Source organism: Mesorhizobium sp. P3_A8 (genome assembly GCF_056402995.1).
In genome coordinates, this window is record NZ_JBFUGI010000003.1 from 398,937 (window position 1) to 512,437 (window position 113,501).

Annotated in this window: 103 protein-coding genes (2 of these 103 cut by a window edge); 50 read left to right on the forward strand and 53 right to left on the reverse strand. The window is 63.5% G+C overall.

Features of this window, described 5'->3' with window-relative positions:
* The 4 genes from AC1DX4_RS09765 to deoA form a co-directional block, all read left to right on the forward strand.
* Positions 1–705 carry the 3' portion of an ABC transporter permease gene (locus AC1DX4_RS09765; protein ID WP_477220114.1) on the forward strand. The gene continues 267 nt to the left of window position 1, outside the view, so the window shows 705 of its 972 coding nt (coding positions 268–972); the start codon falls outside the window, past its left edge; the stop codon is at positions 703–705.
* A gap of 147 nt (positions 706–852) precedes the next feature.
* Entirely contained in the window at positions 853–1,245 is a 393-nt protein-coding gene (gene cdd / locus AC1DX4_RS09770) for a cytidine deaminase (protein WP_027031029.1), read from the forward strand.
* A gap of 30 nt (positions 1,246–1,275) precedes the next feature.
* On the forward strand, positions 1,276–2,085 hold the full coding sequence (locus AC1DX4_RS09775; protein WP_477220115.1) for a purine-nucleoside phosphorylase: 810 nt from the start codon (positions 1,276–1,278) through the stop codon (positions 2,083–2,085).
* Complete coding sequence (deoA, locus tag AC1DX4_RS09780) at positions 2,085–3,404, forward strand: thymidine phosphorylase (RefSeq protein ID WP_477220116.1); 1,320 nt, start codon at positions 2,085–2,087, stop codon at positions 3,402–3,404. Before AC1DX4_RS09775 ends, deoA begins: the two co-directional genes overlap by 1 nt.
* Here the strand turns inward: deoA and AC1DX4_RS09785 are convergent, their stop codons facing one another.
* The 3 genes from AC1DX4_RS09785 to AC1DX4_RS09795 all read right to left on the reverse strand — a co-directional run bounded on the left by AC1DX4_RS09785 (position 3,405) and on the right by AC1DX4_RS09795 (position 5,907).
* Positions 3,405–3,968, reverse strand: coding sequence for a TIGR02281 family clan AA aspartic protease (locus AC1DX4_RS09785; RefSeq protein ID WP_477220117.1), 564 nt, complete (start codon positions 3,966–3,968; stop codon positions 3,405–3,407).
* 221 nt (positions 3,969–4,189) lie between these two features.
* Complete coding sequence (gene upp / locus AC1DX4_RS09790) at positions 4,190–4,819, reverse strand: uracil phosphoribosyltransferase (RefSeq protein ID WP_172234653.1); 630 nt, start codon at positions 4,817–4,819, stop codon at positions 4,190–4,192.
* 113 nt (positions 4,820–4,932) lie between these two features.
* On the reverse strand, positions 4,933–5,907 hold the full coding sequence (locus AC1DX4_RS09795; protein ID WP_477220118.1) for an adenosine deaminase: 975 nt from the start codon (positions 5,905–5,907) through the stop codon (positions 4,933–4,935).
* 134 nt (positions 5,908–6,041) lie between these two features.
* Between AC1DX4_RS09795 and ubiE the strand changes: the two genes are divergently transcribed.
* The 3 genes from ubiE to coaBC all read left to right on the forward strand — a co-directional run bounded on the left by ubiE (position 6,042) and on the right by coaBC (position 10,014).
* Positions 6,042–6,818: a bifunctional demethylmenaquinone methyltransferase/2-methoxy-6-polyprenyl-1,4-benzoquinol methylase UbiE gene (gene ubiE, locus AC1DX4_RS09800; RefSeq protein WP_477220119.1), complete on the forward strand. Its 777-nt coding sequence runs from the start codon at positions 6,042–6,044 to the stop codon at positions 6,816–6,818.
* A 67-nt stretch (positions 6,819–6,885) separates the two neighbouring features.
* Positions 6,886–8,460 carry a 2-polyprenylphenol 6-hydroxylase gene (gene ubiB / locus AC1DX4_RS09805; protein WP_477220120.1) on the forward strand — a complete coding sequence of 525 codons (1,575 nt, stop codon included), beginning with the start codon at positions 6,886–6,888 and terminating at the stop codon, positions 8,458–8,460.
* Between the two features lie 84 nt (positions 8,461–8,544).
* On the forward strand, positions 8,545–10,014 hold the full coding sequence (coaBC, locus tag AC1DX4_RS09810) for a bifunctional phosphopantothenoylcysteine decarboxylase/phosphopantothenate--cysteine ligase CoaBC (RefSeq protein WP_477220121.1): 1,470 nt from the start codon (positions 8,545–8,547) through the stop codon (positions 10,012–10,014).
* 53 nt (positions 10,015–10,067) lie between these two features.
* Here coaBC and AC1DX4_RS09815 read toward each other — a convergent pair whose 3' ends face one another.
* Both AC1DX4_RS09815 and AC1DX4_RS09820 read right to left on the reverse strand, forming a co-directional pair.
* Complete coding sequence (locus AC1DX4_RS09815; RefSeq protein WP_477220122.1) at positions 10,068–10,649, reverse strand: invasion associated locus B family protein; 582 nt, start codon at positions 10,647–10,649, stop codon at positions 10,068–10,070.
* Between the two features lie 36 nt (positions 10,650–10,685).
* Positions 10,686–18,773, reverse strand: coding sequence for an autotransporter outer membrane beta-barrel domain-containing protein (locus AC1DX4_RS09820; protein ID WP_477220123.1), 8,088 nt, complete (start codon positions 18,771–18,773; stop codon positions 10,686–10,688).
* Positions 18,774–19,325: 552 nt separating this feature from the next.
* Between AC1DX4_RS09820 and AC1DX4_RS09825 the strand changes: the two genes are divergently transcribed.
* A complete protein-coding gene (locus AC1DX4_RS09825; protein WP_477220124.1) occupies positions 19,326–19,613 on the forward strand; it encodes a hypothetical protein in 288 nt (95 codons plus the stop codon).
* Positions 19,614–19,741: 128 nt separating this feature from the next.
* A complete protein-coding gene (locus AC1DX4_RS09830) occupies positions 19,742–20,218 on the forward strand; it encodes an NUDIX hydrolase (protein WP_477220125.1) in 477 nt (158 codons plus the stop codon).
* Positions 20,219–20,227: 9 nt separating this feature from the next.
* On the opposite strand, the gene AC1DX4_RS09835 is transcribed toward AC1DX4_RS09830, so the two are convergent.
* The 5 genes from AC1DX4_RS09835 to AC1DX4_RS09855 form a co-directional block, all read right to left on the reverse strand.
* The gene (locus AC1DX4_RS09835) at positions 20,228–21,079 is read right to left on the reverse strand and encodes a citryl-CoA lyase (RefSeq protein WP_477220126.1); all 852 of its coding nucleotides are present in this window, start codon (positions 21,077–21,079) and stop codon (positions 20,228–20,230) included.
* The gene (locus tag AC1DX4_RS09840; RefSeq protein ID WP_477220127.1) at positions 21,076–22,260 is read right to left on the reverse strand and encodes a CaiB/BaiF CoA transferase family protein; all 1,185 of its coding nucleotides are present in this window, start codon (positions 22,258–22,260) and stop codon (positions 21,076–21,078) included. Before AC1DX4_RS09840 ends, AC1DX4_RS09835 begins: the two co-directional genes overlap by 4 nt.
* 14 nt (positions 22,261–22,274) lie before the next feature.
* Complete coding sequence (locus AC1DX4_RS09845) at positions 22,275–23,798, reverse strand: tripartite tricarboxylate transporter permease (protein ID WP_477220128.1); 1,524 nt, start codon at positions 23,796–23,798, stop codon at positions 22,275–22,277.
* Positions 23,799–23,802: 4 nt separating this feature from the next.
* Positions 23,803–24,339: a tripartite tricarboxylate transporter TctB family protein gene (locus tag AC1DX4_RS09850; protein WP_477220129.1), complete on the reverse strand. Its 537-nt coding sequence runs from the start codon at positions 24,337–24,339 to the stop codon at positions 23,803–23,805.
* Between the two features lie 81 nt (positions 24,340–24,420).
* Positions 24,421–25,398 carry a Bug family tripartite tricarboxylate transporter substrate binding protein gene (locus AC1DX4_RS09855; protein ID WP_477220130.1) on the reverse strand — a complete coding sequence of 326 codons (978 nt, stop codon included), beginning with the start codon at positions 25,396–25,398 and terminating at the stop codon, positions 24,421–24,423.
* A 185-nt stretch (positions 25,399–25,583) separates the two neighbouring features.
* Here AC1DX4_RS09855 and AC1DX4_RS09860 point away from each other — a divergent pair, with 185 nt between their 5' ends.
* Both AC1DX4_RS09860 and AC1DX4_RS09865 read left to right on the forward strand, forming a co-directional pair.
* On the forward strand, positions 25,584–26,354 hold the full coding sequence (locus tag AC1DX4_RS09860) for an IclR family transcriptional regulator (protein WP_477220131.1): 771 nt from the start codon (positions 25,584–25,586) through the stop codon (positions 26,352–26,354).
* A 273-nt stretch (positions 26,355–26,627) separates the two neighbouring features.
* Positions 26,628–29,117, forward strand: coding sequence for an EAL domain-containing protein (locus AC1DX4_RS09865; RefSeq protein WP_477220132.1), 2,490 nt, complete (start codon positions 26,628–26,630; stop codon positions 29,115–29,117).
* A 7-nt stretch (positions 29,118–29,124) separates the two neighbouring features.
* Here the strand turns inward: AC1DX4_RS09865 and AC1DX4_RS09870 are convergent, their stop codons facing one another.
* Positions 29,125–29,664 (reverse strand): GNAT family N-acetyltransferase, encoded by a 540-nt coding sequence (locus tag AC1DX4_RS09870; protein ID WP_477220133.1) that lies wholly within the window; start codon positions 29,662–29,664, stop codon positions 29,125–29,127.
* A 231-nt stretch (positions 29,665–29,895) separates the two neighbouring features.
* On the opposite strand from AC1DX4_RS09870, the gene AC1DX4_RS09875 reads away from it, so the two are divergent.
* From AC1DX4_RS09875 to AC1DX4_RS09890, 4 genes are all read left to right on the forward strand, one after another.
* Positions 29,896–30,351, forward strand: coding sequence for a DUF2214 family protein (locus AC1DX4_RS09875; protein ID WP_477220134.1), 456 nt, complete (start codon positions 29,896–29,898; stop codon positions 30,349–30,351).
* 252 nt (positions 30,352–30,603) lie between these two features.
* Positions 30,604–31,581, forward strand: coding sequence for a tripartite tricarboxylate transporter substrate-binding protein (locus tag AC1DX4_RS09880; RefSeq protein WP_477220135.1), 978 nt, complete (start codon positions 30,604–30,606; stop codon positions 31,579–31,581).
* A 112-nt stretch (positions 31,582–31,693) separates the two neighbouring features.
* Positions 31,694–32,167, forward strand: a complete 474-nt coding sequence (locus AC1DX4_RS09885; protein WP_477220136.1) for a tripartite tricarboxylate transporter TctB family protein — start codon at positions 31,694–31,696, stop codon at positions 32,165–32,167.
* Between the two features lie 9 nt (positions 32,168–32,176).
* Positions 32,177–33,685 (forward strand): tripartite tricarboxylate transporter permease, encoded by a 1,509-nt coding sequence (locus AC1DX4_RS09890; RefSeq protein ID WP_477220137.1) that lies wholly within the window; start codon positions 32,177–32,179, stop codon positions 33,683–33,685.
* Positions 33,686–33,692: 7 nt separating this feature from the next.
* Here the strand turns inward: AC1DX4_RS09890 and nth are convergent, their stop codons facing one another.
* A complete protein-coding gene (gene nth / locus AC1DX4_RS09895) occupies positions 33,693–34,505 on the reverse strand; it encodes an endonuclease III (RefSeq protein WP_477220138.1) in 813 nt (270 codons plus the stop codon).
* 22 nt (positions 34,506–34,527) lie between these two features.
* Between nth and AC1DX4_RS09900 the strand changes: the two genes are divergently transcribed.
* The 9 genes from AC1DX4_RS09900 (at position 34,528) to AC1DX4_RS09940 (ending at position 41,415) form a co-directional block, all read left to right on the forward strand.
* Positions 34,528–35,022, forward strand: coding sequence for a DUF2244 domain-containing protein (locus AC1DX4_RS09900; protein ID WP_477220139.1), 495 nt, complete (start codon positions 34,528–34,530; stop codon positions 35,020–35,022).
* Between the two features lie 187 nt (positions 35,023–35,209).
* Positions 35,210–36,088, forward strand: coding sequence for a methylated-DNA--[protein]-cysteine S-methyltransferase (locus tag AC1DX4_RS09905; protein WP_477220140.1), 879 nt, complete (start codon positions 35,210–35,212; stop codon positions 36,086–36,088).
* Between the two features lie 219 nt (positions 36,089–36,307).
* Positions 36,308–36,778: a hypothetical protein gene (locus AC1DX4_RS09910; protein WP_477220141.1), complete on the forward strand. Its 471-nt coding sequence runs from the start codon at positions 36,308–36,310 to the stop codon at positions 36,776–36,778.
* 20 nt (positions 36,779–36,798) lie between these two features.
* The gene (locus AC1DX4_RS09915; protein ID WP_477220142.1) at positions 36,799–37,191 is read left to right on the forward strand and encodes a hypothetical protein; all 393 of its coding nucleotides are present in this window, start codon (positions 36,799–36,801) and stop codon (positions 37,189–37,191) included.
* Positions 37,158–37,676 (forward strand): hypothetical protein, encoded by a 519-nt coding sequence (locus AC1DX4_RS09920; protein WP_477220143.1) that lies wholly within the window; start codon positions 37,158–37,160, stop codon positions 37,674–37,676. Before AC1DX4_RS09915 ends, AC1DX4_RS09920 begins: the two co-directional genes overlap by 34 nt.
* Positions 37,651–38,133 carry a hypothetical protein gene (locus AC1DX4_RS09925; RefSeq protein ID WP_477220144.1) on the forward strand — a complete coding sequence of 161 codons (483 nt, stop codon included), beginning with the start codon at positions 37,651–37,653 and terminating at the stop codon, positions 38,131–38,133. The genes AC1DX4_RS09920 and AC1DX4_RS09925 overlap by 26 nt, the downstream gene beginning before the upstream one ends.
* A gap of 206 nt (positions 38,134–38,339) precedes the next feature.
* Entirely contained in the window at positions 38,340–39,245 is a 906-nt protein-coding gene (locus tag AC1DX4_RS09930) for a ribokinase (protein WP_477220145.1), read from the forward strand.
* Position 39,246: 1 nt separating this feature from the next.
* Positions 39,247–40,698, forward strand: coding sequence for an amidase (locus AC1DX4_RS09935; protein WP_477220146.1), 1,452 nt, complete (start codon positions 39,247–39,249; stop codon positions 40,696–40,698).
* A gap of 102 nt (positions 40,699–40,800) precedes the next feature.
* Entirely contained in the window at positions 40,801–41,415 is a 615-nt protein-coding gene (locus tag AC1DX4_RS09940; protein ID WP_172224173.1) for a LysE family translocator, read from the forward strand.
* Between the two features lie 903 nt (positions 41,416–42,318).
* Here AC1DX4_RS09940 and AC1DX4_RS09945 read toward each other — a convergent pair.
* Positions 42,319–43,260 carry a nucleoside hydrolase gene (locus AC1DX4_RS09945; protein ID WP_477220147.1) on the reverse strand — a complete coding sequence of 314 codons (942 nt, stop codon included), beginning with the start codon at positions 43,258–43,260 and terminating at the stop codon, positions 42,319–42,321.
* A 304-nt stretch (positions 43,261–43,564) separates the two neighbouring features.
* Between AC1DX4_RS09945 and AC1DX4_RS09950 the strand changes: the two genes are divergently transcribed.
* Positions 43,565–43,990, forward strand: coding sequence for an Hsp20 family protein (locus AC1DX4_RS09950; protein ID WP_013893014.1), 426 nt, complete (start codon positions 43,565–43,567; stop codon positions 43,988–43,990).
* 76 nt (positions 43,991–44,066) lie between these two features.
* Entirely contained in the window at positions 44,067–44,321 is a 255-nt protein-coding gene (locus AC1DX4_RS09955) for a BQ00720 family protein (RefSeq protein WP_013529590.1), read from the forward strand.
* Positions 44,322–44,391: 70 nt separating this feature from the next.
* Here the strand turns inward: AC1DX4_RS09955 and ptsN are convergent, their stop codons facing one another.
* The 6 genes from ptsN to lptC all read right to left on the reverse strand — a co-directional run bounded on the left by ptsN (position 44,392) and on the right by lptC (position 49,762).
* On the reverse strand, positions 44,392–44,856 hold the full coding sequence (ptsN, locus tag AC1DX4_RS09960) for a PTS IIA-like nitrogen regulatory protein PtsN (RefSeq protein ID WP_027031063.1): 465 nt from the start codon (positions 44,854–44,856) through the stop codon (positions 44,392–44,394).
* A gap of 59 nt (positions 44,857–44,915) precedes the next feature.
* Positions 44,916–45,500, reverse strand: coding sequence for a ribosome hibernation-promoting factor, HPF/YfiA family (gene hpf, locus AC1DX4_RS09965; RefSeq protein ID WP_137932810.1), 585 nt, complete (start codon positions 45,498–45,500; stop codon positions 44,916–44,918).
* 364 nt (positions 45,501–45,864) lie between these two features.
* Positions 45,865–47,391 (reverse strand): RNA polymerase factor sigma-54, encoded by a 1,527-nt coding sequence (gene rpoN / locus AC1DX4_RS09970; RefSeq protein ID WP_477220148.1) that lies wholly within the window; start codon positions 47,389–47,391, stop codon positions 45,865–45,867.
* A 250-nt stretch (positions 47,392–47,641) separates the two neighbouring features.
* Positions 47,642–48,460, reverse strand: a complete 819-nt coding sequence (gene lptB, locus AC1DX4_RS09975; protein ID WP_477220149.1) for an LPS export ABC transporter ATP-binding protein — start codon at positions 48,458–48,460, stop codon at positions 47,642–47,644.
* Positions 48,460–49,062 (reverse strand): LptA/OstA family protein, encoded by a 603-nt coding sequence (locus AC1DX4_RS09980; RefSeq protein ID WP_477220150.1) that lies wholly within the window; start codon positions 49,060–49,062, stop codon positions 48,460–48,462. The genes lptB and AC1DX4_RS09980 overlap by 1 nt, the downstream gene beginning before the upstream one ends.
* On the reverse strand, positions 49,049–49,762 hold the full coding sequence (gene lptC / locus AC1DX4_RS09985; protein ID WP_477220151.1) for an LPS export ABC transporter periplasmic protein LptC: 714 nt from the start codon (positions 49,760–49,762) through the stop codon (positions 49,049–49,051). The genes AC1DX4_RS09980 and lptC overlap by 14 nt, the downstream gene beginning before the upstream one ends.
* A 360-nt stretch (positions 49,763–50,122) precedes the next feature.
* Between lptC and sppA the strand changes: the two genes are divergently transcribed.
* The 4 genes from sppA to lhpI all read left to right on the forward strand — a co-directional run bounded on the left by sppA (position 50,123) and on the right by lhpI (position 52,839).
* Entirely contained in the window at positions 50,123–51,079 is a 957-nt protein-coding gene (gene sppA / locus AC1DX4_RS09990; RefSeq protein ID WP_477220152.1) for a signal peptide peptidase SppA, read from the forward strand.
* 79 nt (positions 51,080–51,158) lie between these two features.
* Entirely contained in the window at positions 51,159–51,443 is a 285-nt protein-coding gene (locus AC1DX4_RS09995) for an integration host factor subunit beta (protein ID WP_006200394.1), read from the forward strand.
* A gap of 36 nt (positions 51,444–51,479) precedes the next feature.
* Entirely contained in the window at positions 51,480–51,836 is a 357-nt protein-coding gene (locus AC1DX4_RS10000; protein ID WP_477220153.1) for a DUF1049 domain-containing protein, read from the forward strand.
* Between the two features lie 37 nt (positions 51,837–51,873).
* Positions 51,874–52,839, forward strand: coding sequence for a bifunctional Delta(1)-pyrroline-2-carboxylate/Delta(1)-piperideine-2-carboxylate reductase (gene lhpI, locus AC1DX4_RS10005; RefSeq protein ID WP_477220154.1), 966 nt, complete (start codon positions 51,874–51,876; stop codon positions 52,837–52,839).
* Here the strand turns inward: lhpI and AC1DX4_RS10010 are convergent.
* The 5 genes from AC1DX4_RS10010 to AC1DX4_RS10030 form a co-directional block, all read right to left on the reverse strand.
* Positions 52,829–53,272 (reverse strand): EVE domain-containing protein, encoded by a 444-nt coding sequence (locus tag AC1DX4_RS10010; protein WP_477220155.1) that lies wholly within the window; start codon positions 53,270–53,272, stop codon positions 52,829–52,831. The genes lhpI and AC1DX4_RS10010 overlap by 11 nt on opposite strands.
* On the reverse strand, positions 53,269–53,649 hold the full coding sequence (locus AC1DX4_RS10015) for a VOC family protein (protein ID WP_477220156.1): 381 nt from the start codon (positions 53,647–53,649) through the stop codon (positions 53,269–53,271). The genes AC1DX4_RS10010 and AC1DX4_RS10015 overlap by 4 nt, the downstream gene beginning before the upstream one ends.
* Before the next feature lie 72 nt (positions 53,650–53,721).
* Positions 53,722–54,408 carry a helix-turn-helix transcriptional regulator gene (locus tag AC1DX4_RS10020; RefSeq protein WP_477220157.1) on the reverse strand — a complete coding sequence of 229 codons (687 nt, stop codon included), beginning with the start codon at positions 54,406–54,408 and terminating at the stop codon, positions 53,722–53,724.
* A gap of 98 nt (positions 54,409–54,506) precedes the next feature.
* Entirely contained in the window at positions 54,507–55,124 is a 618-nt protein-coding gene (prfH, locus tag AC1DX4_RS10025; RefSeq protein ID WP_477220158.1) for a peptide chain release factor H, read from the reverse strand.
* Positions 55,111–56,328, reverse strand: coding sequence for an RNA ligase RtcB family protein (locus tag AC1DX4_RS10030; protein WP_477220159.1), 1,218 nt, complete (start codon positions 56,326–56,328; stop codon positions 55,111–55,113). The genes prfH and AC1DX4_RS10030 overlap by 14 nt, the downstream gene beginning before the upstream one ends.
* A 327-nt stretch (positions 56,329–56,655) precedes the next feature.
* On the opposite strand from AC1DX4_RS10030, the gene AC1DX4_RS10035 reads away from it, so the two are divergent.
* The 6 genes from AC1DX4_RS10035 to olsB all read left to right on the forward strand — a co-directional run bounded on the left by AC1DX4_RS10035 (position 56,656) and on the right by olsB (position 63,788).
* On the forward strand, positions 56,656–57,765 hold the full coding sequence (locus AC1DX4_RS10035) for an RsmD family RNA methyltransferase (protein WP_477220160.1): 1,110 nt from the start codon (positions 56,656–56,658) through the stop codon (positions 57,763–57,765).
* Positions 57,766–57,782: 17 nt separating this feature from the next.
* Positions 57,783–58,640 carry a TrmH family RNA methyltransferase gene (locus AC1DX4_RS10040; protein WP_477220161.1) on the forward strand — a complete coding sequence of 286 codons (858 nt, stop codon included), beginning with the start codon at positions 57,783–57,785 and terminating at the stop codon, positions 58,638–58,640.
* Positions 58,641–58,653: 13 nt separating this feature from the next.
* Positions 58,654–59,151 (forward strand): signal peptidase II, encoded by a 498-nt coding sequence (lspA, locus tag AC1DX4_RS10045; RefSeq protein ID WP_477220162.1) that lies wholly within the window; start codon positions 58,654–58,656, stop codon positions 59,149–59,151.
* A 57-nt stretch (positions 59,152–59,208) separates the two neighbouring features.
* Positions 59,209–60,198, forward strand: coding sequence for an acrylyl-CoA reductase (NADPH) (gene acuI, locus AC1DX4_RS10050; protein ID WP_477220163.1), 990 nt, complete (start codon positions 59,209–59,211; stop codon positions 60,196–60,198).
* Between the two features lie 143 nt (positions 60,199–60,341).
* Positions 60,342–62,624 (forward strand): PAS domain-containing hybrid sensor histidine kinase/response regulator, encoded by a 2,283-nt coding sequence (locus AC1DX4_RS10055; protein WP_477220164.1) that lies wholly within the window; start codon positions 60,342–60,344, stop codon positions 62,622–62,624.
* A 288-nt stretch (positions 62,625–62,912) separates the two neighbouring features.
* Positions 62,913–63,788, forward strand: coding sequence for a l-ornithine N(alpha)-acyltransferase (gene olsB / locus AC1DX4_RS10060; RefSeq protein WP_056577807.1), 876 nt, complete (start codon positions 62,913–62,915; stop codon positions 63,786–63,788).
* Between the two features lie 140 nt (positions 63,789–63,928).
* Here olsB and AC1DX4_RS10065 read toward each other — a convergent pair whose 3' ends face one another.
* Positions 63,929–64,561, reverse strand: coding sequence for a trimeric intracellular cation channel family protein (locus AC1DX4_RS10065; RefSeq protein WP_477220165.1), 633 nt, complete (start codon positions 64,559–64,561; stop codon positions 63,929–63,931).
* A 113-nt stretch (positions 64,562–64,674) separates the two neighbouring features.
* Complete coding sequence (grpE, locus tag AC1DX4_RS10070) at positions 64,675–65,307, reverse strand: nucleotide exchange factor GrpE (protein ID WP_477220166.1); 633 nt, start codon at positions 65,305–65,307, stop codon at positions 64,675–64,677.
* Between the two features lie 238 nt (positions 65,308–65,545).
* On the opposite strand from grpE, the gene AC1DX4_RS10075 reads away from it, so the two are divergent.
* A complete protein-coding gene (locus tag AC1DX4_RS10075; protein WP_477220167.1) occupies positions 65,546–65,746 on the forward strand; it encodes a hypothetical protein in 201 nt (66 codons plus the stop codon).
* Positions 65,747–65,887: 141 nt separating this feature from the next.
* Positions 65,888–66,910 (forward strand): fatty acid desaturase, encoded by a 1,023-nt coding sequence (locus tag AC1DX4_RS10080; protein WP_477220168.1) that lies wholly within the window; start codon positions 65,888–65,890, stop codon positions 66,908–66,910.
* A 101-nt stretch (positions 66,911–67,011) separates the two neighbouring features.
* Here AC1DX4_RS10080 and AC1DX4_RS10085 read toward each other — a convergent pair whose 3' ends face one another.
* The 7 genes from AC1DX4_RS10085 to cysG form a co-directional block, all read right to left on the reverse strand.
* Positions 67,012–67,632 (reverse strand): DJ-1/PfpI family protein, encoded by a 621-nt coding sequence (locus tag AC1DX4_RS10085; protein ID WP_477220169.1) that lies wholly within the window; start codon positions 67,630–67,632, stop codon positions 67,012–67,014.
* Positions 67,633–67,823: 191 nt separating this feature from the next.
* Positions 67,824–69,431 (reverse strand): GMC family oxidoreductase, encoded by a 1,608-nt coding sequence (locus tag AC1DX4_RS10090; protein ID WP_477220170.1) that lies wholly within the window; start codon positions 69,429–69,431, stop codon positions 67,824–67,826.
* A gap of 98 nt (positions 69,432–69,529) precedes the next feature.
* Positions 69,530–70,063, reverse strand: coding sequence for a DUF934 domain-containing protein (locus AC1DX4_RS10095; protein WP_477220171.1), 534 nt, complete (start codon positions 70,061–70,063; stop codon positions 69,530–69,532).
* 171 nt (positions 70,064–70,234) lie between these two features.
* Entirely contained in the window at positions 70,235–70,999 is a 765-nt protein-coding gene (locus tag AC1DX4_RS10100; protein WP_477220172.1) for a phosphoadenylyl-sulfate reductase, read from the reverse strand.
* Positions 70,974–72,644 (reverse strand): nitrite/sulfite reductase, encoded by a 1,671-nt coding sequence (locus AC1DX4_RS10105; RefSeq protein WP_477220173.1) that lies wholly within the window; start codon positions 72,642–72,644, stop codon positions 70,974–70,976. The genes AC1DX4_RS10100 and AC1DX4_RS10105 overlap by 26 nt, the downstream gene beginning before the upstream one ends.
* A 45-nt stretch (positions 72,645–72,689) precedes the next feature.
* The gene (locus AC1DX4_RS10110; protein WP_477220174.1) at positions 72,690–72,983 is read right to left on the reverse strand and encodes a DUF2849 domain-containing protein; all 294 of its coding nucleotides are present in this window, start codon (positions 72,981–72,983) and stop codon (positions 72,690–72,692) included.
* Positions 72,980–74,446, reverse strand: coding sequence for a siroheme synthase CysG (cysG, locus tag AC1DX4_RS10115; protein ID WP_477220175.1), 1,467 nt, complete (start codon positions 74,444–74,446; stop codon positions 72,980–72,982). Before cysG ends, AC1DX4_RS10110 begins: the two co-directional genes overlap by 4 nt.
* 490 nt (positions 74,447–74,936) lie before the next feature.
* On the opposite strand from cysG, the gene AC1DX4_RS10120 reads away from it, so the two are divergent.
* Positions 74,937–76,706 carry a cation:proton antiporter domain-containing protein gene (locus AC1DX4_RS10120; protein ID WP_477220176.1) on the forward strand — a complete coding sequence of 590 codons (1,770 nt, stop codon included), beginning with the start codon at positions 74,937–74,939 and terminating at the stop codon, positions 76,704–76,706.
* Positions 76,707–76,718: 12 nt separating this feature from the next.
* Here the strand turns inward: AC1DX4_RS10120 and AC1DX4_RS10125 are convergent, their stop codons facing one another.
* Positions 76,719–77,531, reverse strand: coding sequence for an AraC family transcriptional regulator (locus AC1DX4_RS10125; RefSeq protein ID WP_477220177.1), 813 nt, complete (start codon positions 77,529–77,531; stop codon positions 76,719–76,721).
* Positions 77,532–77,634: 103 nt separating this feature from the next.
* Between AC1DX4_RS10125 and AC1DX4_RS10130 the strand changes: the two genes are divergently transcribed.
* Positions 77,635–78,555: a zinc-binding dehydrogenase gene (locus AC1DX4_RS10130; RefSeq protein ID WP_477220178.1), complete on the forward strand. Its 921-nt coding sequence runs from the start codon at positions 77,635–77,637 to the stop codon at positions 78,553–78,555.
* 108 nt (positions 78,556–78,663) lie between these two features.
* A complete protein-coding gene (locus AC1DX4_RS10135) occupies positions 78,664–79,848 on the forward strand; it encodes an MFS transporter (RefSeq protein ID WP_477220179.1) in 1,185 nt (394 codons plus the stop codon).
* Between the two features lie 12 nt (positions 79,849–79,860).
* Here AC1DX4_RS10135 and AC1DX4_RS10140 read toward each other — a convergent pair whose 3' ends face one another.
* The 9 genes from AC1DX4_RS10140 to AC1DX4_RS10180 form a co-directional block, all read right to left on the reverse strand.
* A complete protein-coding gene (locus AC1DX4_RS10140) occupies positions 79,861–80,613 on the reverse strand; it encodes an SDR family NAD(P)-dependent oxidoreductase (RefSeq protein ID WP_027031095.1) in 753 nt (250 codons plus the stop codon).
* 504 nt (positions 80,614–81,117) lie between these two features.
* Positions 81,118–83,403 carry a transglycosylase domain-containing protein gene (locus tag AC1DX4_RS10145; RefSeq protein WP_477220180.1) on the reverse strand — a complete coding sequence of 762 codons (2,286 nt, stop codon included), beginning with the start codon at positions 83,401–83,403 and terminating at the stop codon, positions 81,118–81,120.
* 186 nt (positions 83,404–83,589) lie between these two features.
* Positions 83,590–83,931, reverse strand: a complete 342-nt coding sequence (locus tag AC1DX4_RS10150) for a YncE family protein (protein WP_477220181.1) — start codon at positions 83,929–83,931, stop codon at positions 83,590–83,592.
* The gene (locus AC1DX4_RS10155; RefSeq protein ID WP_477220182.1) at positions 83,909–84,625 is read right to left on the reverse strand and encodes a hypothetical protein; all 717 of its coding nucleotides are present in this window, start codon (positions 84,623–84,625) and stop codon (positions 83,909–83,911) included. Before AC1DX4_RS10155 ends, AC1DX4_RS10150 begins: the two co-directional genes overlap by 23 nt.
* A 156-nt stretch (positions 84,626–84,781) precedes the next feature.
* Positions 84,782–84,928, reverse strand: a complete 147-nt coding sequence (locus tag AC1DX4_RS10160) for a hypothetical protein (protein ID WP_477220183.1) — start codon at positions 84,926–84,928, stop codon at positions 84,782–84,784.
* 25 nt (positions 84,929–84,953) lie between these two features.
* Positions 84,954–85,208: a GlsB/YeaQ/YmgE family stress response membrane protein gene (locus tag AC1DX4_RS10165; protein ID WP_027031098.1), complete on the reverse strand. Its 255-nt coding sequence runs from the start codon at positions 85,206–85,208 to the stop codon at positions 84,954–84,956.
* Positions 85,209–85,378: 170 nt separating this feature from the next.
* Complete coding sequence (locus AC1DX4_RS10170; protein ID WP_477220184.1) at positions 85,379–85,579, reverse strand: hypothetical protein; 201 nt, start codon at positions 85,577–85,579, stop codon at positions 85,379–85,381.
* 96 nt (positions 85,580–85,675) lie between these two features.
* Positions 85,676–86,296 carry a ribonuclease D gene (locus tag AC1DX4_RS10175; protein ID WP_477220185.1) on the reverse strand — a complete coding sequence of 207 codons (621 nt, stop codon included), beginning with the start codon at positions 86,294–86,296 and terminating at the stop codon, positions 85,676–85,678.
* 78 nt (positions 86,297–86,374) lie between these two features.
* The gene (locus tag AC1DX4_RS10180) at positions 86,375–87,760 is read right to left on the reverse strand and encodes a M20/M25/M40 family metallo-hydrolase (RefSeq protein WP_477220186.1); all 1,386 of its coding nucleotides are present in this window, start codon (positions 87,758–87,760) and stop codon (positions 86,375–86,377) included.
* Positions 87,761–88,181: 421 nt separating this feature from the next.
* On the opposite strand from AC1DX4_RS10180, the gene polA reads away from it, so the two are divergent.
* Both polA and AC1DX4_RS10190 read left to right on the forward strand, forming a co-directional pair.
* A complete protein-coding gene (gene polA, locus AC1DX4_RS10185) occupies positions 88,182–91,127 on the forward strand; it encodes a DNA polymerase I (protein WP_477220187.1) in 2,946 nt (981 codons plus the stop codon).
* Position 91,128: 1 nt separating this feature from the next.
* Positions 91,129–91,758: a LysE family translocator gene (locus AC1DX4_RS10190; protein ID WP_477220188.1), complete on the forward strand. Its 630-nt coding sequence runs from the start codon at positions 91,129–91,131 to the stop codon at positions 91,756–91,758.
* Here the strand turns inward: AC1DX4_RS10190 and AC1DX4_RS10195 are convergent.
* Entirely contained in the window at positions 91,755–92,159 is a 405-nt protein-coding gene (locus AC1DX4_RS10195) for a Fur family transcriptional regulator (protein ID WP_095199553.1), read from the reverse strand. The two genes, AC1DX4_RS10190 and AC1DX4_RS10195, sit on opposite strands and share 4 nt — an antisense overlap.
* A 230-nt stretch (positions 92,160–92,389) precedes the next feature.
* On the opposite strand from AC1DX4_RS10195, the gene AC1DX4_RS10200 reads away from it, so the two are divergent.
* The 5 genes from AC1DX4_RS10200 (at position 92,390) to amrB (ending at position 100,706) form a co-directional block, all read left to right on the forward strand.
* Complete coding sequence (locus AC1DX4_RS10200; RefSeq protein ID WP_477220189.1) at positions 92,390–94,591, forward strand: caspase family protein; 2,202 nt, start codon at positions 92,390–92,392, stop codon at positions 94,589–94,591.
* 154 nt (positions 94,592–94,745) lie between these two features.
* Entirely contained in the window at positions 94,746–95,093 is a 348-nt protein-coding gene (locus tag AC1DX4_RS10205) for a hypothetical protein (RefSeq protein ID WP_475457266.1), read from the forward strand.
* Positions 95,090–95,797 carry a DUF4760 domain-containing protein gene (locus AC1DX4_RS10210; protein WP_477220190.1) on the forward strand — a complete coding sequence of 236 codons (708 nt, stop codon included), beginning with the start codon at positions 95,090–95,092 and terminating at the stop codon, positions 95,795–95,797. Before AC1DX4_RS10205 ends, AC1DX4_RS10210 begins: the two co-directional genes overlap by 4 nt.
* A 56-nt stretch (positions 95,798–95,853) precedes the next feature.
* Complete coding sequence (locus AC1DX4_RS10215) at positions 95,854–98,832, forward strand: caspase family protein (protein ID WP_477220191.1); 2,979 nt, start codon at positions 95,854–95,856, stop codon at positions 98,830–98,832.
* 200 nt (positions 98,833–99,032) lie between these two features.
* Positions 99,033–100,706, forward strand: coding sequence for an AmmeMemoRadiSam system protein B (amrB, locus tag AC1DX4_RS10220; protein ID WP_477220192.1), 1,674 nt, complete (start codon positions 99,033–99,035; stop codon positions 100,704–100,706).
* On the opposite strand, the gene AC1DX4_RS10225 is transcribed toward amrB, so the two are convergent.
* Together AC1DX4_RS10225 and AC1DX4_RS10230 are read right to left on the reverse strand one after the other, a co-directional pair.
* The gene (locus tag AC1DX4_RS10225; RefSeq protein WP_477220193.1) at positions 100,707–102,506 is read right to left on the reverse strand and encodes an MORN repeat-containing protein; all 1,800 of its coding nucleotides are present in this window, start codon (positions 102,504–102,506) and stop codon (positions 100,707–100,709) included.
* A 168-nt stretch (positions 102,507–102,674) separates the two neighbouring features.
* Positions 102,675–103,763, reverse strand: a complete 1,089-nt coding sequence (locus tag AC1DX4_RS10230) for a trypsin-like serine peptidase (protein ID WP_477220194.1) — start codon at positions 103,761–103,763, stop codon at positions 102,675–102,677.
* 400 nt (positions 103,764–104,163) lie between these two features.
* Here AC1DX4_RS10230 and AC1DX4_RS10235 point away from each other — a divergent pair, with 400 nt between their 5' ends.
* Complete coding sequence (locus tag AC1DX4_RS10235; RefSeq protein WP_477220195.1) at positions 104,164–105,261, forward strand: serine protease; 1,098 nt, start codon at positions 104,164–104,166, stop codon at positions 105,259–105,261.
* A 94-nt stretch (positions 105,262–105,355) separates the two neighbouring features.
* On the opposite strand, the gene mgrA is transcribed toward AC1DX4_RS10235, so the two are convergent.
* The 7 genes from mgrA to AC1DX4_RS10270 form a co-directional block, all read right to left on the reverse strand.
* Positions 105,356–106,402 (reverse strand): L-glyceraldehyde 3-phosphate reductase, encoded by a 1,047-nt coding sequence (gene mgrA, locus AC1DX4_RS10240; protein WP_477220196.1) that lies wholly within the window; start codon positions 106,400–106,402, stop codon positions 105,356–105,358.
* 133 nt (positions 106,403–106,535) lie between these two features.
* Positions 106,536–107,678, reverse strand: coding sequence for a Gfo/Idh/MocA family protein (locus AC1DX4_RS10245; RefSeq protein WP_477220197.1), 1,143 nt, complete (start codon positions 107,676–107,678; stop codon positions 106,536–106,538).
* Positions 107,679–107,689: 11 nt separating this feature from the next.
* Positions 107,690–108,436 carry a sugar phosphate isomerase/epimerase family protein gene (locus tag AC1DX4_RS10250; protein ID WP_477220198.1) on the reverse strand — a complete coding sequence of 249 codons (747 nt, stop codon included), beginning with the start codon at positions 108,434–108,436 and terminating at the stop codon, positions 107,690–107,692.
* Between the two features lie 57 nt (positions 108,437–108,493).
* Entirely contained in the window at positions 108,494–109,594 is a 1,101-nt protein-coding gene (locus AC1DX4_RS10255) for an ABC transporter ATP-binding protein (RefSeq protein ID WP_477220199.1), read from the reverse strand.
* A complete protein-coding gene (locus AC1DX4_RS10260) occupies positions 109,594–110,517 on the reverse strand; it encodes a carbohydrate ABC transporter permease (protein WP_477220200.1) in 924 nt (307 codons plus the stop codon). The genes AC1DX4_RS10255 and AC1DX4_RS10260 overlap by 1 nt, the downstream gene beginning before the upstream one ends.
* Complete coding sequence (locus AC1DX4_RS10265; protein ID WP_475457240.1) at positions 110,514–111,410, reverse strand: carbohydrate ABC transporter permease; 897 nt, start codon at positions 111,408–111,410, stop codon at positions 110,514–110,516. The genes AC1DX4_RS10260 and AC1DX4_RS10265 overlap by 4 nt, the downstream gene beginning before the upstream one ends.
* A 193-nt stretch (positions 111,411–111,603) precedes the next feature.
* On the reverse strand, positions 111,604–112,860 hold the full coding sequence (locus AC1DX4_RS10270; RefSeq protein ID WP_477220201.1) for an ABC transporter substrate-binding protein: 1,257 nt from the start codon (positions 112,858–112,860) through the stop codon (positions 111,604–111,606).
* 406 nt (positions 112,861–113,266) lie between these two features.
* Between AC1DX4_RS10270 and AC1DX4_RS10275 the strand changes: the two genes are divergently transcribed.
* Positions 113,267–113,501: the beginning of a LacI family transcriptional regulator gene (locus AC1DX4_RS10275; protein WP_477220202.1), read on the forward strand. 818 nt of this gene lie beyond the right edge of the window; 235 of the gene's 1,053 nt are visible here — the first part of the coding sequence; it begins with the start codon at positions 113,267–113,269; the stop codon falls past the right edge of the window.

Below are 113,501 nucleotides of genomic sequence, written 5' to 3' on the forward strand. Positions count from 1 at the left end.
AACCAGATCGTTTCCGGCGTCGCAATCAATTTCATCGCCGCCGGTTCTACCGTCATGCTCGGCCAGGCCTGGTTCCAGCAAGGCGGGCGCACGCCGGCGCTGCAGCCGGGCGAGCGGTTCGAGGCGATTGTCTGGCCCGGCGCCGATGCAATCAGGGACGTGCCGATTATCGGACCGATCTATGCGGAACTGATCTCCGGCCACTCGATACTGGTCTATCTCGCTTTCCTGATGGTGCCGTTCACCTGGTGGGTGCTGTTTCGCACCCGCTTCGGCCTGCGGCTGCGCGCCGTCGGCGAGAACCCCGCCGCCGTCGACACCGCCGGCATTTCGGTCGCCTGGCTGCGCTACCGCGCCCTGATCTGCACCGGTATCCTCACCGGCATCGCTGGCGCCTATCTGTCGATGGTGCAGAATGGCGGCTTCGTGAAGGACATGACCGCCGGCAAGGGCTACATCGCACTGGCGGCGCTGATCTTCGCCAAATGGAAGCCGGTCAACGCCATGTTCGCTTGCCTCTTGTTCGGCTTCCTCGACGCGCTGGCGATCCGCCTGCAGGGCTCGCCGCTGCCGATCATCGGCAAGGTACCAGTGCAGTTCATGCAGGCGCTTCCCTATATCCTCACCGTCATCCTGCTCGCCGGCTTCATCGGCAAGGCAATCCCGCCGCGCGCCGGCGGCGTGCCCTACGTCAAGGAACGCTAATGCATGTCGCCCAAAAGTGACCTCGGTTTTGGGAGAACGACATGCATAAAACAAAGACTTAAAGCGCGACGCGCCGCGCTTTAAGGACCAACAGCCCGGCGCGGCAAGCGCCGGGTTTTGGACACGATCATCGGAGAGAACAACTGAATGTCGCATGATCTGTTCGAAGCGGCCAAGACCGCCATGGCCAAGGCCTATGCGCCCTACTCGAAATTTCCGGTCGGTGCCGCCCTGCGCACCGAGGACGGACGCGTCTTCACCGGTGCCAACATCGAGGTCGCCTCCTATCCGGAGGGCTGGTGCGCCGAAACCACCGCGCTCGGCCACTACATCATGGGCGGCGGCGGCAAAATCGTCGAGATAGCGGTCCTTGCCGAACGCATGGCCAAATGCTCGCCTTGCGGTGGCTGCCGCCAACGGTTGGCCGAATTCTGCCGCCCGGAGACAAAACTCTACCTCTGCGACAACACAGGCGTCGCCGAGACCGTGACCATGGGCGACATGCTGCCTTATGGTTTTCGCGGCGACATTCTCAAATGAAGAATTGGCTCAAATGAAGAGCGGGCTGCAATGACGCAAAAGGCGGTGGACCATCTTATCGAGAGGCTGGACGGCCTGGCGCCGTCGACAGCACTGGTGCTGGGGTCGGGCCTCGGCGTCCTTGTCGACCGGATCGAGCACCCGATCCGCGTCCCCTATGCCGACCTGCCGGGCTTTCCCAAAAGCGGCGTCAGCGGCCATGCCGGCGAAGTGGTCGCCGGACTGTTTGCCGGCGTGCCGGTGCTGATGCTGTCCGGCCGCGCCCATTACTATGAGCATGGCAACGCGGCGGCGATGCGGCCGGTGCTGGAAGTGCTCGCCGGCGTCGGCATCACCAAACTGATCCTCACCAATGCCGCCGGCTCGGTCGACCCGGACATGCCGCCGGGCTCGGTGATGTTGCTCACCGACCACATCAATTTCTCCGGCAGCAATCCGCTGATCGGCGAGCCGAGCGACCGCCGTTTCGTCGGCCTCACCGAAGCCTATGATGCCGGCATCCGCAAGGCGATTGAAGGCGCGGCGAAGGCGACCGGCACCGCGCTGCACAAGGGCGTTTATATGTGGTTTTCCGGCCCCTGTTTCGAAACGCCGGCCGAAATCCGCATGGCCCGCATCATGGGTGCCAATGCGGTGGGCATGTCGACCGTGCCGGAGGTCATTCTCGCTCGCTTCCTTGGCCTGCGCGTCGCCGCCTGCTCGGTCATCACCAATCTGGCAGCCGGCATGACCGGAGCCGAACTTTCGCACCAGGAAACCAAGGACATGGCGCCGGTTGGCGGGTCGCGGCTAGCGACGGTCCTGCACAGAGTGTTCCGCGACGGGCTGCTGGAGCGCTGATGCTTCCGCAGGAAATCATCCGCCACAAGCGCGACGGCCACAGGCTTTCGGCTGGTGAAATCGCCGCCTTCATCGACGGCGTGACCTCTGGCGCCGTCAGCGATGGCCAGGTCGCGGCTTTTGCCATGGCGGTGTTCTTCAATGGCATGAACCGCGACGAGGCCGTGGCACTGACGCTGGCGATGCGTGATTCCGGCGATGTGCTCGATTGGTCGGACCTGCCCGGTCCCGTCACCGACAAGCATTCGACCGGCGGCGTCGGCGACAATGTCTCGCTGATGCTGGCGCCAATCGTCGCCGCCTGCGGCGCCTATGTGCCGATGATCTCGGGCCGTGGCCTCGGCCATACCGGCGGCACGCTGGACAAGATGGATGCGATCCCCGGCTACACCAGCCAGCCCGACATTGCGCTGTTCCGCAAGGCTGTGCTGGAAACCGGCTGCGCCATCATTGGCCAGACCGCCGATCTGGCACCGGCCGACCGCCGGCTCTACGCCATCCGCGACGTCACCGGTACAGTGGAATCGGTGCCGCTGATCACCGCCTCGATCCTGTCGAAGAAGCTGGCCGCCGGCCTGGGCTCGCTGGTGCTCGACGTCAAGGTTGGCAATGGCGCCTTCATGGAGAAATCGCGCGACGCCACCGCGCTCGCCAACAGCCTGGTCGAGGTCGCCAGCGGCGCCGGGCTAAAGGTCTCGGCGCTGATAACCGGCATGAGCGAACCGCTGGCCTCGGCCGCCGGCAACGCTGTCGAGGTGCGCAATGCCGTCGACTTCCTCACCGGAAGGTTCCGCGACAAGCGGCTGGAGGACGTGACGCTGGCGCTGGCCGCCGAAATGCTGCAGTCGGCGGGATTGGTGTCGTCCAATCAGGATGGCATGCGGCGCGCCACCGAGACGCTCACCAGCGGCCGCGCCGCCGCCACCTTCGCCCGCATGGTTGCCGTGCTTGGCGGCCCCGCCGATTTCATCGAAAGGCCGGAAAAATATCTGGCCGTGGCGCCAACGGAATTCGCGGTCAAGGCGACGACAGAAGGTTTCGTCACCGGCATCGCCACCCGCGACATCGGCCTTGCGGTGGTTGGCCTCGGCGGCGGGCGCACAAGGCCTGACGACAAGATCGACCCTGCGGTCGGCATCACCAGGCTGCTGCCCATTGGCGCGGAAGTCCATGCCGGAGATGCTCTGGCGCTGATCCACGCCCGCTCACCCTCCGATGCCGAGGCGGTCGCCGCCGCCGTGCTTTCGGCTTATGCGACCGGGACTTCGAAACCACCGGCGGACAAAACCGTCATCCGACGGATCCTGCCGCGCGGTTGATTATTGGACAAGCAGCAGTGTGCCGTTTTCGGCCTGATATTTGCCGAGTCGGCTGAGAAAGCTCATGCCGATCAGGTTGGTTTGCAGCGCCTTGTCGTCGAGCACGATGGCCTGCACACCGTCGATACTGATGCTGCCTATCTGCAGGCGATCGATCGTCACCACCGCCGCCTTGATCGTTCCGTTGGCAGTGCTGACCTCACGGTTGAAATCGGACGGGTTGAGCGATAGCCCGATCCGGCGCGCCGTCGACGTATTGACCGCGACCAGTGTCGCGCCGGTGTCGATCATGCCGTCGACCTGACGACCGTTGAGTTTGAAGGTCGACGAGAAATGTCCACGCCCGTCCGCCGCGACGACGACCTTGCGGCCGGTCGGCAGTGGCGCAACCGGCTTGTTGGGCACAGACGCCAGGTTGACTTCTGGTTGCGTCTCGACCTCGGGCTTGGCCGTCACCGCCGATTTCAGCAGGTTTTCGAACATCTGCGGATTCGACTGGTAGACAACCGGGATCGATGCCGATGTCCCGACAAAAACGCTGAGGATGAGAAGCTTGCGCAGCATGGATCGGCCTCGCCGCATGACCCCGAAAATCGGGATCGATTTTCGGAAAGGATCATGCGCAAAAAACAAAGTTCTACAGCGTCCTTTTGCGCGTCCGAATGGACGCGCGGCGCTGTAGTGAGCGCCGATTCATTAGCGCTGGATGGTGTTTGCCGCTTTAACGCCCGCCGAAACCGCGCAGTTGCGTAAACAATCGGTAAATCGCACCAGGCAGCCTGATACTATTTCGTCCCGTACATGCGGTCGCCGGCGTCGCCGAGGCCCGGCATGATGTAGCCCTTCTCATTGAGCTGACGGTCTATGGAGGCGGTGAAGACCGGGACATCCGGATGCGCCTTGGTGAAGCGCTCGATGCCTTCGGGTGCCGCCAAAAGGCAGAGGAAGCGGATGTTGGTGGCGCCGCGCTGCTTCAGCTTGTCGATCGCCGCGATCGCCGAATTGGCTGTCGCCAGCATCGGATCGACGACGATGACCAGCCGGTCAGCGAGATCGCTCGGCGCCTTGAAGAAATATTCGACCGCTTCCAGCGTTTCGTGGTCGCGGTAGAGACCGACATGGGCGACGCGCGCCGCCGGCACCAGGTCGAGCAGGCCTTCCAGCAAACCGTTGCCGGCGCGCAGCACCGAGGCGAAGACCAGCTTCTTGCCCTCCAGCGTCGGCGCTTCCATGGTCTCCATCGGCGTTTCGATGGTCGTCGTCGTCAGTTCGAGATTGCGGGTGACCTCATAGCCGAGCAGCAGCGATATCTCGCGCAACAGCCGCCTGAAGCCGGCCGTCGAAGTCTCCTTCTTGCGCATGATGGTCAGCTTGTGCTGGACAAGCGGATGGTCGACGACGGTGACGCCCTTCATGATGGTCTCCTGATGCGTGTCGCCCGATGCGCGCGGGCGCGACAGGCAGTTCTCACGACCCTAGCGACTATGTGCCGGCCAAGGAACCGCCCGCCGACGCCGGACCACAGATTTCAGCGTGCCGCGCCGTTCAGCCGGGCGAGAAGTGCTGTCTTGGTCTTCCTATCGACGAAGGCGGCCTCGATAGCGGTTCTGGTGACGGCTGCCAGCGCCTTCTCGTTCATCGCAAAATGCTCCGCTGCAATATCGTATTCGCGCTTCAGCGACGTCCAGAAATAAGGCGGATCGTCGGAATTGAGCGTCACCTTGCAGCCGGCCGCCTGCAGGGCGGGAAACGGATGGTCGGCAAAACTGTCGAACACCTTGAGCGCGATGTTGGAACCGGGGCAGCATTCCAGAACGATGCCTTCGTCGGCGATACGCCGGACAAGGTCCGGATTCTCGATGGCGCGCACGCCATGGCCGATACGGGAGGGTTTGATGTGGTCGAGTGCCGCCTGGACGGTCTCCCACCCCGTCAGTTCCCCGGCATGGATGGTGATGCCAAGCCCGGCCTCGCGCGCGATCTCGAAAGCCCTGACATAGTCCTCCATCTCGCCCATGCGCTCGTCGCCGGCAACGCCGAAGCCGGTGACCAGCGGATGCCCGCAACGCGCCGCGAAGCGCGCCGCCTGCTCGATCGACTCGACACCGACATGGCGCACGCCGGTGACGATCATGCGGCCCTCTATGCCGGTCTTGGCCTTGGCGCGGAGCATGCCTTCGCCAAGCGCGTCGGTATAGGCCTTGGGCGACAGCCCGGCTTTCGTCGCATGGTCCGGCGAGGTGAACACTTCGGAATAGATGGCCCCGTCGCGGGCAAGGCTGGTCAGATAGTGGTCGGCCAGCCGCGCATAATCTTCCTCGGTGCGGAACAGATCGGCGGAAAAGTCGTAAGCCGCGAGAAAGGAGGTGAAATCGTGCCAGACGAAGGAACCGTTCTGGATATAGGGCGACGTGTCCTTGCCGTATTTCTGCGCCTGGCGGACGACGAGTTCTGGCGCGGCTGCCCCTTCAATGTGGCAGTGCAGTTCCGCTTTCAAAGGCATTCAAACATCCCGTCGGTCAGTCCAGGTCTTGAAAACCCACCACCTGGAAGCGCGGCTGAACACCGCGCCTTAAACAATAGCGCCCACAGCATCGATCGGCTATGGTCCCGCCGGTTTTATGACGGATCAAAAAAATGTCAGTTGAGAGAACCACGGCCGCGGGCGGCATGGAAACCTCCTATGGTTTCAAGCGTGTAGGGGAAGGCGAGAAGCAGTCCCTGGTCAACGATGTTTTCCACAAGGTCGCCAACCGCTACGACCTGATGAACGATCTGATGTCGGCCGGCCTGCACCGGCTGTGGAAGGATGCCATGGTGACATGGCTCAATCCACCGAAGCGGGCGGGCTGGAAGGTCCTGGATGTGGCAGGCGGCACCGGCGACATCGCCTTCCGCATCGTCGCTGCCAGCCAGGGCAACGCGCATGCCACGGTGCTCGACATCAACGGCTCGATGCTCGGTGTCGGCCGCGACCGGGCCGAGAAAAAGGGCCTGTCCGGCAACACCGATTTCGTCGAGGCCAATGCCGAGGAATTGCCCTTCGCCGATGCCACATTCGATGCCTACACCATCGCTTTCGGCATTCGCAACGTGCCGCGCATCGAAGTTGCCTTGGGCGAAGCGTTCCGCGTGCTGAAGCCCGGCGGCCGGTTCCTGTGCTTGGAATTTTCCGAGGTCGAGATGCCGCTGCTCGACAAGGCCTACGAAGCCTGGTCGTTCAACGCCATTCCCAGGATCGGCAAGATGGTCACCGGCGACGGCGAGCCCTATTCCTATCTGGTCGAGTCGATCGCGAAATTCCCCAACCAGCAGAATTTCGCCGCGATGATTTCCCGCGCCGGCTTCGACCGCGTTTCCTTCCGCAACTATTCCGGCGGTATTGCCGCGCTTCATTCAGGCTGGAAGCTTTGAGGCGGCATCGCATTTCCCATCCTCGATATAGCTCGTGCCAGTCGCAAGGACCGGCCTCGGTGCAGCCATGAGCAGCGTCGGCGCTGGTTTCAGGCTCGCACGGGCCGGCTGGGTGCTGGTGCGCGAGGGCGTCATCGCCGCCCTGCCGGGCGAGGAACTGTCCGGCCTGCCGAAATTCGGCTGGCGGCTGGCGCGGCTCTTCACCCGGCGGCGCGCGCTCGCCTATGAGCGCAGTGACCGGCTGGCCAAGGCGGTGGTCCGGCTCGGACCGTCCTATGTCAAGCTCGGCCAGTTCCTGGCGACGCGGCCTGACGTCGTCGGCAATGACATGGCGCTCGACCTCGCCATGCTGCAGGACAAGATGCACACTTTCCCGAAGGCCGAGGCGGTCGCGGCCATCGAAGCCTCGCTCGGGCGCAAGGTGGGCGATCTCTACGCCGCGTTTGGCGACCCGGTCGCCGCAGCCTCCATCGCCCAGGTTCATGCCGCCGAAACCATCCATGACGGTACCGCAACCAAGGTCGCGGTGAAGGTGATTCGGCCAGGCGTGCGCCGCCGCTTCTTCCAGGACCTTGAGAGCTATTTCCTCGCCGCCCGCATGCAGGAGAAATACATCCCCTCGTCGCGCCGGCTGCGGCCTGTCGAGGTGACCGAGACGCTGGCGCAGACCACCAAGATCGAGATGGACCTGCGCCTCGAGGCGGCGGCCCTGTCGGAACTCGGCGAGAACACCAGGGACGATCCAGGCTTTCGCGTACCTTCCGTCGACTGGGAGCGCACCGGCCGTGACGTTTTGACCATGGAATGGGTCGACGGCGTCAAGATGAACAACATCGACGGCCTCGAAGCCGCCGGCCACGACCTCAAGGCGATCGCCGCCAATCTCATCCAGTCGTTCCTGCGCCATACCTTGCGCGACGGCTTCTTCCATGCCGACATGCATCCCGGAAACCTGTTTGTTGAGGCGAATGGCACCATCGTCGCCGTCGATCTCGGTATTGCCGGCAGGCTGGGCAAGAAGGAGCGCCGCTTTCTCGCCGAAATCCTCTACGGTTTCATCACCCGCGACTATCTGCGCGTCGCCGAAGTGCATTTCGAGGCCGGTTATGTGCCGCGCCAGCACAATGTCGCGGCCTTCGCGCAAGCCATCCGCGCCATCGGCGAGCCGATCCACGGCCAGCCGGCCGAGACCATTTCCATGGCCAAGCTGCTGACGCTGCTGTTCGAAGTGACCGAACTCTTCGACATGGCGACAAGGCCGGAATTGATCCTGCTGCAGAAGACCATGGTGGTGGTCGAGGGCGTGGCGCGCACGCTCGATCCGGCCTTCAACATGTGGAAGACGGCGGAACCGGTGGTCGGCGGCTGGATTGCCGGAAACCTTGGCCCGCGCGGCATGATGATCGACGCGCGCGATGGCGCCAAGGCGCTGCTGACGCTCGCCCGTCAGATACCCGAGCTTGCCGCGCGCACGGACAGGCTATCGCGCGAAATCGACCTGATGGCCGAACACGGACTGCGCTTCGACGAGACCACCGCCCGCGCCATCGGCAAGGCCGAGGCGCGCTACAGCCGCTCAGGCCGCATGGCGCTGTGGGTGATCGCGCTGACGCTGATTTATATCGCCTGGAAGATTCTTTAGTTCCGACCCTTGGTTCCGCAACTTGCGGCAAATTGATTGCATTGCTATCATTGCCATCGAACAAGATGGGCGTAGTGCAATCACATGGCAAGCATCACGATCCGCAACCTTGACGATGAGGTCAAGGAGCTGCTGCGCCGATTGGCGGCGGAAAACAACCGCTCCATGGAAGAGCAGGCCCGGGTGATGATCCGGACCGCTGTCGACGGCCAGATCAGGCCTGGACGTATCGACCAGATCGAAAAGACTTTGCGCGACTTGGCTAGCACGCACGTTGCGGCGACGCAGGTTGCCTCGCCCGCAGGCAAAACCCTGCCGCGCGGCAGCCTCTCCGGCAAGCGCATCCTGCTCATCATCGGCGGCGGCATCGCCGCCTACAAGGCGCTCGACCTGATCCGCCGGCTGCGCGAGCGTGGTGCAGCGGTGCGCGTGGTGATGACATCAGCGGCACAGGAATTCATCACCACCCTGTCTGTCGGCGCGCTCTCGGCCGACCATGTCTTCACCGAATTGTTCGACCGCAATGACGAGCATGATGTCGGCCACATCAGGCTGTCGCGCGAGGCCGACCTTCTGGTGGTCGCGCCCGCCACCGCCGACCTGATGGCCAAGCTTGCCAACGGCCATGCCAACGATCTCGCCTCGACCGTACTCATCGCCACCGACAAGCCAGTGCTGATGGCGCCGGCGATGAACCCCAGAATGTGGTCGCATGCCGCGACGCGCCGCAACCGCGCGACACTGGGCAAGGACGGCATCGCCTTCATCGGCCCGGCCAAAGGCGAGATGGCCGAAAGCAATGAGGCCGGCGAAGGCCGCATGGCCGAGCCGCTGGAGATCGTCGCCGCGATCGAAGCGCTGCTCGATGCCGGTCCCAAGCCACTCGCGGGGCGCAAGATCATCGTCACCTCCGGCCCGACGCATGAGCCGATCGACCCGGTGCGCTATATCGCCAACCGTTCCTCCGGCAAGCAGGGCCATGCCATCGCCGCGGCGTTGGCCAAGCTGGGTGCTGATGTGCGCCTCGTCTCCGGTCCCGTAAGCATTGCCGACCCGACCGGTGTGAAGACCATCCATGTCGAGCGGGCGCAGGAGATGCGCGATGCGGTCGAACAGCTTCTGCCCGCCGACGCCGCCGTGTTCGTCGCCGCCGTCGCCGACTGGCGAACCGAGAATTCGGCCGGTGAGAAGATCAAGAAGGTGGCGGGTGAAGGCCCGCCGGTGCTGCGCATGGTGGAGAATCCCGACATCCTTTCAGGGGTCGGCCATCACAGCCGGCGACCCGGTCTGGTCATCGGTTTCGCCGCCGAGACGCAGGATCTTTTGCGCAACGCCGAGGCCAAGCTCAGGAAAAAAGGCGCCGATTTCATCGTCGCCAACGACGTCTCGCACGAGAGCGGCATCGGCCCTTCAGGCGTGATGGGCGGTGATCGCAACCGGGTGCGGATCGTGTCGAAGGCCGGCGTCGAGGAATGGCCCGAAATGACCAAGGACGAGGTGGCGGCGCGGCTCGCCGCCCTCATTGCCGAACGGTTGAAGACGATCGTTGTTTGACGTGTTGGCGGGAAAACCCTTCCGCCAACACTCTGTTGCCGGTATCTCAGCCGTCAGTTGGACAAAAGCTCCGCTGTGCGGGCGAGTGCGCCGCTAAAGCCGTTGAGCGGAACGGAAAAGCTCACCGCTTGCCCGGTATCGGCCGCGAAGGCGTCGATCTTGAGCGTCGTGCCGTTCTTGAGCAGCGGCGTGACAGTTGCGTCGAACGCCACCGGCACCAGGCAGCCAACCACCTGGCAGGTGTTGAACGCCAGGCTACCGTCGAGCTTCTGGTCGTCGATGGTCAGGGTGACGCCCTTGGCGAGCGCCAGTCCAAACGGCAAGGCAAGGGTGCCGGTCGCATCGTCACCGGTCTTGCTCGACAGCTCGATCGCCAGCAGCCGCTGGTTGCTTTGCTTGTTGAACTGCTGGTGCGACAGGCTGCAGACCTTGTTCGTGCCCGATATCTGGCAATTGACCGTCCAGTCGCCATGGGTTTCGGACAGAGCCGATGCACCCCCGGGCAGTTGCGGCGCATCGGCGGCGGGCGCGGGCGCCGCCGCGACCTTGTCGCCCTTGGTCTGCGCGGCCACCGCCGGCAGGCCGGCAATGCAGGCAACACCCAGCATCGCTGCGAAATACGCGTATTTCCTCATCAAGACCTCTCCCGCCCGGCTCCGTCTCGAGCCAGCCTAGAAACTGACCTTGAAAGACGCGCTGACTGCATTCTGTTTGACCGTTTCCCCGAAGGCGCCGTTGTACCTGACGGACATGCCGACGCCATTGACGCCATTCAACTCGAGGCCGGCGCCGACCCGATAGAGCGGCGAATCGATCGCTTCCGTCAAGTGCAATGCGGGGTTGCCGGGCAGATTCTCCGCCGCCGCGAAGCGGCCTTCGATGTCCCACTCCTTGTTGGAGAATTCCACCCCGGCCTTTCCGTAGAGGCGAACGCTGGCAATGTCGCTGAGCGGAATGTCGGTGCCGATCTCGAGTGCTGGCGTTGCGGAATAGTACGTGTTGGCGCTGCCGTCGAAATTGAAGCCGGCAACCGAGCCTTCCTCCTTGCCCGAAACACGCAACCAGCGCGCGTCGAACTGTACGGTCGGCTGCAGATAGAACGCCCCCATTTCCTTGGTGAAACCCAACCGTGCCGAGCCGCCGAACATAGCGGTTTTCTGCGTATAGGTGACGCTGTTGCCTATACCCTCAAGCAATTCCTCCGGCAGGTAGTCGCCAACCAGCGTTTCGCCCGGTATGAAGCCGACCTGATCGAGATGAGTGTCGCGTTCGCCCTTGAACGAACCCGTGCCGCCGCCGAGCGCGAAGTCGACGAAGTAGTTCTTGTCGGCGTATTTGGCCAGCGCATAGGCCTGCCAGGCCTCGCCGGTGGTTTCCGACAGCAAATCCCCGTTGAAGTCGATCTTGGAGTCGAACTCCGTGCGACCGATGGTGGCGCCGAGCGACCAGTTCTGGCCGACCTCGCCGATGCCGCCAAGCGACATCGTCTTCAGGATGTCGTCGCGGCTTGTGGTCCCCGCACCGGCATCGCGGCTATACTCCGCCTGCGGGCTGATCGACGCCCAGACGCAGCGACCATCGGGATTCTTGTAGGCCGGCACGCCGGTGCACTCGCGCGCCGACTCCAGCATCATGTCGGCTTCGCGATTGATCATGTCGAACGTGTGCACGGCATAGTGTGGCGTCAGCCGGGTCAAGGCGGCGCCCAGCTCTTGCTCGTTGGGCAGGAAGCGCAGCATGTTGATCAACCGCGCCATCGGGTTGTCCGGGGTCGAGGCCGCCTCGACGTCGTCGAGATACTGCGCCATCTGGAACACGCCGGGATCGGTGGTGCCGGACCCCGGATCCTGCGCCAGTTCCAGGAAGGTCTTGTTGTCGGCGTAGAGAACCAGATCGGTGCCGTTGTCCACCTTGAACTGGAAGTTGAAGCCCACCGCCGGATGCAAGGTCTTCGCCTCGATGCCGGCATCGGTCATCGCCGAACCCTTGACCACCACATATTCCGTGAACAGCTTGTCAATCGACAGGAAGTTCAACGGCGCTTCGCCGTTGAAGTTGCCCGCGCCTGTCAGTGCCAGAGCATCGGTGATCTGGTTGTTGAGGTCCACATCGGTGACGAAGTCGCCGGACAGATCTTGCTTGAAGCCGCCGCCGACATCGACTTTAGCGACCACACCAATGCCTTGGTTGGTATACAGCCCGTCATTGGTGAACAGCCCGCCGCCGAGATCGATGGTCTTGAGGCCGACCATCGAGGAATCGGCGAAATTGTGGAAGCTGTTGTTGCCGCCGCCGAGATCGATATTGCCGATGACGCGTCCGAGCGTGGCGACCGCCTTCGAATTGTCGACATGGTCGTCGCCCGACGTGCCGGTGATGGCGAACGGACTGAAATCGTCCAGCAGCGATTCCAGGATCGCATCTGTCGGCACCACCGGACCCGGCGCCAGCAGGAAGGCCTTGAATGCCTGGAACTGCGAAGCCTGGATCTCGAATGTCGGCGTCGCTCCCATCGCATAGAGCAGGCTGTGGTTGGTCAGCGTGTTGTTGGCACCGCCGACAAGCATGGCCGCCACGCCCGTTCCCGCCCCGCCGATCGTATACTGGCCGTTCAGGTTGATGGTGATGTTGCCCTTGGTGCCCTTGGCCGTGCTCTCGCCGTAGGCGGCCACGGAATCCGCGCCCTGTGCAAACAGGCTATCTCCCGCCGTCAGGTCGACCGCGTGAGCGTTACCGTCGCCGGTCGCACTCTGGCCAAACATCGCATACGAACTTGCGCCCTTGACCCAGACCCGGCTGTCGGTGCTTGCCGACGCCGCCGCGGCATCACCGATACCGCCCTGCGAGCCGGCCGCCGATTGGCCCATGGCCAGCGAATCCATGCCGCCGGCGCCGCCGCCGCCGCCCACCGCCTGGGCGACGATGCCATGGCCGCGGTCGCCATCGGTCTCGATGGCGCCGGACTGGATGATCGTCACCTTGCCGCCGGTGCCCTTGGTGCCGCCGGGGGTGTTGAAGCCGACGGCATTTGGCCCACCGCCATCGTCATCGGCGCCGAAACGGCCAAAGCCCGCGCCGCCAATGCCGCCACCGCCGCCGACCGACTGGGCGATGATGGCGATCGAATCCTTGCCGGTGGTCGTGATCGTGCCGGTGCGGATGACGGTGACATCGCCGCCGTCGCCGCCATTGCCGCCGAGACCGCCGATGGCCAGCGCATTCGAGCTCTTGCCCTTGGCATCGCCGCCATAGCCGCCGCCGCCGCCGACCGATTGTGCGACCACGCCATGCGCGCGCTCGCCATGGGTGATGATGCTGCCGGAAACGGTGACGTCGACCTGGCCGCCATTGCCGCCATTGCCGCCGAAGCCGCCAAGCTGCAGCGCGACGGAATTCTCGCCTGCCGTGTCGGCCGACACCACGCCGCCATAACCGCCGCCGCCGCCGACGGACTGGGCGAAGATGCCGATCGCTCCGTCCTTCCAGGTTTCGATGACGCCGTCATTGTTCACCGTGACATGGCCGCCATTCGACCCGTCGCCGCTTGGCAGCGAGACCGCGCCGCCGATCGTCATGTCGGCCTCGGAGGTGTTGGCCGCAGCGCCCGACGCGCCGCCGCCGCCGCCCACCGATTGCGCGAAAATGCCGTGCGAGAGGTAGCCAAGCGTGGTGATCTGGCCGTGATTGTCCACCGTCACGTCGCCACCGCGGCTGCCGGTACCGCCCAGCCCACCGATCGCCAGCGTCACCGATGTCTCGGCGCTACCTGTCTCGGTCGAGCCGGCACCGGCAGAACCGCCGCCGCCGCCGACGGATTGTGCGAAGATGCCGTACGAATTGTCGCCCTTGGTCAGGATCACGCCCGACGCGAAGTTGGTGACATGGACGAAATCGCTCTTGCCGCCGTCGCCACCGGCTCCGCCGAGGCTGAGCGTAATGGCCACATTGGAGTCCTTGGCTGACGTGCCGGAAGCACCGCCGACGCCGCCGCTGCCGCCGATCGACTGCGCCATGATGCCGTGCGAATAGGCCTTCTCGGTGTGGACGTAGCCGCTGTTCTCTACGACGACCTTGCCGCCGTCACCGCCGACCTTGCCGGATCCGCCGAGCGAGAGATTGACGCTGACTTCCGAATCATCGGTCTTTCCGGTGCTCTGGCCAGCGCCACCCGCGCCACCGCCACCGCCCACCGACTGTGCGAAGATGCCGATCGACCGCTCCTGCTTGGTCCAGATTTCGGCTGTGGAGAGATTGAAGACGTCGACCTCGAAGCCACTGCCGCCGCCGCCGCCCGCACCGCCAAGCGCGCCGCCAATGGCATATTTGCCGATGACGCCCGATGTCGCCGAGCCGCCGACGCCACCGCCGCCGCCAATGGAATTGGCTGAGATGCCGTAGGAATCGGCGCCGTCGGTGACGATCAGGCTTCGGTTGGTGACCGACACCGTGCCGCCATTGCCGGCGCCTCCGGCGGCCAGGCCGATGGCCGCGCCGATGCCGACGGACGTCTCACCCTCACTGCCGCCGCCGACGATCTCCTCATCGGTCGAGGCCGCACCGCCACCGCCACCGCCGCCGCCGACCGACATCGCCAGGATACCGATCGAGTTGAAGCCCTGGGTGCGGATCACTCCGGAATTGTCGACATGCACGCCGGCGCCGATGACGTTGCCGCCATCATCCAGGCGGAACATTGCCGCATCGTTGCCGGAGCCACCTTTGCCGCCGATGCCGACATTGACGGTGACACTCGTCTCGCTAGTGCCGCCGAGATGGAACGCCTTGGCGTTGCTGGCTCCGCCCATACCGCCGCCGCCGCCGAGCGACTCGGCGACGATGCCTGACGAGAAATCGCCGGTGGTCGTCAGATTGCCGCTGTTGGTCACGTCGACCGCGCCGGAAAAATTACCGGTGCCGCCGCCGCCGCCAACGCCGACATTGACAGCGACATTGACACCTTCGCCACCGCCGAGATCGGCGGTCGCGCCATTGGTCGAGCCGCCATTGCCGCCGCCGCCGCCAATCGACTGGGCAAGGATCGCCGCGCTCATGTCGCCGGCGGTCTGCACCGTCATGGCGTTATGAACGAGAACGTCGTCGCCGACATTGCCGTCGCCGCCGCCGCCGCCGATGCTGACCGTTGCATTGACGCTGACATTGACGCCGTAGCCGCCAGCCGCCGCCCAGGAATCGCCGCCATTGCCACCGCTACCGGCGACCGATTGGGCAAGGATTCCGACCGCCTGATAACCGCTGGTGACGATGCTGCCGCCACCGTTGAGGCCGGTGTCGACGATCACCAGGTCGCTGCGGCCGCCGTCGCCGCCCCAGCCACCGACCGTCACGCCGAGACTGACGCTGACGCCGTTGCTGACCGCGCCGGCGATCGTCGCCGCGCGCCCGCCATTGCCGCCGCCGCCGCCAATCGACTGCGCGACGATGCCGCCCGAACCGACCGCGTCGGTATCGGCGATGATGTTGCCGTCCGCCTTGACCGTGACCTTGCCGCCGGGGCCGCCGTCGCCGCCGGTACCGCCGACCGCGACGCCAACCGCGGCGGAGGCATAGAAGCCGGCGCTGAAGGCGCCGGAATAGGCGTTGCCGCCATTGCCGCCGCTGCCGCCGACCGATTGGGCAAGGATGCCCTTCGAACCGGCGCCACCGACATGGATGTCGCCCTTGTGGGTGACGGAAACCTCTTTGCTGAGGTTGGCGTCGCCGCCGCCGCCGCCGATCGCCACGCCTGCCGCGCCAAACACGCCAACGGCAACAGCCCCGGTGCTGCCACCATTGCCGCCGCCACCGCCGACCGACTGCGCCAGGATGCCGTTGGAAAGCACACCCTTGGTGGTGATGTCAGCGTTGTTGATGACCTCGACGATGCCGCCCTCGCCGCCGGCGCCGCCCGAACCGCCGATTCCGACCGCGGCGAACAGTCCGGCCGACAGCGCAAAGCCGCCATCGCCGCCGGAGCCGCCGACCGATTGCGCGAAGATGCCGTTGGACAGGTCGCCACCCGTGTCGATCTTGCCCGAATTGTTGACGAACACCTTTTGGCTGGTGCCGGCCGCGGCACCAGAGCCGCCAAGGGACAAGGAAGGACCGCCCGCCGTAACGCTGAAGCCGCCAGAACCGCCGCCGCCGCCAATGGATTGCGCCAGCAGCCCGTGCGACTGGTAGCCGCCCGTGCTCAGCGTGGCTGCGTTGATGACGTCGACCGTACCGGAAGCGCCGCCGCCGGCGCCCTTTCCACCGATGCCGATGTTGACCCCGAGACCGAGACCGACGACACCGCCGCCATTGCCGCCGCCGCCGCCGATCGACTGCGCCACCATAGCCGAAGACCGTTCGCGCGTGGTGGTGACGGAGCCGCCATTGTCGGTGATCTTGACCGCGCCGGCATCGCCGGCGACGCCGCCGCTGCCGCCAATGCCGACGGAGGCCGCCAGACCGAGGCCGCCGACGAAGCTGCCATTGCCGCCACCGCCGCCGATCGACTGGACCAGGATGCCGATCGAATCGGCGCCTCCCGTTTTGACGACCGAATTGTCCGTGAAGAAGCTTGCGGCAAGCGCCTTGCCGCCGCCAGCGCCACTGCCACCCACGCCGACGTTGACACCGGCGCTGCCGCTGATCACCGCGCCACCATTGCCGCCGCCACCGCCGATGGATTGCACGATGATGCCGCCGGAACGGTCGCCGGATGTCGTCACGCTGCCATTGGAGCGGGCATCGACGATACCGCCTTCGCCAGCCGCGCCGCCGCTGCCGCCGACGCCTACCGAGACAATCCCCGAGACCGCAACGGAGAAGCCGCCATTGCCACCGCCGCCGCCCACCGACTGGACGATGATGCCGGCCGAATCCGCAGCATGCGTGGTGACGGTGGACTGTGTGCCGTTGAAGGTGACGGCATCGCCATTGCCGCCGCCGGCACCTTTCCTGCCGATGCCGACGCTGACGCCGGCGCTGCCTGCTACCGAACCACCACCATTGCCGCCGCCGCCGCCGATCGACTGTGCGATGATGCCGACGGAGCGATCCTGGAACGTTTCGACGCTGCCGCCGGTCGTCATGTTGACGGTGCCACCCTTGCCACCCGGACCGCCTTCACCGCCGACGCCAACCGAGACAAGCGCGGAGATAGCCAAGGCAAAGCCGCCATTGCCGCCACCGCCGCCCACCGATTGCGTCAGAATGCCGGTTGAATCGCCTCCGTTGGTGGTCACGTGTGACGTGCCGACATTGTAGATGACGTTGCCACCGGCACCGCCCGCGCCGCCCTTGCCGCCGATCGAGGCCGAGACAACGCCGCTGACCGTGTAGCTGCCGCCGCCATTGCCGCCGCCGCCGCCAACCGATTGCGTCAGGATGCCGATAGCCGAGTTTCCATGTGTTTCCACTGTCGGGCCGGCTGCTGCCTGCTGGACGTTGACATCGCCGCCATTGCTGGCTGCACCGCCGGAACCGCCAACGCCAACCGCGACCACAGGGCCACCGGCGATGGCGAAACCGCCATTGCCGCCGCCGCCGCCGATCGACTGGATGACGATGCCGATCGCACCGTCACCGCTGCCGTCGGCGCCGGTCTTGATGGAGCCGCCCAGATTGCCGAAGACGCTGCCGCCCTTGCCGCCACCACCGCCGGAGCCGCCAAGAGCGATCGATCCGATCGCGCCGCCGCCGTCGCCACCACCGCCGCCAACCGACTCCACAAGCATGCCGATCGCGCCGACGCCGTTGGTCGTGATCGAACCCGTGTTGGTGCCGGTGGCGGTGCTGCCATTGTTTCCGTCAGCGCCCGAACCGCCGCCGCCAAAGAGGCCGAAGGCTCCACCACCATCGCCACCACCGCCGCCGACAGACTGGACAACCATGCCGCTGGCGAAGTCACCCATCGTGGTGATATTTCCGGAATTGGTACCGTCCGCCGTGCCGCCAACGGTCGGCACGCCGCCATTGCCGCCGCCGCCATCGATCAGACCGCCGCCGTCAGCCCCATCACCGCCGACGCCGCCAGCGGACCGTACGAGCATTCCCTTCGAGAAGGTGCCCTGCGTGTTGATTGTGCCGGCGTTGTTCGCCGAAGCAGGCCCGCCATAACCGCCGGCGCCGCCATTGCCGCCATTGCCACTTCCGATGGCGCCGGAGAAGCCGCCATCGCCACCGTTGCCGCCATCCGAAATGGAGCTTATGCCGTTCGAGAGATTTCCGGTCGTTGTTATGGTGCTGCTTGCAGTCGTGGTGACCGTCGCCGTGCCGCCATTGCCGCCGCGGCCGCCATTGCCGCCATCCGACAGGCCCAATGCGGCGGCAAAGCCGGCGTCGCCGCCGTTACCGCCGCTGGCATTGGCACTGATGCCGTCCGCGGAACCGCCGGAGGTCTGCAGCACGGCGGTATTGGTGATGTCGACGGTGCCGCCCGGGCCACCGTCCCCGCCGCTGCCGCCCTTCAATTCGACAAAGGGAGGGATCGCGGTGAAGTGCACCACCGTACCGCCGTCACCGCCTTTGCCGCCCCGTGCGGTGCCGACAAAAGCGCTCGTTCCGACGGTCGAGATGGGATCGTTGTTGGTGAAAGTTGAATTGCCGCCGGGGTCGCCCGTATGGCCGTCCGAACTGCCGAAAGCGTCAGCACCATCGTCGCCAGGTGCGCCGTCATGGTTGATCACGACCTGTGCGTGGCCAGGGGTCACGTTCAGGACGGCAAAACCGGTCAGTGCCGTGGCGCCAAGCAAAAGCGTCAGCCGGGCAGCCAAAACCGCCGAGCGACGGTTTCCAGCCTTGGTAGATGTTGCAATCAGGGGAAGTCGACATCTCCCCATAGTCGACGTGGTGGCACAGTGTTCGGCCGCTCCGCCGGTGAAATCAAGGCAACCCAAAGTACGCTTTGAAAACAAAGCCATGCACTTACCCCCTTTTGGGCAGCGCTCTCAATCCCTCCTTGAGTTAGACGCCCCCACCCCGTTACCCCACGCAATAAAATGCCGGCACTTCGCAATAAGGCTCAATGCAGGAGGCCAGCATATCCGCAGTCCCACTTGCGCAGTGCTGGCTCAATTAGACTACACTAACTTGTGCCAGTTGAAATCGAAAACTTACGTAAGGGACACTGACCAAAGCCGTCAGTCATTCATAGTCGTCATATGACGGCAATTTGCGCCGCGGGCCGGATGGCCAGGACGGGGCGGGCATGATTGATTTGAAGGCGACCGATATGCGGCCATGGCATCGCCGGACGAACACCCTATATATCGGCAATGAGCAGGATTTTTCGCAGGAATAGGCCAATATCGGAGCGTCGGTCGCCGATGGGTCTTGCATTGGCGGTGATGGCCGCGGCTTTCGTGGCCTGCTTTGCGCTGCCGGCTTCCGCGCAGGTGCTCAATCCCTCTGCCAGAAGTAACGCTTTGATCCAGCAGAACGATCTGCAGACCTTGCAGAACCGGGTGCAGCGGCAGCAATTTCAGCAGCAGCAACAGCAGTACCGCGCCCAGGACCGGGTGATCGTCCAGCAGCCGGCGCCAGTGGTGCCGCAGGTCAGGCCGAGCTGCCAGACGCAGATAATCGGCAACACCGCTGTGAGCACCTGTCGCTGACAGCCAGACTGGTCTTTTAATTAGCCGACTTACATGATAGGGGCCTTCGAGTGCCCCTGCGGCAGTTTGGGTTTTGCAAAGGCGCCACATCACGCTATGGGGCACTGCACCGACTGGAATTGTTACGAATGGCAGCCACCAAGAAAAAGGCCGTGCGCAAGGCCAAGAAAGGCGAGCGGATCCGCCAGGTCGCGGCGATTCCGTTTCGGTTGACCGCGGGCGGCGATCTCGAGGTGATGCTGGTTACGTCGCGAACGACGCAGCGCTTCATCGTCCCCAAGGGATGGCCGATGAAAGGCAAGAGCGGCCGCAAGGCCGCCACCATCGAGGCGATGGAAGAAGCCGGCGTGCTCGGCAAGACATTGAAGCAACCGGCCGGCACTTATTCCTATTGGAAACGGCTGGCCAACAACTTCATTCGTGTCGACGTCATCGTCTACCTGCTTGAGGTGACCGAGGAACTGGCCAACTGGCAAGAGGCCAAGCGGCGGCAGCGGGCATGGCTGACGCCGGCTGACGCGGCGATGCTGATCGACGAGCCGGACCTTTCGACGCTGGTCGCAACCTTGACGATTCCCGGACCTGTGCCAATCGAAGCCGGCTGAGGGCCGTCGTCAGCCGCCAGTACCGCCGTCTTTAGGGAAAGGGCGTACCGGTGTGCCGGTATAGGCCCATAGCCATTCACGCGGCAGCGGCCCCTTGTTGCGCTCGCTCTGCTGCGACTGCTCCCAGGCATGCGCCAGGATACCGACGGAGCGCGACAGCACGAACAGCCCCCTTGTCAGCGGTGGCGGGAAGCCAAGTTCTCCGTAGATGACGGCGGTGGCGCCATCGATGTTGAGCGGGATCTTCTTGCCCTTGCGCCGCGCGACCTCCGCCTCGATCGCTTCGGCGATGTCGGCGAACCGCCCATTGACGACGCCGCGCGCGGCAAATTCGCGGGTCAATTCCAGCAGCCGTGGCGCGCGCGGGTCGACCGGGTGAAAGCGGTGGCCGAGCCCCGGCACATAACCCTTTTCTTCGGCGAAGAACCGGTCGAGCCTCACCGAGACCGCCTCATCCAGCGCCGTTCCGCCATCGAGCGCCACGGCGATATCGCCGTAGAAAGCCAGCGCCTGCTCGCCGGCGCCGCCATGCACATCGCCGAGTACATTGATGGCCGAGGCCATGGCGCTGTTGATGTCGACGCCGCAGGTTGCGGCCATGCGGGCAATGGCGATCGACGGCGCCTGCGGTCCGTGGTCGACGGCAGCGCCCAGCGTAATGCCGAGCAGCGCCGCCTGCTCCTCACTGGGCAATTCGCCACGCAGCATCAGCCAGATCATTGCCGGAAAGCTGACGCGGCCGATCAGGTCCTGGATTTCATAGCCGCGCAGCCGGATGACGCCGGGGCTCATCTCGATGATGCCGGTCTGCCACCATTCCTCGCCGCGTTCACGGCCGGTTTTCCTCTGTGTATCGCTCATGCCTGCGCCTTTGCCTTGGCGCGTGGCGGCAGGTGGGCGAAAATCTCGTCCATATGCTCGCCAAGTGCCGGCGGCGGCTTCGTCGGCAAAGGCGCCGCGCCATCAACCATGAAGCCGCCGCGCAGAACGGTCAGCGGCCTGTCCATCCCGGCCACATCGTCAAAATTCGCGGTCACCTGGCGTTCGAGCACTTGCGGTTCGGCCAGCACTTGCGGGATCGTCAGCACCCGGCCGGCGGGGACACCGGCGCGATTGAATATCTCCTCCCAGGCCGCCGCCGGGGCACCCGCCAGAGCGTCCTCGATCTCGGCTTTCAGCGCCGCGCGATTGCACTTGCGTGTCTCGCGTTCGGCAAAGCGCGGGTCCAACGCCAGTTCCGTTCGCCCGATCAGCCGGCACAGCGTCACGAACTGCTCCTGCTTGTTGGCGGCGATGTTGAGCAGACCGTCACCGGTGCGGAAAGCGCCGGAAGGTGCCGCGGTCATGTTCTCATTGCCCATCGGCTTGGGATCGACCCCTGCCGTCAGATAGTTCGACACCGGCCAGCCAAGCGCGGAAAGCGTGCATTCGAGCATCGAGACGTCGAGGAAGGCACCCTCGCCTGAGGTCTTCTGCCTGACCAGCGCCGCCGCAATACCGAACGCGCCGACCAGCCCGCCCAGCGTGTCGGCAACAGGATAGCCGACGCGCAGCGGCGCCGTTTCAGGCGTGCCAGTGATGCTCATGATGCCCGACAGGCCCTGGATGATTTGGTCATAGGCGGGATTGTCGCACATCGGCCCGGTCTGACCGAAACCCGATATCGCGCAATAGACGAGGCCGGGGCGGATCGCCTTCAACGCTTCATGGCCAAGGCCGAGCCGATCCATCACGCCGGGTCGGAAATTCTCCACCAGCGCATCGGCACTGGCGACCAGATCGAGGAAGCGCTCGCGATCGGCTTCCTTCTTCAGATCGAGCACGACGGATCGTTTGCCGGCGTTCTGCGCCAAGAACGAGGCACCCATGCCGGCTTGATTGAGCTTTGGCGAGCCGCCGAGCTGGCGCGCGAGGTCGCCGCCTTGCGGCCCCTCGACCTTGATCACGTCTGCACCCAGCAGCGCCAGCTGATAGGCACAATAGGGGCCGGCCAGGACATTGGTCAGATCAAGGACGCGGATACCGGAAAGCAGGTCAGTCATATCTTTCAAATCGCTCAGGCATCGCCCGGCACATGCTCCGGTCCGCGCCGCCGGCGATGCTCGATGAAGGCCCAGATATGCGGCCCGGCGAGGCCGATGAAGGCGAGCGTCAGCAGCGTCAGCGACAGCTTGTGCGTGTAAAACACTGACCAGTCGCCATTCGAGATGGTCATTGCCCGGCGGAACTGGGTTTCGGCCAGCGGCCCCAGGATCATGCCGATGATGACGGGCGCGGTCGGGAAGTCGAAGCGCCGCATCAGGAATCCAGCCGCCCCCAGCAGATAGAGGATGACGAGGTCGATGGGCGACTGCGAGATGCCATAGGTGCCGACAGTCGCAAACACCAGGATGCCGGCATAGAGCTGCGGCGCCGGGATCTTCAACAGCCGCACCCACAGTCCGATCAGCGGCAGGTTGAGGATGACGAGGATGACATTGGCAATGAACAGGCTGGCGATCAGGCCCCAGACCAGGTCGGCCTGCGTCGTCAAAAGCAGAGGCCCGGGATTGATGCCGTAGCTCTGGAACGCCGACAGCATGATCGCCGCCGTCGCCGAGGTCGGCAGGCCGAGCGTCAGCATCGGCACCAGCACGCCGGCGGCGGACGCATTGTTGGCGGCCTCGGGACCGGCAACGCCCTCGATGGCGCCGACGGTGCCGAACTCCTCCTTGTGCTTCGACAGCTTCTTTTCGATGGCGTAGGACAGGAAGGTCGGGATTTCGGCGCCGCCGGCCGGCATGGCGCCGATCGGGAAGCCGATCGCCGCCCCGCGCAGCCAGGGCTTCCATGAGCGTCCCCATTCGGCCGCAGTCATATAGAGCGAGCCTTTCAGCGGCACGATCTCATCCTTGCCGGCATAGCGGCGCGAAGCCATGTAGAGCGTCTCGCCGACGGCGAACAGACCGACGGCGGCTATGATGACGTCGACGCCATCGAGCAGTTCGGTCGAGCCGAAGGTGAAGCGCGGCTGGCCAGTCTGCAGGTCGACGCCGATCATGCCGATGACAAAGCCGGCAAACAGGCTGGTCAGGCCACGCACCGAGGACGAGCCGAGCACGGCCGAAACCGTGATGAAGGCCAGCACCATCAGCGAGAAATACTCGGCCGGGCCGAAGGCCAGCGCGAACTTGACCACCACCGGCGCCAGGAAGGCGACGCCCAGCGTGCCGATGGTTCCGGCAACGAAGGAGCCGATCGCCGAGGTGGCAAGCGCCGCACCGCCACGGCCGGACCGAGCCATCTTGTTGCCTTCCAGCGCGGTGACGATGGTGGCGCTTTCACCGGGCGTGTTGAGCAGGATCGACGTCGTCGAGCCGCCATACATGGCGCCGTAATAAATGCCGGCGAACAGGATGAAGGACGCTTCCGGCGCCACCTGGTAGGTGATCGGCAGAAGCAGCGCGATGGTCAGCGCCGGCCCGAGGCCGGGCAGCACGCCGATGGCGGTGCCGAGCGTGGTGCCGAGCAGGCACCACATCAGGTTCATCGGCGTGAAGGCGACGGAAAATCCATGTGCGAGATGACCAAGCGTGTCCATGGCGTCAGCCTCCCAACGCGCCGATGATCGCATCGATCACCGTGTTCAGCTGGTTCTCGATGAAGCCGGCGCCGATGTTGACGCCGAGCGCCCTGGCGAAGCCGAAATAGGCGGCCAGCGCCAGGATAAGGCCGGTGAGCGCATCGCGCAGCGTATGCCTGCTGCCGAAGCCATAGCAGATGAGAACGAACATGATGACGGACGCCGCCGTGAAGCCAAGCGGTCGGATGAGCAGCAGGTTGGCGACCAGGCCGATGACGACGAAGCCCATCGCCTTCCAGTCGGTCGGCGTTTCCTTTTCCTCCTCCGGCTGCCAGCCGCCGCGAAACGCGGCGAGGATGAGCAGCAGGGACAGCACCACCAGGCCGACCATGGTGAGATAGGGAAAGACGGTCGGGCCGACCTTGGAATAGAGCGGCGACACCGGGATCGCCAACGTCTGCCAGGCCACGGCGCCGGCACAGGCCAGAAGGCCGATGCCAACAAGCAATTCCGGCACGGCAAGGCGCGAGGCCGCCGCCGGCTGATTGATGCTGCTCATGAATGTCCTCCCCGATATGGTCCCTGCAGTCGGCTGGAACTGAAAAATGAGGGACGGCTCGCGCCGTCCCCCTGGGGAAAATCAGGCGAGGCCGAGATCCTTGAGGATGGCTTCGATGCGCGCCGAATCCTCGGCGATGAATTTCGCATAGTCGTCGCCGGTGAGCAGGATGGGCGTCCAGTTGCGGTTCTTGCACTCGGTCGCCCAGGCATCGCTTTTGGCCATGGTCTCGACCAGCGTGATCATCGCCGCCCTGTCGGCGTCGGACACGCCGGGAGGCGCGAAAACGCCGCGCCAATTGAACAGTTCGACATCGACGCCGGCTTCTTTCAACGTCGGTGCGTCGATGCCGTCCTGGCGCTTGTCGGCCGAGATGGCGAGCAGCCGGAGCGCGCCGGCCTTCACCTGTTCGGAGAATTCTCCAAAGCCGGAGATGCCGGCCGCCACCTGGTTGCCGAGCAGCGCCGACAAAGCCTCGCCGCCGCCCGCGAACGGCACATAGGAAAGGCTGGTCGCCGGAACGCCGACCGTCTTGGCGATCAGGCCGAACAGGATGTGGTCGGAGCCACCGGCGGAACCGCCGGCGACAGGAACCTTCGTCGGATCGGCCTTGAGCGCGGCGACGAAATCGGCGGCGGTCTTGAATGGCGATTCCGCCGGCACCACCAAGGCCTCGAACTCGCCGGTGAGGCGGGCGATCGGCGTGACCTGCGTCAGATTGTTGGCGGCCTTGTTGGCGATGATGGCGCCGACCATGACCATGCCGGCGACCATCAGCGAATTGCCCTTGCCGTTCCACTGGCTGATGAATTGCGGCAGTCCGACCGTGCCGCCGGCGCCGCCGACATTGGTGATCTGCGAGCCGGAGATCAGCTTCTCGCTGCGCAGCACCTGATCCATCGTGCGCCCTGTCTGGTCCCAGCCGCCGCCGGGTGCCGCCGGCACGAAAATCTGGATCTGCGGTGCGCCTTCGGCGAAAGCGGGCGTGAGATGAAGTCCTGCAAGGCCGGCAGCGCCTGCCGCCGCCGTGCTCATCAAAAATCTGCGTCTGTTCAGCATGGGATTCCTCCAGATCACGACACCTCCTCCGGTGCCTGCCAAACGCGCCTGCATTCACAGACCCGTGATCGAGTTCAAGCAGATGTTACCGAGTTCTGTCAACGGGAACGATATTCTGCTAGACAGAACGATCCAGCGGCGGGACAGGGTGGCTCCGCTCAGGCTTCTCCGAACTGGGAATTGCAATGGACTCGCCAAGCAGATCGACTGACGCAGAAAGCCGGCGCCCGTCCGCCGAAGGTGTTGCGGCACTTGATCGGGCGATCGCTATCCTCGATGCCTTCACCACGGCCGACCGCTCGCTCAGCCTGGCCGAAATCGCGGCGCGTACCCGTCTTTACAAGAGCACGATCCTGCGGCTGGCGAATTCGCTGCTGCGCGGGCACCTGCTCGAGCGCCTGGACGATGGACGCTACCGGGTCGGGCCCGCCGCCTTTCGGCTCGGCGCGCTTTATCAGCGTTCGGTGGTGGCGGTCGATATCCTGCTGCCTATCATGCGCGACCTCTCCGAGCACAGCTGGGAGAGTGTTGCCTTCTATGTTCGTTCGGGCGACGTCCGCACCTGTCTCTACCGCGTCGAATCCAAGCATCCGATCCGCTACACGATACGCGAGGGTGACGTGTTGCCTTTGCTGGTCGGCTCGGGCGGACGCGTGCTCGCAGCGTTTTCAGGCCAGCCGGGCGAACCCTACGAGACCATCCGCAGAACCTGCAATTGCCTCGCCGTCGGTGACCGCGACCCCGACACGGCGGGCGTCTCGGCGCCGGTATTCGGGCCGGGGCGCGTGCTGCTTGGCGCCTTGACGCTGGCTGGTCCGAGCTCGCGCGTCGACGCCGCCTTCCTTCAGCGCATGAAACGTCCGCTGCTCGAGGCGGCGGCTCGCGCCACGCGTGCGTTCGGCGAAGACGCCTCCTTGTTGGAGCAAGCCAGTCTCGCGGCGGAGGCTCTGCCCTAGCTCCCATGGTTGCGGCCCGGAAGGCTCGATACGTTTCAAATACAAATCGATCAAACTTGAAGCAATTGCTTGACGTAGCGTAATATTCGGCTCGCTCGCGGCAAGAATCGGTTTTGTAAAAATGGAATTATTTATTCGCTGTTAAGCCCGCACGTGATAACCGGATTGTTGTCGCCGTCTGAGTGACATGAGGGAAGAACAGCGTCTTAAACCGACGGATGAAACAGTCGGGCGGACGCACTGACAGGATCATGGCAAGTCCATGCAAGTTCGATGAAGCTGTCATCGAGGAACGCGAGCCCCCGTCTTCTCGGGTTGGTCTGGCCCTTCATTGCCGTCGTCCTCATCCAGGCGCTGGTCGCCAGCCTCAGCCTCTACACGCTTTCGGCGGTTCGCGCCTATGTCGGCGGCGAGAGCCAATGGTCCAAGGGCCAGAAGCACGCCATCTATTTCCTCAGCCTCTATGCGGACACCGGCAAGGAGGAGTTCTTCAGCGAGTATCGTGCAGCGATCGCCGTTCCTCTGGCCGACCGCTCGGCCCGCCTGGCACTTGAGCAGCCCGAGCCCGACACCGAAGCGGCGCGCGCCGGCTTCTTGCAGGGCAGAAACCATCCGGACGACGTTGCCGGGATGATCTGGCTGTTCCAGAATTTCCGCAGCTTCATCTATCTCGACACAGCCATCCGCCACTGGACCGCCGCCGACACCATGATCCTCGCCATCCAGCGGCTCGGCGACGCGATGCACGCGACATTGAGCAAGGGGAAGGCGTCACCGGCCGAGATCAGCGCCTGGAAGACGGATATCCATCAGCTAGATCGTCAGATCAGCCCTCTTTCCAAGGCCTTCTCGGACAGTCTCGGCGAAGGCTCGCGCTTCATCCGCGTGCTGCTCACATTTGCCAATCTTGTCACCGCCGCCTTGCTGATCCTGCTTGCCGTGTGGCGCACACGCAAGCTCCTGGCGCAGCGCCAGGCCTTCCAGCTGGCGCTCAATACCGAGCGCGAGCGCGCCCAGATCACCTTGGCTTCGATCGGCCAGGCCGTCATCAGCACCGGGGCTGACGGACGACTGGACTATATGAACCCGGTCGCCGAGAAATTGTTGGCCTGCCCGTTCAGCAGCGCCAAGGGCAAACCGATCGCTTCGCTGTTCCGGCTGGTGGACAAAGACACCAGCGTTGAAGAACCCCGACTGATTGAATGCCTGCTGGCCGGCGAACCGCGCCGTTCCAGCGCCCGTCCGCAATTGCTGCAGCGACCGGACGGCTCTGTTGTTCCCGTTGCGCTGACCGGCGCGCCGCTGCTCGTTTCCGGTGAAGTCGTCGGCGCGGTGCTCGCCTTCCACGACATGACGCGCGAAGAGGATTATATCGAGCGGCTTTCATGGCAGGCTTCGCATGACGCATTGACCGGACTCGCCAACCGGCGCGATTTCGAAAGCCGGCTGGAAAGGACGATCGTCGAATTGCAGGGCCAGCCCCGGCAACACGCCTTGATGTATCTCGATCTCGACCAGTTCAAACTGGTCAACGATACCTGTGGCCATGCCGCGGGCGACCAGTTGCTGCGCCAGATCTCCGCACTGCTGACCCACGAATTGCGGCCGGGAGACGTGCTGGCACGATTGGGCGGCGACGAATTCGGCGTGCTGCTGATCGATTGTGAAGCCAATGATGCGGCCGACATCGCCGAACGGCTGCGCGCGGCCGTGCAGAACCTGCATTTCGCCTGGGACAACAGGCCCTTCAACATCAGCGTCAGCATCGGCATGGTGCAGATCGTCAATGCGCAAGTGACGATCGAGGAAGCGCTGCGGGCCGCAGATGTCGCTTGCTACATGGCCAAGGAAAAGGGCCGCAACCGCGTCCAGATCCACAGCGATGGCGACATGGCCTTGCGCGAGCGTTTCGGCGAGATGGCCTGGGTGCAGCGCCTGCACGCCGCATTGGAGCAAAACCGCTTCAGGCTTCATGCCCAGGAAATCTGGCCGCTCAACGACGACGCCGCCGAGGCGGGAGCGCATATCGAAATCCTGTTGCGGCTGACCGACGAAGACGGCAGCTTCGTCACCCCGCAGAGCTTCATTCCCGCGGCCGAGCGTTACGGCCTGATGCCGTCGATCGACCGCTGGGTGGTGCGCAACACCTTCCGCGTCCTGGCCGCACGGCAAGCCGATCCGCGCACGCCGCCGATCACGACATGCGCCATCAATCTGTCCGGGGCGACTTTCGGCGACGAGACCTTTCTCGGCTTCCTGCGCGAGCAGTTCCTCGTCCATGGCATTTCGCCTGCCATGATCTGCCTGGAGATCACCGAAACCAGCGCCATCGCCAATCTCACCAACGCCATGCGCTTCATTGCCGATCTGCGCGGGCTGGGCTGCCGCTTCGCGCTCGACGATTTCGGCTCCGGCATGTCGTCCTTCGCCTATCTCAAGCACCTGCCGGTCGACTACCTCAAGATAGACGGCAGCTTCGTCAAGGACATGGTGGAGGATCGCATCGACCGCGCCATGGTCGAGATGATCCACCACATCGGCAAGGTCATGGGCAAGCGCACCATCGCCGAGTTCGTCGAAAGCGACGGCATCATTGCCGCCCTGAAGACGATCGGCGTCGACTATGCCCAAGGCTATGGGATCGCCAGACCGAAGCCTTTCGATGCCTCGACGGTGCTGCTCGGCCCGAGCGTCACGCCGGCCGCGGAGAGCACCGATCCATGGGCCGATCTGACACGGAAGCTGCGCCGCAAGGCCGGCTGAAGCGCGCTCAGGGCCGCCGCTCCAGCAGGATGGTCGGGGCATCGTGATAGAGGGTCCGCGTCACCTCGCTGTAGCCGCACTTCCTGGCGACATTCTGTGAAGCCGTATTTTCGGGATCGATGATGCAGACGGTTTTGGCACGTCCGAAGGTCTCGTCGCCCCAGACGTGCACGCGGCTGACGATCTCGGTGGCAAGGCCCGCGCCATGCACGGCCGGAGCCAGCGCCCATCCGGCTTCGGGAATGCCTTCGATCGACGGTTCCATGTCGCGCTTAAGATCGTGAAAACCGGCCTCGCCGACGAAGCGGCCCGTCGCCTTCTCCTCGATCGCCCAGAAGCCGTAGCCCAGCAGTGACCACAGGCCAGCGTGGCGCAGAAAACGCATCCAGCTTTCCTCGCGCGTGCGCGGCTTGCCGCCGATGAAGCGGGTGACGGCCGGGTCCGCCCACATCGTGGCATAGGCGTCGAAATCGCCCATCCGGTGCGCCCGCAGAATGGCTCGCTGCGTCTCGATGACGGGGGCGACGGTCACTTGGCGGTTGTTCATGGGACTTGCCTCGCTGATGGTGTCCGCGCTTAGCAAATCGCCCCAGCGGTGCAAGGGCCACCACGAGACGCGCCATCATCCAGGCAAGCGGCAGCGGACAATTTTCTGCGGCGGCGGCTTCGCTATGGGAATTCTGTTCGACGGTGTTATTTTCCCGGCAGGCTGATTCAGCACCCGGCGACTCGACCTTTCCGGACGCGGGCTGGGGCCATCAAACCCAAGGGAAAAAGCATGGACACGACCGACCTTGTGCTTGCCATTGTCCACCATCTGCTGGTGTTTTCCCTGGCAGGGATCATCGGCGCCGAATTCGTGCTGATCCGCGGCGACCTGCCCGCCGTGACGCTCAAGCGGCTCGCCGGCATCGACCGTCACTATGGCATCATCGCCACGCTGATCATCATCGTCGGCATCGGCCGTGTTGTCTGGGGCCTGAAGGGCTGGGAGTTCTACGTCTACAACTGGGTGTTCTGGGCCAAGATGGCGGCGTTCGGCATTGTCGGACTGCTGTCGATCATCCCGACAGTGCGCTTCATTTCCTGGAACCGGCAGGCCGGCGCCAATCCCTCCTTCACCGTGCCCGCGAGCGAACTGGCCTCGGTGAAGACCTATATCCGCACTGAAGCCTTCGTCTTCCTGATGATCCCGGTCTTCGCGGCAGCGATGGCGCGCGGCTACGGATACTAGTCCAGAATAGATCGGAAGCAGGCAGACGTCTGCAATCGATATTTGACGAAGCCGGCCGACTTTCGACCATTTCGCATCCCGCCCCAACTCGAACATCTAGCCGTTGCGTGCCGCTACCGCGGATAATCTCAGTTTGCCATTTGAGTCCGATTGCAATCTATTGGCTGACGCTGGTTGTTGTTTCATCCGCGGCCGGCATTGAGAGGAGTTCCGCGCAGCAGTTTTTATTCATATCCCGGGAGGAGAATTACGATGCGAAAATTTGTTGCCGCTCTGGCCGCCGCCGCGGCCGTCACGCTTTATTCGTTCGCCGCCAACTCACAATCCTATCCCGAACGCACCATCACCGTTGTGGTGCCGTTTGCGGCGGGCGGCCCGACCGACACGGTCACCCGCCTCGTCGCCGAAGCCATGTCGAAGGATCTCGGCCAGCAGGTCATCGTCGAGAATGTCGGCGGCGCCGGCGGCACGCTTGGTGCGGGCCGCGTCGCCAATGCCGATCCCGACGGCTACACGCTGCTTCTCCATCACATCGGCATGGCGACAAGTGCCACGCTCTACAGAAAGCTCGCCTACGACACGCTGAACGCTTTCGAATATGTCGGCCTGGTGACCGAGGTGCCGATGACCATCGTCGGCCGCAAGGAGCTCCCGCCGACCGATCTGAAAGGGCTGGTCGACTACGCCAAGGCCAACAAGGACAGCATCACCGTGGCCAATGCCGGCATCGGTGCGGCCTCGCATCTGTGCGGCATGCTGTTCATGAGCGCCATCGGCACGCCACTGGTCACCGTGCCCTACAAGGGCACCGGCCCGGCCATGACGGATCTTCTCGGCGGCCAGGTCGACATCATGTGCGACCAGACGACCAACACCACCAAGCAGATCCAGGGCGGCACGATCAAGGCCTATGCCGTAACCTCGCCGGAACGCCTCGATGTGCTGAAGGATGTCCCGACGACTGTGGAAGGCGGCCTTCCCGCGGTGCAGGTCGGCATCTGGCACGGCCTCTATGCGCCGAAGGGCACGCCGGCCGAGATCACCGACCGCCTGTCGAAATCGCTCCAGGTCGCACTGAAGGACCAAAACGTCGTCGCCCGCTTCGCCGAACTCGGCACCAAGCCATCTTCGCAGGCCGACGCGACGCCGGTGGCGCTGAAGGCCAAGCTGGAAAGCGAGATCACGCGCTGGAAGCCGATCATCGAAGCCGCCGGCCAGTACGCCGACTGAGGCTTGAACGGGGCGCCACCGGCGCCCCGTTTTCGCCTCGGCCCGTTTTCACATTTGCCCCGTCTTCACATTCACAGCGGCAGGCCCCGGCAAAGGGTCTGGGAGGACCGTCATGAAACCTTTCGCAATCGACAGGACCAACGGCCTGTGCGCCGTGCTCTTCATCTTCTTCGGCGCCTTTTTTGCGCTGCAGTCGCTCGGGCTCGAAATCGGAACCGCCTTCCGTATGGGACCGGGCTATTTCCCGCTGGTCCTGGCGATCGTGCTGATCCTGCTTGGCGCCGTCATCCTCGTCCAGGCGGTGCGCGTCGAGGGCGAGCCGATCGGCCCCATCGCCTGGCGCGGCATGCTGTTCATCCTGCCGGCGCCGATCTTCTTCGGCCTGACGGTGCGCGGCCTCGGCTTCGTCCCGTCGATCTTCCTGACGGCGCTGATCGCCGCCTTTGCCAGCGGCCGCATGAAGCCGCTCACCGCGCTCGTGCTGTCGGCTGCCCTGACGCTGTTCTCGGTCCTCGTCTTCAGCTACGCGCTCGGGCTGCCGTTCCAGCGCTTCGGCCCCTGGCTGCCCCCATGGCTGGCATTGTGAGGCGCTGACATGGACCTCCTCCACAACCTCGAGCTTGGCTTCTCGACGGCCACAACGCCGGCAAATCTCGGTTTCTGTCTGATCGGCGTCCTTCTCGGCACGCTGATCGGCGTCCTCCCCGGTATCGGCGCCACCGCAACCATCGCCATGCTGTTGCCGATCACCTTCCAGATCGGCGATCCGGTTTCTTCCCTGATCATGCTCGCGGGCATTTATTACGGCGCCCAGTATGGCGGCTCGACCACCGCCATTCTCATCAACATGCCCGGCGAATCCTCCTCGGCCGTCACCGCCATCGACGGCTACCAGATGGCCAAGAACGGCCGTGCTGGCGCAGCACTGGCGATCGCCGCGATTGGCTCGTTCTTCGCCGGCACGGTGTCGACCTTCCTCGTCGCCGTCTTTGCCCCGCCGCTGACGGCGATAGCCCTGCAATTCGGCGCGGCGGAGTATTTTTCGCTGATGATCGTCGGCCTCGTCTCGTCCATCGCGCTCGCCCACGGCTCGATCGTAAAGGCGCTGGCGATGGTCGTGCTCGGCCTGTTGCTTGGCATTGTCGGCACCGACATCTACACCGGGACGCCGCGCTTCACGCTGGGCATCCGCGAATATGCCGACGGGCTGAATTTCGTCGCGGTGGCGGTCGGCGTCTTCGGCGTCGCCGAGATCCTGCGCAACCTCGAAAACGAGCATGAGCGCGCGGTGATGATCAAAAAAGTCTCCGGCCTGATGCCGACCCGCGACGACTTCAAGCAAATGGCAGCACCCATCGTGCGCGGAACCATCATCGGTTCGGCGCTCGGCATCCTGCCCGGCGGCGGCGCGGTGCTTGCCGCCTTTGCCTCCTACACGGTGGAAAAGCGCGTCTCCAAACACCCGGAGGAGTTCGGCAAGGGCGCCATCGCAGGCGTCGCCGGGCCGGAATCGGCCAACAATGCCGGCGCCCAGACCTCCTTCATTCCGATGCTGACGCTCGGCATTCCGGCCAACCCGGTGATGGCGCTGATGATCGGCGCCATGATCATCCAGGGCATCGTGCCCGGCCCCAATGTCGCGACTGAACAGCCGGCGCTGTTCTGGGGCATCATCGCCTCGATGTGGATCGGCAATCTGATGCTGATCATCCTGAACTTGCCGCTGATCGGCCTTTGGGTGAAACTGCTGACGATCCCCTACTATGTGCTTTTTCCGATCATCATGGCGTTCTGCTCGATCGGCGTTTACAGCGTCAACACCAACGCGTTCGACCTCTATGCCGTCGCCTTCTTCGGCTTGCTCGGATACGTCCTGACCAAGCTGCGCTGCGAACCGGCGCCGCTGCTGCTCGGCTTCGTGCTCGGCCCGTTGCTCGAGGAAAACCTGCGCCGCGCCATGATCCTGTCGCGCGGTGACCCCTCAACCTTCGTGACGCGGCCGATCAGCGCCGGCCTGCTGCTGGTCGCACTCGCCGTGCTCGTCATCGTCTTCCTGCCATCAATCAAGAAGAAGCGGGAAGAGGTGTTCGTGGAGGAGAGTTGAAGCCCGGTCAGGTCTGGCCCTGAACCTCGTCTGCCGGACCGAGCGCCGCGATCGGCACCAGCGGCGCTGGAACGCTGGTCGTCTTCTCCTCAGCCTTACAGATGTCGGCGATGACACAGGCCGGGCAGTCCGGCTTGCGCGCCTTGCAGACATAGCGGCCATGCAGGATCAGCCAGTGATGCGCATGGCGCATAAACTCGTCCGGGATGATCTTCAGCAGCCCCTGCTCGACCTGTTCGGGCGTCTTGCCAGGCGCCAGGCCAAGCCGGTTGCCGATGCGGAAAATGTGCGTGTCGACCGCCATCGTGTGCTGGCCGAAAGCCATGTTGAGCACGACATTGGCGGTCTTGCGCCCGACCCCCGGCAGTTTGACCAGCTCATCACGGTCATCAGGCACCGCGCCGCCATGGTCGCGGATCAGCGCCTCGGATAGTGCGACGACGTTCTTGGCCTTGTTGCGCCAGAGACCGATGGTCCTGATGTAATCGCCGACCTTGGCCTCACCCAGCGCCAGCATCTTCTGCGGCGTGTCGGCGACCTTGAACAGCGCCCGTGTCGCCTTGTTGACGCCGGCGTCGGTCGCCTGCGCCGAGAGCACCACCGCCACCAGCAGCGTGAAGGCGTTTACATGTTCGAGCTCGCCCTTCGGCTCCGGCCGCTGCACCGAAAAGCGCCGGAAAATCTCGTGCACTTCGGCCGGACTGTAGCGCGAAGTCCGCCGCACCGGCCGCGGACGCGGCTTGGCGTTCGAACCGTCGCGCCGGCCGGCCGGCAACTCTTTTTCGGACATGGAAGAATCTTTGGACTTGGGGCTCGCCATTTCCCTCCTATAATATCCTGTCATGAGCGATACAAACGCCTCGTTTCAGGCTGACGAGCCCTTCTTTCATGCCTTGCTGACCCCACACCGGTCGCTGGGCAGGAAGGGCTTCCTGGTCCTGATGGGCGCGCTGCTGTTCGGCTGGCTGGTGACAGGTGCGTTTTTCCTGTCGCGTGGCGCCTGGCCGGTGTTCGGCTTCTTCGGCCTCGACGTGATCGCCGTCTACATCGCCTTCCGCGCCAACTATCGCGCCGCCCGCGCCCGCGAGGAAGTGTCGGTCTCCCGCACCAGCCTCGATATCCGCAAGACGGCGCCTTCGGGAAAATCAGAAGCGCACCGCTTCAACCCGTTCTGGACGCGGTTTTCAGTCGCCCGTCACGCCGAGATCGGCATCACCAAAATGACTGTGGAAGGACAAGGCCAGAACGTGCCGATCGGCGGCTTTCTCGATCCCGAGTCCCGCGAGAGCTTTGCCACCGCCTTCTCGCGGGCGTTGGCGACCGCCAAGGCGCGCTGAATCTAGAACCGGAAGCGCAAAAGCCTGCCGACCTTGCGCGGCCCCGGTCAGATGCACTTTCTCGCCAGCCATGAGCGACTCCTGGGCTCGCAACCCGAGTCTATCTGGGCATGCGCGGCAAGAAGGCAAGTTTCGGGTGGCGATCGGCGCCCCAAGGGGCGATATTCCTGGCCAAGGAGACAGTTCGATGAGCACACACACAGCAGTCCTCAAAAAGGACATCACGCCGCAAGGCAGCGACTACGAGATCGTGCGCCGCGCCATCGAGAAGATCAGCCTCGACTATCGCGACCAGCCTTCGCTCGAGGAGCTTGCAGAGGAAGTCGGCGAGACGCCGACCGGCCTGCAAAAACTCTTCACCCGCTGGGCCGGCCTGTCGCCAAAAGCCTTCCTGCAGGCGGTGACGCTCGACCATGCGCGCCGGCTGCTCGATTCCGGCATGCCGCTGCTCGAAACCTCGTTCGAACTGGGCATGTCCGGTCCCGGCCGGCTGCATGATCTGTTCGTCACCCATGAGGCGATGTCGCCGGGCGACTACAAAACGCGCGGTGCCGGGCTGACCATCCGCTACGGCTATCACCCCTCGCCTTTCGGCACCGCCCTGATCATGGCCACCGACCGTGGGCTTGCCGGCCTCGCCTTCAGCGATCCCGGCGAGGAACGTGCGTCGTTCGCCGACATGTCCAGCCGCTGGCCGAATGCCATCTATGTGGAGGACATGACGGCCACCGGGCCTTACGCCGCGCGCATCTTCGACCAGACGCTGTGGCGCCCCGACCAGCCGCTGCATGTCGTCATGATCGGCACCGACTTCCAGGTCCGTGTCTGGGAGGCGCTGCTGCAGATCCCGATGGGCAAGGCCCGCACCTATTCCTCGATCGCCGCCAGCATCGGTGCGCCGAGCGCCAGCCGGGCGGTCGGTGCCGCCAATGGCGCCAACCCGCTCTCCTTCGTGGTGCCTTGCCACCGCGCCATCGGCAAGTCCGGCGACCTTACCGGCTACCACTGGGGCCTGACCCGCAAGCGCGCCATACTGGGCTGGGAGGCGGGGCAAGTGTCGTCGTGAATATCGATTTTCCAGTTTCCGCCGAAGAAATTTACATATCTTGACCGGAGGAAAGTATTACTTGGATTATATCTGAAATTCAGGACACAACCGGGGACAACCTTCGGTTATTTATGGAATGTTATTTCAGCGCATTATTTAAGTTTACGCTAAATTAACCACGATAAAGCGATCATGACTCCTATTAAATCGGGCAATCCGACTTAATAGGAGGTCTCGATGAAGTTGTTTCGCACCGCCTTCGGTGCAGCCTTGTTGCTCGCATGCCTGGCCGAGCCGGCACTGGCAACGACGCAAAATGTCATTTTCAATGGCACGGTCGCGCCGACCTGCACGCTCGTCATTGCCACCAATGGCACAATGACGGTCAGTCCCGACCTCCAGTCCCTCAGCTCCCACAACAGCGGCGGCTCGGCCGGAACCGTCACGCTGACGACGACAGGCGGCGTATCGCTGAGCGTCGATCCTGTTACCACCACGACGGTGCCGTCGGCCGACGTGACATCGACCACCTGGACACCAACCTACTCCGCCGCCGGTGCGCACTCCATCGTCGAGACCGGCTCGGCGACCGCCATCAGCACACCCGGCGCCGACCTTGTCTCGGTCCATCTCGCCGGCAGCAAGGGCGGCAGCAACCGCTTCGCCAACGGAAACTATCAGGCAACGGTAACGCTTCGCTGCGAGTAGCGCTCGGGAAGGAGGCATCCTTGACACTTTTTCGAACCTTGGCGACGGCGCTGGCCGTCGGCCTGATCCCTGTTGCCGCGGCGGCCCAGTCGATGTCGCCGATGCGCGGCGAGGTCAACAGTTTCACCGACGTCTTCGCGGTCCGCGTATACCCGGCCAATCCATACGACCAGAAGATCAAGGTCGAAATCCACGTCTACGATCAGGATTTTCAGCCAGTGGACGCCAGGATCTCTCCGAGTGCGTTCCAACTGGGGTCCCAGGCTTCCCGTTCTGTCCTTGTGGTCGTGCCCTTCGGCGGCGCTGCCGAGCGTAAAGTGCGTATCTGTACCGAGAGCATCCCCTTTCCCAATCAACAGACGCAGATAAAGGCACAAATATGCGGAAAGTTTTTTGGGCACCGCAAGTCCTGACAATCGCGCTTGTCGCGATGTCGGCGGGGAGCTCGCCGGTTCTGGCCGAGGATGTCTACAATCTCAATCAGAATGAGAGCGGCTTCAACCTGCCCGGTGTGACCTTGCCCCAGGGCCAGGACGAGGTCCACGCTGCCGACGGCACCACTTGCCGTTCCGCGGTCTCCGGATCGGGTGCCTATCTCGACCTCGGCGTCATCAGAGGCAACAGCCAGTCGAACAACGACGTCGCCACCTACGGCCGCGTGGTGATCCCGATCGGGCGTACACCGAAGCGCGTCGATTGCAGCCGCCTCTACGAGCTCGAGGTCGAGCGCCTGCAGCTGGAGCTGAAACTGCTCAAAATGGGCCTCGGCGGCGACGGCCAGACGGCGAGCGTGGCGGCCAGCGCTCCCGCCACCGCGGCCGCATCACCCGGGTGGGCCAACGAGGGCTGGAGCATCAGGACCGGACATAGCGATGGCAAGAAAAAGAAGAAGAAATAGCCGCGCGCTGCTTGCGATGGCTGCACTTGCAGGCTTCTGCCTTCCGGTGCAAGCGGCGATCATCGGCACCTGCACCATCATGGTCGGGGCGTCGGGAACGATGAAGGCAAATCCCGCCATCAGCATACTGGGCTCCAAGCAGGCCGGCGGATCGAGCGCCAGCGCCACCATCGTGGCGAGCTCCCTGTTGTGCTCGATACTTAACTTGCTGGACTGCTATTCGGTTTCAGCGCCGGCGCCTGCCGCATTCTCGTCGGCGCCGAGCGGCGGCGGCACCAATGTGACGTTCGTCTCGGTCTTCCGCCTCGACGGCTCGGGGGTCGATGTCAACGGAAGCGTGCCGCAAAGGGTCACCAACGGCACCCACCCCATGCAAGTCGATCTCACCGCCACCAAGTCCAGCGGCATCTTTCCCGCCGGCAACTATCAGGTCACCGTCACCGTACGCTGCGAGTGAGGCGACAAATCGCCTTTTGATATCCGCATGGTCTGGCAAGTCACCGCATGACGCGCTAGCTTCCCGCGCAACCGAGGTGACGGTGCATCCATATTGATGCACCGGCGCACCTCGCCATCTCGATCCACATTGTGGATCTCGATCCACATTGTGCTTACCGAAAGTCGATCCTGATTTCCGGCCAGCGCTGGCAGGGAGGCACTTTCTTGATAGTCGTCATCGGCTCGATCAACCTCGACCTTATCGCCAAAGTCGACCGCCTGCCGACCCCCGGCGAAACGGTGAGCGGCTCCGGTTTTGCCACGGCGCCTGGCGGCAAGGGCGCCAACCAGGCGCTGGCCGCCGCGCGTGCCGGCGCCGCGGTGCGCATGGTCGGTGCCGTCGGCAAGGACAGTTTCGCCGCCGAGGCGCTGGCATTGCTGCGTGAGGCCAAGGTCGACCTGTCGGGCGTGGGGGAAACCTTTGCCTCGACCGGCACGGCGCTGATCATGGTCGGCGACGACGGCGAGAACATCATCGCCGTGGTTCCCGGCGCCAATGCTTCCGTGGTGCCCGGAGACCTCTCCAAGGCCTTTCTGAATAAGGGCGATGTCGTGCTTTTGCAGCACGAGATCCCGCTGGCGACCGTAGACGCCGCACTCGACCAAGCGCGGGCGGCCGGCGCCGTCACCGTGCTCAACACCGCGCCTTTCCAGGGCGCTGCGGCGGCTTTCCTCGGCAAGGCCGATTATGCCGTCGCCAACGAGACCGAGTTCGACCTCTATGGCGAGGCGCTGGCGTTGAAAGGCCGCGACCGGGCGGCGCGCATGCGCGACTTCGCAGCGAAAACCGGCCGCACCATCGTCGTCACGCTCGGCGGCGACGGCGTCATGGCAGCGACGCCGAGCGATTTCCTGACCATTGCGGCCATGAAGATCACGCCTGTCGACACGGTCGGCGCCGGCGACACGTTCTGCGGCTACTTCGCTGCCGGCCTGTCGTCAGGCCTCCCGCTCGACAAGGCGCTGGCGCGCGCCGGTGCGGCCGGCTCGCTGGCATGCCTCAAGCCTGGCGCCCAGCCGGCGATCCCGCTGGCCAAGGATGTCGATCAAGCCTTGCAGGAAGCCAGCTGAAATGATGCGCCCGCAGACGAAACATGCCGTGCCGCCGGCCGGCGATATTTGCCGCCTGTCCGCCATCGAGCTTGCCGACGCGATCCGCCGCAAGAAACTGTCGGTGCGCGAGGTGGTGACGGCCTTCCTCGACCGCATCGAAACGGTCAATCCGCTGGTCAACGCCATCGTCTCGTTGCGCGATCGTGCCGACATCCTGCGCGAGGCCGATGCGGCCGATATCAGGCGGCAGGCTGGTATCGAAACCGGCTCGCTCTTCGGCTTGCCGATCGCCATCAAGGACCTTGCCTCGACAACCGGGCTCCGAACCTCCTTCGGCTCGCCGATCTTTGCCGATTTCGTGCCGCAGGAAGACGATTTCTTCGTCGAGCGCATCCGCGCCGCCGGCGCCATCATCATCGGCAAGACCAATGTTCCCGAATTCGGGCTCGGCTCCAACACCTACAACACCGTGTTCGGGCCGACGCTGAACGCTTTCGATCCGGCGCTGACTGCCGGCGGTTCGAGCGGCGGTGCGGCGGTGGCGCTGGCGCTCGACATGGTGCCCGTCGCCGACGGCAGCGACTTCGGCGGTTCGCTGCGCAATCCCGCCGCCTGGAACAATGTCTACGGCTTCCGCCCGTCGCAGGGGCTTGTACCCGGCGGCCCGGACTTCGAAGTCTTTCATGCGCAGATGGGCGTCGAGGGGCCGATGGGTCGCAACGTCGCCGACATGGCGCTGCTGCTCGACGTGCAGGCGGGCTACCACCCGCAGGCGCCCCTGTCCTATGAGAAGCCGGGCTCGTTCCTCGAGGGGCTGGCAATGCCGTCGACCGGCGGCCACGTCGCCTGGCTCGGCGACCTCGGCGGCCATTTGCCGCTCGAAGCCGGCATCCTCGATCTGTGCGAGGTCGCGCTGAGCCGATTTGCCGATGCATCCTTCCCAGCCGAACCCTTGCTGCCGGATTTCGATTTCGAAGCGCTGTGGCAGGCCTTCGTGACGCTGCGCCAGGCCAGCAGCGGCTGCGCCCTCAAGGTCCACTACGATGACCCTTCCAGGCGCGGCCTGCTGAAGCCGGAAGCCATCTGGGAAGTGGAGAACGCCATGCGGCTGACGGCGCCGCAGATCCGCGCGGCCTCGGTCATCCGCACCTCCTGGCATCGCACGCTGCTGTCGATCTTCGACCGCTTCGACCTCATTGCCCTGCCGACCGCGCAGGTCTTCCCCTTCGAAATCGGCACGCACTGGCCAAGCGAGGTCGCCGGACGACCGATGGACAGCTATCACCGCTGGATGCAGGTCTCAGCCTTTGCCACGCTGGGCGGCTGCCCGGCGGTCAATGTGCCGGTCGGCTTCGACGACAAGGGGCGGCCGATGGGCATGCAGCTGATCGGCCGGCCGCGCGGCGACCTCGCCGTGCTGAAGGCGGCTGCCGCCTATGAGGCGACACTGCCCTGGCAGGCCGGCGCTTGAGGCGCGTGTAACGGCCATACGCTTCGCGTATGGCTTGCGCGGAGCCTGTCGCCATGCATTGATTGTCGGCTGCTGGATCGACAGCATTCCAAGGGAAAAACCATGTCGCTCGAACTCTACGCCGCTTACGTCCTCGCCTGCATCGTCATCATCCTGGTGCCCGGTCCAACCGTCACGCTGATCATCGCCAACAGCATTCGCCACGGCGCCCGCGCCGGCCTCGCCAATGTCGCCGGCACACAGGCAGGCCTTGCCATCATGATCGCCATCGTCGGCATCGGCCTCAACACGCTGATCGCGGGCATGGGCCATTGGTTCGAATGGGTGCGGCTGATCGGCGCCGCCTACCTGATCTGGATGGGCGTACAGATGTTCCGCTCCAAGGGCACGCTGAACGCCGACGGCACCGCGAGGAAGCCGCGTGGCGGCTTCTTCTTGCAGGGCCTGCTGGTGGCGCTGAGCAATCCCAAGACGCTGGTGTTCTTCGGGGCCTTCTTTCCGCAGTTCATCGCGCCGCAGGGCAATTACACGCTGCAGATCGTCGTCATGGGCCTGACCGCCATGATCTTCGCCGCCATGTCGGATTCGACCTACGCTCTGGCCGCCAGCCGCGCCGGGCGCCTGCTGTCGGCCAGCCGCATCAAGCTCATGTCCAGAATCAGCGGCAGCTTCCTGGTTGGCGGCGGCCTGTGGCTGGCGTTTTCAAGATCGAAGTAAAGGCGGCCGCGAGGCCGGCGCCGCAAAGAGTTGCTGCGCCCTGGAATGGTAGCCGATTGAAAGTGTGTTCTCCCACCACCACATGAATCTGTGTTGAGGGATTCATGTTTGCTTTTTGGACTAGGGATGGTTTGAAAAGGAACGCGCCTGGCGTGGTCCTATTTTCTGGTCTTTTTGCGATAATGGCTGCCTTGGCGCTGAACGAGTCTACGAATGACGCAAGCCCAACCCGGTCGGTTGTTGCGCTCGATGGGACGATCAAGAGCGTATACTGGGTTAGGAATAACGTGCCCACCTACGCGCTGTCCCTCAATGATAACTCGTTCGTATTTGTTGACGACAAAGAACTGCATCCCATCGGCTCACAAGTCAGGATTGAGCGCGTTACCCGAAGCAATGGCTCCATAGCTTACCGGTTTGCCAATTGAAGCATTGCTCCGTGAGCAGCTTGGAATGCTCACAGCCAACGAAAAGTGGATGCCAATTCAAGGTTTATCGTTGTCGCCTTGGTCGTGAGGGAAAATCTCAGGGGCATATTTCTCTCGGCTCTCGTCCTGAGCCTGTGTTTTCTTGCAGTCACCGCGCTGATGGCAAGGCAGGCCGGCCCGATTGTCAGCCGGGATCGCATAACGGGCACAGTTGCCACCGTCCTCGACGCCTCTCCGTCTCCGGATACCAAACTCACCGGCGGATCCCGTTACCTCTACGGTGTCCGCCTCAGGGAAAACAGCCCGTTGATCTTCGCCTGATGACGCCCCGCGGACTGCCGGATCGGACGTTTCGATTGAGCGGCAGCACCGTGAGAACGGCAGCGATACGTTTCGTCTCCTTCGCGATTGAGCAACCCGATGCGTGGCGTCCAGAGCACACATCGGCTCTGGTGACACGTATGAGAAACAGGAACTAAAGCCGCGCCAGCCTCTCCACCAGCAGCGCGAAGAAGCCGTCATGGTCGATGTCGCGCATCACCATGGCGTTCTTCGGACGTTTGGTCACGCCCCACCAATCGATCACGGTCATGCCCATGGTCAGTTCCGAGGCGGTTTCCACGCTGACATTGCAGTTGCGGCCCTTGAACAGCTCCGGCTTCAAGAGATAGGCGATGACGCAGGGGTCGTGCAGCGGCCCGCCATCGGTGCCGTATTTGCCCTCGTCGTAACGCTCGAAGAACTCCAGCATGTCGGCGGTCGCGATGCCGACCTTGGTGCCGAGCGCACGAAAAGCCTGCGTGCGCTTGGTCGTGGTCAGCGCCTTGTGGGTGACGTCGAGCGGCATCATCACGATCGGAATGCCGGCCTTGAACACCAGATCGGCAGCCTGCGGATCGACATAGATGTTGAATTCGGCCGCCGGCGTGACGTTGCCGCCCTCGAAGAAGCCGCCGCCCATCAGCACGATTTCCTTGATGCGCGGCGCGATCCGTGGTTCGCGGATCAGCGCCAGCGCGATGTTGGTCAGAGGCCCGAGCGGGCAGAGCGTGATGGTGCCGCTCTCTTCCTTCATGAGCGTCTCGACGATGAAGTCGACGGCATACTGCTCCTGCAGCTTCATCGTCGGTTCGGGCAGCTGCGGCCCATTGAGGCCGGTCTTGCCATGCACTTCCTCGGCGGTGACCAGTGTGCGTGCCAAGGGGCGGATGGCACCGGCATAGACCTTGATTTCCGGCCGGCCGGCCAGTTCGCAGATCTTGCGAGCATTCTTTTCGGTTAATTTCAGCGGCACGTTGCCGGCAACGGCGGTGATGCCGACGATCTCCAGCTCGCTGCTGCCGAGCGCCAGCAGAATGGCGACGGCATCGTCCTGGCCGGGATCGGTGTCGATGATGATCTTGCGTGGTTGGGGCATTTCAATTCCTTGTTTGGCTGGCCGTGAGCTCACCGGATCGAGAGCGCGCCTGAAGGACGCCGAACCGGCTGCAAGCTGCCGAACCGCTCGACCGGGAAACGGTCCCGACCCCAGCGCTTCTCTTTGCATCCGCGCGTCGTTTCAAGCGCCATGTCGATTATTCCTGTGAGTCCAAGGCCTGGTCTTTTTGGGCGGGTCTTCTGGTGGCTTGAACTTGGTCGCGGGGCGGACCATATCAAGAGCATCGGGAAAAATGCCATCTGGGTTTTTCCACTTTATGTCGCTCTTGAGAGGACAGTGTAACATGAGCCGAATGACGCCTTTCTCCAGCCCGCTTCTCCTTGGTTTCGACGCCATGGAAAAGACCCTGGAGCGCCTGGCGAAATCCGGTGACAGCTACCCTCCCTACAACATCGAACGGCTCAGCGGTGCTGACGGCAAGGCCGAAAGGCTGCGCATTACGCTCGCCGTCGCCGGTTTCGCCGAAAGCGACCTCGATGTGACAACGGAGGAGAACCAGCTGGTCGTGCGCGGCCGTCAGACCGACGATACCGAGCGCGAATTTCTTCATCGCGGCATCGCCGCGCGCCAGTTCCAGCGCTGCTTCGTGCTGGCCGACGGCATGCGGGTGATCGCGGCGGAGTTGAAAAACGGCCTTTTGTCGATCGACCTCGATCGGCCGGAGTCCGAACGGCTGGTACGGAAAATAAACATATCGGTGAAAGACTGATCTTTACCGATGGCTCTCATGCGGGATGGCCTATCCCCCTGAAAAGGGCGGCGTCCTCGCGCCAAGGAGGCTTGAAATGACCAGAACTGAAACGATCACCATGACCAATGGCGAATTCGCCCATCTCGGCGAGGGCTCGGTCGCTTATCTCAGAAAGGTCTCGAGCGACGAATTGCTCGGCCGTTTCCCCAATCTCGGTGAGATCGCGCCCGGCATGGAGTTGTGGGCGCTGTTTGCCGCCAATGGCCAGCCGATCCTGCTGTCCGATGCGCGTGACCGCGCTCTGGCCGGCGCCATGGAAAACGACCTGACCACGGTCGCTATTCACTAAGCGATCGATTGGCTGAAACGAAAAGGGCCGCTCACGGCGGCCCTTGGCGATCTCATTCCAAAATATGGCTTCAGGCCGCGTGCGAGGCCTGCGTGTCCGACAACAGCGCGTGGATCGCCGTAGCGTCGCGCGTTCCCCTGACCTTGGCCACCGTGTCGGCGTCGCGCAGCACGCGCGCGATGCGCGACAGCGCCTTGAGATGATCGGCGCCCGCCCCTTCCGGCGCCAACAGCAGAAACACCAGATCGACAGGCTGGTCATCCAGCGATTCGAAATCGACCGGCGTTTCCAGCCGGGCGAAAACACCGGCGATGCGCTTCACGCCGGCGAGCTTGCCATGCGGAATGGCGATGCCGTTGCCGACGCCGGTCGAGCCCAGCCGCTCACGCTGCAGGATGGTGTCGAACACTTCCCTCTCCGGAATGCCCGAAATCGCCGCTGCCCGTTCGGACAGCAATTGCAGAAGCTGCTTCTTGGAGTTCGCCTTCAACGCCGGCAAAATCGCCGGAACGCTGATAAGATCGCTCAGATCCATGCTTGAAAATCCCTTGTTCGCCTGCCGTCGCCAGTCCCCACCCCTCGTGCGGCTGGCTTTTATCCCTGCGCGACCTTGGTCGTGGACGGGTCGATCCAGCCAATGTTTCCGTCGGGCCGGCGATAGACGATATTGAGATGGTCGGTTCCGGCGTTGCGGAAAACGAACACCGGACTGTCCTTGGTATCGAGTTCGATGACCGCCGATGCCACCGACATGGTCTTCAGCGTCATGGTCGATTCGGCGACGATGGCCGGCGCGAAATCCTCCGGGATCTCCTCGTCATCATCGGCAAGCGGCGCCATCACCGTATAGGCGATGTCGGTCAACTCACCATTGCCATTGCCCGAATTGTGGGATTTGAGACGGCGCTTGTAGCGCCGAAGCCGGGTCTCCAGCCGATCGGCCGCGGCCTCGAAGGCAAGCGTCGGATCCTGGGCATCGCCGGTGGCCTGCAGCGAGGCGCCGGAATCCAGTCGGATCATGCAATCCGCCTGATAGCGCGAACCCGATTTGATGACGGTGACGTGTCCCGCAAAGCCGCGATCGAAATATTTGCCGATCGCTTCGCCGACACGATCGTTGATGCGTGTGCGGAACGCATCGCCGATATCCATGTGTTTTCCCGATATGCGCAGATTCATCTGAAAACTGACCTTCCTTGCTCAGGCTTCAAATTGGCCTGAGTTTATACTCGTGATCCGTGCGCACAAGCTTTGCGGCGTCACTCGCGCCGATTTAAATCCGAACTTTCCGGTTGATCACAAGCCGCCCTTTTGACCGTCCCGAGGCCATTGTCGTGACGGACCATCCGCTAGCGGGCATCGGGCCCGTCTCATGCGGGCGGGCTTCTAGCCACTTCCCCACGGCTTGTCAATGAAGCTCGAAAGCTGTGGAAAATCGCAAGCTCGTGGAGCAGTTCATCGTTTCACGGAAAACGCCGAACCGCTCCATCTCTTTGTCTTGACGCAATTCCGCACGGAAAACCACACTTTTCCTGGAATTGCTCTAGCGGCCGGCGCTGGCCAGCGCCCGCTTCTCGCGCCGGCGCTGGACGGAAGACGGAATATTCATGCCCTCCCGGTACTTGGCAACCGTGCGCCGCGCAATATCGACGCCGCTCTCCTTGAGCATGTCGACGATCGCGTCGTCGGACAGCACGTCGACGGGTTTCTCCTCGTCGATCAGCTGCTTGATGCGATCCCGCACAGCTTCCGAGGAATGCGCGTCGCCACCGCCCGACGCGGCGATCGAAGCGGTGAAGAAATAGCGCAGTTCGAACACGCCGCGCGGGGTCAGCATGTATTTGTTGGCGGTGACGCGGCTGACGGTCGATTCGTGCATGCCGATGGCGTCGGCCACCGTGCGCAAATTCAGCGGCTTCAGCTGGCGCACGCCATGGACCAGGAACGCATCCTGCTGCCGCACGATTTCCGAGGCCACTTTGAGGATGGTCTTTGCCCGCTGGTCGAGGCTGCGCGTCAGCCAGTTGGCGTTTTGCAGGCACTCGGCCAGGAAATCCTTTTCCGCCTGGTTCTTCGCGTGCGGCGAGACCTGGGCGAAATAGATATGGTCGACCAGCACACGCGGCAGCGTTTCGGCGTTGAGTTCGACGGTCCAGCTGCCGTCATTGGCCGCACGCACCTCGACATCGGCAACGATGGCGTCGCTGGCGCCGCCCGAAAACGCCATGCCCGGGCGCGGATCGAGGGCCCGGATCTCGGCCAGCATGTCGAGCAAATCCTCCTCGTCGACGCCGCAGATCCGCTTCAGCGCCTGGAAATCGCGCCGCGCCAGGAGCTCGAGATTGGCGACCAGGGCCTTCATCGCCGGGTCGAGGCGGTCGCGCACGGCAAGCTGCAGCGAAAGACATTCGGCAAGATCGCGGGCGAACAGCCCGGCCGGCTCGAAAGCCTGGCACACCGCCAGCACCTTGGCCACCGTGGCAGCGTCGGCGCCAAGACGCGCGGCGACCTCGGCCAGGTCCGCGCGTAGATAACCAGTCTCGTCGAGCCCGTCGGCGAGGTCGGCCGCGATCAGCCGCGCCACGGGATCGGCGAAGGCGAGTGCGACCTGCTCGCCGACATGGTCGCGCAAGGTGATGGCGCCCGCCGCCATGTCGCCGGCATCAAGCCCCTCGGACGAGGAGCCACCGCCATTGCCCGAAGCCGATTTCCATTGCGCCGTCAGGTCGGGTCCGAGCCGCTCGCTGGTGCCGGGATCGTCGGGAAACAGGTTTTCCAGCGACGTATCGAGTTTTTCCGAGATCGCCTCGGCGCTCCATCCCGCCTCGTTCTCGAACCAGTCGCCGTCGGCGGCCGCTTGCGGCTCGGCCTCGGTCTTCTGCGCCTGGTCGCTCGCGGCATCGTCCTGCGGCTCGGCGCGCTCCAGAAGCGGGTTGCGCTCGATCTCCTCGTCGATGAAGTGCTCGAGTTCGAGATGGGTGAACTGCAGCAGCCGAATCGACTGCATCAGCTGCGGCGTCATCACCAGCGACTGCGACTGTCGGAGCTGTAGTTTCGCCGCCAACGCCATGGTTCGGTTTCAAACGCCTTCTATACGCAGACTTACCGGAAATGAATTTCGCGGCCGACCATAGAAACTGGCCCGGCTTTTGCTTGTCAAGGCAAAGCCTAGCAAAAGCCGCTTACCGGAGCGTTATCCCGGAGCAAAATCGCGGAAAAACATCCCGTTCCGCGCAAAAAATCGTGTCAGGAAACAATTTTCACGCCCAAGGCAATTCCAGGACAAGCGCGTTGCGGTCCGGAATTGCGCGGAAAAAGAGTCAGAGCGTAAAACCCTCGCCGAGATAGAGCCGCCGTACGTCCGGGTTCGCCACCACTTCGTCGGCGCGGCCATGGGTCAGCACCTGGCCGGCATGGATGATGTAGGCGCGGTCGATCAGCCCGAGCGTCTCGCGCACATTGTGGTCGGTGATGAGGACGCCGATGCCGCGCGCCGTCAGGTGGCGCACCAGTTGCTGGATATCGGCGACAGCGATCGGATCGATGCCGGCAAACGGCTCGTCGAGCAGCATGTAGGCCGGGCGAGTCGCCAGCGCGCGCGCAATTTCCAGGCGCCGCCGCTCGCCGCCGGAGAGCGACATGGATGGCGCCTTGCGCAGATGGCTGATGTGGAATTCCTCGAGCAGTTCGTCGAGATTACGCTCGCGCACCTTGCGGTCCTTTTCGACCACTTCGAGCACGGCGCGGATATTCTGCTCGACGTTGAGGCCGCGGAAGATCGACGCCTCCTGCGGCAGATAGCCGATGCCGAGGCGCGCACGGCGGTACATCGGCATCGAGGTGACGTCGAAGCCGTCGATCTCGATCGTGCCTTCATCCACCGGCACCAGGCCAGTGACCATGTAGAAACACGTCGTCTTGCCCGCGCCGTTGGGTCCGAGCAGCCCGACGGCCTCGCCGGCACGCACGCCAATGGTTACGCCGCTGACCACCTTGCGCCCCTTGTAGCTCTTGGTCAGGCCCTTGGCGATCAAGGTTCCCTTGAACTTCGCCTTATCGACGGTGATCGTGGCCGGAGCCGAAATCTTGCTTGCGGCTCGTCCCGGAAGACGCGCCGTCAGCGATGACAGGCTGGCCATTAGGGGTTCGTCGCTCCCGATTTCGGCGCATCCGATTTCGGCGGGGGCGTCATCGACATGATGACGCGTCCGCCGCAACCATCGACGTTTGCGAGGCCGGTCTTCATCTGCACGGTCAACTTGCAGCCCTTGAGCACATTAGGACCTTGCGACATCACCACTTCCTTGCCGGACAGGACCAGCACCTGGGTCTTCATGTCGAAAGTGCCGCTGTCGCCGGTTGCAACCTGGTCGTTCGACTTGATGTAGACCTTGCCGCTGACTTCGAGGTGGTCGATGTTGGCGGAGCCGGTCATCGCGGCGCCCGCCGCTTCGGTGCCCTTGGCCGCCGCGTTGGGATCCTTGACGTAATAGACCATCATCTTGCCGGCCTTGAGCAGGGTTGGCCCCTGGACGACGGTGACGTTGCCGGTGAACACGGCGAGACTCTCAGCCTGCCGGACCTCCAGCTTGTCGCTTTCGATCTGTATCGGCTGGTCGCCGGACAGTTTGAGTCCGGACATCTGGCCACTGGCACTGGACTGTGCCAGCGAGGGCGCCATCCCCAGCAGGATCAGCGCCGAGGTTGCGGCCACAAGCCGTGTCGAACTATTGAGCCACATTCGCTTCTTCGCCCTTTGCCTGAGCCGCCTTCAGAGCGGCGGGATCGATGTTGACGCGCACCCGTTTCTCGAACACCAGGACCTTGCCATTGTCCTGGACCGACATGGAATCCGCTGTGATCTGCGACCCGCCACGGCTGACATCGACGGGATCATCCGTCTTCATAGTGCCTTTGCCCATGTCGAGGAAGACCGATTTGAACTTGGCTTGCATGCCGTCGGTCGTGGTTATCGTGACGTCACTGGTCATTTTCATCGTGTTGCCGTCGCGATCGTAGGTCCCGCGCGAGGCTTTGATCGCAGCGACATTGTCCGGCCCGACCGGCACCTTGGCGTCTATGCCTTCGAGTTCGATTATGCCTTGCGTGTTGACATCCTGTATCGCCCGCAGGGCTGTCATCGAATAGGGCTGCTTCTGCTTGGTAAAACCGTTGAGCTTGGGATTGGCCATCACCAGCTTGCCGTTGGAAAAAGCGGTGCCTTCCGCCTGCACCGCGACGGAGACGGGTGCGGCGAGATAGGAGTAGACCGGGAAGGCGACGGCGATCAGCGCCGCAGCCAAGGGCACGGCGAATTTGAGCACGCGCACGCGGCGCGAATGACGCTGGGCGCGGTCGAACGCATCGCCCCGCGTCCAGCCATCCGCCGGGGGACCCAACTCCATCTCGGGGCTGGTCGGTTCATTCGATCGCGCTAACATGACTGCTTTCTTCTAAACCCCTGCCCGCCAGGGAGCACCGCCTATAGGTGGGGGGCCAGTGCCCTCAAGCAAGCACAAGCCCACGAAAACCGCAAAAATGTGACAACTGTGGTTGTACAAACGAAAACGAGGTCGGCACAACAGCCGGTACTTCATAGCAGAAATGGACGTGCCTGCGCCGTTTTTTCATCGCCGCCGTTTCTCCCCCTTACCTTGCGTCCCTTGCGCAGGCCAGTCACAAAACTGACAGCGTTAGGATCGCCTTGGGCGGATTGCCGCGCCATATCGAAGACGGAACTGCTTCCCGCTGAGGACATCATGGTCTAAAAGCGTCCGTTCCCGCCGACTGTGAGGCTGACCATGGCATTGAGAGCCGACGACCTGATCGACCGCCGCCGTTTGCGGCGCAAGCTGACATTCTGGCGTGTTGTGGCCATCGGCATCGTCGCCCTCGGGGTGATTGCGCTGTCGGGCTGGTTTTATCGCGACGATCTCGGCGGCTCGACCGTCGACCACATCGCCAAGGTCAGGATCGAAGGCACGATCACCGAGGACGAGGAACTCATCAAGCGGCTGGAGGACATCCGCAAGTCGTCGAAGGTGAAAGGTGTGATCCTGGCGATCGATTCACCCGGCGGCACCACTGTCGGTGGTGAATCGATATACGAGGAAGTGCGCAAGGTGGCCGCCGACAAGCCGGTCGTGGCCGAAGTCGGCACGCTCGCCGCATCGGCGGGCTATATGATCGCCAGTGCCGCCGACCACATTGTCGCCCGCAAGACCTCGATTGTCGGCTCGATCGGCGTGCTGATCCAGTATCCTGACGTCAGCGGCCTGATGGACAAGCTCGGCGTCAAGCTGGAGGAGGTGAAATCCTCGCCGCTCAAGGCCTCGCCCTCTCCCTTCAAGCCGACCAATGACGACGAGCGCGCCATGGTCCGCAAGCTTATCCTCGACAGCTACGACTGGTTCGTCGGCATCGTCGCCGAACGCCGCAAGATGACCCACGAACAGGCACTCGCGCTTGCCGACGGGTCGATCTTCACCGGCCGCCAGGGTGTCGCCAACGGCCTGATCGATGCCGTCGGCGGCGAGACCGAGGCGGTCGACTGGCTCGCGACCAAGGGTGTCGATGCCAAGCTCAAGGTGGTCGAATGGAAGGACACGGACCGGCGCAGCAGCTTCCTGTGGTCAAAAGCCATGGTGAAAATGGCCGGCAGCGCACTCGGCCTGCCGGACTCCAGCAGCGATGTCATCCACGAACTTGGCGCCGACCGCTTGTTTCTTGACGGCCTCGTTTCCGTCTGGCACCCTTGAGCGCGGTTTGGGACAGCTAAAAAGCCAATAAAATCATCCTCATAATTTCGACCGCACTGCTTTCACGGGGACCCGTCTGATGATCAAGTCCGAACTTGTGCAGATTATTGCCACGCGCAATCCGCATCTTTTCCTGCGCGACGTCGAAAACATTGTCGGCGCGATCTTCGACGAGATCACCGACGCCCTTGCTGAAGGCAACCGGGTCGAGCTGCGCGGCTTCGGTGCTTTTTCGGTGAAAAACCGCCCCGCCCGCACCGGCCGCAACCCGCGCACCGGCGAATCCGTCGAGGTCGAGGAGAAATGGGTGCCGTTCTTCAAGACCGGTAAGGAACTGCGCGAAAGGCTGAACGGCGGCAAGTAGGCGCGCCTTCAGCGCCAGCTTCCGACGGAAAACATAATGCTCAATCGTTTCATGCTCATCGTGGTCTTCGTGCCCCTGGCGATCATTCTGATTGCCTTGGCCGTCGCCAACCGCGAACTCGTCGCCTTCACGCTGGACCCGTTCAATCCCGGCAATCCGAAGCTGACGCTGACGTTGCCGCTGTTCATCTTCCTGTTCCTGGCGCTCGCCATCGGCATGATCGTCGGCAGCCTGGCGACCTGGGTCAAGCAGGGCCGCTACCGCAAGCTGGCGCGCCAGCGCGGCGTCGAGGCCGAAAACCTGCGCCAGGCGGTCAGCCGCGCGCCCTCGGCACCGCAGGGACCGGTCCAGGGGTCGGCCCAGGGGTCCGCATTGCCGAAGCCGACAAACTGAGCCGCCGGCCGGCGGCTTTCTTTCCACGGAGCTTTTCATGCTGACCATTTCGGCCGCCGAGGTCGATCATGCGCTGACCTTTCCTGGACTGGTCGAGACGCTGCGCACGGCTTTCCGCGACGGTGCCGTGCAGCCCGTCAGGCATCATCACGCAGTCGAACGGCCCGATGGTGCGGCCTCGACCTTGCTGCTGATGCCGGCATGGACTGATTTCAACGCTGCCGGTACATCTTCCGGCGGCTATATCGGCGTCAAGATCGTCACTGTCTCACCCGACAACAACGCCATCGGCAAGCCGGCGGTGATGGGGCTCTATCTCTTGCTCAATGGCAGCACCGGCGAACCGGAAGCCCTGATCGACGGCCAGCGCCTGACCCAGTGGCGCACGGCCTGCGCTTCAGCGCTGGCGGCGTCCTACCTCGCCCGCGACGATGCTTCGCGGCTGCTGGTGGTCGGCGCCGGCGCGCTGTCGCCCTTCCTCGCCAAAGCACATTCGGCGGTGCGGCCGATCAAAACCATCCGCATCTGGAACCGCACCCCGGCCAATGCCGAAAAGGTCGCGGCCGATCTGCGCGCCGATGGTTTCGCGGCAAGTGCTGCAAGCGATCTCGATGCCGAACTTGGTGAGGCCGACATCGTCTCCTCGGCGACGATCACCACCACGCCGCTGATCAAGGGCGCGCTGCTGAAGCCGGGGGCCCATGTCGACATGGTCGGTGGTTTCACGCCGACCATGCGCGAAAGCGACGACGATGCGATCGCGCGCGCCAGCGTCTATGTCGACACCCGCGCCGGCGCCACCAAGGAGGCCGGCGACATCGTCATCCCGCTTGCGTCGGGCGTGCTGAAGCCGGAAGCCATCGTCGCCGACCTGCACGAACTGGCGCGCGGCGAGAAACAGGGCCGCCAGAGTCCCACCGAGATCACGCTGTTCAAATCGGTCGGCGCGGCACTTGAGGACCTTGCCGCCGGCATCGCCGTCTACAAGGCGCTCAAGCCGTAGCCTCTGCAAGCTTCTTCGCGGCCCCCATCGCGTCGGCGATCAGGCGAAAATCGTGATCGGTGATTTCGAACAGGCCGAAACGTAGCTGATATCCCCAGTTCGACTTGCCGGCAGTGAAGTCCAGCTGGTCGAGCAATGGCTTGATCGGCGCTTCTTCAGCCGCTACCCACTCGACGTCGCGGCGAAACGGCGTGAAGCCGCCGCCCATGTCGCCTTGATAAGGCTCGCCTTCCCGCACGGTGCCGATTGCGGTGAAAGCCTGCAGGCCATCCTTGTCGCCCAAAATCGTGGTCGGCGAATAATAGATGATGCCGTCGCCAGGTTTGACGCGGCGCAGCGGCGCCGCCTTGCCGTGGTTGACCTGCATGAAGCCGGCGGCCCGACCACGCCGGACATGCTGCGCCGACGCAACCGCGATCCAGTACGCGCTCATTTCTGTTCCCCATCGGACAGCCAGTAAACACGCAGACGATGATTGTCGGGGTCAAGCGCAACGAAGGTGCGGCCGAAATCCATGTCGGTCGGCGTCTGCAGGATCTTCAATCCGCGCCCCGACCAGTCGGCATGGGTGGCATCGACCGCGTCAGGCGTCGCCAGCGCAAACACGATCTCGGCACCGCCACCTGCCGCGGCCGCTACCGGCTCGACCGTATGCCGCGACCAGAGGCCGAGCTTGAAGCCGTTGTCGAGCACGAACAGCACGAAGGTCGGCGCACTTTCGACCGGCTCGCGCCCGAGCAGCGCGCTGTAGAAGGCGCCGCTCTCAAGCGGTTTGTCGACATAGAGGATAACGAAATTCGGGGTGGTCATGATCGGCTCTCCAGGGGTTTCGATGTGCCGGATATAGGCTGCGCTACTGTCAGATTCTGGCAGTAGCCGTCATCACCCCCGCGGCTTGTCGAGTGTGGCCCGCCATTCCTTGAGCAGCACCTGGCGGCGACGCGGATAGCGCGTATCGATGGTGTTGAGGCTGGATATGCGATCGGCGCGAAAATGCCGGAAATCCTGCCGCATCTCACACCACGCCACCACCACCCGCACCTTGTCGAAGAAGCCGAGCGCGAACGGCCAGACAATACGTTGCGAAGCCACGCCGCCGGCGTCGCGATAGAGGAAGCCGAGCTTGCGTTCGTTGCGGATGGCCTGCCGCACCGCGCCGAGATCGATGCCCTCGATAGCTTGCGCCGGCGGCCCGACCAGCAGCGTCGAGGCATCGAGATCCTCACGCAGATCATCCGGCAGCACGGCTGCGATCTTGGCCAGCGCGTTGGCGGCGGCGGTCGACAGGCGCTGGTCCGGCTGCTTGGCGACCCAACGCGATCCGAGCACGATGGCCTCGATCTCCTCATCGCTGAACATCAGCGGCGGCAGCATGAAGCCGGGCTTGAGCACATAGCCCAGACCCGCCTCGCCCTCGATCGGCGCGCCCTGTCCCTGAAGCGTGGCGATGTCGCGGTAGAGCGTGCGGATCGAAATCCCAAGCTCATCGGCCAGCACATGTCCGCTCACCGGCCGGCGATGCCGACGCAGGCACTGGATGAGGTCGAGCAGGCGTTCGGATCGGGACATGATTCTCGGGACTTGGGACCAGTCCACGATAGAACCGCAGGGGCGCGGCAGGAAGCCAGGACGGCTTCCCCTCCAGCGACACCGCCGCGCCACTTCGCTCAGAGGTCAAGGTGGAACACCTTGACCTCGTTGCCGCGTTCCAGGGCCTTGTTGGCCACGAACATCTGCGTCTTCGACATTTCAACCTCTCGGTCGGCAAGAACCCGCAGCATCGCTTCCAGCCGGCGCAGCGCGATCGCCTTGTTGCGGTGTTGCGAACGTTCGTTGCGCGCCGTCACCACAATGCCGGTCGGCAAGTGAACCGCACGCACGGCGCTGTCGGTGGTGTTCTGGTGCTGTCCGCCGGGACCACCGGCCCGCAAGGTTTCGAAACGGACATCGGACGGTGCGATCGAAACGGCGACGGCATGCGCCAGATCCACCACCTGCACGCCGACGAACCAGTTCTGCCGCTTGTGGCCCGCACGCACCGGGCTCTTGAAGACGAACTTGACGGTGCCGCAATACTCCTGCGCGAATGCTTCGGCGTTGCGGCCCTCGAGACTGAGCAAGGCGGATTTGGCGCCGTGCCGGTCCGGCTGGTGGCCAAACGCGACCTCGACGGCGCAGCCCAGCCGGCCGGCTTCCTTCTCGATGATCCCGACAAGCGCCGTCAAGGCGATGCGGCATTCGACCGGTCCGTTGCCCGAGGTGACGAGCATGTCAATCGCGGCCATGGTCCGCCCTCCTTGCCACACGGTCGCGAGATGGCTTCTTGCGTGTCCGGTCGGGCGGGCCGTCTATCGCCTTCTTGTAGGTCACCAGCGGTTTCATCGCCGCCAGCGTCACGACCAGGCCGGCATCGGCAAGGTCTTGCACCACTTGCCCGGCATCCTTGTAGGCGGAAGCCGCTTCCTCGATGACCAGGTTGCGGTCGTCGCAGATCAACTGTCCGCCCCATGCATTTCTGAGCAAGGCATCGCGCTCCGACCTGTTGCGCCCGGCACGGCCATGCATGGTGGCACGGTCGTATTTGCGGCCTGCGCCATGCGAAATGCCGCCCAGCGACGGACCCGTCCCGTCGAGCGCCCGCACCACATAGCTCAGGCTGGCGCGTGAACCGGCGATCGGTGCCAAATCTCCCGCCCGCACGGCGGCCGAGCCCTTGTGATGGACGAAACCATCGGCCCGGTCGCGGACAAGGTTGTGCGGCACATCGGCCACCAGCCGCGCTTCGCTGCGCAAGGCGCTTGCCGCACGATCGGCGATCAGTCGGCGATTGAGCGACGCCCAGGTAACGCAAAGGTCATGCTGGCGACGCCAGCTCCTGCCCTCCGCCGACTCCGGATCGAGCCCGGCCGTGACCGCCGACTGGAGGTCGAGCATCTGCCCGAAGACAAAAGCACCAAGTCCCCGCGAGCCGGAATGCACCAGCAGATAAAGCTTCTGGCGGTCGAACAGGCCATCGCCGGCCGCATCGGTCTGGTCGACCGCCTGCAGCTCGCAGAAATGGTTGCCGCCGCCGATCGTGCCCAGCGCTTCGGGATAGAGATCCGTCGGCAAGCCCGAGGCAGCGAGCGCCGCATGCCGGTCGACATCTTCCGCTTCGATCCGGCGCAGGCATTCGACAGCCTTGTCGATCCTGAGTTTACGCAACGGCAGATCGAGCTCGAACAGCGACATGCCGCAGCCAATGTCGTTGCCGATCAGTTGCGGGTGCAGCCGCTGCGACAGCACGGCAATGCCGGTCGGGCCGTATTTGCCGGGATGCAGGTCCGGAAAGGCCGCGACCGAAGTGACGCCGGGCAAGGCCGCGACGGTTTTCAGTTGCTGAAGGGCCGCGCCTTCGATCCATGTCTGCGGCGAAAAACAATGCTGGATGTGCGCGGCAGGCGCGACGCACGACGAAGGGAGGCCGAGGCCTCCGATAAAATTGCCCATGATAAGAACACTTCTGGATAAAGGTCAGAAACCGGACGCCGTCAGGCATCCGTTCGACCGGCGTCAGCAGCAAAATGCTGGCTTACGCCGGAACCCTCAAGGGGTGCGCGGTGAAGATGCTCGTCATCTTTCGCTCCCATTCCAGAAACAACAATGGCGCCCTCATAAACGAAGCGTGCGAAAAAACCAAGTGCGACGCCGCAACACCACCGCACGGCTTTGAAGGCCTGGCCTCCCACTCTGTGCCAATCGACCTACGGGCCATCGCTTGTTGCACCGCCGCTGTCCTCATGCCAAAAGCGGCACGCCGCTCGGAGATGCTCCTGCTTGAAGTCTTTTCGCGACAAACGCCGCGACAGCCGCCCGCCCGCGAAAGGTGGAAGCGGAGAGGTGCGTCCGCACGAGACGCGTGGCGCCGCACGACCGGACGCCAAGCCGCGCGAGCGGCCGGACGCCAAGCCGCGAGAGCGGCCTGAGACCAGAACCGACGATCGCAGCGAACCGAAATCCGCACCGCGCATCCTCGCCCGCCGCGAAGGGACGCTGCCCGCCGAGCAACTTCCGATAATCCTGGAAGTGGCGCCCAACGCCGATTACGCGCTGCTCGACAGCGGTGCCGGCGAAAAACTCGAACAATACGGCCCCTACCGCATCGTGCGGCCCGAGGGCCAGGCGATCTGGCAGAAGGCCTTGCCGGCGAAGGACTGGGAGCGTGCCGACGCCGTCTTCACCGGCGACACCGACGAGGAGGGCATCGGCCGCTGGCGTTTCCCGAAGACGCCGCTCGGCGAAACTTGGCCGATGAAGCATGACGGCATCGACTATCTCGGCCGTTTCACCTCGTTTCGCCATGTCGGCGTCTTTCCCGAACAGGCCTCGCACTGGGACCATATGGCCGGCCTGATCGCGGCGGCGAAGCGGCCGGTCAAGGTGCTCAACCTGTTCGGCTATACCGGCCTCGCCTCGCTGGTGGCGGCCCGTGCGGGCGCCGAAGTCACCCATGTCGACGCCTCCAAGAAGGCGATCGGCTGGGCGCGCGAAAACCAGGAGATGGCTGGGCTCGGCAGCAAGCCGATCCGCTGGATCGTCGACGACGCGGTGAAATTCGCCGAGCGCGAAGAGCGCCGCGGCAGTCGCTACGACATCATCCTGTTCGACCCGCCGGCCTATGGCCGCGGCCCCAAGGGCGAGGTCTGGCAATTGTTCGAGGATCTACCGGCGCTCACCGACCTTTGCCGGGCGATCCTGACGCCGAAACCGCTTGCCGTGGTGCTGACCGCCTATTCGATCCGCGCCTCCTTCTTCGCCATCCACGCTCTGATGCGCGACACTTTTGCCGGCATGGGCGGCAGGGTTGAATCGGGTGAGTTGATCATCCGCGAAAAGTCCGCCGGCAGGGCGCTTTCGACCTCACTGTTTTCGCGTTGGGTGGCTTGAATGCCCCGGAGTCCTGAATGAACGAACGGCACGTCGGCGCACCCGGCCAGGTGAAGGAAGTCACCAGCCTCGCCAATCCGCTGATCAAGGACATAAAGGCGCTTGCGCTGAAGAAATTCCGCGACCAGCAGAACGCCTTCATGGCCGAGGGGCTGAAGCTGGTCATCGATGCGCTCGATTTGGGCTGGCAGATCAGGACGCTTGTGTTCGCCAAGGCCGGGCGCGGCAATGCCGCGGTCGAAAAGGTCGCGGCGCGCACGGTTGCCGCCGGCGGCACCGTGCTCGAAGTCTCGGAAAAGGTGCTTGTCGCCATCACCCGCCGCGACAATCCGCAAATGGTGGTCGGCGTCTTCTCGCAGAGATTCCTGGCCCTCAGGGACATCCGTGCCGACAATGGCGATGTCTGGGTGGCGCTCGATCGGGTGCGCGACCCCGGCAATCTCGGCACTGTCATCCGCACCATCGATGCCGTCGGTGCCAAGGGCGTTATCCTGGTCGGCGACACCACCGATCCGTTTTCCGTGGAGACGGTGCGCGCCACAATGGGTTCGATCTTCGCCGTGCCGGTGGCCAAGGCGACGACCGAGGCTTTCCTTGCCTGGCGCGGCGGGTTTTCGGGCCTCGTAGCCGGCACGCATCTGAAAGGCGCCGTCGACTACCGCTCGGTCGATTTTTCCCGTGGGCCGGTGCTGCTGATGATGGGCAATGAGCAGCAGGGCCTGCCCGAAAGCCTGGCGGCGAGTTGCGACCGGCTGCTGCGCATTCCGCAAGCAGGACGTGCCGATTCGCTCAATCTCGCCGTCGCCACCGGCATCATGCTGTTCGAGATCCGGCGCGGCGCGCTGAAGCTCGAACCAATCGCCGATCAGCAATGAAGGTTGCCCGCTCGTGAGATCATGGTCCCCCTACGCGCTGCTTGTCGTCGCGGCCATTGCGCTTGATCAATGGATAAAGCATCTGGTCGAGGCCGGCCTGCCCTTCCAGGAAAAGCTCGACCTGGTGCCGTTCCTGGCGCTGTTTCGCACCTACAACACCGGCATCGCCTTCTCGATGTTCTCCTCCTTCGGCGACACCGGCCTGGTGGTCATCGCCGTGCTGGTCGTCGCTTTCGTGCTCTACCTCGCCACCCGCACGCCATCAGGCCATGTCATCGCCCGCACCGGCTTTGCCCTGATCATCGGCGGCGCGCTGGGCAATCTGATCGACCGCGCCGTCTACGGCCACGTCATCGACTACATCCTGTTCCACACGCCGGTCTGGTCCTTTGCCGTCTTCAATCTCGCCGACGCCTTCATTTCCGTGGGCGCGGCACTGGTCGTCTTCGACGAACTCATCGGTTGGCGGCGCGAGCCCAAGCCTTCGAACGCCAAGCCTTCCAAAGATTGACCCCGCGCGGTCGTCGCCGCACAGTCCAGGACGCCAAGCAAGCTCGCGGAGAAAAAGATGTCCGAAACCTTCAAAGCCATCCTCGTCTCGCGCGATGCCGACAAGAAGCAATCGGTGGCCGTGACGGATCTCAGCGATGCCGACCTGATGGAGGGCGACGTCACCGTCGCGGTCGAGGCGACAACGGTGAACTACAAGGATGGGCTGGCCATTACCGGCAAGGCGCCGGTGGTCCGCCGCTGGCCGCTGGTGCCGGGCATCGACTTCGCCGGCACCGTCATCTCGTCCTCCAATCCCGACTGGCGCAAGGGAGACAAGGTCATCCTGAATGGCTGGGGCGTCGGCGAAACGCATTTCGGTGCCTATGCCGGGCGCGCCCGCGTCAAGGGCGACTGGCTGGTGCCGCTGCCGGAGGGCATCAGCGCGCATGACGCGATGGCGGTCGGCACCGCCGGCTATACCGCCATGCTCTGCGTCATGGCGCTGGAGCGGCACGGCATCCTGCCCAACCGCGGCCCGGTGGTGGTGACGGGTGCTGCCGGCGGCGTCGGTTCGGTCGCGGTCTCCATCCTGTCCAGCCTCGGCTACCACGTCATTGCGTCGACCGGACGCAATGCCGAAAGCCCCTATCTGATCAACCTCGGCGCCGCCGAGGTGATCTCGCGCGACGAGCTCAACCAGCCGACCAAGCCGCTGGCCAAGGAACGCTGGGCCGGCGGCATCGATTCGGTCGGCAGCCACACGCTGGCCAATGTGCTGTCGATGACATCCTATGGCGGCGCGGTCGCGGCCTGCGGCCTCGCCGGCGGCATGGATCTGCCATCGAGCGTCGCCCCGTTCATCCTGCGCGGCGTCTCGCTGCTTGGCGTCGATTCGGTGATGGCGCCGAAGGCTGTGCGCATCGAGGCCTGGCGGCGCATCGGCTCCGATCTCGACCTGGAGAAGCTCGCCAGCCTGTCCACGACCATCGGCTTCGACGGCATCATCGATGCCGCACGCGACATCGTCGACGGCAAGATCCGCGGACGCGTCGTCGTCGACATGTAAACCCGCCGGGCGGGTTGCAGGCAGCGGACTGAAACGCCAAATCCGGTGACGAATCCGCCACTGCCGGACGAAAACGCCCTATCCGCTAAAATTCGAACGATCCGCCGCAATTTTCCATAATCTCTGTCTGGCAAGGATTTCGCATGATCGCGGAATCCGACACCCAGCAGGTGGACAAAAGCGACGATGTCGATGCGTTTGCCGCACCGGCGCGGCGGTTTATCGCTGCGCCGCCGCTGGTGCCCGAGCAGCAATTGGCCAGGCGGGAAAGCCTGCCGCTGCTCACCTTCGTTGCTATCATCGTACTGGCGGGCCTCGCGCATCTGACCGGTGCGCCGATCTTCATCAGCCTCGCATTGATGGCAACCGGCCTCGCCGGCCTTGCGTTGCATCTGCATGCCAGACGCAGCGCCCACCGCACCGTGGTGCTGCTTGACGAGACGACCGCCCGCAGCCGCGCCGAGATCGAGACGCTGGCCGACCGCATGTGGGAAATGCAGGAAAGCGAGGAGCGCTTTCGCGGTCTCATCGACGCGCTTGGTGATCTCGTCATCCATCGCGACCGCGACGGCTACATCGTCTATGCCAACAAGGTGTTCGCCGATCTGGTCGAAACCGATCCGCGCGATCTTGCCGGCAAGACCCTTGCCGAACTTGGCATCGAGGTCGGCATCGTTCCCGACGCCGCCTTTTCCGACCATGAGTGCCTGAGTTCCACCGACGTCGCCATCCGCACGCCGAGCGGCTCGCGCTGGTTCTCCTGGATCGAACTGTCGGTGCGCGACAAGGACAGCGGCGCGGTTTCGCATCGCGCCATCGCCCGCGATATCACCGCCCGCAAGCGCGCCGAATCCTCGCTGATCACCGCGCGCGAGCGGGCCGAATATGCAAGCCAGGCCAAGTCGCGCTTCCTCGCCACAGTCAGCCATGAAATCCGCACGCCGATGAACGGCATCATGGGCATGGCGAGGCTCCTGGCCGACACCAGCCTGTCGCCGGAACAGCAGACCTATGTCGGCGCCGTCTCGACCTCGGCCAGCGCCTTGCTCGCCTTGATCGAAGACCTGCTCGACTATTCCAAGATCGAGGCCGGCCGCTTCGATCCGGAGCCGCAGCCGATGTCGGTGCGCGAGATCGCCGACAACATCATCGAATTGCTGGCCGCGCGCGCCTTCGCCAAGGATATCGGCCTCGGCTGCCACGTCGAACCGGATGTCCCGCAATTGATCACCGCCGATCCGGGCCGGGTCAGGCAGGTGCTGCTCAACCTCATCGGCAACGCCATCAAGTTCACCGACAGCGGCGGCGTCCTGGTCAACGTCGCGCGCGCCCGCACCGAGAGCAGCGACCGCATCTGCTTCACCATCACCGACACCGGTCCCGGCCTGCGCGACGAGGACATGGAGCGGATCTTCGAAGAGTTCGAGCAGGCCGACGGCACCTCGACGCGCACACATGGCGGGGCAGGGCTGGGACTAGCCATCTCCCGGCGCCTGGTGGCTGCCATGGGTGGCTCGATTTCGGTCTCGAGCCGGCTTGGCCAAGGGTCGGAATTCGTCTTCGAAATCCCGGCCACCGAGGCCACCGAGGCGCCGCAGGGCCGGCAGAACGTGCTGGCCGGCAGGCGCGCCGTGATCCTGTCCAGGAACGCCGTCGAGGCCGACGCCATCGCCCGCACCATCCGCGCCAATGGCGGCACGGCCGGTATCGCCACCACCGTGGCGCAGGCCGCACCCCTGGCCGAGGGCTGCGACGCGATTCTGGTCGACGCGGCCATGGAAGAGAGTGACGGCAGGCTGCTCAAGCGGTTGCGGCAAAGCGGCTTTTCCGATTGCGAAGCCATCACGCTGATCGCGCCGACCGACCGCGGCATGCTTGGCGAGTTCCGTGCCAGCGGCTACGCGACCTTCCTGGCCAGGCCGGTGCGCGGGGGAACACTTTTGCGTGTGCTTTTGACCAGCCATGCGCCGGCCCTTGCCCAGCCGCAGCCGGAAAAGCGCCGCACGCCGGCACTTCGCGCCGCAAGCGACCGCCAGCAGGGCCTGTCCGTGCTGATCGCCGAAGACAACGACATCAATGCCATGTTGGCCCGCGCCACGCTGTTGAAGGCGGGGCACCGCGTCAAGGTGGTCGGCAATGGCAAGGCCGCCGTCGAGGCCGTCACCAGCGCCGGGCACAAGCACCGCTTCGACGTGGTGCTGATGGACCTGCATATGCCGGTCATGGACGGGCTGGACGCCATTGCCGCGATCCGCCGCCATGAAGAGGAAACATCGGCGGCGCCCGTGCCGATCATGGTGCTGTCGGCCGACAGCCAGGAAAAGACACGCCATGCGGTGCTCGCCCACGGCGCCAGCGGCTTCGTCACCAAGCCGCTAGACCCCGATGCGCTGGTCAGCGCCGTCGAGGGCCAGGTCGCCGCCTGAGCAGTCTTTTTTCTGGCACGCGGCTGACGCATGTCGCGCCAAAAACGGCTTTGGTTTTGCGAGGACGACATGCATGGAAACACGGACCTTGGGCGCGTCGCCTGGGTTCGCGCGAACGCGACGCGCATCAAATCTGCCCACCTAACGTAGCCGGTTGACCGTTTTCGCCAGCCGACGAAGTATTGCCCGCGACGCCGTATCACGGTACTGTCACAATCCTGTTGCACCTACACCGTATCCCCGTGCCAAGAGGGATGGCTCGAAGGAGAATCACTCGTGCATACAGTTATGCCGGAATGTGACACTCGGCCAAACGCCAGCAGCGCCTTGCTTGCCGGACGTAATGTCGATTCCGTCATAAAGGGCGCAGCACTCGGCCGTATCGGCAATCTCGAAGTGCGGCTCGCCCGCAACGAGGCCGAGATCGCGGCCGCGCAGGAAGTGCGCTACCGGGTATTTTACGACGAGCTTGGCGCCAGGAAGGACCTGTTCCAGGCGCAGGACCGTCGCGACGCCGATCGGTTTGATCCGCTCTGCGACCATCTTCTGGTACTGGACACGACGCTTTCCGGCCCCGAGCATCGCCGTATCGTCGGAACCTATCGCCTGCTGCGGCAAGAAATCGCGGCCACCGCCGGCGGCTTCTATTCCGAAGGCGAATTCGAGCTGACCAAGCTCATCGCCCGTCACCCCGGCCAGCGCTTTCTCGAACTCGGCCGCTCCTGCGTTTTGCCGCAATACCGTTCGAAGCGCACTATCGAGGCGCTGTGGCAAGGCATCTGGGCCTACATCAACCACTACGAAATCGGTGTGATGACCGGCTGCGCCTCCTTCCACGGCACCGTGCCGGCCGCACATGCCGAGGCGCTTACCTATCTTGCGCATCACTGCCGTACCAACTCCGCCTGGGACGTGCGCGCGGTTTCCGATCGCTACTGCTCCATGGATCTGATGCCGATCGAGGCGGTCAATGCCAAGGCGGCGATCGCGGCGATGCCGCCTCTGGTCAAGGGCTATCTGAGGGTCGGTGCTCGCATCGGCGACGGCTGCGTCATCGACCGCGAATTCTCGACGGTCGATGTCTTCGTGGTGATGCCGGTCAAGGAAATCGGTGCCCGCTACGTCAACTACTATGGCGGGGAAGCGCAGCGTTTCGCTGCCTGACGCTAGCGAATAGCGAATAGCGAATAGCGAATAGCGAATAGCGAATAGCGAATAGCGAATAGCGAATAGCGAGAGCTACGCCGCAATCCTGCGGACTGTCATCCCCATTCGCTACTCCCTATTCGCTATTCGCTTCCTCTTCACGGAATATCTTCCGGCCGCCTTCCCGGCCGGCTCTTGTAGGACGCAAACGTCCAGCCGAAACGCAGTGCGCCGCCGCGCACGGCGAGCGCCACGACGAAACCCGCCAATCCCGAGACAATCTGCGGCAATCCGGCAACGTCGCCCAGCGTGAAGATCGCGGCGCCGGCCAGGGCGGCCGTGACGTAGATCTCGGGCCTCAGCAGCACCGATGGCTCGCCGGCCAGCAGATCGCGCAATATGCCGCCGAAGGTTGCCGTCAGCATGCCAGTGATGATCGAGACCACCGGCGAACCGGTGACGGCTAGACCCCTTGCCGCACCCATCACCGAAAAGGCGGCCAGCCCGATGGCATCGAGCCACAGCAGCAGCTTGTAGCGGGATTCGACCCGGTGCGCGGTGAAGAACACCAGAACCGCCACGACAGCGCAGATCAGCACATAGTCGCGGTTTCCCACCCAGAAGACCGGCACATTGAGGATGAGGTCGCGAAACGTGCCGCCGCCAATGCCGGTGACGCTGGCCAGGAACAGGAAACCGATGATGTCGAGCTGTTTACGCGACGCAGCCAACGCCCCGGTCGCCGCAAAAACGGCGACACCGGCATAGTCGAGAAGGGCGATCGGATGCATGGGAGGCCAAGGCAGTAAGGGAATAGGGCAGTAAGCCAGTATGTTTAGCACGAAGCCGCACCCTTGGTGCTACTCCCCTACTCCCGTACTGCCCTACTCCCTTATTCCCCTAATCAAGCATCCTTCTCGGCCTCGTCATTGACCGGCCCTGGCTCGACCGGCGTCTCGGCGGCAATCTTCGGGCCGCCCTTGGCGACGCCGACCATGGCCGGGCGCAGCACGCGCTCGCCGATCGAATAGCCCGGCTGCACGACCTGGACCACCGTGTTGGCCGGGACATCGGGATTCGGCACTTCGAACATTGCCTGGTGGAAATTGGGATCGAACTTCTCGCCTTCCGGTGTGAGTTTCTTGACCCCGTGCCGTTCCAGCGCCGACAGCATGGCGCGCTCGGTCAGGTCGACGCCTTCGATCAGCGCCTTGAAGCCGGCGTCTTCAGATGCCTTGGCCTCGGCTGGAATGGCGTCCAGCGCCCGGCGCAGATTGTCCGACACCGACAGCATGTCGCGGGCGAAATTCGCCACCGCATAGGTGCGGGCGTCGTGCACGTCACGCGCGGTGCGGCGGCGCAGGTTCTCCATCTCGGCCGCGACGCGCAGCGCGCGGTCCTTCAGCTCTTCATTTTCCTTCAGCAGTCGCACGAGCGCTTCATAGTCGCCGTCGATGCTGCCTTCCGTGCGCTCGGCATTGGCCTCGGTCGCCTCGACTTCACTGGGCGCGCGTTCGTCTTTTGCCTGGTCGCTCATCGCCGTTTCCCGTTATCTCGAATGGTGTGGATTTTGTGCCCGATATCGAGGTTTGGCGGCCAAAAATCAAGGGGTAAGCCACCGGGAGGACCTTCGGAGGACCGATACGGTGACCAATGGCACTCCTTCGATTTTAATTCAAATTTTACCGTACTTGCCGGCTTGGCTTGCCACAGAAGCGTGATGTGGGAACCATTCCCTTGCTGGAGGAGTTTCGGAACCGACAAAGGATTTTGAAATGATGACCCGCGACAAGGCTGAAAAGGGAGAAAAGCTGGCCACCGAAGTCAGGCGCCAGTTCGGTGCCGAGGCGATGACGCGCTTTCTGCGCACTCTGCCGGCCTTTCGGCCCGAAACCGACATCCCCAACCGCTTCAAAGAGTTGCTCGACCATCTCGATCGGCTGGAGAGCAACAGCCTTGGCAGCGGTCGGCAATAAGAGCAGTGCCCGGCCGGCCCATCCCGGCCTCTCAGGTCTCTGGAGAATCGGCCCGGGATCGCCTTTCGCGCGACAATTACGCACAGTAATTTTGCGTGATGGTTGCCTTGCGGTGGCCACAAGCCCCGCCTATGCTTCCTGATGAACATGATTTCCCCCGATGCGGCCGCCAACAGCAGGCGTGCCTGGCTAAAGATTCTGGCGCGCTACAAGAAGCCGGATCGGCGACGCAGCGCCATCGAACTCGCCATCACCCTCATTCCGTTCGCCACGCTCTGGGCGCTCTCTTCGGCGGCCTATGCCTACGGCCATTGGTGGGGGCTGATCCTGATCCTGCCGGCGGCTGGGTTCCTGGTGCGGATATTCATGATCCAGCACGATTGCGGCCATGGCTCCTTCTTCGCCAATCGTTACGCCGACGACTGGATCGGCCGCGCGCTCGGCGTCTTGACGCTGACACCTTACGATTGCTGGCGGCGCGCCCACGCGACGCACCATGCCACCGCCGGCAATCTTGACGAGCGCGGCATGGGCGACATCAGGACGCTGACCGTTGCCGAATACCGGCAATTGTCCTGGCGCGGCCGCCTTGCCTATCGGCTCTACCGCCATCCGCTGGTGATGTTCGGGCTGGGGCCGATCTGGCTGTTCATCTTCGAGCAAAGGCTGCCCATCGGCATGATGCGCGGCGGCCTGACGCCATGGGTGTCATCCATGACCACCAATCTCGCCATCGCGGTTGCGGCGGCCATTCTGATCTGGGCCGTCGGCCCTGGCGCCTTCCTGGTCGTTCATCTGCCGATCGTCATTCTCGCCGGTTCGGCCGGCATCTGGCTGTTCTACGTCCAGCACCAGTTCGAGGAGACGGAATGGGCAAAGGATGACGACTGGGAATTCCAGCATGCCGCCCTGCATGGCTCGTCATATTACGATCTGCCGCCGGTGCTGAACTGGTTCACCGGCAACATCGGCGTCCATCACGTCCATCACCTCTCGGCCAAGGTGCCGGGCTACCGGCTGCAGGAAGTGCTGCGGGATTATCCGGAGCTGCGCGGCATCGGCCGCGTCACGCTGCTCGACAGCCTGCGCTGCGTCAAACTGGCCTTGTGGGACGAAAACCGCCGCAAGCTGGTGTCGTTCCGTGAGGCACGAGCCTCGGCCTAAGCAATTCCAGGAAAAGTGTTAAACGGTTTTCCGTCCGGAATTGCGTCAAAAGTAGAACGACGACCGCCGCGCCACGGCGCGGCGGCTTCCCAACGTCCCGTTCAGGCTGCCTGGCGCTCGTCGCGCATCAGAATCTCGCCATGGCGGATTTCAGTGCCCAGCACCTTCAGGCATTCGCGGATAAAGTTGGACAAGCCCGGCCAGCCCTTGGCTGAAACCAGGTTGCCGTCGACATGGGCACCGGTCGGTGCGACATCGATATAGATGCCGCCGGCCAGCGTCACTTCCGGCTCGCAATATTGCAGTGCCGCCACTTCCCTGCCCCGCACCACGCCGTCGACCGCGATCAGGATCTGCACGCCGTGGCAGATGGTGAAAATCGGCTTGCCGGCCTCGTGGAAATGCCGCACCAGCGCCTGCACCCGCTTGTCGATACGGATGTATTCGGGGCCGCGCCCGCCCGCCGCGTAGACGGCGTCGTATTGGGCCGGGTCCACCTCGGAAAATGTCTTGTTGAGGATGTAGTCGTGGCCGAGCTTTTCCGTGTAGGTCTGGTGCCCTTCGAAGTCGTGCAGCGAGGTCTTCAGAATATCGCCTGCCTTCTTGTCCGGACAGACGACATGCACAGTGTGGCCGACGGCATGCATGGCCTGTTCAAAGACGAAAATTTCATACTCCTCGCTGAACTCGCCAACGAGCATCAATATTTTCTTGCCAGCCATTCCCGGTTCCTCCCTTGTGGCCATTTATTTCGAGGTGCGAAATAATGGACCTATCCTAAGGGCAGGCCAGCGAAAGGGAAAGTGTAAATCGCACAATTGGTACGACCAGTTTTCCTCATTCCAGACCAAAGACGCAACAAGGCGCTCCACGGCGAACGAAAATAGCATTGCTGGTTCGACCAGACTTGCAGTCAGGCGGCCGCTTTGATCATGTCCGCCGCCTTTTCGGCAATCATGATAGTCGGTGCGTTGGTGTTGCCGCCGATCAGCGTCGGCATCACCGAGGCGTCGACGACCCGCAAGGCTTCAATCCCGTGAACCCGCAATTGCGGATCGACCACCGCCGTCTCGTCGACACCCATGCGGCACGAGCCGACAGGGTGATAGACGGTGTCGGCTCGGGCGCGGATATGAGCCATCAGTTCGGCATCGCCTGCCAAGCCGGCGATATGCATCTCCTTGTGCCGGTAACGCTCCAGCGCCGGTGAACCCAGCACCTGCCGGGTGAGCTTCACGCCCTTCAGCAGCAGCTCGGCATCGCGTTCGTCATCGAGAAAGCGCGGATCGATGCGCGGCGCGGCCAGCGGATCGGCGCTGACCAGGCCGACTTCGCCGCGCGACTGCGGACGCAAGATGCAGACGTGGCAGGAGAAACCGAAGCCGTAGTGCAGCGTGCGCGCATGGTTCTCGACCAGGCCGATGATGAACTGCAATTGCAGGTCAGGACGATCGAGTGCCGGATCGGATTTGACGAACGCGCCGCTTTCGGCCGCCGGCGAGGCGATCAGTCCGGTTCCATCCCGCCGCCACTGCAGGATATGCCCCAGGAAACCCAGCGCCCCGCGTGGGCTCATGCCAAGCATGTCGGTATCCCTGGATCTCCAGCCGACGATGAAATCGAGGTGGTCCTGCAAATTCTTGCCGACACCCGGCAATTCGTGGGCGACGGGGATGCCGTGCATGGCGAGTTCGGCGGCAGGGCCGATACCGGACAGCAGCAAGAGTTGCGGCGAGCCGAAGGCGCCGCCGCAGAGGATCACCTCGCGCGACGCCTGTGCCACTGCCTCGCCCTGACGGGTGCGGTAGCGGATGCCGGTGGCGCGCTTGCCGTCAAGGACGACACCTGTGGCGTGCGCCCGCGTGATGACAGTCAGGTTGGTCCGCTGCATCACCGGATGGATATAGGCGGCGGCCGACGAACAGCGCTCGCCATTGCGCGCGCCGCCGGCAAATTGCGTGACCTGGAAATAGCCGGCGCCCTCTTGCTCCGGCCCGTTGAAGTCGTCCGTCATGCGGATCTGGTTTTCCGCGCAAGCCTCGATGAAGGCCTTGGCGATCGGCCGGGGCGAACGCTGGTTCGAGACTTTCAGCGGACCGTCGCCACCATGCAGGGCGTCTGTGCCGCGCTCATTGCTTTCGGCGCGCCGGAAATAGGGCAGCACCTCGTCCCATGACCAGCCGTCACAGCCGAGATCGGCCCATTCGTCATAGTCGCCGCGGTGGCCCCTTACATAAAGCATGGCGTTGATGGCGCTGGAGCCACCCAGCGCCTTGCCGCGCGGCTGATAGCCCTTGCGGCCGCCAAGACCTTGCTGCGGCACCGTCTCGAAAGCCCAATTGTTGATCTTCGGCCGGCCGGAAAGCATGCCGATGATGCCGGCCGGAGCGCGGATCAGCATGTCCCTGCCTTCACCGCCGGCTTCGATCAGGCAGACGGTGACGGATGGATCTTCGGAGAGCCGTGAAGCAAGCGCACAGCCAGCGGACCCACCGCCGGCTATGACATAGTCGTAGCGCATGAAGACCCTCCCCGATCATCCGACGGATATTTCCGTCCGGACAGCTCAGAGAAGGCCTGATCGCAAGCGATGTAAAGACGCGCGCAATTACCGCAACGTCAGCTGTTGCGAACGCGCCGCCAGGAATATTTCGGACCGTTCGGCTCCGTCACGGCGGTCGGCTGATAGTAGAGCCCCAACCCACCGGTGCGGCCCTCTTCCAGGCGCTTCAACAGCACCGGGTTGGAAATCTCGAACTCGTCGAAGCCCAGCCGCAGCATATGCGGCAACGGATCGACCAGCACCTGGCCGGTGGCGCGAACGGCACCTTCGAACTGGTAGCGGCTGCGCAGCAGTTCAGCCTTGGAGAAGGAGCGGCCGTCGCTGAAGGCCGGGAAAACCAGCGCCACCAGCGACAGCTGGTCGAGCAGGTCGGCTATCTTCTCGAGCTGGTCGCCGGGCTGCAGCACCACGCCGAGCCGCTCTTTGGCGGACCGGCGCACCTCCGGATCAAGGTCGAGGAACGCCTGCAGCGGCAGGATGAAGCGGCCATTGCCGGAAAGCGCATCCGCACTTTCGGCATGAGCCCACTCATCCTCGCGAAAACCCTCAGGGGTCCAGAGCCGGGTCTCCGGTGTCGTCGTTTCGGTCATCAAAAATTCCCAAAAATTCAAAGAAGCTCAGGGTACGTTGAGATTCAGGTCAGGCCGCGCCGAAAATGGTGGCTTCCGAGAACCGGAGCGGAGCGTACTTGAAGTACGTGAGCACCGGAAGCGCAGGAAACCGCCATTTGCAGGCCGGCCTCACCTGAATATCAACCCGCCCTACAGTGATGCGTCGGTCAGCGACACTTCCAGCCCCGACAGGTGAATGCCGCACTCGGTCTTGGCATGACCGGCCCAGCGGCCGCTGCGCGCGTCTTCGCCCGGCTGCACCGGCTGGGTGCACGGGAAGCAGCCGATCGACAGATAGCCATAGGCGACCAGCGGATTTTCACGCAGCGCATGCGCGCGCATGTAATCGGCCTGGTCCGATGTCGTCCAATGCGCCAGCGGATTGATGCGGATGCGCGCGCCGACCGCCTCGAACACCGGCAGTGCTGCCCGCGTCGAGGCCTGGAAGCGCTTACGGCCAGTCAGCCAGGCGCGGAAGGGTGCAACCCCACGCGCCAGCGGCTCGACCTTGCGCACGTCGCAGCAGGCATCGGTGCTGGTTTGGTGCAGATTGCCCGTCGGGTCGATCCGCTCGAGCGCGGCCTCCTCGGGCTTGATCACCCTGATATTGGTCAGCCCGAAATCGGCGACGAGCGCGTCACGGTAGCCGAGCGTCTCCTCGAAATGCTTGCCGGTGTCGAGGAAGATCACCGGCAGCGTGCGGTCGATCTCGGCGATCATGTGCAACAGCACCGCCGAATCCGCTCCGAAGGACGACACCGCGGCGATCTCGTCGTGAAACAATTCGCGGGCCGAGCGTTCGATGATCTCGAGCGGCTTCAGATGGCCATAGAGCGCATCAAGCCCCGCCGCTTTCGCGGCGGCGCCGTCATCGACATCGACGATGCGGTCAAGCGGCCTTGGCTTCGCCAGCATAGAGCGCCTCCTTGAACGGCGCGGGACCGACACGGCGGTAGGCGTCGATGAATTTTTCCTGTGGGTTGAGCCGAAGGCCGAGATAGGTCTCGACGATCTGCTCGATGGCATCGGTGATCTCTTCCGACGAGAAGCCGCGACCGATGATCTCGCCTACCGACGTGTTCTCGTCGGCCGAGCCGCCCAGCGTCACCTGATAGAGCTCGGAGCCCTTCTTCTCGACGCCGAGGATGCCGATATGGCCGACATGGTGATGACCGCAGGCGTTGATGCAACCGGAGATCTTCAGCTTCAGTTCGCCGATTTCGCGCTGACGTTCCAGCGAAGCAAAGCGTTGCGAGATTTCCTGCGCGATCGGGATCGAGCGCGCGGTGGCCAGCGCGCAATAGTCGAGGCCCGGGCACGCGATGATGTCCGATATCAAATTGGAATTGGCCGTCGCCAGCCCGATGTCGACCAGCGCGTCATAGACCGCCTTGAGATCGCTCCGCGCCACATGCGGCAGGATCAGGTTCTGCTCATGGCTGACGCGCAGCTCGTCGAAGGCGTATTGTTCGGCGATGTCGGCGACCGCTTCCATCTGGCTGTCGGAAGCGTCGCCCGGCACCTCGCCGATGCCCTTGAGCGAGATCGTTACCGCCGCGTAGTCGGGATGGCGATGCGTCACCACGTTCTGGTCGAGCCACTCCGAGAAACCCTTGGAATCGAGGCGCGCCAGCTTGACCGCCTGGTCGCCTTCCGGCCGATCAGCCAACGCCGGCGGCGCGAAATAGGCCTCGATGGCGCGGATGTCGGCGTCCGGCAGCTTCAGCTCGGCGTCCTTCAATTCCTGCCATTCGGCCTCGACCTGGCGGGTGATTTCCTCCACGCCGGTCTCGTGCACCAGAATCTTGATACGCGCCTTGTACTTGTTATCGCGGCGGCCATAGAGGTTGTAAACGCGCAGGATCGCCGTGCAGTAGGACAGGAGGTCGGCTTCCGGCAGGAAATCGCGGATCTTCCTCGCCACCATCGGCGTGCGGCCCTGGCCGCCGCCGACATAGACGGCGAAACCAAGCTCGCCGGCGGCGTTCCTCTTCACATGAAGGCCGATGTCATGCGTCTGGATGGCGGCGCGGTCGCGCTCGGCACCCGTCACCGCGATCTTGAATTTTCTGGGCAGGAACGAGAATTCCGGATGCACCGAAGACCATTGCCGCAGTATTTCCGCATAGGGGCGCGGATCGGCGACTTCGTCGGCAGCCGCACCGGCAAAGTGGTCGGCGGTGACGTTGCGGATGCAATTGCCGCTGGTCTGGATGGCGTGCATCTCGACGCTGGCGAGATCGGCCAGGATCGCCGGAATGTCCGACAGCGCCGGCCAGTTGAACTGGATGTTCTGGCGCGTGGTGAAATGGCCGTAGCCCTTGTCGTATTTGCGGGCGATGTGGCCGAGCATGCGCAGCTGCTTGCCGTTCAGCGTGCCGTAGGGCACCGCTATGCGAAGCATATAGGCGTGCAGCTGCAGATAGACGCCGTTCATCAGCCTGAGTGGACGGAACTGGTCCTCTGATATCTCGCCGGACAGCCGGCGCTCGACCTGGTCGCTGAACTCGGCGACGCGGGCCTGGACAAAATCGTGGTCGAACTCATCGTAACGGTACATGCTTCGTCTTTCAGGGCGCGTCCGCCCGTTTCACTCAAATCCTGGCTACGCCGCCCGCTCGGCCTGCTTGCCGAGATCGCCGCGGATGGTCGGGCCCGCGGCGCGGATCTTTTCGCGCAGCCGCACTGGCTCGACCAGGCCGTCGACGACGTCCGCGTCGATCAGATTGACGTCGACCACCTCATTGTCGGCATAGGCATTGGCGCCGATCGCTTCCAGGCGGTCTTCGGCCGCCTTGTCATGGGCAAGGTCGGCGTGGTCCACCGTCTCGGCCCAGCCGCCATCGGCGTACCAGACGGCGATGCCATCGGTCAGGCGGTTGGCGGTCAGTATCTTCATGGCTGAACTCTCTCAGTGGCGGCAATGGCCGCACCTTCGTGCCGCAAATCTTCGTGCCTGTGTGCCGCGAGCGGCTCTGACCGTTCAAAATTGGCGCCGGCAACCGCATCGCCGATAATGGTCATGACCGGGCCGGACAGATCGCCACGCGCTTCCAGCGACGGCAGGTCGGCCAACGTGCCGTGGAAACGGCGCCGGTTGGCCAGGCTGGCATTCTCGACCACGGCGACAGCCGTGTCCGGCGAGAGACCGGCTTCGATCAGCCGGCCGGCGACTTCGGCGGCGACCGAGCGGCCCATATAGACGGCGACCGTGGCGCCGGAAATGGCGAGCTTGGCCCAGTCGGGCAGTGAGTTGCCCTTGAGGTCGTGGCCGGTGGTGAACACCATCGACGAGGACACGCCGCGCAAGGTCAGCGGCAGTTCGAAATCGGCGGCGGCGGCAAAGGCCGCGGTGACGCCCGGAACCACCTCATAGGCAATGCCGGCATCGCGCAGCGCCGCCATCTCCTCGCCGGCGCGGCCGAACACCAGCGGATCGCCCGACTTCAGCCGCACGACCCGCTTGCCCTGTCGGCCGAGTTCAACCAGCAGCGCATTGATTTCAACCTGGCTCTTGGTGTGGCAGCCCTTGCGCTTGCCGACTGGAAGCCGCTCGGCATCGCGGCGGCCCATGGCGACGACTGCCTCCGGCACCAGCGCGTCATGGACGATGACATCGGCTTCCATCAGCAGGCGATGGGCACGCAGGGTCAGAAGATCCTCGGCGCCGGGACCGGCGCCGACCAGGGCGATATGGCCCGCAGCCGGCGCGTCCGACAGCAGAAGATCCACAGCGGCGTCATGCGCCTGCGACAGCTGGCCGGCTTCCACGGCATGGGCAGGCGCACCCTGGAAAAAACTGCTCCAGAAGCGTCGGCGGGCATTGCCTTTCGGCAGCACTTTCTCGGCGGCACCCCGCAGCGAAGCGGCGAGCGTTGCCAGCGATCCAAGCGACGGCGACAGCATCTGGTCGATGCGGCTTCGCAGCAGCTGGGCAAGCACCGGGCCGGCGCCTTCAGTGCCGATGGCGATGGCGACCGGCGCGCGGTTGACCAGCGCCGGGGTGAAGAAATCACAGAGCTCCGGCCGGTCGACGGCATTGACGGGGATGCCCAGCTTGCGCGCGTCCGCGGCAACGCGGCGGTCAAGCGCCTCATCGCCGCTGGCGGCAAACACCATGACCGCGCCTTCGAGCTGCGAGGCATCGTAGGCTGCCGCAACATGGCTGGCGCCGGACTGAGCGATGAAGGCAAGCAGCTCGGGTTCGGCATATTCGGCGATAACGCGCAGCACCGCGCTCGACTGACCGATCAGCCGCGCCTTGGCCAAGGCTTCCTCGCCGCCGCCGACAATGGCCACGGCTTCGCCCTCGACCCGCACGAAGACGGGAAAGGCGTTGAGCTTGGGCACGGTGTACGGCATGACAAGTGCAATCCGGGAACAGTGTCGCAGTTTTACGCCCGGGCGCGAAAAACCAGAAGCAAAGCACTCGCGCATCCTGGGATGGCAGGCAATCGCTTTTTCGCAACTGCGAAAGGCAGGAGAAAAATATTCCACATCCAGAGTATGAGCAGATTCAAGCCGCTGAAGCAGGCCTTGATTTCAGGTCTTTTTAGTCGCCTGCCATTTGTTTCGCAAAACAGTTTTTTCTAATTTCTACCAATTTAGTAGATTAAAGTCGTCCACGGGCTGCGCCCGTCTTTAGCGCCGTATACCGAGGTGCAATACGCAGGTGAATTCAGCTCAATCGGGAACTCATGCGAGGGCCGGCCGAGCATTTTGTCGCTCCACCGTCGATTTCACACCTCTTGCGGGTTGCATCACTGTCACCCCTTCCACCATATTGCAAACAGGCGGCGGCTCCGGGCGGCGCACATCCGACATCGCTAATTTGAAAGGCGCTCCATAGACAATGCCGCATGACACGCCCCTTATCGCCACCATCGTCGCCGGTCTGGGGCTGGCTTTCGTCTTCGGCGCTCTCGCCAATCGCTTCCGCATTCCGCCGCTGGTCGGCTATCTCGTAGCCGGCGTGCTGGTCGGGCCGAACACGCCCGGTTTCGTCGCCGATGCCGGCCTCGCCAACGAGCTCGCCGAAATCGGCGTCATCCTGCTGATGTTCGGCGTCGGCCTGCATTTCTCGCTGAAGGACCTGCTGTCCGTCCGCGCCATCGCCGTGCCCGGCGCCATCGTCCAGATCGGCTTCGCTACGGCACTCGGCGCTGGGTTGTCCTGGATGCTCGGCTGGTCGATGGGCGCCGGTCTGGTGTTCGGCCTGGCGCTGTCTGTGGCTTCCACCGTGGTGCTGCTGCGCGCACTTCAGGAACGCCGCATGATCGAGACCGAGCGCGGCCGCATCGCCGTCGGCTGGCTGATCGTCGAGGATCTGGCCATGGTGCTGGCGCTGGTGTTGCTGCCGGCGCTTGCCGGCGTGCTGGGTGGCCAGGAACAGGCGGATGTGCATTCGAGCGGCCTGCTGTCGCTGCCGGCCAGTTACGGCATCTGGGGCGTCGTCGGCATCACGCTGGCTAAGGTCGCGGCTTTCGTCGTCGTCATGCTGGTCGTCGGGCGCAGGGTCATTCCCTGGATCCTGCACTATGTCGCCCATACCGGGTCGCGCGAGCTGTTCCGGCTGGCAGTGCTGGCGATTGCGCTCGGCGTCGCTTTCGGCGCGGCAAAACTGTTCGGCGTCTCGCTGGCGCTCGGCGCCTTCTTCGCCGGCATGATCATGAGCGAATCCGAGCTCAGCCATCGCGCGGCGGAAGAATCGCTGCCTTTGCGCGATGCCTTCTCGGTGCTGTTCTTCGTCTCTGTCGGCATGCTGTTCGACCCGTTCAGCCTGTTCAGCAACGGCCTGCCGATCCTGGCGACGCTGGCCATCATCGTCATCGGCAAGTCGCTGGCGGCCTTCGTCATCGTCATCGCCTTCGGCTATCCCCTGGCCACGGCCTTGGTGATCTCCGCAAGCCTTGCCCAGATCGGCGAATTCTCCTTCATCCTGGCCGAGCTCGGCTTCGGGTTGAAACTTCTGCCCGAGCAGGGCCGCGATCTGATTCTCGCTGGCGCCATCCTGTCGATCGTGCTCAACCCGCTGATGTTCCTGGTCATCGACTGGATGAAGCCGTGGCTCGAGTCGCGTGCCGCCCGGACGGCACCGCCGGCGGACGCCAAGCCGGTCGGTCCGGCGACAGAACCGGGCCAGGTCGCCTCGGTTGCCGCAGCCTCCAAAAAGGAAGACGGACCGCCGCCGAAAACGGCACTCACCGGTCATGCCATCCTGATCGGCTACGGCCGTGTCGGCGGCCTGGTCGGCGCGGCGCTGAAGGACGCCGCCATGCCCTTCCTCGTCATCGAGGACGCCGACAAGACGCTGGTCAAGCTGAAGACGGACGGCGTCGAGACCGTCGCCGGCAATGCCGCCAATGCCGAAGTGTTCGCCGCCGCCAATCCCGAAGGCGCCAGCCGGCTGATCCTTGCCATCCCCAACGCCTTCGAGGCCGGCCAGATCGTGCTCAGGGCGCGCGCCGCCAATCCCAACATCAACGTCGTCGCCCGCGCCCATTCCGATGCCGAGGTCGAGCATCTCAAGGGCCTCGGCGCCAACACGGTGATCATGGGCGAGCGCGAGATCGCGCGCGGCATTGTCGAAGAGGTGCTTGGCCACAAGCCGGAGACTGCTTGAGCCGTCCGTAGCCTAGGCTGATCGCACGAACGCGGAACCGCCATTCTGTGCGATGCTGCTGAGATATTGTGCGGGAGGCTTGCCGAGCGCCTTTTTGAACATGGTGATGAAGGCTGTGACGGACTCATAGCCGAGATCGCCCGAAACCCGCTGAACGCTTGCACCCGAAGCCAGCTCCCTGATTGCGACGATCAGGTGCAATTGCTGCCGCCAGCGGCCGAAGCTCAAGCCAGTCTCCTTCACCACGAGACGAGCGAGACTGCTCTCGCTCAGCGCGACGCGATTGGCCCACTCCGCCAGCGTGCTGCGGTCAGCGGGATCGTCCGCCAGCGCTTCGGCGATCCGCCGCAAGCGCGGCTCGGAGGAGATCGGCAGATGCAATTGCTGGACAGGCATATCAGGCAGTTCGGCAAGCAGGACGCTTCCCAGGAAAGCGCACCTCGCATCGTCCGGCGCACAGTCCGACAGTTCGATGATGAGCTCGCGCAGCAGCGGCGAGATCGAAAGCGTGCAGCACCGGTCCGGCAGTTCGGCAGCACCGGGCTCGATGTAGACAAAGAAAATCCGCGCATTGGCCGTCGCGATGTTGCTGTGCTCCATGCGGCTTGGCACCCACACCCCGCAATGCGGTGGCACCATCCACAGGCCACTGGGAACGCGGCAGGTCACGCCGCCGCCGAGCGCGAAGACGAGTTGCCCCTTGCGATGCCAATGGGCTGATACCTCCGCTCTGGTTTCGGGGACGTCGACGCGCACGGAAATCGCCGGCGCGGAAAACTCATCCACATCGAAATTGAGCCAGGGGTAGCGAAGGGGCTGTTTCATGATTGACGACTTTTAGCGATCGATTGCTTTTATATCTAGATTATTCGTCAGCGCAAATCGATAGGCTCGGGTCGTTCTCGCCAAAATTGGCAAAGGTGTACCCATGCTCGCGCTCACCGTCTCTTCCGACAATGCAGCCAGATTGAAACTCGCCGAGGTGGACGAGCCACAACCTTGCGCGAACGAAGCGCTGATCTCGGCCCACGCAACCTCGTTGAACCGTGGCGAACTGCGCCTGCTCACCATACGTCCGAACGGCTGGATACCCGGTCAGGACATCGTTGGGGTCGTCGAACGGGCAGCAGCCGATGGCTCCGGGCCGGCCGTTGGCACCCGGGTCGTGGCCTTGGTCGACGAGGCCGGCTGGGCCGAACGTGTCGCCGTTCCGACCGAGCGTCTCGCCGTCCTGCCGGAGGAAGTCAGTTTCGTCTCCGCCTCCACGCTTCCGGTCGCAGGCACGACGGCGCTGAGGACTTTACGTCATGGCGGTGACCTCACCGGCCAGCATGTGCTGATTACCGGTGCAAGCGGTGCGGTCGGCCGTTTCCAGATCCAGATCGCCCGCGAACAAGGCGCCTCGGTGACTGCCATCGCCGCCGCCCGGCATGCCGACGATCTCCGCGGCCTTGGAGCGGAGCAGGTGGTCGAGGCGATCGAATTGGCCGAGGGACCGTTTTCGCTGATCACCGAGTCGGTCGGCGGCGAAAGCCTCGCACACGCGATCGAACGCGTCGGCCCTGGCGGGACCATCGTCATGTTCGGTTCGAGCAGTGGCGAACTGACGCCGGTTGGCTTCCGCCAATTCGTTCCGGGCCATGAGGGCGCGAGGCTTCAGACGTTCGCCTACTATACGTCCGGTTCAGGCATTGGCGCTGATATCGCCTCGCTGCTCACTCTGGTCGCGGCCGGCCGGCTGGAGACCCGCGTCGCCTTGACCTTGCCGTGGACCGATATCGCCCAGGCCCTCGACGCCCTGCGGCAGCGCAGCTTCAGCGGCAAGGCCGTTCTCACCATAGCCGGATAGGCCGGCCGTTTCGGTCGATGGCCCGCGCCCCGGCACGGACTGGAGATGGCTGTTCCGCAATACGCAAATCAAGGCGCCCAGGCGCCAGCACCAGGTCAGGAGTCTCCAATGACGGTTAGAGAAATTGTCAGAACATCGAGCGGCCAGGGGCTTCTCCTGGTCGGCATCATGCTGATCGCATCGACGCTTCGCGCGCCGATCACCGGCGTGGCGCCGATGCTCGGCATGATCCGGCAAACCAGCGGCATCAGCGCCACTGAGGCGGGAATGCTGACCACCCTTCCCTTGCTGGCGTTCGCGGCGATCTCGCCTTTCGCGGCCGGACTGGCGCGTCGATACGGCATCGAAAGGTCCTTATTCGCAGCACTGCTTGTTGTCGCGACCGGTATTGCCCTGCGCTCGACCGGCCCCCTCTGGGCGCTGTTCGCCGGCACCGGCACAGTTGGGGCAGGGATTGCTGTCGCCAACGTCCTGCTGCCAGGCTTGCTGAAACGCGATTTTCCCAACCGGGTCGCCAGCCTGACCGGCTTCTATGCCATCGTGTCCGGGCTTTCGCAGGCATTGGCATCGACAGTGATGATCCCGCTCGCTCAATTGCCGGGGTCGAACTGGCATCTCTCGCTTGCTTGCACGCTGATCTTTCCAGTCGCGGCCCTGATTGCCTGGGCGCCTCAGCTTCAAATGCCAGCCGCCCCGGAGCGAGCGGCATCCTCCACGCAGGATCGTAGACACCTCTGGCGCTCGGCCCTTGCCTGGCAGGTGACGGGCTTTCTTGGCCTGACCTCGCTGGTCTTCTATGTGATCGTCGGATGGCTGCCCTCGATCCTGGCGGAGGCAGGCTATTCCGCAGCGGCCGCAGGCTCGCTGCACGGGCTGTGTCAACTGGCAATCGCGATCCCCGGTCTGCTGCTCGGCACCGCCGTCAGGCGCATGAAGGACCAGCGCGCCATGGCCATCGGCATGGCACTGACCACCTGCCTCGCGCTGCTCGGCCTGTGGCAGCTTCCGGCCCTTGCAGCACTTTGGATCGCGCTGTTCGGCTTCGGCGCGGGTGCGGCCTTCATGCTTGGCCTCTCCTTCGTCAGCCTCAGGGCCTCAAACAGCCAGGAGGCGGCAGCGCTATCGGGAATGGCGCAATGCCTGGGCTATTCGCTGGCGGCCACTGGCCCGCCGCTGGCCGGTCTTGCCCACGATGCGACCGGGACCTGGAGCCTGGCTCTGGGCGCCTGCGCCATCGCCACCTTGCTGATGGCGGTCCTGGGAAGCCTTGCGGGACGGGCGAGAACGATCTGAGCGCTCCAGTACCTAAACGTGCTGCCCACCGTTGATGTGGATTTCCGAGCCGGTCACATAGGACGCCTGCTGCGAGCACAGGAAGAAGATAATGTCGGCGACCTCGGCCGTTTTGCCGAGCCGCCGCATTGGGATTGTCTCGACGATCTTGTCGGTGCCTGGCGACAGGATCGCGGTGTCGATCTCGCCCGGCGCGATGGCGTTGACGCGGATGCCGTGCGGGCCGAAATCATGCGCCATCTCGCGTGTCAGTGAGCCAAGTGCCGCCTTCGACGTCGCATAGGCGGTGCCGGCGAAAGGATGCACGCGGGTGCCGGCGATCGAGGTGACGTTGACGATCGAGCCCTTGGCCGCTGCTAACTCTTTGAACAACCCCCGCGCGAGCATGATCGGCGCGAAGAAATTGACCTGGAACACGTCGCGCCAGACATGCATCGGCGTGTCGATCGAATCCATGCGGCTGTTGCCGTCCTTGAGCTTGGGCGAGATGCCGGCATTGTTGACCAGCGCATGCAACTGGCCGCCATGCGCTTCCAGCCGATGACGGATTTCCGAGACGGCGATGCCGACATCTTCCTGGTCGGCGAGATCGACCTTGATGTGATCCTCGGGGCCTGCCGGCCACGGGCAATCCTCGGCAAAGGCCTGGCGCGAACAGGTGATGACGCGCCAACCCTCGCGCGAAAAGCGCTTGACCGTGGCGTGGCCAATGCCGCGGCTGGCGCCGGTCAGCACGATGGTTTTTCGGGTGTCGGTCTCGGCCATGGCTTGGTCTCCGGCGCGTGATCTAGCCGAATATGGTTACGATAGCGAGAGTCGTTCGACAGCTCGCATTGATCCTCTTTGCACGACGGGGATCTTCAGTAGCAGGTGGGGCACTCGTAGCGCAGGTTGAGGTTCGAGACGAACATAAGTACCGCCAGAACCCAAAGAACGGCGAGAAATACGATGCGGGACCTCCGGAATATGCGCCCGGATAGCCACGCCAAACCGTACGGGATAAGAAGACAGGCGATGAACGCGCCTAACATCCCGCCTATTCTCTCGGCGAGAAAGTCCGCCGGCTCAGATCTGAGATTAGGTGCCTGACGGAACAGAACGGCGCTTGCTGACATGGCCACCAGAAGCGACCATTGTTCAAAGTCCAGACGGTTGAACCTACGAACGGTTTCCATTGCTCTGTTGTCTGATACCGCTCGATCATTTGACCAATTACGGTCCGATTTTGTCAATGCCGATCAGTCGGGTAGTCGAGAGGCGAATTGCCACTCACCCGCCGCCCAGGATATCCAGGATCGAGGTCCGCTTCTTCTTGAGCGGACCGCCGACACTGCCAGGAGGGACCGGATGCCCGACCGAAGCGGTTGTGCCATTGTCCGCAGGCATGTCAAAGCCATCCGCATCGACGGTCTGGGCGGGACGCGCCGCGCGGGCTGGCGTTGGTGCCTGGGCAACAGGAGCGGCTCGCGGAACCGTCGGCGCCGGTGCCTGCTGGCCAACCGAGGCTGATGGAACCGGCGCCGGCTGGTTGTTGTCGACAGAGGGTATATCGTCGGGCACGATCGTGTCGGCTGGCGTCGATTTCCAGGTACCGGGCAGCGGCCGCACCGGCACACCTTCGTGCGCGGCGACCATGAATTCGTGCCAGGCCTGCGCCGGCAGCGCGCCGCCGGTAACCTTCTTCATCGCCGTGCCGTCATCATTGCCGAACCACACGCCGGTGGTGAGATTGGCGGTGTAGCCGACGAACCATGCATCGCGCGAATTCTGGCTGGTGCCGGTCTTGCCGGCCGAAGGCCAGGCAAAGGCGGCCTTCTTTGCCGAGCCGAACTCGACCGTGCCCATCATCATCGAGTTCATCATGCCGACGATCTCGGGTTTGACCACGCGGGGCGCGTTGCCGCCGCCGCTGTCATAGAGCACCTTGCCCTCGGTGGTGGTAATGCGACGGATAAAATGGATGTCCGGCTTGTAGCCGCCATTGGCGAACGGCACATAGGCCGAGGTCAGCTCAAGCGGCGTGACCTCCGAGGTGCCGAGCGCGATCGAGGTGTTGGCCTGCAGATCGGACTGGATGCCCATGCGGTGCGCTGCCTCGACGACAGCGTTCGGCCCGACCTCCATGGTCAATTGCGCGGCAACCGAGTTCAGCGACTTGGCCAGCGCCGTCGCCAACGTCACCTTGCCAAAGTACTTGCCGCCGTAATTGTCGGGTGTCCAGTTGCCGATCCTGATCGGCGCATCGTTGCGCGTGCTGTCGGGCGTACGGCCGGCTTCGAGTGCCGCCATATAGACGAACGGCTTGAATGCCGAGCCCGGCTGGCGGCGCGCTTCCGAGGCGCGATCGAACTGGCTGGTCGAATAATCATAGCCGCCGACCATGGCACGCACCGCACCGGAATCGTCGATCGACACCAGCGCGCCCTGGGTGACGTTGAGCTTCTTGCCGCTTTCATCGATCAGCCGGCGGATCGATTGTTCGGCAAGCTTCTGCAGGTTCAGGTCGACGGTGGAGTCGATGACGATGTCGCCGCGCACGTCGCCGATCAGGTCGGGCAGTTCTTCCATGATGGTGTCGGCGACATAGTTTTCCGAGCCCGTCCAGTAGGACGGCGAACGCGTTGCCGGCGCGCTGAGCGCGGTTTTCAGCTCCTTGTCGCTGATCTTGCCTTCCTCGCGCATGGCGGCGAGCACAAGCTGAGACCGTTCCTCGGCGGCCTTGGGATCGCGCGCCGGCGACAGCCGCGACGGGGCTTTCAGAAGGCCTGCCAGCAGGGCGGCCTCCGACAAAGTCACGTCTCGCGCGCTCTTGCCGAAATAGCGGCGTGAAGCCGCCTCGACGCCATAGGCGCCCGAGCCGAAATAGACCCGGTTGAGGTACATTTCGAGGATCTGGTCCTTGGTGTGCTTGTGCTCAAGCCACAGCGACAGCAGCACCTCCTGCACCTTACGCTCCAGCGTGCGGTCGGGCGTCAGGAACAGGTTTTTCGCCAATTGCTGCGTCAGCGTCGAGCCGCCTTGCGAGAAGTGTCCGCCGAGCACGTTGGTTACCATGGCGCGCGACAGCCCGATCGGGTCGACACCGAAATGCGAATAGAACCGACGGTCCTCGATGGCGATGACGGCTTCCGGAATATAGGGCGACATTTCGTGCAGGCCGACGGCTTCACCGCCGCTCATGCCCCTGTTGGCGAGAAGCTGGCCATCGGCCGAGACGATCTTGATGTTGGGGGCGCGGTCGGGGATCGACCAGGTCGTGGCCGCCGGCATCTTGGCGCCGTAGTAGATGACGACGCCCGCCACCGCGATGCCGCCCCAGATGGCGAGCACGAAGCACCAGTAGAACAGCCGGCCAAGCACGCCGAACAGGCCGCGCCGGCTTCTGCCACGCCCGCCACGCGACGATTTCGCCTTCGACGATTTGCGTTTGGCGGAGGCTTTGCGGTTGCTCGGCACGACGCGATCCTCCTCGCTCACCGAAAGACCCGGTTGGGATCGCGCCTGCGGCGGTCCCTCGAAACTCGGTTCAATGCGGTTGTCCCTGCGGTTCGCCATGCGCTGTGCTTGATATCCCCGGTGCCTATGGCGCTCCGGTTGAAGAGTAGATGCGGCGATTTAAGGGCGGGTTAAAGCAGGGTTTATGCACCCTTTTGAAATTCCTTACGATTTTCTAAATTCGTTACCGCGCATTGCCGCTGTGTGCTGGTCGGGCGGGTTAAGCAAAGCGACGCCTGCTCCCCGCTAACCGATCATCGATGCGAGGGAGAAAAAGGCCAGCGTCTGCTCTTCGCAGGTCACGGCGACGACGCTGTTCGACCGGTCGATATCGAGGCCTTTCGGGCCACCCTCCTCGGGGCTGGCCCTGCCGCGCTGAAAAGTTTCCTCGTCGAGCACGGCGACCGAACGCGCCGGCGCGCGATGCCCGTTCCAGTCACCGTCGCCGGCATAGACATGCACCATCCGGCTGCCGGCGTCGGCAACGAGGATGCGCCGATCGTCGTTGGTAAAGCGCACACCGTGCGGATAGCCGGCGTGCTGCAGAACACCCGCGGGTTCGGTGTCAGGCCCAAGCGCCGCGGACATGCGGTAAAGTTTGACGTCCTGGGTGCCGTGGCTGCTGACCGCGATCCAGCGACCCGTCATGGCTGAGCGCAATGCCGTCCGGTATATCGAGCCCACGCTCGAGCAGCCGCTGGTTGCTCGTCATGCGATAGCCGAGCCACCGGTTGACCACGTGCCTTGTGACCAGATGCGTGTAGTTGCTGCAGACCAGCAGGCTGATGCGGCCCCGCGACTCCAGCCTGACGGCAATCGAACCCGGCGAATTCAGTTTGCAAGGCCGCCTGCCCTTTATCAGGCGAATGGCTGATATCGCGCGACTCTGGCCGGCCGGTTCTTCGCGCGGCATGCTGAAGATCGCAACCAGCCCGTCGCGGTTGCCGATCGCCAGGGTGCGGTCATCGATGAAATCCAGGCCATGGATTTCGCCCATATCGTCCGATGTCAGCTCCATGAAATCGCGGATCGTGACATCGGGACCATCAGGCCCGGCCCCGATGTCGATGCGCAGGACCAGCAAGCGCTTGCGCGCATAGCCGGCGATTACCAGCAATCGGTTGTCCGGTGAAAAGCGCAAATCCTCGGTGCGTCCAATCGCCGAAAGCGCTGCCCGCACCGCCGCGCTAGCCTTGAAGCTGATCGCGGGGATCATTGGCGACCCACCTAGGGAATCAAACGACGGAAGGGATCGAGAAGTATCCAACTGCTCCCGGCCCATTGAAGACTGTTTGCCCAGCTTTGATGTTGCCGACTGAGCCTGATCGCGGGCTCTCAGGTTCCAAAGGCTGGAGGCCCACCGCCTCGCCAAGCAGCGCGCTGGCCAAGGCATTGTTCACGCCTCTTGACATGCAGCCAGCCCCAATCGACGGCAGGCTCAGTTCTGCTGGATCGAAATGCCCTTGTCGTCGATCTTGAGCTCGACGCCTTTCGGCTTGGTCTGCTCTTGGTAGACATAAATGCCGAGCGCGATGACCACGACGACGAGTGCGCCAATGAGGAGATAGAGTGTGTTCTGCTTCATGGCGCGCTCTTTCTGATGTCGAGCCTCACGCTCGTTTCAAGACTTTGACCAGTACCAAGAGGATGATGGCGCCGATCGTGGCGTTGATGATGGCAGCGAGAATGCCGCCGCCGATGGCGAAGCCGAGCCTTGGAAAAAGCCAGCCGGCGATGAAGGCACCGATAATGCCGACGATGATGTTGCCGATCAGGCCGAAACCGAAGCCGGAAACGATGAGACCGGCAAGCCAGCCGGCGATGGCACCGATGATGATGAAGACGAGCAGGCTTTCGACGCCCATGGCGATTTTCCTCCGAGCAATAGGGCGAGTACGGAGCGGAAGGCTCCGAATCGGCCCCGATATCAACGGCTTCAGGCTATGCGAAAGCAGCCTTGCTCGCCAGCGGCGCGCTCACTAGATCAATTCCAGGAAAAGTGTGAAGCGGTTTTCCGTCCGGGATTGCGTCAAAACTAATCGTCATCGTCGCTCGCGGCTGGCCGCCAACTGGTCGGCTCGACTTTTTTCTGGGTGTTGCTGTCGGTATAGACCCACCACCCGCCGTCGCGATGTTGCGCGATGGATTCGTTGACGACGCCGTCGCTGTCCTTCCACATGACAGAGACCTTGGAGCCGTCGGTCGGCGCTGTCGATATCGGCTTTCGATCGGCCATCTTATCCCCCATTGAGCCGTTGAAACTGCGCCGACAAAACGCGGCGGCTGGCATCTTGGTTCCAGTGGGCCACCGGCCAGGATCGCTCTCAGGCCATCAGCTGTGCGCAAAAATATCCTCTTCGTCCCAGCCCATCAGGTCAAGCTTGGCCCGCGTCGGCAGGAAGCGGAAGCAGGCGTCGGCTTCCTTGGTGCGGCCATCGCGTGCCAGCCGCCCGGCCAGCACATCGCGCAACCGGTGCAGATAGAGCACATCGGAGGCGGCATATTCGAGCTGCTCCGGCGACAGCGTCTCGGCCGCCCAGTCCGACGATTGCTGCGCCTTGGACAGGCCGACGCCAAGAAGCTCGAAGCAGATGTCCTTCAGTCCGTGCCGGTCGGTATAGGTCCGCGTGAGCCGCGAGGCGATCTTGGTGCAGAACACCGGTTCGGGCATCACCCCGAAGGCGTTGTAAAGCACGGCCAGGTCAAACCGACCGAAATGGAAGAGCTTCGTCACGTTGCGGTTTTTCAGCAGGCTGACAAGGTTCGGCGCCTTCTTCTGGCCAGGTGCGATCTGGATGACATCGGCGCTGCCGTCGCCAGGCGAAATCTGCACCACGCACAACCGGTCGCGATGCGGGTTCAGCCCCAGCGTCTCGGTATCGATGGCCACTGCCTCGACATTGTAATGCGTGAGGTCGGGCAGATCATGCTTGTGGAAACGGATATCGGCCATTGTCTTCTCCGGTCGCGGCGTCCACCGTCCTCGCCGCGATCCGGTGAAAAATCAACAAGAAAACTTGCTTTCCGCCGCTCAGCGCGTCAGTGCATCCAGAATACGCGCCCAGGAGCGCTGGCCCTTGTGGAAGGATGAGAGCTCGTATTTCTCGTTGGGCGAGTGGATGCGGTCGTCGTCGAGGCCGAAGCCGACCAGCAGCGATTCCATGCCGAGATAGGTCTGGAAGTCGCCGACCACGGGGATCGAGCCGCCGCTGCCGGTCGTCACCGCCGGTTTCGGCCATTCGTCGGACAGCGCGATCTTGGCCTTGGCCAGGAACGGCGAGTCGTAGGAAAGCTGGATTGCCGGCGAACCGCCATGCGGATGGAATTCGACCGAGCAGTCGGCCGGGATGCGCTCCTCGACGAATTTCTGGAATGCGTCACGGATCTTGGCGGGATCCTGCTTGTGCACGAGACGGAACGAGATTTTCGCCGAGGCTTCCGCCGCGATCACCGTCTTGAACCCCTTGCCGGTATAGCCGCCGATGATGCCGTTGAACTCGGCGGTCGGCCGCGCCCAGGTCAGTTCCAGCACCGAGCGGCCCTTTTCCCCGGACGGGATCGACAGGCCGACAGGCCCAAGGAAGGTCTCGGCCGTTTCGCCCAGCGTCTCCCAGGATTTCAGCACCTGCGTCGGCGTTTCCTCGACGCCGTCATAGAAGCCGGGGATTGTGATGTGGCCATCCTTGTCGTGGATGTCGGCCAGGACCTTGGCCAGGATGCGGATCGGGTTGGCGGCTGCCCCGCCATAGAGACCCGAATGCAGGTCGCGGTCGGCGGCCTTGACTGTGATCTCCTCGCCGACCAGCCCGCGCAGCCCGACGCAGATCGAGGGCGTGTCGCGGTCCCACATGCCGGTATCGCAGACCAGCGCGAAGTCGGCCTTGAGTTCGTCGGCATTGGCCTCGAGGAACGGTTTCAGCGACGGCGAGCCGGACTCCTCCTCGCCCTCGAACAGGATGGTGACGCGGCATGGCAGATTGCCATGCACCTGTTTCCAGGCGCGGCAAGCCTCGACAAAGGTCATCAGCTGACCCTTGTCGTCGGCCGAGCCGCGCCCTGATATCACCTTGTGGTCGAGTCCGACCTCCTTCACCGCAGGCGCGAACGGGTCGTTTTCCCACAGTTCGATCGGGTCGACCGGCTGCACATCATAGTGGCCATAGAACAGCACATGCGGCGCGCCGGCCGGCCCGTCATGATGCGCAACCACCATCGGGTGGCCTGGCGTGTCGCGCACGCTGGCATCGAAGCCGATCAGCTTGAGCTCCGCCACCAGCCATTCCGCCGCCTTGCGGCAGTCGGCGGCATAGGCCGGGTCGGTGGAGATCGACTTGATCCTGAGCAGGCCGAACAGGCGCTCGAGGCTCTGGTCGAGATTTTTGTCGAGACGGTCGAGAACGGGGGAAACTGCGGACATTTGGCAAGCCTTTCGATTCAGTGCCGGAACCGTAAAGGCAGAGCGGCGAAACGAAAAGCCCGGGACCATTGGACCACGGCACGAGCCGGCTGCCGCAAGGCAAAAAAAGACCGCCGTGGTGGAGGGGGAACCACGGCGGTCCTGTACTCGAAACGATGCGGCAGCCCGGAGAGGGGGGATAGGCTGCCGCAGTTGTCCGGGATAGGCGGGGGACGGGCCTTGCTCCGGACTCGGCGAAAACTGCCGATGACGTGTATTTGGGTCCGTGAACGTGGCGATTCAAGGGCGTCAACGTTACACTTTTGTAACGTGCTCGTGAGCAGACCCGTATAACCTCGATCTGTCAGGGTGTTGCCGGAACCGATGCCTGACGGTGTCTTTGGCATGGACCAAGCCATCGCGCCGCGCTATCCCTGCCGGCATGAAAAAAGGCGATCATCTCTTCCTTATCGACGGCTCCGGCTACATCTTCCGGGCTTATCACGCACTGCCGCCGCTGACGCGCAAATCCGACGGCCTGCCGGTCGGCGCCGTTTCCGGTTTCTGCAACATGCTGTGGAAGCTGATGCAGGATGCCCGCAACACCGATGTAGGCATTGTGCCGACGCATTTCGCGGTCATCTTCGACTATTCCTCGAAAACCTTCCGCAACGACCTCTACCCCGAATACAAGGCCAACCGTTCGGCGCCGCCCGAGGATTTGATCCCGCAATTCGGCCTGATCCGCCAGGCAACCAAGGCGTTCAACCTGCCTTGCATCGAGATCGAAGGTTATGAAGCCGACGACCTCATCGCCACTTATGCCAGGCTGGCCCGCGAAGCCGGCGGCGACACCACCATCATCTCCTCCGACAAGGATTTGATGCAGCTGGTCGGCGATACGGTCGGCATGTACGACCCGATGAAGGACCGCCAGATTGGCATCCCCGAAGTCATCGAGAAATGGGGCGTGCCGCCCGAAAAGATGGTCGACCTGCAGGCATTGACCGGCGATTCGGTCGACAACGTGCCCGGCGTGCCCGGCATCGGGCCGAAGACGGCGGCGCAGCTGCTGGAGCAGTTCGGCGACCTCGACGGGCTGCTGGCCCGCGCCGGTGAGATCAAGCAGGACAAAAGACGCGAATCGATCATCGCCAACACCGACAAGGCGCTGATCTCGCGCCAATTGGTGACGCTGAAGAACGACGTGCCGGTGACCGACGGACTGGACGATTTCGTCCTGCATGCGCCGGACGGGCCGAAGCTGATCGGCTTCCTGAAAACCATGGAATTCACCTCGCTGACCCGCCGCGTGGCGGAGGCGACCAGCACCGAGGCCGGCGACGTCCAGGCGGTCGCCGTCACCGTCGAACGCGCCGACAATGCGCATGGCCCCGATGTCGGCGCTGGAGCGTCGGCCCGGAGCGGTGCCGAGCCGAGCGAGGCCAACGGAGCGGCGACGACGGACACCGCGAAGCAGGGCGACACCCCTTCCCTGCTCTCAGCCTTGCGGCTGGAGCGCGCGGCAACCGGCAAGATCGACACCTCAGCCTACCAATGCATTCGCGATATCGCGACGCTAAAGGCCTGGGTCGCCGAGGCGCGAGAGGCTGGTGTCACCGCCTTCGACGTCAGGGCGACGTCGGGCGATCCGATGCAGGCCGAACTGATCGGCTTGGCGATAGCCACGGCGCCCGGCCGCGCCGGCTACATTCCCTTCGCCCACAAGAGCGGCAATGGTGACCTGCTCGGCGGCGGCACGCTCGAAAACCAGATTCCGCTTCGCGAGGCGCTGGCGGTGCTGAAACCGATGCTTGAGGACAAATCGGTCCTCAAGATCGCGCAAAACCTGAAATACGATCTCGTCATCATGAGCCGCTATGGCGTCGATGTCGCGCCCTTCGACGACACCATGCTGATCTCCTATGTGCTCGATGCCGGCACCCCGCATGGTCACGGCATGGACGCGCTGGCCGACAAATGGCTTGGCCACACCCCGCTCGTGCTCAAGGATCTGACCGGCTCCGGCAAGAGCGCCGTCGGTTTCGATCAGGTCGACATCGACAGGGCGACGGCTCATGCCGCCGAAGACGCCGATGTGACGATGCGTCTTTGGCAGGTGCTGAAACCCCGGCTTGCCGCCAAAGGCCTGGTCTCGGTCTATGAGCGGCTGGAGCGGCCGCTGGTGCCGGTGCTGGCGCGCATGGAGCAGCGCGGCATCTCCGTCGACCGGCAGATCCTGTCCAGGCTGTCGGGCGAACTGGCGCAAGGGGCTGCCCGGCTCGAAGAGGAAATCTACCAGCTCATCGGCGAGCGCATCAACATCGGCTCGCCCAAGCAGCTTGGCGATATATTGTTCGGCCGCATGGGCCTGCCCGGTGGCTCCAAGACCAAGACCGGGCAGTGGTCGACTTCGGCCCAGCTGCTGGAAGACCTTGCCGCCGAAGGCCATGAACTGCCGCGCAAGATCGTCGACTGGCGCCAGCTGACCAAGCTGAAGTCGACCTATACCGATGCGCTGCCCGGCTTCATCCATCCGGACACCAGGCGCGTCCACACCTCCTACGCGCTGGCCGCGACGACGACGGGCCGGCTGTCATCCTCCGATCCGAACCTGCAGAACATTCCGGTGCGCACCGCCGAAGGCCGGAAGATCAGGACCGCCTTCATCGCCGACAAGGGCAACCGGTTGGTTTCGGCCGACTACAGCCAGATCGAACTGCGCGTGCTTGCCCATGTCGCCGAAATCCCGCAATTGCGGCAGGCTTTCGCCGACGGCGCCGACATCCATGCCATCACCGCGTCGGAGATGTTCAACGTGCCCGTCGAAGGCATGCCTTCGGAGATCCGCCGCCGCGCCAAGGCGATCAATTTCGGCATCATCTACGGCATCTCCGCCTTCGGCCTCGCCAACCAGCTGTCCATCCCGCGCGAGGAGGCGAGCAACTACATCAAGAAATATTTCGAACGTTTCCCCGGCATCCGCGACTATATCGAGGAGACCAAGGCCTACGCCCGCGAGCACGGCTTCGTCGAAACCATCTTCGGCCGCCGCATCCACTATCCCGACATCCGCTCGTCCAACCCGTCGTTGCGCGCGTTCAACGAGCGGGCCTCGATCAACGCCCGCCTGCAAGGCACCGCCGCCGACATCATCCGCCGCGCCATGGTGCGCATGGAGGAGGCGCTGGACAAGGCGAAGCTCTCCGCCCGCATGCTCTTGCAGGTGCATGACGAACTGATCTTCGAAACGGTCGAGGCCGAAGTCGAAGCGACGATCCCCATCGTGCGCCATGTCATGGAAAACGCGGCGATGCCGGCGGTATCGATGTCGGTGCCACTGCATGTCGACGCCCGCGCGGCGAACAACTGGGACGAGGCACATTGAGGTGAGCGAAGTGCTGCCGTTTTCAACGGCCACATTCCTCTCTTTCGCACTGGCGTCGCTCCTGATTGAACTGACGCCGGGCCCGAACATGACCTATCTGGCACTGGTTTCTGCAAGCCACGGGCGCGGCGCTGGCTTTGCCACCGTGGCGGGTATCGCCGCGGGCCTCGCGGTCATTGGCGGCATCGCCGCTCTGGGCGTCGCCGAACTCATCCAAGCGTCATCCCTGCTCTACCAGGGTCTCCGTTGGGCAGGCATAATGTTCCTGTTGTATCTCGCCTGGGAGGGCTGGAGCGCTGGAACCGATGTGGTTTCGAACAATGGCAATCGGGGCGGGACGTACTTCCTGCGCGGATTTGTCACCAATATCCTCAACCCGAAGGCGGCGATCTTCTATGTCGCCGTGCTGCCGACCTTCGTCGAGACCGGACGACCGATACTTGCCCAGGCTGTATTGCTTACCGTGACCTATGTGGCTGTCGCGACAGCCATCCATGCAACGATCGTGGTCTTGGCGGGCTCCCTGCAGCCATTTCTCGACGATCCACGGATGGAACGGATCAGCAGACGGATTCTCTCCGCGCTGCTGGCGCTCGTTGCGCTCTGGTTCGCGTGGTCGACTGCGCGTTAGGCCGCTTCAGCCCGGCACTTCGCACACACACCCCGAAACTCGATCACTGCCTTCTTGGCAGCAAAGCCGGTCGAACTCACCCACTCGTTCAGCCGGTGGTCGACGTCGTGATCCGACATCTCGGTCACTTGCCCGCACGTGTCGCAGATGGCGAAAGCGGTCATCGAATGGCTGTGGTCGTGCGGTTCGGCGCAGGCGACGAAGGAGTTGATGCTTTCCAGCCGGTGCACGAAGCCGGATTTCACCAGCGTGTCGAGCGCGCGGTAGACTTGCAGCGGCGCGCGAAAACCGCGTTCGCGCAACTGGTCAAGCAAGGTGTAGGCGCTGAGCGGCCCGCTGGCGGCTTCGAGCTTCTCGAGCACGCACACCTGGTTTTTCGTCAGCACATCCCTTGCCGCCATGGTCTCGTTCCAACTTGTCCTGCGCCATCCCCAGGCTGTTTGCCCGTGCAAACGGCCTGATCCCATTCAGATAGCGACGAACCGCCGTCTTTGCTACTGTTCTGTTGTTGTCCTGGGTCAATCGATCACGCACAGGCATATTTGATGGCGGAGCGATATTCAAAATACTGACAAAATCCTCGACGAGGATAGTTTCGCTTGGGAAATTCGATCGGGCTTGGGGAAGCAATATGATCAAATTGACACGCCGGACGCTGCTTGTCGGCACGTCGGCGCTGATGGCGGCCGGTGCGGTATCGTTCCGGGCACGGGCGGCATCGCGCACCTACCATGCGCTGCTGGTCGCCTGCACTGAATATCCTGCCTTGCCACAGAGGAATTGGCTGATCGGGCCGAAGAACGATGCCGGCCTGGTGCACGAGTATCTGCTGAAGAATGTGCCCGACCCGGTGCGGTTCGCGCCCGAAAACGTCACGCTGCTCGCTAAGGATGTGCCGGGCGCCAAGGGTTTGCCAACCCATGCGGCGATCAAGACGGCACTCGCCGATCTCGCGGCCAAGGTTCAGCGTGACGATTTCGTCTACCTGCATCTGTCCGGCCACGGCGCCCAGCAGCCGGAGAGGGTCAAGGGTGACGAGACCGACGGGCTCGACGAGATCTTCCTGCCTGTCGACATCGAAAAATGGATCAACCGCGATGCCGGTGTACCGAACGCGCTGGTCGACAATGAAATCGGCGATGCGCTCGACGCCATCCGCAACAAAGGCGCCTTCGTCTGGGCTGTCTTCGACTGCTGCCATTCCGGCACCGCGACACGCGCCGTCGAAGTCGACGACGAGCTGGAACGCAAGGTTGAATTCGCCGACCTGGTCGGCGGCGACGAGGCGGCAAGAGCGGCGGCCATCAAGACCTATGAGGACACCGTCGCGGGCGCCTCGCGCGGCCTCGACGAGAATGGCGCGCGCAAGCCCGCCTTCAACCTGACGCCGACCGGCGGCGAGCCGATCACCAAGGGCAAGCTGGTCGCATTCTATGCCGCGCAGACTGTGGAGACGACGCCGGAAATGCCGTTGCCCAAGGGCACGACGGATGCGCCGCGCTTCGGCCTGTTCACCTTCACCATTCTGTCGAAGCTCGCTGAAAACCCTGACGTTACCTATCGCCAGCTCGGCCAGGCCGTGCTGCAGCAATATTCGGCCGACAGCCGCACCCGGCCGACGCCGCTGTTCGAGGGCGAACTCGACGCGCGCGTCTTCGGCACCGACAAGACCGACGCCGTCATGCAGTGGCCCATCGTCGTCAAGGACGGTGAGGCGACGATCGGCGCCGGCCTGCTCCATCGCCTGACGCCGGGCAGCAAGCTCGCCATCCTGCCGTCGGCGCTGTCGTCGCTGTCCGACGCGGTCGGCTATCTCGAGGTGGAGTCGGCAAAGAACCTGGAGAGCCACGTTAAGCCGGTCGAGTTCGAGAAGAAACCGGCACTCAAGCTCACCGAAATTCCCGCCAACGCCTATGCGCGGGTGGCGGAGATTGCCGTCGACTACAAACTCACTGTCGCACGGCCGGCAGCAACCAAGGGACTGGAGAAGGAAGCGGCTCTGGTCAATTCGGTTCTCGACGAACTGGCCGCGGCCAAGGAGACCGGCTTCAACATCGAGCTGGTCGACCCCGGCAAGAGCGCCGAGCTGCGCTTCGCGGTGATGCGCGAAAAAGCCATTGAAGGCGCAGGCAAGGATGCGTCCGACAAGCCGGCGCTGTGGTTCCTGCCGGCATCGGGCGACGTGACCTTGAAGGATGGCAGCAAGCCGCCGCTGATCATCATCCATTCCGATGATCGCCAGAAGCTGGTCGACGCCACGACCAGGAATTTGCGCACCATCTTCCGTGCCACCGGGCTGTCGCGGCTGGCGGCCGCCTCCGACTACAAGCCCGAGGATGTCGACGTCCAGTTCCAGGTCAAGCGCCGCGACAAGGACGGCCTTGAACCGTTGCAGGCGTCCGCGGTGCCGCGCGTCTCGCCGGGCGACGAGGTGCATGTGCTGGCCAAGAACAGCTCGGACCAGCTGGTCGACATCAACGTGCTCTATGTCGGCAGCGACTATTCGATCACCCACATCGTTGCCGAGCGCCTCGCCCCGCAGGCGACGCTCGAGGAAGGGCTGCTCGCCTTCACCGACACCAGCTTCGGCATGGAGCGGATGATCGCGGTGCTGACCGAGGCACCGCCGGAGAGCGAGAAGGAAGATTTGAGCTTCCTGGCGCAGGACGGCGTCGCCTCGATGACGCGTGGCCTCGGCCCCGCCAGCTTCTCCGACATGCTTGCCGATATCGGCGCGGCGCCGCCGACCCGCTCGGTGATGCGGCTTGCCGACAAGAGCGGCCCGAAGGGCGCGGTGATGATCTTCCCGATGGAGACGGTGCCACGCGCCTGAGCTCCGGCGCCAGGGCGGCACGGCGCTGTTGCGCCGGCTCTTGCACGATTGGCGTGATATGAGAACATTCCGGCCGAAGCCATGGTGCATGATGGCCGGACAAAAGCAGATAGGATCGATTGTGAAGAACTCTGTGTTTTCCTGGCGTGGAGCGATGGCCGGCTTGGCCGGCAGCCTGATGCTGATCGCCAACGCTTCGGCAGAGGACGCTTGCGGCCTGTGCGTCAAGCAGATCGTCACCAACTCGGAATTGGCGACGTGTTTTCTTGACCAGTACGACCAGATCGCCAAAAGCAACGGCAACGCTGTCGTGGTCGACCTCTCAAGCTGTGCCTCGCGCGGCATCGTCGAGGCATTGCCGTCGCCGACAAAGGCGCCTGCGGAACCGGACGTGCAGTTTATGGTTTCGCGCCCGCAACTGCAGTGCCTGAAGAAGCAGCTGGAGGCGCCGGGCGTCGTGCTTGATCCCTCCGCCACCATCGAACTGGACAACTGCAAATGAAGAAGCCGGGGGGCACGACAAAGCAGGCACCGATGGCCACGCCCGCCAGGGCACCGGCGGCAAAGCAGACGCTGCCGGAAACCACGGAAGGATTCCCTTGGGCAAGCAGCCATGAGATCAAGAAGGAGAGCAATCCCTTCACCGACCGTGACTGGCGCATGCTCGTCTATGCCTGGTCGGGCATGCTGGTGCGTTTCGCCATCATCTTCACCCTGGCGTTCTCGGTCTACCAGTTCCTCGCCAACCAGGAACAGAAGCGCGTCGAGCAGACCATGTCACTGGTCGAGCTCTGGGAGACCAAGGACTACCAGCAGGCGCAGCGGGCGCTGAAAGATCGGCTCGCGGCCCTCAATGCCAAATACGACAATCTGCTCAGCGCCAATCCTTCGCCGACCGAGGAGCAGGTTTTCCGCCAGCGCATCGGCATAGAGGCAATGACCGCCGCTGGCGGCGACATGCCGCTCGCCGATTTCAACGAGAATTTCGACCGCATCGTCTATTTCCTCAACCGCCTGGCCTTCTGCGTCGACGGCGACCTGTGTTCGCGCAAGGTGACCGACGCCTATTTCCGCGACTATGCCGTCTCGTTCTGGAGTTATTTTGCCGGCTATGTCGACAAGCAGCGCAAGGCCGGTTCGCCGACTTTTGCCACAGCGATTGAAGCCTATGTGCGCAACGGGCAACCGGCGGCTGAAGCCAAATAGCGATGGGAAAGGCCGGGATCCGCGTTCGCCTCATGCGCGCCTGCCGCTGGCTGACCATGGCTGCAGCTTTGGTCACGGCCTCGGTTGCCCGCGCCGAGGACGCCCCGGATTTCCATCTCGATCTCGACACCGCAGGCCATACCGCCCGGATTGCCGACCTCGCCTTCACACCCGATGGCGAGGATATCGTCTCGGCATCCGACGACAAGACCATCCGCATCTGGGACTGGCAGAGCGGCGTGACGCTGCGCACCATACGCGGCTATCTCGGCAATGGCAGCGACGGCAAGGTCTTCACGGTCGCCGTCTCGCCGGATGGCAAGACGATCGCCGCCGGCGGCTATTTCGGCGCCAGCCTCGGCGACAAGCCGCCCTATGGCGACATCAGGCTGTTCGATTTCGCCAGCGGCAAGATCAAGGCCGTGCTCAAGGCCGCCGACTACGCGACCTATGATCTCGCCTTTTCTCCCGATGGCAAGACGATCGCCGCAGGCGGTGCCGACGGCGTCGTCTATCTCTGGAAACAGGACGACAAGGCCACGTCAGGCTGGACGCTGGACAAGAAGCTCGACGCCGATTCCTGGCACATCGACAAACTGGCCTTCGCCTCTGCCGGAGCCCGGCTGGTAGCAACAACAACCGACAATGGCATCCGGCTCTGGGATGTCGCCAAGGGCGAGGAGATCGCCTTGCCGGCAGACGCCGAGCCCTTGCGGGACATCAGCGTCATGGCGTTGGCCATCTCGCAGGACGGCAGCCTGTTTGCCACCGGCAGCAAGGACGGACAGGTCCAGCTCTGGCGCGCGGCCGACGGCACGCTGTTGCGCGCCATGCCGAGGCAGGATTTCCTCATCGGCTCGCTGACCTTCGCCAAGGGATCGCGGCTGATCGCTTCCTGCGGCTATCGCTGCGCCGACAAGCATCGCTCCATCGTCTGGAACACCGACAGCGGTGAGAAGCTGCTCGACTATGCCGGCCATGACGGCACGGTCTATGCCAGCGCCGCCAATGCCGACGGCTCGCTGGTGGCGACCGCCGGCGGCACGCGCAACGCCATCCAGGTCTGGGACCCGGCGACAGGGGAACGCAAGGCCTTGCTGCAGGGGGTGGGGGAGCCAGTGACTGCCATCGGCATCGACGCGGCGAACGGCATCATCGCCTGGAGCAATGCCAACCCTTGTCCCGAGCGCGTGGCTTGCCCGGAACAGATGGGTGCGCTGGACAAGAGGCTGGATCTGCCCACCACCGAGCGGTTCTTCGAGGATCCGCAGCCGTTGACGGAGCCGGGCTCATTTGCCCGCGCCGCGCTGAGCGACGGTGAGTGGTCGCTGCACGCCACTGAAGGCGGCAAGGACGCGCTGGAAAACGCGGTGCTGGAGATCGCCAATGGCGGCAAGGTGGTGCGATCGATCGAGAACGATGCCACCAACGGCTTTGTCCATTCGGCCTTCACGCTGATCGACAACGGGCTTGGCCTGATCACCGGCGGCAATGATGGCACGTTGCTGGAATACAAGGCCGCGACCGCCAGGGTTTCCGGCGAATTCACCGGCCATACCGGCGAAATCAACGCCATGGTCGCCTCGGAGAAGGCCGGCCTGCTGGTCACCGGCAGTGCCGACCAGACGGTGAGGCTATGGAACCTGAAGACGCACGAGCTGATCGTGTCGATGTTCTTTGCCGGCTCGCAATGGATCGCCTGGATGCCGCAGGGCTACTATTATTCCTCCGACGAGGGCGACAAGCTGATCGGCTGGCAGGTCAACCAGGGCCGCGACCATGAAGGCCGCTTCATCCGCGCCGGGCAGTTGAAGAAATACCTCTGGAGTCCAGAAATGGTGCGCAGGGCGATCATCCTGCGCAGCGCGAAACAGGCGGTCAAGGAGATGCGGCCGGGCGTCGACGACGAGTTGCAGAAACTGTTGCAGCGCAAGCCGCCGGAATTCGGCATCCGCCTTGCCGACGACCAGAGCAAGGTCCGAGATGGTTATGTCGCCGTCGAGATCACAGGCGCCAAGGAAGCCGGCACCGATGTCGCCGGCTTCTCGATCCTGTCGAACAGCCGCAATGTCGGCGATATTGCCACGCGCTCCGTGGACGGCAACAAGACAACTGTCGAAGTACCGGTCGAGAATGGCGAAAACACCATCCGCATCACCGGCACCAATGAATATGGCTATCTGACGGAGCGCAGCGTGACGGCGCTGGCGAGGAAGGTCGAGAAGGCCGAGGCCAAGGGCAAGCTCTATGTCGCGGTCATCGGCGTCGACAAATATCCGTTCCTGACCGACGCCTGTTCAGGTCATGCCTGCGATTTGCGCTACCCTGTCGATGACGCCACCGAATTCCTCAAAGTGGTTGCACAGAAATCGGCGCCTTTGTTCTCGTCGATGGAGACGCTGGTTCTGGTCAACCGCGAAGCGCTCGACGAGAGCCCCGACAAAGCGCAGCAGACCTACACGGTCGCCAGCGCCGACAACATCATGGAGCCGGACTCGCACACGATCGACGACCAACTCGCCGATTTCCTCGACAAACCCGGCGAGCACGACACCACCATCATCTTCGTCGCCGGTCACGGCATCAACATCGACGAAGACTACTATTTCATCCCGACCGATGGCCGCAAACAGGATGCCGACCGCTGGAAGCGTTCGTCGCTTGTCGACTGGGGTGATATCCAGAAATCGGTCGAGCGGGCCAAGGGCATGCGCTTCATGCTGCTCGACACCTGCCATGCCGCCAACGCCTTCAACCCGCGCCTGGAAAAGGACGCGCAGGACGCGCGCATCGTCGTGTTCTCCGCCACCGCTGCCAACAACACCGCCGCCGAACTGCCGGAACTTGGCCACGGCGTCTTCACCTATTCGATCCTCGAAGGCCTGCGCGGCAAGGCAAGAACCTCGGATGGCGGCGTCACGCTGTTCGGGCTTGCCGATTTCATTTCGCGTGAAGTGGTGCGGCTGACATCGTCGAAGCAGAAACCGTTCTATTATGTCGGCGGCGTGGAGAACATCGTGTTGGCCGAGCCGTGAGGGGGCGAGGTCGGCGCCAAGGCACCCCCCTCTGTCCTACCGGACATCTCCCCCGCAAGGGGGGAGATCGGCAGCTTCAGCTGATACGCCTACTTTTCAACGTTAGAAACTGGCGAAAGCCGTGGCGACATCTGATCTCCCCCCTTGCGGGGGAGATGTCCGGCAGGACAGAGGGGGGTGCCTGGGCGCGGACCATCCTAATGATTTCTATAATCACGCTTGTCATCTTTCTTCCCCTCCCCACCTTCGCCGCCCCTGTCGTCTGCCCACCCGGCGCCGAGAACTTCCCGCCCTTCTACGACGACGCCACGCTGTTCAAGAATGCCATCGCCAGCGTCGCCGATGTCCAGCCTTCCAACCAGCGGCTGACCGGCATCACCGTGCCGCATCATCTCCTGGCCGCCGACCTCGTGGCGCTCGGCTTCCGCGCGGCGTCCGGCTTCCGTTACAAGCGCATCGTCATCCTGTCGCCGGACCATTTCCACAAGACGCACAAGCTCTATGCGACCACGGTGCGCGGCTTCGACACAGTGCTTGGCCCGGTTGCAGCCGACACCGATGCCGTGCGCCTGCTGGAGGCACACAGCGACATGGTTGAAGAATCCTGCCTGTTCGACAAGGAGCATGGCGTGCGTGCCATGTTGCCGTTCCTGCACCACTATTTCCCCGAGGCGAAAATCGTGCCGGTGGCGATGTCGGTCAAGGCTAAGCGCGGCGACTGGGACAGGCTGGCCGAGGCGCTCAAACCGATCGTCGACCAGGACACGCTGATCGTCGAATCCACCGACTTCTCGCACTACCTGCCGCAGCATGACTCCATACGTTTCGACCAGCAGTCGCTGAACATGCTGGCCGCTGGATCGCTCGACGGCATAGCGGCCCTGCGCCAGCCCGATCACGCTGATTCCGTCGGCGCGCTCTACATCCAGACCAGGCTGCAGCGCGAACTGTTTGGCGCCCAGCCATTGGTCGTCGCCAACGAGAATTCGCAGGAACACACGACCGACTATGTCGAGCGGACCACCAGCTATGTCGTGGCGCTGTTCGGCGCCTTCGGCCCAGGCTTCAACAACCCCGCGCGTCCCAAGGACAGGATCTACTATCTCGCCGGCGACGTGAATTTCGGCCGCGCCATGAAGAAAATCCTGGTCCGCGACGGCGTTGCCGACAAGATCGTCGACAGCATCCTGGCGCTGACCGGATCGCGGCCGCTGATCGTCAATCTCGAAGGCGTCATCCTGCCCAATGTGCCGGAAGCGATCGACGACATGACGCTGGCCATGCCGGAAGACCTCGCTGCCAACATGCTGAAGCGGCTGCACGTCGCCGGCGTCAGCCTCGCCAACAATCATGCCTATGATCTCGGCCCGTCCGGCTATGCCGAGACGCTGCGCGCGCTGGACGAGGCAGGCATCGCGCATTTCGGCCAGGGCGAGACGCTGGCGCTTGCCGATCTCGACCTTGTCGGCCTGACCGACATCGACACCAACGGTTCGAAGAACACCGACCTGTTGACCCCTGCTCTGCTCGACCGGCTGCTACATGAAAACGCGCAACGGCCGGTCGTCGCCTTCGTCCATTGGGGCCGCGAGTACAAGACCGAACCGTCGCCGCGCGAAGAGATGCTTGCCGACGAGATGCGGCTGCGCGGTGTCTCGGCCATTGTCGGCGGCCATCCGCATGTGTCGAGCGAGGGCATCGTCCCGCTTGCCGGCGGCGATGTGGCGGAAGTCTATTCGCTCGGCAATTTCCTCTTCGACCAGAGCGCGCAACGCTCATCCGGATCGATGCTGGAACTGCGCGTCTTCGCCCAGGGCACGATCTTCACCAGGCTCATCCCGCTGCCCAACTATTTCGAAATGGGTCGTAAATAGCTACCCACAGCCGGCCATGCTGCGCGGCAGATAACAGGCCGCCGGCTCGGTCTTGGTCTCGAACAGCGACGGCTTCGGCCGGAAATAGAAGAAGGTCACCGGCTTGCTCTCGCGCACGCTGCCGTCGGCAAAATGGGCGGCGATGCTGAAACTGTGGATCGACGACATCGCCGACCACATTTTCAGCCGTGCCGTATAGGCGCTGACGTTCTTGTTGCCGCGCACCGGCATGGGAATAGTGTAGTCGTGCTTGCCGATCGGGAATTCGATGTTCTGGTAGCGCATCGCTTCCGGGCTGCCGCCACCGCCATCGCCGCATTCGGCCATCGATTCGGGAACCTCGAAGACCGCCATGGTCATCTGGGTGCGGAAGGGCTCGCTCTGCTGGTAGACATTGCCCTGATCGTCGGCCCAGGAATAATCGAACTTGCCGATCGCATTCAGCGTCATCGCCTGGTTGAAATTGCCGAGATAGTCGCCGACCTCGCCGAACTTGATCTTGTTGGTGAGCTGGCTGCGGCAGACATTGAGACTGTCGACCGACGGACAGGGAAAACGCCCCGTTTCCAGGCTCGCCGTATCGACGCCGGCCTCGTCGAGCACGCTCTTGATCGACACATCGACGCCCTCGCCGAAACCGCCTATGTCCTTGGTGAACATGCGGCTTGGCTGGCCGGTCGGGTTGCCTTCCTCGTCCACCGTGGTGAACTGGATCGACATCTTCATATCCTTGGCGTCGCCCCAGCCATTGTTGATGATCGTGAAATCCGGCCGAAAGCCGATGCAGCCGAAATGCTCGGAGATCGACAGCATCGGCTTGCGGTAGGCGTCGCTGGCAGCTACCTTCATTTCGAGGCTGTTGAGCTTGACCCTGGACTCGTCCGTCGTCTTCAGGTCGACCTCGGCAAAGGCCGGCGTGTCCTCCCAGTCCTTGCCTTCATAGACATTGCCGGTGGTGACTTTTCCGGTGCCGTTCCAAGCGTCGTTGTAGGACTCATCCTGGGGATAGATCGCGATGTCCTCATCACGCACCAGATGCTGGTACTGCATGTCGGACTGCTGGGTCATGCGTTGATCGACCACGACGCCGATCTCGACCTTGTCGGCATCGCCGCCGCCGGCCTGCGCCTTGAGCAGGCCGCCGACCCTGGCATCGGCCAGAACGTCCGGGCGTGAGCCGCCGACCTCCTTGCCCATCACCCATTGCGATTCATAGACCGTACCGCCGGCGAGTTGGGTCTGACCCTTGCCATTTTTCAGGCCATCGACAAAGGAGCCGGCAAAGATCTCGCCTGTCTTCGACAGCAGCCGACCCTCGCCATTCGGGATGCCGTCGACAAATTGCCCTTCATAGCGATTGCCGTCGGCATCGACATGGATGCCTTTCCCGTTGAGTGCTCCGCCAAGCCAATACCCATCAAAGAACTCGCCCGAGCGCAGCTCAAGCCGGCCTTGCCCGTTGGGCCGGCCGTTCCTGACATCGCCGAAATAGCTGGAGTAGACGGTCTTCGGATCATAGCTCGCCGAGCCGCGCACCCGCCACACCAGCCTGCCCTTGCCGTTGATGGTACCGTCCTCGGCGATGGTCTTATCCGGCGACTGGCCTGCCGCCGGCTCCCAGACGAAGTCGAGGTTCTTTTCCGGATGGAAGTCCCAGACACGCACGGTCCGGCGCAGCACCGAGCGCGTGTCGGCCTGATAGAGGATCTGCACGCGCTCCGCCCAGGCGCCACCGACAGGGGCGGGATCGGCGAAAGCCGGTGAAAGCATCAGCGTGGCCAGCATCGATGCGGCCGCCATCCCGAACACTGCCCTTGCCCGCGCCATCCCCAAAACCCCTTTGGATGCCAACCCCTTGGCAAGCCAAGCGTAGTCGCGGTGCCTGCCTCGTGCAAGCGCAAGGATCGGCACGAAAAAGGCGGCGGGATTGACCCGCCGCCCTTGCGTTCTCTGCGAACCCAGCCCGGATTATTTGTACAGGCTGTTGATCCACTGGATGTTGGCCGCGTTCAGGCGCACGGCGGTGTTCGCGTCGGGGCTTTCCGCCACGTTCACGCCGGTGATGATGCGCTGCTTGGAGTTGTTGTCGTAGGCATAGACCGAGCTGCCGCTCGACCCCGGGAACGTATCGCAGTCATACTGGAAATATTCCGGGGCGATGTTCTCGGCTTTCACTTCGCAACTCGCTTTCCACATCGTGCCCATCGGCTTGTCGCCGGGATAGCCGACAAGGTTGGCGGTGAAGTCGCCGAGATCGTCATAGTTGGCGTAGCCCAGCCAGCCGAGGTTGGTGCCGACATCCTGCTTCAGCGTGACGATGCCGAGATCCCACGGGATGACCGAACCATAGTAGCCCTGGTAGTTGTCGATGAAGCCCTGCAGCACATAGGCGCTTTCATAAGTGAAGGCGCCGAACGGTGCGTCATCGGCGGTGCTGCCATTGAGGCCCGGCACGAACAGATAGTCGGACAACCAGTCCTTGTCCTCATGGCTGTAGAGGCAGTGCGCTGCGGTGAGCACGGTGCGCGGGCCGATCAAGGTTGCCGAGCAGCTGCCGAAGCCGGTCTTCGACTTGGCTTCGAGATAGCCGATTGCCGAGAACGGATAGGTCTTGGTGTTCTTGACCTGCTCGCGATCGTCGGTGCCGAAAACCTGGCGGCCGGCTTCGCCTTCGCCGAGCCCGGGATCCTCGGTCTTGCGCGGGCCACCTTCTGTTCCATTGGCCGGCGCATTCAGTTCCTTGATGATGAGCTCGCGCAGCGCTTCGCTCGGCTCGATCTTGATCACCTTGCCATCGGCGGAACGTCCAACGATGCCATAGGATTTCACAGCCGTTTTCTCGTCGGTGAGCGGCGCGGCGCGGCTGTCTTCGTCAGTAAGCTTCGGTGTCGTGATCGGTTTTGCCCGACCGGCCTTGAAGTCGCCTGAAGATACGTCCCGCATGCTTTCGCCATTACCGGCACTGGCGGAACCAGGGTCGGCGGCGAAAACCGGGACCGTCCACATTGCGGTGGAAAGCAATGCGGAGGCAATCATAACGTTTGTCAGTTTTGGCATGGTGAGACTCTCCCAAAAGTCAGCAAGGACTGGATCAAAATACAGAAATATTGTCGAGATCGTGGTGGTACCGAAAAAATGGTTAAGGCAATCGGCGCACGCACCGGTTCGTTGTTTGCCACGGTCAATCTAAGCCCCCGCTAAAAGACCCTATCGCGACATACTGCCTAAAATAATCCTAGATTGGCAATGACAAATCGCTTCCACGTAGCCCGTGGGGGGCTATAGGATTTTGTGCGGGTTCTACTCGCGGGCACGGTTAGCAAAAGTGGGCTTCGGTTTTGTGACCGATCGCGCGCCGTTTCGATACGGCACGCGTGCGGATCGCCGGATCGGCAGCACCTCCTTGCACAATGCCCGGCGTCGATCTGCGCGGGAGAATTGTCTCAGGAGGGTTCAGGTGCACATCACAAATCGGTTCGGACCAATCGCTGCCGCATCGCTGCTTGGCATTGCCGCTGCCTTTGTATCAATCAACACCGGCCGGGCGGATGAAAGCACCGCAAGGCCCGAAGCGGCGGTCTCGCCGATGCAGCGTGTGAACGACGCCAGGGCCAAGGCGGCGGCGGAAAACCCCGACGGCGCCGACCGGGTCTATGGCGGCAACCAGGCCGAAAAGGGCGCCTATCCTTTCCAGGTCGCGCTGCTCACCACCGCCAGGCTGGACGAGAATCCCGCCTCGCAGGCCAATGCACAATTCTGCGGCGGCAGCCTGATCGCGCCGCAATGGGTGCTGACGGCGGCGCACTGCCTCAACGACAAGGGCAAGCCGATCTCGCCGGACTCTGTCACCGTGCTGACCGGCGCTACCGACCTCAGCGAGGGCAAGCGCCACAAAGTGGTGCAGGTCATCGTCAACGAGGGTTACAGCGAGCAGACACTCGACAACGACCTCGGCCTGCTCCGGCTTGCGGATACGGCCGATGCGCCGACCATCAAGCTTACCCATGAGGCGACCCCCGAAACCGGCAAGACCACCGTCACCGGCTGGGGCAAGATGCAGGACGGGACGTTCCCGACCACGCTGATGGTGGCCGACCTCGATCTGCAGCCGAACAAGGCCTGCAACAGCGGCATCAAGGCCATCTATGCGCATGATTTGAAGGCGGCGCTTGGCGACCTGTCGCATCGCATGCGCTATTCGGAAAAGGGCATCGATGCCGCCGCCAACGCCATCGCCGCCGACATGACCGACCCGCTGACCAGCAACATGATCTGCGCCGGCACCACCAGCGGCGTACGTGATGCCTGCAATGGCGACAGCGGCGGCCCGCTGTTCATCACCGGCGCCGACGGCCCGGTCCAGGTCGGCGTCGTCAGTTGGGGCGAAGGCCCGGCCGATGGCAGCGCGGCCTGCGGCCACAAGGACGCCTATGGCATCTACACGCGGCTGGCCAACTATGGCGGCTGGATCGAGGCGAAGATGAAGACTGCTGCCCCCGCGCCGGAAAAGCCGAAGGCAGGTCTGGGCACCGCCCAGAAGCCGAAGACGCCCTGAAAGGCGGCATTTGCTTTCATATGTGAAAACGGCGGGAGATGTCCCGCCGTTTCTGTTTGCCGGCTTGCCAAATGGAGCTATTCCCTCGGCAACCCTATTTCCTCGGCGGGCCTTTGCGCTCGGCGGAGGCCGCCCACAGATTGATGTCGGATTCACGCGCGTAGCTATCGATCTCGGCCAATTCGGCATCGCTGAAGTCAAGCACCTTCAGTGCGCCAACACAGTCCTCGACCTGCTCGGGCCGGCTGGCGCCGATCAGCGCCGACGTCACCTTGCCCCTGCGCAGTACCCAGGCCAGCGCCATCTGCGCCAGCGTCTGGCCACGCTTGCCGGCGATGGCGTTGAGCGCCTTGATGTTGGCGATGGTGCGGTCGTTGATGAAGGCCGACTTGAGCGACTTGCCCTGCGAGGCGCGGCTGCCGTCGGGGATGCCGCCGAGATATTTGTCGGTCAGCATGCCTTGCGCCAGCGGCGAGAACACGATCGAGCCGACGGCGAGTCCTTCCAGCGTATCGAGCAGGCCGTCTTCCTCGACCCACCGGTTCAGCATCGAATAGCTCGGCTGGTGGATGACGCAGGGCGTGCCGAGCTGCTTCAAAATATCGGCGGCCTCGCGGGTGCGCTGCGAATTGTAGGACGAGATGCCGGCATAGAGCGCCTTGCCCGAGCGCACCGCATGGTCGAGCGCGCCCATGGTTTCTTCCAGCGGCGTGTCGGGATCGAAGCGGTGCGAGTAGAAGATGTCGACATAGTCGAGCCCCATCCGCTTCAGGCTCTGGTCGAGGCTGGCCAGCATGTATTTGCGCCCGCCCCATTCGCCATAGGGGCCAGCCCACATTTCATAACCGGCCTTGGTCGAGATGATCAGTTCGTCGCGATATCCGGCGAAGTCGGTGCGCAGGATTTCGCCGAAAGCGGTCTCGGCCGAGCCGGGCGGCGGCCCGTAATTGTTGGCGAGGTCGAAATGGGTGATGCCGAGATCGAAGGCCTTGCGGGCGATCGCCTGCTTGGTCTTGTGCGGCGTGTCATTGCCGAAATTGTGCCACAGGCCGAGCGAGATCGCCGGCAGCTTGAGACCGGAGCGTCCGCAACGGTTGTAGATCATTTTTTCGTAGCGGTTTTCTGCGGCGATGTAGGGCATGGGAAATCCTCAGGATCAGGCGGCGCGGGGATCGCCGGAAGGAACAATTGAATCGATGCTCGCCCTCTCCTTACCCCCTCCCCGGCGAAACGGGGAGAGGGAGATTTGAAAAATTATCGATAATCCCTGCGGCCTATTTTTTCTTGGCCAGCAGTTCCTTGGCTGCCTTGATGCCAAGGGCGGCCGGCCGTTCGCAAGTGGTCTGCATGGCAACGAACTTGCCTGTCTCGCCGGAGCGCAGAAGGCCGGTCATGACATCGACGGCATGCAGCGCCAGTTCCATCGAACAGCGGTGCGGCCGCCCCTCGACGATCGCCAGCGCCATGTCGGCGAGACCTGACGTGCGATAGTTCGCCATCATGCCCTGGCCGTGCATCTCATTCGGCACGCCAAGCGGGTGCTTCCATTTCGGCAGCTTCTTGACCGGCTTGCCCTCTTCGGTGAAGCGCACGTCGCCGCCGAAGAAGTTCGGATCCGGCACGAACACCGTGCCTGCCTCGCCATAGAGCTCCATCGGCGCGTGGCCGTGAGCCCAGACATCCCAGCTGGTGTTCAGCGTCACCACCGCACCGTTCTCGAACTCCAGCAGGCCGTGGATGGTGGTTGGCGTGTTGACCGGAATTTTTTCGCCCGCGCGCGGCTTTGAACTGATGGTCCGTTCCTTGGCCGGGGTCGTCGCGAAGGCCGCCACCTGCTTCACCGGCCCGATCAGCTGGATCAGATTGGTGATGTAGTAAGGCCCGATATCGAGCACCGGTCCGGCGCCCGGCTGGAAGAAGAAATCCGGATTGGGGTGCCAATGCTCCATACCGTGTCCCATGACATGGCAGGTGCCGCTGGTGATCTTGCCGAGCTTGCCCTCGTCGATCAGCTCGCGCACCAGTTGGTGCGCACCGCCGAGGAAGGTGTCGGGCGCCGAACCGATGCGCAGCCCCTTCTTCTCAGCCCGCGCCTTAAGGTCCTGGCCCTCCTTGAGCGAAAGCACGAACGGCTTTTCCGAATAGACGTGCTTGCCGGCGTCGAGCACGCGTTTCGACACCTCGTAATGCACCGCCGGTATCGTCAGATTGACGATGATGTCAATGTCGTCGGCCTTGAGCAGATCCTCGACGGTTTCGGCGCGCAGCTTGAACTCCTTCGCCCGCGCCCTGGCCGCGTCCATGTTGATGTCGGCGCAGGCACGCATCTCGATGCCGCGAAACAGCGGCGCCAGCGAAAAATATGCTTTCGAGATGTTGCCGCAGCCGATGACGCCAATACCCAATTTCTTTGCCATGATGATTGTTCCTAGTAAGCCTTGACGGATGCGATCGAGCGGCGGGCGAAGCGCTCGATGTCGTTGGGGTTGTCCTGTTCCATGACAAAGTACTTTGCCGCGCTCTTGGCCCGCAACAGTTTGATCAGGCCGGCCCAGTCGATCGTGCCGTGGCCGACATCCGACCAGCCATCTTCATCCAGTCCTTCGCCCGGCTTTGCAATGTCCTTCACATGTACGGCGACGATGCGCTTGCCGTGCTTTTCGATCCAGGGCAGCGGATCGGCGCCACCGCGCACCACCCAGGCGAGGTCCATCTCCCAGCCAACACCGGGGGCGGAAGACAGGATGTGATCCTGCGGCACCGAGCCGTCGGCGAGTGCCTTGAACTCGAAATCATGGTTGTGCCAGGCAAAGCCGTAGCCGGCCTTCGAGGCCACCTCGCCGACCTTGGCCAGACGCTCGCCAAAGCCGCGCCAGCCGGCCGCGTCGGACGGCCTTTGCTCTGCCAGGAGATAGGGGCAAATCAGGAGCTTGATGTCGAGCCCCTCGGCTGTTCTGCGCACGCCGTCGAAATCCTTCTCCAGCGCGTCGATGGAAAAATGCCCGGTCGGCATGGAAAGGCCGTTCTTGTCGAGTTCGGCGCGGAAGGCCTTGGGGTCGTCATAGACGCCGCCGAAGCCTTCGACTTGCGTGTAGCCAAGCTTGCCGAGTGTCTCCAGCACGCCGGTCCAGGGCAGGAAATTGCGGGCGCTGTAAAGTTGGAATGACCAGTTCATCGTCTTTGTCCGTTCTGCTTGGGATGGTGGGGCTTGGGGGATGGTTCTTGGGAGAGATTAGAGGCGGCTGCCGGTTTGGGCATCGAAGAGCGAGGCCCGCATCGGGTCGAAGCCGATGCTTACCGCGTCGGCATTTTTCGGCGTTCGCTCCGATGTCACCCGGACGGTGAAATTCTGCTTGCCGAGCTTCAGCCAGACTAGCGTATCGGAGCCCATCGGTTCGACGACTTCGACATTTGCGTCAGCCGTAAACGGCCAGCCGGCGCCGCTGTTGAAGGCGACGTGCTCGGGGCGCATGCCGAATACGGCTGGCCCCGGCACGGGCTCCTTCTCGAAGGCGTAAGTCGCGAGCGGAATGCGCACATCCTCGACAACAAAATGCCAGTCGCCCTTGTCTTTCTCCAGCTTGCCGTCGAGGAAATTCATCGCCGGCGAGCCAAGGAAACCAGCGACGAAACGGTTGACCGGGCGGTTGTAGATGGTTTGCGGCGCGTCGAGCTGCTGGATGACGCCGCCCTTCATCACCGCGATGCGGTCGGCAAGCGTCATGGCCTCGATCTGGTCGTGGGTGACGTAGATCATGGTGTTCTGCAATTTGCGGTGCAAGAGCTTGATCTCGACACGCAGTTCCGAGCGCAATTTGGCGTCGAGGTTAGACAGCGGCTCATCGAACAGGAAAACGTCGACATCGCGCACCAGGGCCCGCCCGATCGCCACGCGCTGGCGCTGGCCGCCGGACAGTGCCGAGGGCTTGCGTTGCAACAGCGGCTCGATCTGCAGGATCTCCGAAGCGCGCGCGATGCGTTTGGCGATTTCTTCCTTGGGCAACCCGGCGACACGCAGGCCGAAGGACAGATTCTTTTCCACCGTCATCTGCGGATAGAGCGCGTAGGACTGAAACACCATGCCGATGCCGCGGTCCTTCGGCTCTTCCCAGGTGACGTTCTTGCCCTTGATGAAGATGCGGCCTTCGGAAATATCGAGCAGGCCGGCGACGCAGTTGAGCAAGGTCGACTTGCCGCAACCGGAAGGCCCCAAAAGCACGATGAATTCGCCCTCGGCGACATCGAGATTGAGCGTCTTCAACACCGACACCGCACCGAAATTCAGCGACAGATCCTGGATCGATACGCTGGTACCGTTTTGCGCCATACCCATCAGCCTTTCACCGCGCCGGCGGCGATGCCGCGCACGAACCATCTTCCCGAGATGAAGTAGATGATCAGAGGTACCGCCGCCGTCAGAATGGTGGCTGCCATGTTGACATTGTACTCCCTGACGCCGGTCGTGGTGTTGACGATGTTGTTGAGCTGCACTGTCATCGGCCAGTTGGACCGGCCGGCAAACACGATGCCGAACAGAAAATCGTTCCAGATGCCGGTGACTTGCAGGATGACGGCGACGACGGTGATCGGCACCGACATCGCCAGCATGATGGAGAAGAAGATGCGCCAGAAACCCGCACCGTCGACCCGCGCTGCCTTGAACAGCTCGACCGGCAGCGCCGCATAGAAATTGCGAAACAGCAGCGTCAGGATCGGCATGCCGAAGATCGTGTGAATGATGATGATGCCGGGAAGGGTGGCAAACAGCCCGACCGAGCTCAGGCCGATGATCAGCGGATAGATCACGACCTGATAAGGCACGAAGGCACCGAAGACGAGCAAGCCGAACAGCAGATTGGCGCCCTTGTATGGCCAGAAGGTCAGTGCATAACCGTTGATCGAGGCGCAGATGATCGAGATGATCACGCTCGGCACGGTGATCTTCACCGAATTGTAAAAGCCGGGGCTGAGCCCATTGCAGTCGCGACCGGTGCAGGCATGCAGCCATGCGTCGGCCCAGGGTTGAAAGGTCGGCTCGAGCGGCAGGCTGAAAAGATGTCCGAGCCTGATCTCGGGCATCCCCTTCAGCGACGTGACGATCATGATGTAGACCGGGATGAGGAAGAAGAGCGCCGCGACGACCAGGAACGCATAAAGGCCTATGCGGCCGGCCGATGTCCGCCGTGGTTTCGGCCCGAAGGGCGCGACGCCGGCCTGGACGGGCTGCTCTTGAGTGGTGATCACGCCGGCGGTCATACGGCTGCTTCCCGCTGGCGATTGCGCCGCCACAAGACAAGTCCGCCGAAAGCCAACACGACCAGCACCGGCAGCAGCATCATCGTTGCCGCCGCCATGCCCTGGCCGACGTTCTGGCGAACAGTGATGAGCTGGATGACGTAGACCGCCGGCATTGACGTGGCGATGCCCGGGCCGCCGCCGGTCATGGCGATGACCAGATCATAGACCCGCACCACGCCGACACATTGGAGAACAAAAGCAGTGGCGAAGGCGCCCTTCATCATCGGCGCCACGATGGAAACATGCGTGCGCCATGTCGGGATACCGTCGACCTTCGCCGCCTTCCAGATCTCCTCGTCAACGCCGCGCAGGCCGGCAAGCAGGATCGCCATCGTCACGCCAGAGCCCTGCCAGATGCCCGCCACGACCAGCGCGTAGATCGCGGTATTGGCGTCAACCAGGGGAGCGAAGCTGAAGCTCGACCAGCCCAGATTGCGCATTGCCTCCTGCAGGCCGAGATTGGGATCAAGCACCCACTGCCAGACGAGGCCGGTAACGATCAGCGACATGGCGAAAGGATAGAGGAAGATCGAGCGGAACAGATCCTCCTGGCGGATGCGCTGGTCCATGAAAACGGCGAGCAGATAGCCGAACACCATGTTGCAGGTGATGGACATCAGGCCGAAGAACCAGATGTTGTTGACCGAGACGAGCCAGCGGCTATCGGCCCAAAGCCGCCTGTACTGCGCCAGGCCTACGAAATCGTAATTGGGGAAGAGCTTGGAACTGGTGAACGACCAGAGCACCGAGAAGCCGATGCCGATCACGAAGACGCCGACAGCAACGAGAATCATCGGTATCGTGCCGATGACGGCAGGCAGGTGAAATCTGCGCCTCCATCTCCTCTGCATCGTCCGTTTTTCTCCACTTCCATCGACACGTCGGGACCGTCTGCCGACGCGAAAGTCGGCCTCCGCCAGATTCCCAACCGCCGCAGCTTCCGATCCTGCGATTGTCAGCCCGCCGACAAAGGCTTTCTGCTTGGCGAGCGAGGTGGGACCGAGGCGCCGCTGCATTAGCGGCGCCTCGAATGCTGATCGGCTCCTAGTCGGAACTTCCGATGATGGTGGCGAACTTCGCGGTGGCGTCGTCAGCCGTCATGGAGTCGTCGGCGAAGAATTGCGCGACGAGTTCATTGAGCTGCTGATTGGTGTTCTCGGTGATGAACCGGTTCGTCGCGGTGACGATGTTGGCCGGATCCTCCACTGCCTTCAGCGACTTCTGCATGCACGGGTCGGCCGTCGACATGTCGACATCGCCACGCACGGGCATCGAACCCTTGGCGTTGTTGAAGGCGACCTGAACCTCAGGGCTGATGAGCAATGCGGCAAGGCGCTTCTGCGCTGCCTCGACATCCGGATTGTTCTGCTTGAAGAAGACGATGATGTCGCCGTCGGTGCTGACCACCGGCTTGGCCTCGTTCAGGCCTATCATGCAGCCGAAATCCTTGACGCCGGTCATGCCGGCGGCCGCGAATTCGCCGCGCGCCCAGTCACCCATCACCTGAAGCCCGGCCTTGCCGGTGATCACCAGATTGGTGGTGTCGTTCCAGTTGCGGTTGGCGTAGCCATTGTCGGTGAACTGTTTCAGGGTCCTCAACTGCGTGAAGACGCCTTTCATCTCGGGGCCGCCGGCAATTTCGGCGCTCTTCTTGGTGTACATCTCGTCACGCTTGGCGACGCCGAGAGCCTCGGTGACCATGTCCTGGAAGAGCAACTGGATCTGCCAGCCGTTTCCGTCGCCGCCGATGGCGAAGGGAATGAAGCCTGCCTCCTTGATCTTCGGCGCGGCCGCGATGAAATCGGCCAGGCTCTTCGGCTCCGGCACGCCGGCTTTCTCGAACACCGGCTTGGAATACCAGGCCCAGTAGTTCGAATGGATGTTGACCGGAACGCACCACCAGTGACCGTCGACGAGGCAGGCGCTGCCGATCGCCTTCGGGCGAATGACCTGATCCCACTTGCCGGCGGTCGCGATATCGGTGAGGTCGAGCAGCTTGCCGCCCGAAATCAGCTCCTCGTACTGCCGCCCGGGATTGAACTGTGCCGCACCGGGCGGATCGCCGCCGAGCACCCGCTGCATGACGGTCGAACGGGCGGTTTCGCCCAGGGCAATGGCGCTGTCCACCCACTTGTCGCCATGGCCGTCATTGTCGAAGGCCTTTGCGAACTGCGACACCGCAGCCGACTCGCCCTTCGATGTCCACCAATGGATGACTTCCAGGTCCGTAGCCCTGGCCGGGGCGGCAAACTGCAGCGCGGCCGATGCTGCCAGCGCAGCGGTCAAAATCCCGTATCGCATTTCGGTTCCTCCCAGAATCTGAAACGTTACAGATTTTGGATAAGGCAATTGTAGGGATGACGCAACCCTGGGCAGGCGGCCTGTCCGATATTTTTTCGAGCCGCGAATAAAATAGGACATCGATCATCCCGTTGTGCGCCGCAATATGAGCAATCGCAGCGCAAAACAAACAGTTCGGCCACGGAAGCCGGCAAAATTAGTGCGGCAAGGACGCTTCGCCTTGTATTCTCAAGAGAAATCACGACCACGTGTTCGCCTGCCCATTCGCCATCTGGCAATCGAGATTGGCAACCTGTAACGTTTCAGTATATTGCCGCCTTCGCCGGGCTTGAAATTGTGCGACGCCGCAAATCGCGGCGATTGCCGACCCGCCCTGCGACTGCTATGCGCCTGACGGGCGGGACGAATGGACAGACGGCGTACGGAAAAGAACGACGAGAATTCGGCCAAGGAGCGGCCGACGCTGAAGACGCTTGCCTTCATGACCGGGCTTGGCGTCACCACCGTATCGCGCGCCCTGAAGGACGCGCCGGAGATTGGCGCGGAGACCAGGCGCCGCGTCCAGCTCGTCGCCAAGCAGATCGGTTACCGGCCCAACCGCGCTGGCGTGCGCCTGCGCACCGGCAGGACCAATGTCATCA

Bases quoted from the DNA above. Each gene is read 5' to 3' on its own strand.
- cdd (WP_027031029.1), top strand. From the start codon at position 853: ATGTCGCATGATCTGTTCGAAGCGGCCAAGACCGCCATGGCCAAGGCC.
- AC1DX4_RS09775 (WP_477220115.1), top strand. From the start codon at position 1,276: ATGACGCAAAAGGCGGTGGACCATCTTATCGAGAGGCTGGACGGCCTG.
- deoA (WP_477220116.1), top strand. From the start codon at position 2,085: ATGCTTCCGCAGGAAATCATCCGCCACAAGCGCGACGGCCACAGGCTT.
- AC1DX4_RS09785 (WP_477220117.1), bottom strand. From the start codon at position 3,968: ATGCTGCGCAAGCTTCTCATCCTCAGCGTTTTTGTCGGGACATCGGCA.
- upp (WP_172234653.1), bottom strand. From the start codon at position 4,819: ATGAAGGGCGTCACCGTCGTCGACCATCCGCTTGTCCAGCACAAGCTG.
- AC1DX4_RS09795 (WP_477220118.1), bottom strand. From the start codon at position 5,907: ATGCCTTTGAAAGCGGAACTGCACTGCCACATTGAAGGGGCAGCCGCG.
- ubiE (WP_477220119.1), top strand. From the start codon at position 6,042: ATGTCAGTTGAGAGAACCACGGCCGCGGGCGGCATGGAAACCTCCTAT.
- ubiB (WP_477220120.1), top strand. From the start codon at position 6,886: ATGAGCAGCGTCGGCGCTGGTTTCAGGCTCGCACGGGCCGGCTGGGTG.
- coaBC (WP_477220121.1), top strand. From the start codon at position 8,545: ATGGCAAGCATCACGATCCGCAACCTTGACGATGAGGTCAAGGAGCTG.
- AC1DX4_RS09815 (WP_477220122.1), bottom strand. From the start codon at position 10,649: ATGAGGAAATACGCGTATTTCGCAGCGATGCTGGGTGTTGCCTGCATT.
- AC1DX4_RS09825 (WP_477220124.1), top strand. From the start codon at position 19,326: ATGGGTCTTGCATTGGCGGTGATGGCCGCGGCTTTCGTGGCCTGCTTT.
- AC1DX4_RS09830 (WP_477220125.1), top strand. From the start codon at position 19,742: ATGGCAGCCACCAAGAAAAAGGCCGTGCGCAAGGCCAAGAAAGGCGAG.
- AC1DX4_RS09835 (WP_477220126.1), bottom strand. From the start codon at position 21,079: ATGAGCGATACACAGAGGAAAACCGGCCGTGAACGCGGCGAGGAATGG.
- AC1DX4_RS09840 (WP_477220127.1), bottom strand. From the start codon at position 22,260: ATGACTGACCTGCTTTCCGGTATCCGCGTCCTTGATCTGACCAATGTC.
- AC1DX4_RS09845 (WP_477220128.1), bottom strand. From the start codon at position 23,798: ATGGACACGCTTGGTCATCTCGCACATGGATTTTCCGTCGCCTTCACG.
- AC1DX4_RS09850 (WP_477220129.1), bottom strand. From the start codon at position 24,339: ATGAGCAGCATCAATCAGCCGGCGGCGGCCTCGCGCCTTGCCGTGCCG.
- AC1DX4_RS09855 (WP_477220130.1), bottom strand. From the start codon at position 25,398: ATGCTGAACAGACGCAGATTTTTGATGAGCACGGCGGCGGCAGGCGCT.
- AC1DX4_RS09860 (WP_477220131.1), top strand. From the start codon at position 25,584: ATGGACTCGCCAAGCAGATCGACTGACGCAGAAAGCCGGCGCCCGTCC.
- AC1DX4_RS09865 (WP_477220132.1), top strand. From the start codon at position 26,628: ATGAAGCTGTCATCGAGGAACGCGAGCCCCCGTCTTCTCGGGTTGGTC.
- AC1DX4_RS09870 (WP_477220133.1), bottom strand. From the start codon at position 29,664: ATGAACAACCGCCAAGTGACCGTCGCCCCCGTCATCGAGACGCAGCGA.
- AC1DX4_RS09875 (WP_477220134.1), top strand. From the start codon at position 29,896: ATGGACACGACCGACCTTGTGCTTGCCATTGTCCACCATCTGCTGGTG.
- AC1DX4_RS09880 (WP_477220135.1), top strand. From the start codon at position 30,604: ATGCGAAAATTTGTTGCCGCTCTGGCCGCCGCCGCGGCCGTCACGCTT.
- AC1DX4_RS09885 (WP_477220136.1), top strand. From the start codon at position 31,694: ATGAAACCTTTCGCAATCGACAGGACCAACGGCCTGTGCGCCGTGCTC.
- AC1DX4_RS09890 (WP_477220137.1), top strand. From the start codon at position 32,177: ATGGACCTCCTCCACAACCTCGAGCTTGGCTTCTCGACGGCCACAACG.
- nth (WP_477220138.1), bottom strand. From the start codon at position 34,505: ATGGCGAGCCCCAAGTCCAAAGATTCTTCCATGTCCGAAAAAGAGTTG.
- AC1DX4_RS09900 (WP_477220139.1), top strand. From the start codon at position 34,528: ATGAGCGATACAAACGCCTCGTTTCAGGCTGACGAGCCCTTCTTTCAT.
- AC1DX4_RS09905 (WP_477220140.1), top strand. From the start codon at position 35,210: ATGAGCACACACACAGCAGTCCTCAAAAAGGACATCACGCCGCAAGGC.
- AC1DX4_RS09910 (WP_477220141.1), top strand. From the start codon at position 36,308: ATGAAGTTGTTTCGCACCGCCTTCGGTGCAGCCTTGTTGCTCGCATGC.
- AC1DX4_RS09920 (WP_477220143.1), top strand. From the start codon at position 37,158: ATGCGGAAAGTTTTTTGGGCACCGCAAGTCCTGACAATCGCGCTTGTC.
- AC1DX4_RS09925 (WP_477220144.1), top strand. From the start codon at position 37,651: ATGGCAAGAAAAAGAAGAAGAAATAGCCGCGCGCTGCTTGCGATGGCT.
- AC1DX4_RS09935 (WP_477220146.1), top strand. From the start codon at position 39,247: ATGATGCGCCCGCAGACGAAACATGCCGTGCCGCCGGCCGGCGATATT.
- AC1DX4_RS09940 (WP_172224173.1), top strand. From the start codon at position 40,801: ATGTCGCTCGAACTCTACGCCGCTTACGTCCTCGCCTGCATCGTCATC.
- AC1DX4_RS09945 (WP_477220147.1), bottom strand. From the start codon at position 43,260: ATGCCCCAACCACGCAAGATCATCATCGACACCGATCCCGGCCAGGAC.
- AC1DX4_RS09950 (WP_013893014.1), top strand. From the start codon at position 43,565: ATGAGCCGAATGACGCCTTTCTCCAGCCCGCTTCTCCTTGGTTTCGAC.
- AC1DX4_RS09955 (WP_013529590.1), top strand. From the start codon at position 44,067: ATGACCAGAACTGAAACGATCACCATGACCAATGGCGAATTCGCCCAT.
- ptsN (WP_027031063.1), bottom strand. From the start codon at position 44,856: ATGGATCTGAGCGATCTTATCAGCGTTCCGGCGATTTTGCCGGCGTTG.
- hpf (WP_137932810.1), bottom strand. From the start codon at position 45,500: ATGAATCTGCGCATATCGGGAAAACACATGGATATCGGCGATGCGTTC.
- rpoN (WP_477220148.1), bottom strand. From the start codon at position 47,391: ATGGCGTTGGCGGCGAAACTACAGCTCCGACAGTCGCAGTCGCTGGTG.
- lptB (WP_477220149.1), bottom strand. From the start codon at position 48,460: ATGGCCAGCCTGTCATCGCTGACGGCGCGTCTTCCGGGACGAGCCGCA.
- AC1DX4_RS09980 (WP_477220150.1), bottom strand. From the start codon at position 49,062: ATGTGGCTCAATAGTTCGACACGGCTTGTGGCCGCAACCTCGGCGCTG.
- lptC (WP_477220151.1), bottom strand. From the start codon at position 49,762: ATGTTAGCGCGATCGAATGAACCGACCAGCCCCGAGATGGAGTTGGGT.
- sppA (WP_477220152.1), top strand. From the start codon at position 50,123: ATGGCATTGAGAGCCGACGACCTGATCGACCGCCGCCGTTTGCGGCGC.
- AC1DX4_RS09995 (WP_006200394.1), top strand. From the start codon at position 51,159: ATGATCAAGTCCGAACTTGTGCAGATTATTGCCACGCGCAATCCGCAT.
- AC1DX4_RS10000 (WP_477220153.1), top strand. From the start codon at position 51,480: ATGCTCAATCGTTTCATGCTCATCGTGGTCTTCGTGCCCCTGGCGATC.
- lhpI (WP_477220154.1), top strand. From the start codon at position 51,874: ATGCTGACCATTTCGGCCGCCGAGGTCGATCATGCGCTGACCTTTCCT.
- AC1DX4_RS10010 (WP_477220155.1), bottom strand. From the start codon at position 53,272: ATGAGCGCGTACTGGATCGCGGTTGCGTCGGCGCAGCATGTCCGGCGT.
- AC1DX4_RS10015 (WP_477220156.1), bottom strand. From the start codon at position 53,649: ATGACCACCCCGAATTTCGTTATCCTCTATGTCGACAAACCGCTTGAG.
- AC1DX4_RS10020 (WP_477220157.1), bottom strand. From the start codon at position 54,408: ATGTCCCGATCCGAACGCCTGCTCGACCTCATCCAGTGCCTGCGTCGG.
- prfH (WP_477220158.1), bottom strand. From the start codon at position 55,124: ATGGCCGCGATTGACATGCTCGTCACCTCGGGCAACGGACCGGTCGAA.
- AC1DX4_RS10030 (WP_477220159.1), bottom strand. From the start codon at position 56,328: ATGGGCAATTTTATCGGAGGCCTCGGCCTCCCTTCGTCGTGCGTCGCG.
- AC1DX4_RS10040 (WP_477220161.1), top strand. From the start codon at position 57,783: ATGAACGAACGGCACGTCGGCGCACCCGGCCAGGTGAAGGAAGTCACC.
- acuI (WP_477220163.1), top strand. From the start codon at position 59,209: ATGTCCGAAACCTTCAAAGCCATCCTCGTCTCGCGCGATGCCGACAAG.
- AC1DX4_RS10055 (WP_477220164.1), top strand. From the start codon at position 60,342: ATGATCGCGGAATCCGACACCCAGCAGGTGGACAAAAGCGACGATGTC.
- olsB (WP_056577807.1), top strand. From the start codon at position 62,913: ATGCCGGAATGTGACACTCGGCCAAACGCCAGCAGCGCCTTGCTTGCC.
- AC1DX4_RS10065 (WP_477220165.1), bottom strand. From the start codon at position 64,561: ATGCATCCGATCGCCCTTCTCGACTATGCCGGTGTCGCCGTTTTTGCG.
- grpE (WP_477220166.1), bottom strand. From the start codon at position 65,307: ATGAGCGACCAGGCAAAAGACGAACGCGCGCCCAGTGAAGTCGAGGCG.
- AC1DX4_RS10075 (WP_477220167.1), top strand. From the start codon at position 65,546: ATGATGACCCGCGACAAGGCTGAAAAGGGAGAAAAGCTGGCCACCGAA.
- AC1DX4_RS10080 (WP_477220168.1), top strand. From the start codon at position 65,888: ATGAACATGATTTCCCCCGATGCGGCCGCCAACAGCAGGCGTGCCTGG.
- AC1DX4_RS10085 (WP_477220169.1), bottom strand. From the start codon at position 67,632: ATGGCTGGCAAGAAAATATTGATGCTCGTTGGCGAGTTCAGCGAGGAG.
- AC1DX4_RS10090 (WP_477220170.1), bottom strand. From the start codon at position 69,431: ATGCGCTACGACTATGTCATAGCCGGCGGTGGGTCCGCTGGCTGTGCG.
- AC1DX4_RS10095 (WP_477220171.1), bottom strand. From the start codon at position 70,063: ATGACCGAAACGACGACACCGGAGACCCGGCTCTGGACCCCTGAGGGT.
- AC1DX4_RS10100 (WP_477220172.1), bottom strand. From the start codon at position 70,999: ATGCTGGCGAAGCCAAGGCCGCTTGACCGCATCGTCGATGTCGATGAC.
- AC1DX4_RS10105 (WP_477220173.1), bottom strand. From the start codon at position 72,644: ATGTACCGTTACGATGAGTTCGACCACGATTTTGTCCAGGCCCGCGTC.
- AC1DX4_RS10110 (WP_477220174.1), bottom strand. From the start codon at position 72,983: ATGAAGATACTGACCGCCAACCGCCTGACCGATGGCATCGCCGTCTGG.
- cysG (WP_477220175.1), bottom strand. From the start codon at position 74,446: ATGCCGTACACCGTGCCCAAGCTCAACGCCTTTCCCGTCTTCGTGCGG.
- AC1DX4_RS10120 (WP_477220176.1), top strand. From the start codon at position 74,937: ATGCCGCATGACACGCCCCTTATCGCCACCATCGTCGCCGGTCTGGGG.
- AC1DX4_RS10125 (WP_477220177.1), bottom strand. From the start codon at position 77,531: ATGAAACAGCCCCTTCGCTACCCCTGGCTCAATTTCGATGTGGATGAG.
- AC1DX4_RS10130 (WP_477220178.1), top strand. From the start codon at position 77,635: ATGCTCGCGCTCACCGTCTCTTCCGACAATGCAGCCAGATTGAAACTC.
- AC1DX4_RS10135 (WP_477220179.1), top strand. From the start codon at position 78,664: ATGACGGTTAGAGAAATTGTCAGAACATCGAGCGGCCAGGGGCTTCTC.
- AC1DX4_RS10140 (WP_027031095.1), bottom strand. From the start codon at position 80,613: ATGGCCGAGACCGACACCCGAAAAACCATCGTGCTGACCGGCGCCAGC.
- AC1DX4_RS10145 (WP_477220180.1), bottom strand. From the start codon at position 83,403: ATGGCGAACCGCAGGGACAACCGCATTGAACCGAGTTTCGAGGGACCG.
- AC1DX4_RS10150 (WP_477220181.1), bottom strand. From the start codon at position 83,931: ATGTCCGCGGCGCTTGGGCCTGACACCGAACCCGCGGGTGTTCTGCAG.
- AC1DX4_RS10155 (WP_477220182.1), bottom strand. From the start codon at position 84,625: ATGGGCCGGGAGCAGTTGGATACTTCTCGATCCCTTCCGTCGTTTGAT.
- AC1DX4_RS10160 (WP_477220183.1), bottom strand. From the start codon at position 84,928: ATGAAGCAGAACACACTCTATCTCCTCATTGGCGCACTCGTCGTCGTG.
- AC1DX4_RS10165 (WP_027031098.1), bottom strand. From the start codon at position 85,208: ATGGGCGTCGAAAGCCTGCTCGTCTTCATCATCATCGGTGCCATCGCC.
- AC1DX4_RS10170 (WP_477220184.1), bottom strand. From the start codon at position 85,579: ATGGCCGATCGAAAGCCGATATCGACAGCGCCGACCGACGGCTCCAAG.
- AC1DX4_RS10175 (WP_477220185.1), bottom strand. From the start codon at position 86,296: ATGGCCGATATCCGTTTCCACAAGCATGATCTGCCCGACCTCACGCAT.
- AC1DX4_RS10180 (WP_477220186.1), bottom strand. From the start codon at position 87,760: ATGTCCGCAGTTTCCCCCGTTCTCGACCGTCTCGACAAAAATCTCGAC.
- polA (WP_477220187.1), top strand. From the start codon at position 88,182: ATGAAAAAAGGCGATCATCTCTTCCTTATCGACGGCTCCGGCTACATC.
- AC1DX4_RS10195 (WP_095199553.1), bottom strand. From the start codon at position 92,159: ATGGCGGCAAGGGATGTGCTGACGAAAAACCAGGTGTGCGTGCTCGAG.
- AC1DX4_RS10200 (WP_477220189.1), top strand. From the start codon at position 92,390: ATGATCAAATTGACACGCCGGACGCTGCTTGTCGGCACGTCGGCGCTG.
- AC1DX4_RS10205 (WP_475457266.1), top strand. From the start codon at position 94,746: ATGGCCGGCTTGGCCGGCAGCCTGATGCTGATCGCCAACGCTTCGGCA.
- AC1DX4_RS10210 (WP_477220190.1), top strand. From the start codon at position 95,090: ATGAAGAAGCCGGGGGGCACGACAAAGCAGGCACCGATGGCCACGCCC.
- AC1DX4_RS10215 (WP_477220191.1), top strand. From the start codon at position 95,854: ATGGCTGCAGCTTTGGTCACGGCCTCGGTTGCCCGCGCCGAGGACGCC.
- amrB (WP_477220192.1), top strand. From the start codon at position 99,033: ATGATTTCTATAATCACGCTTGTCATCTTTCTTCCCCTCCCCACCTTC.
- AC1DX4_RS10225 (WP_477220193.1), bottom strand. From the start codon at position 102,506: ATGGCGGCCGCATCGATGCTGGCCACGCTGATGCTTTCACCGGCTTTC.
- AC1DX4_RS10230 (WP_477220194.1), bottom strand. From the start codon at position 103,763: ATGCCAAAACTGACAAACGTTATGATTGCCTCCGCATTGCTTTCCACC.
- mgrA (WP_477220196.1), bottom strand. From the start codon at position 106,402: ATGCCCTACATCGCCGCAGAAAACCGCTACGAAAAAATGATCTACAAC.
- AC1DX4_RS10245 (WP_477220197.1), bottom strand. From the start codon at position 107,678: ATGGCAAAGAAATTGGGTATTGGCGTCATCGGCTGCGGCAACATCTCG.
- AC1DX4_RS10250 (WP_477220198.1), bottom strand. From the start codon at position 108,436: ATGAACTGGTCATTCCAACTTTACAGCGCCCGCAATTTCCTGCCCTGG.
- AC1DX4_RS10255 (WP_477220199.1), bottom strand. From the start codon at position 109,594: ATGGGTATGGCGCAAAACGGTACCAGCGTATCGATCCAGGATCTGTCG.
- AC1DX4_RS10260 (WP_477220200.1), bottom strand. From the start codon at position 110,517: ATGACCGCCGGCGTGATCACCACTCAAGAGCAGCCCGTCCAGGCCGGC.
- AC1DX4_RS10265 (WP_475457240.1), bottom strand. From the start codon at position 111,410: ATGCAGAGGAGATGGAGGCGCAGATTTCACCTGCCTGCCGTCATCGGC.
- AC1DX4_RS10270 (WP_477220201.1), bottom strand. From the start codon at position 112,860: ATGCGATACGGGATTTTGACCGCTGCGCTGGCAGCATCGGCCGCGCTG.